We start from the raw sequence: 115,343 nt of genomic DNA, 5'->3' as shown, positions 1-115,343 counted from the left end.
TTAAAAGGTTATCATCTTTACCGTACTTTTCTTTAAATTTTATTTGAAAATTAGGGATTTCAGTGTTAAAACTTCCTGCAACTAATGCTATTGCAGGTTGTTTCTTTTTAATGTTTACCTTCATGTTTAATTGCTTAAGCATTGCGTATGGGTATACATAGTTAAGAAACAAAAAGTTAATACTACTTAAAAAAATAGCTAAGAAAACAATAGGGCGTACCATACGCTGTAAAGACACACCTGCAGATTTTGCTGCAGCAAATTCATAATTTTCAGATAAACTACCCAGTGTCATAATAGAAGATAATAAAACACCAATAGGTAAAGCTTGAGGGGTGACAATAAGAGTTGTGTACCACAAGAATTTTAAAATAATTCCTGCGCTAATACCTTTACCAGCAAAATTATCAAAAGCTAACCATAATACTTGCATTACTAATACAAACAAAATGATAAAGAAGGTTGCTAAAAAAGGAACTAAGAAGCTTTTTAATATATATCTGTCTAATGTTTTCACAGATGCAAAGGTAGTAGGTTAGTGGCATATAAACACAAAAGTTTTGTTAATGATTTTTGAGCAAATCAGTAACAAAACTTTTATGTAATTTTTTAGTCGATATAATATCCTTGCTTAGCATACTTAGTTCTATCAAAAGAAAAAAGTTGAGCAGATATAGGTTGGTTGCTTTTAAATTTAGTAATTGTAAAAGTAGTTTCAGCTCCGTTAGAGCCTATTTGGGTAAGTTTATAAATATGTTTTGTTTTAGCATCGATACCTAATTGAACTTTTACAATATCAGAGTTACTATCAATAGGAGTAAGGTCTATGTACTGAACTTTACGTCCATTACTGTTTTTTAATGCCCCCATTTGGTAATTATAACCTTCTTTGTAAAAAGTTAATAATTTAGAAGGGTAAATAAAGCCATCTTCTTCATCTAAATTACCATTGTTAATACTAACTTCCTTTTCATCTTGGTTAATAACAACTAATTTTTTTCCATCAAAAATAAAGGTGTTTCCAAGATAGTCTAGGTTATATTTTTCACCAGAGAGTGTAATTTCTCCTCTTATTGGAGGGTCATTTGTGATACCCGCTTCTTTGTTAATTAAAGAAGAATTAAAACCTATAACCATGTTTCTGTAGGTACCCATTTTATTTGAAACTTCATCTAACAGTTTTTTTGCTTCAGAAGAATCTGTTTGTCCCATAGCACTAATGCTAATACATAATCCAATAAATAATAATCCTATTTTTTTCATCGTCTTTCTTATTTCCACTTTCGGAATAGTTTATAATTATTAATTCTTTTCACTTTCTAATAATTGCTCTAAAGCAATTAAGTCTGGTACAAGTACTTGTCGTGCTTTGCTACCTTCGAAAGGACCTACAATACCAGCGGCTTCTAATTGATCTATTAACCTACCTGCTCGGTTGTAACCTAACTTCAATTTACGTTGCAATAACGATGCCGAACCTTGTTGTGCAGTAACAATAACTTCAGCTGCTTCTTTGAACAGTTTATCTCTGTCTGCAATATCAACATCAAGATTTGTGCCACCTTCTTCGCCAACATATTCCGGAAGTAAATAGGCTTCTGGATATGCACGTTGGGAACCAATAAAATCGGTGATTTTTTCTACTTCAGGTGTATCTACGAAAGCACACTGAATTCGAGTAATATCATTTCCTCCAGAATACAATAAGTCACCTCTACCAATTAATTGGTCTGCTCCTGGGGCATCTAAAATAGTTCTCGAGTCAATTTTTGAAGTTACTCTAAAAGCAATTCTAGAAGGGAAGTTTGCTTTTATAATACCTGTAATTACATTAACCGATGGACGCTGAGTTGCCACAATTAAATGAATACCGATGGCACGTGCTAATTGAGCTAAACGAGCAATAGGGGTTTCTACTTCTTTTCCAGCGGTCATAATCAAATCAGCAAATTCGTCAATTACTAATACAATATAAGGTAAAAAGCGATGTCCGTTTTCAGGATTTAGTTTACGAGCCTTAAACTTAGCGTTGTATTCTTTAATGTTACGAACCATGGCATTTTTAAGCAAGTCGTAACGATTATCCATTTCAATACATAAAGAGTTTAAAGTGTTAACTACTTTGGTAGTATCTGTAATAATAGCATCAGAATCATCTGGTAATTTCGCTAAGTAATGACGCTCTATTTTATTGAATAGTGTTAATTCTACTTTTTTAGGATCAACTAATACAAACTTTACTTCAGCTGGATGTTTTTTGTATAGAAGTGATGTTAAAATAGCATTCAATCCTACTGATTTACCTTGTCCTGTAGCACCTGCCATAAGTAAGTGAGGCATTTTAGCTAAATCGATAACAAAGGTTTCGTTTGAAATAGTTTTACCTAAAGCAATAGGAAGTTGCATAGGTGATTCTTGAAACTTTTTTGAAGCAATTACCGAATGCATAGACACGATAGTTGCTTTTTTATTAGGTACTTCAATACCAATGGTTCCTTTACCTGGAATAGGAGCAATAATACGTATTCCTAAAGCTGAAAGTGATAAAGCAATATCGTCTTCTAGGTTTTTAATTTTTGAAATACGAACTCCAGCTTCAGGTACAATTTCATATAAGGTAATTGTTGGGCCAACAGTTGCTTTTATTTGTGCAATACCAATTTTGTAGTTTTTTAAAGTTTCTACGATTTGATTTTTCTTAGCTTCAAGTTCGGTAGGGTCAACAGAAATACTTTCGTTATATTCTTTTAGTAAGTTAAAAGAAGGGAATTTAAAATTTCCTAGCTCTAAGGTAGGGTCAAACTCGCCAAAATCTTTGAGTAATTGATCTGATAAGTTTTCAGAGACACTTTTTTCTTCTGCAATTTTTTCAATAGCAACTTCTACTTCTTTTTTACTGTCTTCTAATATATCTATCGTAGGCTCGTTAGTTTGAGTAATATCTAAAGAAATTTCTTCTTTCTTTTCGTTATTTGAAGTTTCATCAACACCAGAATAGTTAGAAATGGTTGGTTGTAAATTTTCTAGAGATAGTTCAAAGTCTGATTTATCTTTCTTTGCTTCTTCAGTTTTAGCTTCTTCAGAATTGATGTTAACATCAGTATCATTTACAATTGTAGAGTCATCTCTGTTAACTTTAGGAGTATCTTTTATAGCGTTAGCTTTTTTCTCTTTATTAACTTTTACCTTTTCACTAATTGTCTCAGGAGTAATACTAAAGCGTATAATTAAATAAGCAACTAAAAAGAAAATAAGCAAAATAGCTAGCCCTGTTTTACCTATGAAAGTTTGTAAATATTCATTTAATTCAAAACCAATAACTCCTGATAAAAGGGCATGTTTTTTTTCAAAAAAACCCAGAGTTATTGCAAACCATAACATAATAAGAATAGCCCAGTTCCAAGAGGTTATAATTCTTTTTAGATTGGTTTGAAGTAAAATTCTAGATCCTGTTAAAAACAATGTTATAGGTATAATAAAAGCTCCTAAACCAAAACCGTCGTATACAAGAAAGTTACTGAGTTTAGCACCTATTTTTCCTAATAAATTTTTAGTAGGAATTGTTCTGTCTGCAAATTGACTAAGTGTGCTTTGATCTTCTTGCCAAGAGAAGAAAAAAGAAATAAAAGCAACGGTTAAAAATATAGAAAACAGTAATAGAAAAAAACCTAGAATAGTTTGGTTTTGTCTATTTGAAAAAAAGGTTTTAGCCTTTTTAATGATAGAAGTTTTTGGCTGTTTTTTTTGAACAGTTGTCTTTTTTTTTGCCATGTATTTTTGTTAGGAATAAATTGAACGCTACAATATAGCTATTATTTTAGGAAGGTAAATTACTCCAGCAATAATTAACGATACAAGAGCTGCAAATGCAGGAGCACCAGCAGCAATATCTTTAATGAAACCTATTTTTTTATGGTAATTTGGATGTATAAAATCAGCTACTTTTTCTATGGCAGTATTTAGAGCTTCAGCAACTAAAACAACTCCTATAGCTAACACTTGAACTATCCATTCGGTTGCAGATATGTTAAAGTAAAAACCTAGGAAAACAGCAATTAAAGCAAATGTAAGTTGAGCCTTTATGCTATCTTCTGTAGTTATTAATAACCACATTCCCTTTACTGCAAATTTAATACTACGTATGCGTCCCTTTAAAAAGCCGTCATTCGGGTTCTTCATATATTCTTAAAGAGCTTTTAACGCAGCTTCATAATTAGGTTCGTCTACAGTTTCGTTTACTTGTTCTGTATAGGTTACAGTACCATTTTCATCAATAATAACAATAGAGCGAGAATGTAAGCCTGCTAAAGGTCCTGTAACAATTTCCAATCCATAGTCTTTGCCAAATCTACCAGCAGCAAAATCAGATAACATTACTACATTTTCAATACCTTCAGCACCACAAAAACGATCTTGAGCAAAAGGTAAGTCTCTAGAAATACATAAAACTTTAGTATTTTCTAAATTGGCTGCTTTTTTGTTGAATTCTCTAACAGAGGTAGCACAAGTACCTGTATCAACACTTGGGAAAATATTTAAAATTAATCTAGTACCATTAAAGTAATCTAATTTTTTAATAGATAAATCGGTTGCAACTAATGAAAAATCAATTGCTTTAGTTCCTATTTTAGGTAGGTTACCTATTGTTTCAATAGGGCTCCCTTTTAGTGTTATTGATGCCATTTTATATGTGTTTTAGGAAAATCAAAAATAAGAATAATTAAATAACTTATAAGAATATTCTAAGTTTTCCTTAGAGACTTAATTTCTTATAAAACCAAAAGACAATCTTTTTCGTAGGTATGATTAAATAGAAATATTAATTTAAAAATCATTATTTATGAAAACCTTAAACTTTTTAAAAATAACCGTTTTAGTAGTCGCTTTATTAACCAGCTATAGTATTACGGCACAAGAAAAAACAAAAATGGTTGGAGGTGCAGAAATGTATCCATCAAAAAACATTGTACAAAATGCTGTAAACTCTAAAGATCATACAACATTGGTAGCCGCTGTAAAAGCAGCAAACTTAGTAGATGTTTTATCAAGCAAAGGATCTTTTACAGTTTTTGCTCCTGTAAATAAGGCTTTTGATAAACTTCCAGAAGGAGTAGTAGAATCATTATTGAAACCAGAAAATAAAATGAAGTTACAGACCATTTTGAAGTATCATGTTGTTGCTGGTAAATGGAGTGCAAACGAACTAGTGAAATTAATAGAAGATAAAGGAGGTAAGGTTTCTATAGAAACTGTTAGCGGAGGTAAAATCACAGCATGGATGAAAGGAAAAAATGTTTATATATCTGATGCAAATGGAGGTAAAGCAAAGGTTACTATTGCAGATGTAAATCAATCTAATGGAGTAATTCATGTAATTAATAGCGTTTTATTACCAAAATCATAAAGATTAGAATATAGTGTAATTATTTGATGTTATAAAAACCGCTTTTTTAAGCGGTTTTTATTTTGTCATAACCCTGTATTATTTTAGATAACAGTTGTATTTTTGCAAGCTGAAAAGAGTACTAAATTGAACATTAAGCAATATACATCAGAATTTAAATATAACTTAAAACTTGCAGCTCCTGTAATGTTAGGTATGTTGGGACATACTTTTGTGAGTTTTATAGATAATATAATGGTAGGGCAATTAGGAACTGCTGAGTTGGCAGCAGTTTCATTAGGAAATAGCTTTATGTTTATAGCTATGTCTTTAGGTATTGGTTTTTCTACCGCAATAACTCCTTTAATTGCTGAAGCAGATTCTTCAAATAATTTTACGCAAGCAAAATCTACTTTTAAGCATGGACTTTTTTTATGCACTATGATGGGGCTTGTACTGTTTTTAGCTGTTTTCTTTTCGAAGCCGTTAATGTATTTAATGAAACAACCTATAGAAGTAGTTGAGTTAGCGATTCCATATTTAGATTTGGTAGCCTTTTCATTAATTCCGATGATTATTTTTCAGGCATTTAAACAGTTTAGCGATGGAATGTCGATGACACGTTACCCTATGTATGCAACATTAATAGCTAATGTGTTAAACGTGCTACTTAATTACTTACTTATTTATGGAAAGTTTGGTTTTCCAGAGTTAGGAATAGTAGGAGCTGCTTATGGAACATTACTTTCAAGGTTTGTAATGGTAGTATATCTGTGGTGGTTGTTAAGTAAAAAGGAACGTTCAAAACGCTTGGTAACCAATATTAAGTTTTTTGTTTTAGATACTTTGATGATTCGAAAAATATTAAATTTAGGTACACCAAGTGCTATGCAAATGTTTTTTGAAGTAGCTATTTTTACGGCAGCAATTTGGTTAAGTGGATTGTTAGGTAAAAACCCTCAAGCAGCAAATCAAATAGCATTGAATTTATCTTCTATGACATTTATGGTAGCAACCGGATTAAGTGTTGCTTCTATGATTAGAGTGGGGAATCAAAAAGGATTAAAAAATTATAAAGAATTACGAAGAATAGCGTTTTCAATCTTTTTTTTAGGAACAATATTAGCGGTTGTATTTGCTACTTTCTTCTTTGTTTTTCATAAATCATTACCAAATTTATATGTTGATTTAAGCGATGCTGAAAATTATGCAGATAATATGGAGGTAATGAGTATAGCAGCAAACTTATTAATTGCTGCCGCAATTTTTCAGATTAGTGATAGTATACAAGTTGTAATGTTAGGTGCTTTACGTGGTTTACAAGATGTTAAAATACCTACATTAATAACTTTTATATCGTATTGGATAGTTGGTTTTCCGATTAGCTTTTTCTTTGGAGCAAAAGATATGTATGGTAGCTTTGGTATTTGGTTAGGATTACTAGCAGGATTAACTACAGCGTCAATCTTATTATTTATACGATTTAACAAATTAACTATCAAACTTATTAAAACAAAACACTATGAACTTACCTAAATTTTTATTAGCAGATAATAGTAAACACCCAGAAGATATTTTCGTTTTGCATACTGAATATCCTCGTTTTTTAATTAATTTAAAAGACGATGAAGTTGAATGGTTTGAAGATTTATCAAATGAAAATGAACAAGATTTAGCTAATGAGTTAGAAAGCTTAATTGAAGCTGCAGGATTGTTTTATGATGCAGAAATGGAAGGGTTAGATTAAAAATTAGCCTTCTAAAAATTCAATAGGGTTTAGATAAAACATTTTTTTCCACCCTTGTCTTTCTGAATCAATCTTCCATACATAAGGTATTATAGTAAGTATAGAGTAGTGTAAATGTGGAGCTTTTCCAGCGGCATTCCCACTAGTTCCGACAGTACCAATTACTGAGTTATTATTTACAAAAGTTAAAGAAGATGTTTTTACGTTTTCTAAATGTGCATAATAATGTAGCCTCCATTTTGGACCTAAAACTAGTACTGTATTTCCGCCCATACTTGTTTTTCCAGAAAATAAAACTATTCCAAGAGTAGAAGAAGTGATTTTAGTATTTTTCTTAGCAAAAATATCAACCCCTTTGTGAGTAATTGATTTTCCCCAAGGGTAATACCAAAATGATTTTGGGTTGTAATCTGATTTGGTAGCTCCCTTAACAGGCATTTTTAAGTTTTGAGGAATTAAAAAACCTGTTAATAGAAGCACTAAAATAATAAGAACTCTTCTTTTTATTTTAATAGCCTTTACCACCAAAGCTCTGTTTTTTCTTCTTTCCAAAGAATTAATCTGAAATCTTCATAATGATTTCCATTACCAATGGTATGTGTATCTCTGTGCCCTTTACCTAACTTTAATTTATGAAGAATTCCAGCATAGGTACTTACCCATAAAGTTTGATTGTTGTCAGAAATTGTAATACCGCTAATGGTAGAGCCAAGATAATGTCGCCAAATACAGTTCCCATTTTTATCAAAAGCTTTAATGTATCCGTAAGCATCACCTAAAATGTAATAGTCTTTAGTAGCTGTACCAACATACACTCTCATTTCATCATCAATAACCTTAAAATTATCTGCTTCATCTACATAAGATTCAACTTCTAATCCGTTTAAGTTCTTAGCATCAACCCCTATGGTAATTCCGTTATAAAAATGACAAGAGTTTGTAATAAGTTGTTTGTCGTCTTTAGAAAATAGGCAAAAATGAGGATAAGAAGATTGCGGACCAATTTCTCCAATTTGATTTCCTTCATTATCTAATACTCGATGATCAAAAGATTGATCACCAACTACAATATATTTATTGTCATTAGATAAAGCAGCGTTTTCCATGTCTATGTATGGTTCCCATTCTTCATCTTCTAAATCGGGCAAAGGATGTATCATGTGTGTCTTGTTTTTAGATATTAAAAATATTCCTTCTGAAGTAGTAATAAGTACTTTTTTCCCATCGTTGAAGGGTGTTATATTTGAAATACCTAATTCATTTATATCGCCTAACTCAAAAGTTTCAATAATTTCTCCATCCCATTCTTTACGTGTAATTAATGTTTTTGGAGTTTTAATTGCAAAAATGTTGTTTTGATGAGATTTTCCTATGGCATCAATGGTATTATCTAATTTAATAAGTGTTCTGTTGTTTAGAAGATAGGCTTGCCTATTTTGATAGGCGCTACCTGTTACAAAAACGATTTTTTCATTTTCAATAAAGCATAGCTGTTCAATACTTTGTCCTTTTTCTTTAAAATATTTTATTAATGGAGTATGAGCAGGTGGGTATTGTTTTCTGAACTCTTCAATATGTCCAGTTTTATTGGCTTCTCTTAACTTTTGTACCACGACATCAGCTAAATGGTTACGGTTGTCTTCTGGTTCTTTACCTTTCCAATTTTCCCAACCATGTTCTTCACCAAAAGCAACCATTTTATTTATCTCAGAGGCATAAGTTTCGCCTATGTTATACCATTCTTGTTGTATTTCTTTGTCGTTTGCTTTACTAGTCTCCATTATATACTTTTACTTTTTAAATATGTTTTACTTTTTTAAAGCCAATCAGCTTCAATTCCTTTTTCTTGAAATTCTTCTAAAAGTGAATCATTTTCGCTGTAAAGAAGAGAAATGTTTTTTAAGTTAGGAAGTAGTTCAGCATCAACAGCAGAGTTTACACTAAATACATCATCTTCACCATCCCAAAAGGGAATAATTTGACCATAGATTTCGTCACCACCATCCATGTCTAGTTCTTCAATGTTTTCAACCATTTCTGAAGTAATTTTTAAGTTTTTAAAATGTTCTAATACTTCAGGAATAATTTCATAACCTTCTTCTTCAATAACATCATAAGCTTCTGAGCTAGATAAGTTTCGCTGTTTTTCTATAAACTCATAAACGTCTAATTTAGGCTCTAATACTTCTTGAACATACATTAATTCATTAATCACTGCTAGTTTAAAGTTTAATTCTTTAAAATTTAATTGATTACTCATAGTCTACTTTGTGTTTTAATTAGCAAGAGGTTAAGTGTAGAAAACACTTAATAGCTTTTTTGGGTGAAATTATTTATAAAAACAAAGGCAATCGACACGAAATTTGTTAAAAAAAATATAAGATTAGCTTGTGAATGATGATTAAAGTTTATGAAAGAAACGCAATAGCGTATTTCTATCACTATTGCGTTTTTAGGTCTATTTAGTTATTTGATGTGTCCAAAAAGCACCACTAATATCAGTTATTTTTAATGTATATGTTCCTTTAGAAAGATTAGAAAAAACTTGATTTTTGAAAATCATTTTAGCTTTAGCACCCAAAGGCACAACCAAGCTGTGTTTACCTGGTTTTATTTTAGCAACATAATAATTTAAGATGTTTTCATTAGTTAAAGAAGCTAAGTCTTTTTGAGAATACTGAATAACAGTATTATTTTGTTGGTTTGATAATTCAACAGAGATAACCCAAGAACCGTAAACATCAACACCCTCTGTTCTAAAAAGGTCAAAAGAAAGTATATCGTTGCTAATTTTAGCTTCTGTTATTTCTAATTTAGGTTTTACTGATTTGTTATGAAGTGTACCCCAAACTCCGCCATGAAATACTTGGTTTGTGAATAAAGTCATTCCTAAAATAGCCAAGGATCCTATTAAAACAAATTTTGGAAAAATATGGTTCTTAATTGGTATAACTCCTGACCCTAACCATGCAAACCATTTCTTTTTAGTAAAGGAAAAATTGTTTTTTATGAAGTAGTTGTCTATTGAATATTTACCGCTGCCTGTTAAAAAAAGTACATAACCTGTTGCAATTCCAAGTACACCAATTTGCCATTCGTCAAGACATGTTGTACCTATCCAACCAGAGCCAAGGAGAATTCCCATTGCCAACCCAAATACACCAATACTCATTATTCTGGTAAATAAACCAAATATGATGAATAAACCTACAATTCCTTCAATAATGGTAAATATTACCATGTTTAACCATAGGATGTCAGGATTTTCTACTAAATATTGAATAAGAGGTTTAATGCCTAAAGCGTTAGGGAGAAAGTGATTGAATTTTTCTCCAATGTACCCAGCTACTTCAGGATCAAGTTTATTAGCTAAAATTGTTCTTCTCCAAAAGGCAGAAAAATATGTCCAGCCAATAACTAAACGTATAGCAAGAACTAAAAGTCCAGAATCATTTTTTATATTGTTGTTAATCATTTTTTTTATTTAAGTTAAGTGAGGCTAGCTATTTAAACTTAAGGCATAGCCACGAGTTACATAAACATTGTTTATGTAGGTTGTTATTGTTTTACTTGATGTTGTTAAATTCTACTTTTTATTAAAGTAAACTATTAAGTGGAAAGTGGTATTAAAGATAAACCTTAAAGTTTTTAAATAAAATATAAAGAGGAACTGAAGTTGTTACATCTCTCTTTTTTTGATAATCAATCCTTGTTTTGTAATGAAAAATTTCACCAAAGCTAAAAGAAAGGTTAAAAGCTCTATTTATAAAAAAAGGATAAACCTTAATAGAAGAAGGTATTGTTTGTAGTAGAGAAATGTCTGTAACCTCACGACTATAACAACTAAGATTGCTCGTGGTGGTCTGACTTTTACTCGAAACCTCTGTAAGAGGAACACTAAGTTCTGCTTGTATAAAGTTTCTAACCTTACAGGGAGAAAATAGCAATAAAAATACTAGCCCTACTATTGGAAATAGGGATGATGTATTGGGTATTTTACTGTGTTTTCTCACATTGTAAACTTATAAAATAAAAGGAGTGTTGTTTGTTATAGTTTTCTTAATAAAGTTACTGTATTTGTAAATGCTCCATTTCTTTATTGGCTAAAGTCTTTCTACCAACAACTTTAAAACCTAGCTTTAAATATAATTTTTTAGCATTAGGGTTGTCTTTATCAACCAAAAGACCTAATGTTTTGTTCTTTTTATGAATATATTCATCAATTAAAAAGGTTAGTATTTTAGAACCAACACCTTTACCTTGGTAGCTAGGGTTTACACCAATACAATCAATATAATATTCACCAGGCTGGGTTTCGTATTCGTATGTTAGTTCTTTATTAAACATGGTTTTTATTAATGCAGCTACCGGTTTTCTAAGTTTTTTTAAATCTGCACCATCATATATATTAGCTGCAGCAATAGTTTTATTGTCACTTTCTATAACCCAACAGTTTTCATAAGAGTATTGGTTGTTTTTTTGAATAATTAATGCCTCTAAAAAGGCAAGTGCTTTTTTTGTAGAACTTTCTCCTATAAATTTATAAACAATGTCTTCCATTGCTAATAACATGTAAGAAGCAATTTCTTTAGTGTCTTTAGTAGTGGCTTTTCTTATAATCATAGTGAGTTCTTTAATTAATTTTATTTCTAACTATTTTAACATTCATACCGAAAGACTTTTTATATGTTATAATTTTTACTTTGTTTCTATATATAGAATTCCCTTTTTTAAAACTACTATAATTAGTAATATTTTTATTAAGTATTGTAACGTTTCAAAAAGTATAAGCTTCACTTCCCCAGAAAGAAGTAGAGTCATTGTTTGTTTTTTTACATGAACACAAGCTAAGTAGTAAAAATACTAGTATAAAGATTCTCAAATTCTTAAAAATTCAATTTTTACAAATTTATGTAGTCTATGATTAACTTTTCCTTTATTTCTCAAGTTTATGTGCTGAGGTCGGTATCTTCCCATTCAGTACCGTTAGAAAGCATCCATGTTAACGAATGTCTACGTTCATGTATAACTCCTCCATTTCCAATAGGCTCGAAGCCATCAGGAGTAGTGTTTCCTCCTAGTTGAGCACTTCTTACAGCATTATGCAAACAGTAAAATAAATCTTCTTTTTCTGCTAATTTTTCTTTTTCTAGAGTGTGTTGCTGAGGAAGCCAATCATTAATTAAAGTATCAAGTGGACAAGTATAATTTATTAAGATTTCCTGCATTTGCTCACCAGTCATCATTTGACCAGAAATTTCAGGCTCGTCATAACCAAAGTACCAAGCAAGTGGCCATGCGTTTTCAAACTTCCAACCAATAGAATTTCTTAATTCAATATTATTTCTAGAAGCATCAAGTATTTCTTTTTCCTCTAGGGTCATGTAACCAAAAAGTTTATTTTGATTAATGAAGTTAATTATTTTTTCGTCGGGTAAATTTTCTGAAGGCACCATAAGCCATAAGACAAGAGCTTTTATAGCGTGGAGTCTTCCTGCAATTTCATCAGCAGGTCTTAACTTTGTTTCTCTAATTGTAGGGAGAGAACTTGCAGGATGAAATCCGGCGTTTAGACAAGTAGTAATTGATTGAGATCTAACTATTGAAGAATCTTTTTGAGTTGTTTGAGTATTATTTGTTGAAGTTTTTTTTCTGTTAAACCATCCCATAGTTTGTTTTTTATGTTTGTAAGTTTATAGCTTATTTTTGGTGAAAATATTTATAATAGTAATAGGTGTTGTTATAGAATTTGTTAAAATATAGTAAAGATTGATAAGAAATTTATGTTACTATTTTTTTCATAGGTTTAAACTGTTTGGTAACATTATTATTATCTTAATAAATAAAGTTTAAGTAATTTTTATTTAATGTGTTATAAATAAGTGTTCAACGTTTTAGTAGTAGACCTAGAATAGGTAAGATAAATTAACATAGCGTAACTAAAACTTAGTTGTTTTTGTGCTGTAATAAAAACTTAAAAATCTATTACCTTCGCAGTATGCAACAAACAACAAATACAATTTTAATGGTCCGTCCTGCAAACTTTAGGATGAATGAGCAAACAGCCGTAAATAATTATTACCAGCAAGAGTTGTCAGGAATGTTACCTGCATCAATCAATGTTAAGGCACAAGAAGAGTTTGATGCTTTTGTAGAAAAATTGCGAGCCGTAGGAGTTACTGTAGTAGTTACTGAAGATACCAAAGAGCCTAATACACCAGATGCATTATTTCCAAATAACTGGATTTCTTTTCATGAAAACGGAGACGTAGCTATCTACCCGATGTTTGCAGAGAATAGACGTTTAGAACGTAGAGAAGACGTGTTGGAAATACTAGAAGAGAAAGGTTTTGTAATTGAAAATGTTGTAGACTATTCAGAAGCAGAAGAGGAAGGGTTTTTTTTAGAAGGAACAGGAAGTATGATTTTAGATAGATACAATAGAAAAGCCTATTGTGCTTTGTCTCCTCGTGCTGATGAAGAGTTATTTATTGAATTTTGTGAAGATTTTGAATACACACCTGTAATTTTTACAGCAAATCAAACAGTTAAAGGAAGGAGAGAAGCTATTTATCATACGAACGTAATGATGTGTGTTGCGGAAAGTTTTGCTGTAGTGTGTTTAGATTCGATAGATGATAAAAAAGAAAAGAAAAACGTATTAAAGCATTTGAAGTTGGATGGAAAAGAAGTTATTGCCATCTCAGAACAACAAGTAACACAGTTTGCAGGAAATATGCTACAAGTTAAAGGAACGAATGATGAACAATACTTGGTTATGAGTTCTTCTGCCTTTAATTCATTAAACCCAAATCAAATTAAAGCTATAGAAAAACACTGTAAAATACTGCACAGCTCTCTAGAAACCATAGAAACCTGTGGTGGAGGAAGTGCTCGTTGTATGATGGCTGAGGTTTTTTTGCCAAAAGCCTAAGCAACCATTGTATTTGAAATTTTATAGTTTTTATAATACTGCATTAAAATAAAAGAACAGATAACTGAAGAAGCAATTCCTTCAATAGCTAATGCAAATACAACTAGTGGTAAACTTAAATTTTGCCCCCAGAAAGAAGATTGTTCAAGTATTGTCATAAAACTAGCATCAATAAAATCTACATATATAATTAGCCCAAAAACAGTTAAGGCTACAGCAATTATTGAGGTTCCAATTCCTAATAAAAAATTACTGAAATATAACGACTCATGGTTTTTAACAATGTTGGTTTTTATAGCCCTGTTAATACCATAAAGAACGAAAGCAAAGTTTAAAAAACGTAGTTCGGATATATCTTCTAATCCAAAAATTTTCATAACTAAAAAAAAGCAAACAATACCCGTAAAAATTAGCATTGCATTGTTAAAGATGATTTTATTGCTCGACATAATAATGCATTTTAAGAATTAAACGTCTTAAAAATACAAAATAAAGAAATGAAAATCAATTATTTATAACAAAGCTTCTTTTAAAATAGTTACAGGGTGTTTTGCTAAACGCTTTGTTCCGTCATAAATTTGATGACGACAACTGGTACCAGCAGCAACTATTTCTGTATCAACCGAACAGTTTCTAACCTTAGGAAACAACGTATCTTCCCCCACTTGCATACTTACTTTATAGTGTTCTTTTTCATACCCAAAAGATCCTGCCATACCACAACAACCAGTATTCATAATGGTCACCTTGTAGTTTTTAGGAATGTTTAAAATAGAAAAAGAAGCGTGTGTACTAGACAAAGCTTTTTGGTGACAATGTCCATGTATTTTAAGCTCTTTAGTTTCATTGTTAAATTTAGTGGTGTCTATAGAACCTTTAGTATGTTCTTTAGCTAAAAATTCTTCAATAGTGTAACAGTTTTCAGAAAGCTTTTTGGCTGTTGTTTTATCATCTGCTAAACGTAAGTACTCATCTCTAAAGGTTAAAATAGCCGAAGGTTCTAATCCAATTAATGGAGTTTCTTCAGAAATTAGTTCTTTAAAAGTGTTTACATTTTTATTAGCAATTTCTTTAGCTTCTTTTAAAAAACCTTTTGAGATATAGCTACGCCCACTTTCTTCGTGGTTCACGGTTTTTACTTCATATCCTAGTTTTTCCAATACAACAACTGCGTCTTTTCCAATTTCTGCATCATAATAGTTGGTAAACTCATCATTAAATAAATACACTGTTTTTTTAGAAGCTATTGGTTTATGGTTTTCTAACCAAGTACTTAAAGGTTGTTTTGCTAACTTAGGAACAGAACGTTCTGTGGCAACTCCCATAACCTTTTTAGCTAGAGTAGTATTGGTAAAGAAATTTGTTAGTACAGGGAACTTACTTCCTAATTTATTGTATTTAGCATTGTTAGCAAATAATTTACTGCGGAAAGAATATCCGTTTGTTTCTTGATATTGGTACAAGAATTCTGCTTTCATCGAAGCAATATCTACATTACTCGGACATTCGCTAGCACAAGCCTTACAGCTTAAACATAGGTCTAGGATATCTTTTAATTCTTTAGAATTGAACTTGTTTTTAGCGGTATTATTCGTTAAAACTTCACGAAGTGTATTGGCTCTAGCACGGGTAGTTTCTTTTTCGTTTCGAGTTGCTCGATAACTAGGGCATAAAGTCCCGCCAGCTTCGGGAGATTTACGGCAATCACCTGAACCGTTACACTTTTCAGCTAGTTTTAAAATACCTTCGCTATCTGAAAAATCTTGAATGGTTTCTATTTCAGGTTCATTTCTGTCAATTTCATAGCGCAAACTTTGATCCATTGGAAAAGCATCCGTAATTTTTCCTTTGTTGAACACATTGTTCGGATCAAATGCTTTTTTTATTCTTCGTAATAATTGGTAGTTTTTGTCACCTATCATCAACGGAATAAATTCCGCACGCACAATACCATCACCATGTTCACCACTAAACGATCCTTGATACTTCTTAACTAACTCAGCAGTTTCAGTAGTTATTTTTCTAAATAATACTACGTCTTCCTTTTTCTTTAAATTCAAAATAGGACGTAAGTGTAGCTCACCAGCTCCTGCATGTGCATAATACACTGCTCTTTGCTGATATTTATCCATAATTTTGGTGAATTCCTCAATATAAGTAGGTAAATCCTCCAAGGCTACGGCAGTATCTTCAATACAAGCTACCGCTTTATCGTCTCCAACAATATTTCCTAATAATCCTAAACCTGCTTTTCGTAGTTGATGTACTTTAGCAATGTCTTCGCCATATACTTTAGGATAGTGGTACCCAAAATTGTTTGCTTTTAAATCTTCAATAAGTTTATCGGCTAATATTTCAGCTTCTTCTATAGTGTCTGCCGAAACTTCTAACATTAACACAGCTTCTGGATCTCCTTGTAAAAAGAAACGGTTTTTGGCTTGTTCACGGTTATTTTTAGTACAATCTAAAATTACTTTATCCATTAATTCACAAGCATAGAGTGTATGCTTCATGGTAGTAACAGTAGCTTTTAAGCTTTCGTTTACACTAGTAAAATGCGGACATACCATAATACTTTGTGTAGGAGGTAGGTCGTCTAGTTGAATTGTAATAGCTGTTGAAAACACTAAAGTTCCTTCACTTCCTGATAAAAATTTAGCAGGGTTGATAGTTGGTTCTGCCCCACCAAATAAATCGGAAGTTAAAAATTCATCAACAGCATATCCTGTATTTCTTCGGTGAATGCTTTCTTTTGGGAATTCTTTTTTTATTTCTTGCTGAACAGCTTCTTGAGAAAGTTCTGTATAAATAGCACGATAGATATTTCCTTCTAACGAATTTTCTATTTTCTTTTGATTGAATTCAGCTGAAGTAATTTCAGAAAAAGTAACTTCACTACCGTCACTTAACAAGCCTTGAATAGCAATTACTTTATCACGAGTTACTCCATAACGAATAGAAGTACTTCCTGAAGAGTTATTACCTACCATTCCGCCAATCATACAACGGTTAGAGGTTGAGGTATTCGGACCAAAAAATAACCCGAATGGTTTTAGGAAGCGGTTTAAATCGTCACGAATAATTCCTGGCTCTACCGTAATGGTTTTGTTAATCTCATCAAAAGCCAGTATGTTGGTAAAGTGTTTAGAAACGTCTACAACAATTCCATCTCCCACACACTGTCCTGCTAATGAAGTTCCTGCTGTACGCGGAATTAAGGTGATGTTATTTTTAGTAGCAAAATCAATTAATAGCTGAATATCCTCTATGTTCTTAGGATATGAAACTGCTAGTGGGATTTTACGATATACCGAAGCATCGGTTGCGTAAATGTTTTTATGTAGGTCGTCAAAAAATAGTTCGCCAGTTAATGATTTTTTGAACGTTTCTAGTTGTGTTGTTTGTACCATTATCTTAAATACCTAAAATGTGGGTAGTGTTGTTAATTATTCTATTGGAATGTGACGCTTAAAACAAGTATCGAAACATATAAAAGTATCGGTTCCTGCCACTCCTTTGATTAAATGTACGTTATCGTATAGTATTTTTTGTAAATGTTCGTTGTCTCTAGCAAATATTAAAATAAAAATAGCGTAGTAACCAGAAACAAAATTACATTCGGTTATTTCGGGTATTTTTTCCAACTCGTGCATTACTTCTTTAGCAAAGCGAGCTTCACGTAATCGAATACCTGTATATGATTTGGTTTTATAGCCTAAGCTTTTTTCTTCTAAAACAAACTCTGCATTTTTAATTACACCTTCTGCAGTTAACTTTTTAATACGTTGATGAATTAAGGAGTTGGAAACCTTTAATTCTTCCGCAATTTGCGAATAGGCTTTACGAGCGTCTAAACGTAATTTTGAAAGTATTTGTTTGTCTATATAATCAAATTGATTTTCCAAAAGAATAATTTTGTTAGAATAAACTTAATATAAGCTACAAGATAAACAATCGTTTTTAACGAAAAAAAAAGTGTAGCCGATAATGCAAATATACGGCTACACTTTTTCAATATTCTATTTTATGCTTAAGCATTTATTACTGCTAAGCAGTTTTGTATGCTTTCATCTTGCATGTCTTCATACCATTTTGTTAACTTATAAACAGGTTCACCTAAATCTTTTTCAAATAAAGATTGATTTGAAGTACCTTCATATTCTCGTTTAGCATCATCTGTTCCTAAGTTTGAAGCAAAAATTCCTGCAGCACTTACAGGTAAGAAATCTTCGTAAACCATAGGTTCTATGCTTAAATAGCCATCCTCTAATAATTGGTTTACATCTGCTTTTGTATACACTTTTTCTTTAGATAAAGTTTTTGCTTTATCGGTAGCGAAATAATGGAAATATGCCAACTCTTTTGAGTGTAGCTCTTCATAGTTATCAGGAAAAACTTTAAAATTTTCTGCTAATAATTTATTGTATTCTGAGGCGTTTTCGGCAGTTGGTGATCCACCAATAGCTTTACGTGTTTTACCTAACAGTTCATGATACAAATCAAGTCCTTTTTGAGTTAATGCTGCACCACGTTGTTCTATCTCACCAAAACGAGCTTTGTGTTCACCTATTTCTTCTTTTTCAGCATTGTTTTTAAAAGTTACTTTTTCGGTCAATGCTTTAAAACTTGTTTGGCGTAATAGAATAGGGCATTTTCTTGCAGGAGGTCCTTCTATATTATCTTTTGGTGGAATATTACGAGTTTCCATACTTGTTTGCACCTTGTCTATATCTAAAGTTCTAGGGGTTAGGTGGTTGATGTGAGGGCCTTTGAAAGCAACTACATCAGCAATTAATCTGTGTTGATTTAGTAAAGCTTCGTACATTTTATAATCTACGGTAGCAGTATCGTGCCAACGAAAAGTTTCTAATGCTTCTTGAACAAAGGTTTCGGCATCTTCTTTATTTAACCCACCTTCTTTTTCAGACTTATCAATGAGTTGTAAAACTTTTTCTGTAAAAATTTGACGTTTTTCTAAAATAGTTTCAACATTGTTACGAAGCTGAGTATCATCAATTAAATCTAAACGTAATAAAGAGGTAAAAACTCTGAATGGAGCTTGGTTAAGGGCGGTGCTTTCAATAGCTCTAAAAGCTGTAGAATGAACAGGAACACCAGCTGGGGCTAAATCGTAGTAGCCAACAGAATACATTCCCATTACTTTAAACAGACGTCTCATCGTAAATAACTCATAGGGTTTGCCTAAACGAATTGCTCCGTGGCGTTCCATATTTAATCGAGTTAATTCGCCAGTATGTGCTAACTGCTCTTCAATTTCTTTAGACTCAGAAAGAACATTATCATTGATATCATGAACCAAATCAAGTAACTCACCATAAAGTGGCACCTCATTTTTGTACATATCAGACATAATTTTAGAGAAGCGGTTACGAATGTACTCTGGAGAGACAAATTCTTCAGTTGTATTAGTAAAACTTTCTAGTTTATTTTTTGATGACATAGTTTATTGAGATTTGCTACAAATTAAATAAATTTAATTTTTTTTAGTGTGTTTAAAAATGAATTTTGTTTTATTGGTGTTTATTTTGAGTTGATTTGATTTTATGTGTGTTTTTTTAAACCAAAAAGACAATTTTTCACAGAAAAAGTGTTTTTTAAAAGTCAATTTGACTTTTTTAGTACACAAGCTTTGATGAAATTTTAATATTATTAGAGAGTAAGTTAGTATACATATTCTAAACAACAAACTTAAAAGCTTTACTATCTTAAGAATAATAGAGAATAATTGTTTTCATAGATGGAGTTCCTGTTGAATTTTAAGAAGAATTTACAAAAGGTAGTTTGTTATTTAAAATGGTTTATATATCTGATTTAAATATTTTTTCAAAAGCATTGTATACAGCTTCATGTAAAGCATCTCCATGAGTTTTATCTTCTAAAAAATCAAAGTGAAGTTTTGAATTTTCAGTTGCTTTATCAAGTAGCTTGTTGTATAGTTCTTTGGCAGTTCTTTCCATAATTGGGCCTTCTTTACCAACTGCAATGTAAATGTTCTTCTTAGTGGTATACTTTACTGGTGTGAAGGTCAAAAGTTTTTCAGCATCCCACCAAAGACTAGGGCTTACAATTATGTAGTTGTTAAAAAGGTTGGGAGTTTTAAATAAAACTTCTGTAGCTAAAAGCCCTCCAAGTGATTGTCCGATTAGTGTTTTGTTATTAGTGACTCTGTAGTTGGCATTAATAAAGGGTAACAGTTCTTTTTGTAGAAACTGAATAAACTGCTTAGATTTCCCAGAAGTAGGAAACTCTTTTTGATCGATTTCAAGAGTAGAAGGGTAAGTGAAATCTCTTTTTCTATCTACATTTCCAATACCAACAACAATAGCTTCAGGGAGCATATTTATCCATGGGAAAGAACCAAATTGAACAATTCCAGCAATGTGAATAAAATCCTCATTTTTTGAGCCATCAAGTAAATAAATGACCGGATATTTTTTTGAGTTATTGGTGTTGTAGCTAGCAGGGAAATAAATATTTAATGTTCTGTCCTCTTTTAAAATAGCCGATTTTATTTGAACAGTTTTTCCAATAGAAAAATCACTTTCATTAATTTTTTTAGGGATTTTTTGAGCAAAACTAGCGATAGTTATAAGTATAGTGGTAAGTACCGAAATTTTATGCATTATTTCATGACTTTTTGATATTTAAGTAAATATAGAATACTTTTTTCAGATTTTTTATAAAAAAAGTCTCTAGTTTTACTTAAATTAGGAAAATGAATTATTGCATTTAAGCTTGCATGCATAGAGATGTTTTATTTTAAATAATTTAAAAATTTCAGAAGAACTGTTTAATTAATTGTGTTTTTTAATACCAAGCACTAGTGGTTTCGAGTCTATGTCTAACAAAAATAAAGAAAGGTTTATAAATGAAAATGCTATATTAATAAGCGAGAAAAAAGTTTGATATGTATTTATGTAATTTAAATTATCAACTTTATATGTTATTACAATTAAAGAGGCTAAACTTATAATATAAACTATAAAACATAAAAAATAGTTCAAGAAAGAAAAAGTAGTGTTTTTTAATCTCATGTAAACCAGTTTTAAATACCACATAATAATTAAAAGACAAGTAAAACCAAGAATAATTGATTGCCAAAACATGTTTCGATTAAGGAGATTAAGAGTATTGTTATTACTAGCGATACCAAAAAGAGTAATAAAAAGTATAGACAAGACAAAAATGATAATAAGTAAAAAACCTAATTGATTAATAAATTGAAAGATGGTTAATCTTCCTTTATTGTAAACATCTTTTACATAGTGTTTTGTCCCTTTTAGAATCGAAAGAATGAATATGGAACTTACTCCTAAAAGTATATAAATCCCCATATTAAATAGATGATAATTTTTTACTTCATTATTTATTTCTACTCCTAATAAATTAGAAAGTGTTCCTGTGCTAGTAGTTGTTTTTAAGAAAGTAACATCAAAAAAAAGAAAGATGAATATTCCGGTTAGTACACCTACCCATACTTTAGAATTAAGGTCTTTAACTCTTTTAATTGCTAGAATAATAGAACTGTAAAAAAGTATAAAGTTAATAGGCAAATAAGGGATAGTAAATGGCTGTATAATTTGATATGTAGCTAATTTTTGAACTCCTTTATGGCTTATAAATGCTGTGATACTGATATTTGTGATAAAATTAATAACTAGAGAGAAGGCTAAAATGAATAAAATTATTATTCCAAATAAAAATTCTTTTTTATTAATCGTTTCTCTTGGGTCAAAGAGTAGTTTTATTATTTTGTAGTTCATAGCTTTTTATAGGTGTATTAATTAAACAAGTTGTGGTTTGTTAAAGTAAAAATTAAATGTTTTGTGTATTAACTAGGTTGTTTTCATGCTTCTCATTTAATTCTAAGTAATTATCTTTTCCAAAAGAAATATAGTATAAAGGATATAGAATAATAATTCCTGCAAGAATTAAAAAAATGAGACTTTTTGAAAACATAAATAAAGCAACAAGTAACATCATAACTGTTCTTATAATTCCCTCGTATTTAAAACTGTTAAGAGTTAAGGTGATGGTTTTATCATCGGTAACATTTATATTTATTTTTTGACTACCACACCAAGACGCTTTGGCATAGATTTCATACCTGCCGTTTTCTACTACATATTCTTTGTTTTTTTTTTTTATTAAACCTAGTTCTTTTTCATTAGCATAAATTTTAGCACCAACAGTGCTTTCAATTTTAATTTTTCCCATATTCACTTATTTAATGTTGTTTGTATAATAGAAAGAACGAAGAAACTTTTTTGGTAATCACTTTATTCTTTTTGTATTTACATAGCAGTTAATTTATAACTATAATTTTTGTCGAAAATATTCATAAAAAAAATGTTAGGCAAGTATAAAAAGAGTTTAATAAAAATCTAAGCCTTAAGTAATTCTAAGGCTTAGATTATATATTAAAGCTTATTGTTTTTTTAAACTACTATTAATTAGAAGAGCCCATTTATTTGCCACTAGTAATTCGTTGCTAATTAACAGGTCTTTTTTTTCATCATAAATAATAATTGAAGTAGTTTCATTATCTTTTATAAAATTCAACTTTATTAATTCAATTGTTCTATCGTTTATGCTTCGTGTTTTTTTAATAACAATACATTCTTCAATTGTTTGTAGATTTATGACTTTTTTTTGTATGTTTTCTTCAGATTGTTTAAAATAGAAAAGATAGTTTTTAGATTTGTCAATTCCTAAAACAAAATCATTACAAAATTCATATTCTTCTATATTACAGTTATATTCTAGAGAAATATTATTTAGTATTTGAAGTTTTTTCTTCTTTTTTGTTAATTGTTTTTTACGTACAAGTATAAAAGGAGCTATACATATAACTAATAGTATAGTACCAATGATTATGGTTCCTAAATCCATTTATTTTTAATTAAATTGGGTTTTACTCTTAATTAATTATTAGTTAAGAGTATATTTTTTATGATAAAATTGATTAGTTGAATATTAAAGTTCAAAAAAATCACCAATGGTAATGAAAAGGAAATATTAAATCAGATTTTCTATAGTTTACTATAGTATTTCTTGATAAAGAAATGTATTGAATATATTTTCTGTTGAAAAATAATTCAACAGATTTAAAATTGATGCCTGCTTCTGAGAATGTGTTTTTTACATTAGTAGAAGGAAGGTTGTTAAAGTGATTGGTAAGATTTTCTGATTCTGTAGTGTGCTGTAACCCCTTAGAAGAAAGCTTTTGTTTATATTCTTTAAGAGCAGAATTAGGTTTGCGTAACTTATTAGAAAAAGATTGCTCTTCTTGAGTATACCCAATAGCGGTAAAATATACCGTTGTAATAAAAAGTAGACTTAGAAATTTCAAAACCTTATTCATACTGCAAAGTTACTTTATTAAATAATACTAAAACTCATAAAAAGTTAATTTTTAAGACTTTCATTAACTTCTTTAAAAACACTTTTTTTATCAGCAAGAACAATTAAAATATCAGCATTATTTATTGTAGTTGAACCATTAGGAGTAATATAGTTACCATCTCTTTTTATCATGGCTATAATAGCGTTTTTAGGAAAGTTTAATTCAACAATTTTTTTATTTGCCGATTTGCATGATTCTGTAATTATAATTTCTTGCATTAAAGCTTTTGGATTTTCTTCTAACAACATATCTGTGGCACTTAATTTTTTTGTTTCTTCAGGTAAAGCAACGTTTAACCATTTTGCAACAATACTAAGTGTTGTACCTTGTATTATAATAGAAGTAACTGATATAAAAAATACGATATTAAAAATAATATTAGCTTTATCTATACCAGCTAAAAGAGGGTAGGTAGCAAATACTATAGGAACGGCCCCACGTAGGCCAACCCATGAAATATAAAAACGCCTCCTTAATTTCATTTTAAAAAAAAGTAAACTAATAAAAACTCCTACAGGTCGAGCAATAAAAATTAAGAAGAGTGAAATAATAAGTCCAATACCAATATAAGGAACAATTTGTGAAGGAAAAACAAGTAGTCCTAAGGTTAAGAACAGTACTATTTGCATTAACCAAGCTAATCCATCAAACATTTTTAAAATAGTTTTTTTATGAATTAAGTTTTGATTTCCTAAATAAACAGCACAAATATAAATAGCTAAAAAGCCATTACCACCTATAAAATCAGTGAAAGAAAAAGTAATAAACATAAGTGCAATAACCAAAACAGGATACAACCCTTCAAAATCAAGTTTTATTGAGTTTATTATTTTTTTGCTAAGCATACCAAACAAAAAACCAGCAATAGCACCAAATATCATTTGCTGTAAAAATAAAGGTATTATAGAAGTTAAGCTTTGATCTTGATGAATAACTAGTGTTAAAAAAGCTATAGTTAATACGTAAGCCATGGGGTCGTTACTACCACTTTCTAGCTCCAAAGTAGGGCGCAAGTTTTCTCTTAATGCTAAGTTTTTAGAGCGTAAAATAGAGAATACAGCTGCAGCATCGGTAGAAGAAACAATAGCACCTAATAATAAGCTTTCATATATCGTAAAGTTGGTAACATTCCAAACAAATAGTCCTAAGGAAACAGCGGTAAGCAATACTCCTAAAGTAGAAAGTGCTAACCCTTCTTTAAGTATAGGTTTAACAGCTTTCCAATTTGTATCTAAACCACCAGAAAATAGAATAAAATTTAAAGAAACAATTCCTATAAATTGTGCGGCTTTTGGGTCGTCAAAAATAATACCTCCAATACCATCAGAGCCTGCAAGCATTCCGATACTTAAAAAAAGGAGTAGAGTAGGAACTCCAAATTTATAAGATGTTTTTCCTACAATAATACTTATTAAAAGTAATAAAGACCCTATTAATAAAATGTTCTCAATGGTTAAATTCATACAAGGAATGTTTTAAACAAAGATATAGGTTTTAGTATTTTAATAAGTGAGATTCATGCAAAGAAAAAGCCAAAGCTGTACAGCTTTGGCTTAACTAATAAAACCAAGTATTAGTGTCATCGGAGTTAGCTAACCAATGAACTAATGTTGTTAGTGTCAACTATATTTTTAATGCAGGCTAATAATTTTTGTCATTAACCACTTTTCATGTTCTTTTTTCCAGATAGCAATAAACTTGCTAGGAATAGATTTAGCGTTAGGTTCTCTATTATTAAAAAACTTATGATAACCTATTTGAACGGCTCCATACTTATTAATAGGGTATACTTCAATGCTACCCTTTATCAAGGTACGAGTAACCTTACCGCAAATATTTTTTTTAGTGGCAGCTATGATTTCATTTTTAGAGGTAGATAAACCACCCTTGTCATGAAAGAATTCAATATCATCACTTAAAATACCTGCTTGTGTTTTCATGTCACAAGTATTATAAGCGTTAAAGAATATACTATCCATTTTTACAATTTGATTGTGTAGATCAATATCAACAGGTTTGTAGTTAGGAATTTCTTGTACTTGTCCATTCATTACCCATGAAAGTAAAAGTGTGTATAGAAGTGTAACTATTTTCATAAAAAAGTTACCCTTAAAGAAGAAGTCAAATAAATCATTCATAGTTTTCCAGTTTATGTATTTACCAAGTTTTAAAGCTTAAAGCTCCTTCTTCATTATACAGTCTACGGAATCCTTTTGATACAGTATCTAATGTACTGTTTGAAACTTTAATACTACCTACATATCCGTCGTTACAATCAATTCCTAAAACTAGATTATCAATTGTTTTATCATTATTAAATTTAGCGCTAACAATATCAATATCTATGTTTTTACGATCTTTAAACCAGTTGATTAATTTGTTAAGTTCACTTTCAGTAGTTTTCTTTGAGATAATAAATTCAGCTTTTGTATTATTAATTGTGCTGTCAAATAAGAAGCTTACCTCATCATCATTATCAGAATCCCAATCGTCAGAATCTTCATTATTAATATCTTCTTCATCACAATCTAAACAGTTAAAGCCTTTAGAAGTCATTTTAAAATGATGGTTGGCCATATCACGGTCGTATACATTTTGGACGTTTTTTACATCATCTAAAAAGTTACGAGACGAACCTTCAAAGTATATAGTTGTTCCTTCAGGAATGTATAAAACAGCATCAATTTCTTCATCTTTCCACATGTTCTTGTATTCGCTAATAAAAAAGGCATCAAAAACAATAGTATTGTTTGCTGTTTTAAAGTTGTACTGAATAGCTTCTGCATTACTGTTGGCATCATTTCGCTTTCTTCCTTCAGAAGTTTTCTTTATTTCTATATAAGCATTACCAGTTTCACTCTTACGGACATCGATATTTATATCGTTAGAGTATTTCATTTCTTTATCATTTACATGAACAGATACTGAATTATCTCTATTACGCAAACTATGTTGATAGTAAATATTATCATCGTTTACTACTCGTATTTTTAAAGGCTCTTCTTGATTGTAGGTAATGCTATGTTTTGAAACATGTGCACCATCGTAAGCATGTGTGGTAAAATATTCAATACCAGAGAATCCGATTGCTAATAAAGATACTAACCAAAGCCCGAATAATGTTAAAACTGTTGCAATACCAAGTCTTTTAACATTAGGAGATAAAATTCGTAATCCTAAAATAAATAGGACAACAAAAGGAATTCCTATTAAGAAAAATACAAATGTCATTAACAACCATTTAGGCATAGCCGAATCATAAAAGAAAGGAGGGTAGTGAATCATGTCTCCATCAAAATTTAAGATTTCTAAGCTTCCTACAGAAAATAAGGTTAGTAGCAATGAAATGATTGTAATACCAGCGATAAATATTAATAAAACGCCCATGAATTTACCAAACACTTTGAATACGGCTAGTAAAATTTTACCCATAGTGTCTATGAAATCCTGAAAACCAGATTTAGTTTGGTTACGTAGTTTTTGATAATCAGCATTTGAAATTTTATCCGATAAATCATGGGCGCCTTCCTTTACCTTTGAAGAAAGGTTTTCAAACTCATTACGAATTTTTTTTTCAATATTGTCAATATTTACAGCTTCACCCTCCATCTGTAACTTTTCTGAAGTAGTTTTCGCTTCTGGTAGGATAACCCATAAAATGATATATCCTATAATTCCAAAACCAAATCCTGCTAATGTTAAAATAAGGAAAGCTAAACGAATCCAAACAACATCAATATTAAAATAATGTCCAAGTCCAGAACATACTCCTCCTAGAAACTTGTCATCACCATCTCTAAACATTTTTTTGTTAGAAGTATTTCTCTTATAGTTGAAAGAAGTATTTTCGCTATACCCTTCTTCAGCTTCCGCATAGTCTTCAGGTTGCCCCATGATAGCAATAATTTCTTCAATATCACTTTCATTTACTACTTGACGAGCATCGGTAATTCTTTCAGATAGTAACTCACTAATACGAGCTTCTATATCTGCAATAATTTCATTTTTTCCTTGCGGATCATCGCTTAACGAACGAGCGATGGCATCTAAGTATCGTTTTAATTTCTGATAGGCAGTTTCATCTATGTGGAAGAAAAATCCGCCCAGGTTTATATTTATTGTCTTATTCATCTTTAGTTGATTTTGTACTTGTTACTTGGTTTACTGCGTTTACTAAATTATGCCATGTTTTGTCTAATTCTTTCAAGAACATTCCGCCATTTTCTGTGAGTACGTAATATTTTCTTGGAGGTCCAGAGGTTGATTCTTCCCATCTGTAACTTAATAATCCTGCATTTTTTAAGCGGGTAAGTAACGGATATATGGTTCCTTCAACCACAATCATTTCAGCACTTTTAAGATTTGAGAGTATTTCAGAGGTGTATGCATCTCCTTTTTGTAAAATAGATAAGATACAGTACTCTAAAACTCCCTTACGCATTTGTGCTTTTGTGTTTTCTATCTTCATGTAATGCGGTTTATGGGTTATTTTATAAATTTTATTGTAAGTGGATATTTATACATTTCACCTTTATTAGCTTTCATGGCTGCTATAATTATCAGCGCTACTTTAATAAGAGCGACAATACTTACAACAGAAGCGAATCCAAAAATACCAAACAATCCTCCGTGTCCATGGTATCCACCAAAGTCGATATCTATACCATCAAATCCGTTGAAAATTCTTCCGAAGAAAAAAGGAATAAAAGAAAGGCCTAGTATAAAAATGTATAAACTATAACTGATGTTAAAATTAACGGCCTCTTTACCATGTTCATCTAAAAAAGGACTTCTCTCTTTTAAGGTTTGCCATAATATAAGCGGGGTGATAATACTTCCTAAAGGAAATAAATACCCTGCAAAAGCAGAAATATGTATTAAAAAAGCATTGGTATTTTGGTTGTTGTGTTGCATAGTGAAATGATTTATATAATACTTTACAATGCAAATATATATCTTTTAAAAGGTATTATGCAATACATAGTACTAAAGATTAACAAAATTTAACATTTAAATGAAGCGATATAATTAAATAAAAAGCTGTACATTGCCTGTAAATACTGAAAAAATGAAGTTTACACCAAGAAAAGTTAATGCCTTTTTATTATTTAAGTTACCCTCAGCTTTTTTTACTGGAGTGCGATTAAAGTCGCTTACTAACGACAGAGCAGAGGTTAAAGTTACCCACAAATGGGTAAATCAAAATCCATTTAAATCAATGTTTTGGGCAGTACAAGGAATGGCATCAGAATTATCTACAGGTATTTTGGTAATGAAAGAAATAGATGCTTCGAATAAAAAAATTTCTATGCTGGTTACTAATATGAATGGAACTTTTACTAAAAAGGCTACAGGGAAAATTCGTTTTGAATGTAACGATGGTAAATTAATAAGAGAGACGATACAAAAAGCAATTGATACAGGAGAAGGTCAAACAGTAACTGTTATTTCTGAAGGTTTTAATGAGGAGGGAGTTTCAGTTTCAAAATTTGAATACGAATGGAGTTTAAAGGTTAAAAATTAGTTTTTGTGATTAGGGCTAATTATGTTTTTATAATTATAGTACTGCTATTTTCTTGTAAGAGTGAAGAAAAGAGTAAAAAAGAGAAAGTTGAAACAAAGTTTTTAGTTAATAATCAGTTTCAAGAAATACTTGATAAGGCAAAATTAGAAGGAGCTATACTAGTTTATGATTTGTATAAAGATGTGTATTATTCTAATAATTTTGATTGGTGTAAAACTGGAAATTTACCAGCGTCAACATTTAAAATTCCGAATTCTATCATTGCTTTAGAAGCTGGAGTCGTAAAAAATGATAGCGCAATCTTTAAATGGAACGGAGAATCTAGGTATCTAAAGATTTGGGAGCAAGATTTAACGTTTAAAGAAGCTTTTCACTACTCTTGCGTTCCATGTTACCAAGAGGTAGCTAGAAAAATTGGAGTTGAAAGAATGAAATCTAGTTTAGCAAAGTTGAATTTTGGTTCAATGGATGTAAATGAAATGACTTTAGATAATTTCTGGTTAGAAGGTAAATCTAAGATTAATCAATTTCAACAAATAGACTTTTTAAAACGATTACATAATTCAGAGTTACTTATTAGTGAGCGTACCGATAGTATCATGAAAAGTATGATGATAATGCATAAAAGCAATCACTATGTATTGAGAGGTAAAACAGGTTGGTCAGTAAGAGGTGAAGAAAATAATGGTTGGTTTGTAGGCTATGTTTTAGTTAAAAAAAATGCTTATTTCTTTGCTACAAATGTAGTTCCAAAAAAGAATTTTGATATGAAGTTTTTTAGTAGAGAAAGAAAAGAAGTGACTTTTAAGGCTTTAAAAGTGTTAAAAGTATTAAGCGAAAATGAATCTTTTGTAACAAAACAGTAAAAAACTCTTCTTATAAATATAAAAACAAAAAATTATGAATGCACACGAAATAGATTATCGCATTTTTGGAGAAGAAATGCAGTATGTAGAAATAGAATTAGATCCGCAAGAAGGAGTAGTTGCCGAAAGTGGTAGTTTTATGATGATGGATGCCGATGTGAAAATGAATACAATTTTTGGAGACGGTTCAAATCAAGAAAAAGGATTGTTGGGGAAAATTTTTTCTGCTGGAAAACGAATCTTAACAGGTGAAAGCCTGTTTATGACGGTTTTTACCAATGATGGTCAAGGAAAAAAACAAGTTTCTTTTGCTTCTCCTTATCCAGGAAAAATAATTCCAATTGATTTAACAGAATTTGGAGGGAAGTTTATTTGTCAAAAAGATGCTTTTTTATGTGCAGCTAAAGGGGTATCTATCGGAATTGAGTTTTCAAAACGCTTAGGAAGAGGGTTGTTTGGAGGAGAAGGATTTATTATGCAAAAAATGGAAGGCGATGGTATAGGTTTTGTGCATGCAGGTGGTACAATGGCAAAAAAGGTATTGCAACCTGGTGAAGTTTTAAAAGTAGATACAGGCTGTATTGTTGGTTTTACTCAAGACGTTGATTATGATGTTGAATTTGTAGGAGGTATAAAGAATACCATTTTTGGAGGAGAAGGATTGTTCTTTGCAAAGCTGAGAGGTCCTGGAACTGTATATATCCAATCATTACCATTTAGTAGGTTAGCAGGTAGAGTGTTGGCTATGGCTCCACAAACTGGAAAAGGAGATAGAGGAGAAGGAAGTGTTTTAGGAGGTTTAGGAGATATTTTAGATGGAGATAATAGGTTTTAGAAATATAAGTAAATAAAAAAGACCGCTAATTTTTATTAGCGGTCTTTTTTATTTTATTGGTAAATTAGATACCTAATTCTTCAAACATATTGATTAAACGTTCTCCTTCTGATGGTGCTGGAGCGTTAGGGCTTACAATATTTCCGTCAGGGTCGATTAAGATAAATCTCGGTAAACCTTTAATTAAGAAGTTTTGAGCCCATTCTAAATTTAAGTGACTATCTCCAGCCATTAGCTGTATACCAGTCATCTCCCTATCTTGAATGGTTTCTTTCCATTTTTCATCATTACCTTTAGCATCAACATTAATACTTACAAACTCAATATTTTTACCATGGTACTCTTGCTCTAATCGCTTTAATAAAGGAATTTCTCTTTTACAATAAGCACACCAAGTAGCCCAAACATCAATGTATAAGTACTTTCCGTGGCCTAATAAATCATCTAAAGAAGTTGTGCCACCATCATAGTTTACATAGTCTTTAAACTTAGGAGCAGGTTGGCCTTTTGCTGTTGTTTTTAAAAGATCGTAGTCTTTAGTAATCTCTTTTTTATGTGTTTCATTTGTAGAATACGCCATAAATTTTCTGTAGAATTCTTTTAAATCACTAGCATATGTAATACTATTTTGAGCACTATTATATAACAAATCGTTTTTAGCGATTGAGTCAGTAACCTCAGTTTGTACAGTTTCTAGATAAGTTAAATAATAATCATCACCTTCTTTATTATTTTCTCGAGCTAAATTTTTTAACTCGGTCTCTAACATCACTCTATAGAAGTATGAAATTGTATAATCGTTACCATTATAGTTGAAATTCTCTAATGGATCAGGAAAATTTTCAGAAACGGTAAAGTCTTTATTTCCTGTTAATGTTCTGTGATAATCTTGATAATTATAAAGGTTTCTTAAACATTCATAGTCAATATTTTTGACTTCCTTTTTTAAGAAATCAGCAGGCAATTGTTTAGAAATAGATGCTTCAGTTACAGCATCTTTATATTCATTAGTTTTTGCTAAAAACTCACCTTCTTCTAAGGCAAAGTATTGATTAGCACTAACAAGTATTTCAGGCCAAGTTTTTTGTTTTTCATGAAGATAGCTATTTATTTTTTTGTTAGCACCTTCAAAATTAATAAAATCTGGGTTGTCGTAATCAAATACAATACCTGTATCATCTGTCTTTGTTAAATATAAGTTGATAGCTTTAATAGGCTTTGTATTGTAAACCAAGGTATAATAGCCTTCTCTATCAATTTTAAGAGTATCAACAAAAGAACCAGTCTTTCTGTCAAATTTTATTTTCTTTTCAAATTGAAAACCATTCAAGGTAACAGTTCTTTTTTTAAGGTTATCAATTTTACCAGTTAAAACCAAGTAGTCTTTAACAGGTTTTTCTTCCTTTTTACATGAAATTATGGTAACTCCTATGAGGGCTAAAAGTACTAGTTTTTTCATTCTTTAATGTTTAGTGAGAATAACGGTGTTTAAGCCGCCGAAGTTACTTTTTTTAACTTTTTTATCAAAGAAATTAACATTTTATTTAAACTTAGTTCTATTTTTTATAAAAAATCAGCTTGAAGTTTTCTCTTTTTTTTGGTTATTTGTACACCATAAAAATATTAAAATGAATACTACACATATAATAAATTCCCAACCACTTGGTTTAGAAGATATTCATAGTATTGTATTACTAGATAAAAAACTTTCTTTATCAGAAGAATCAAAAGAAAAGATATTAAAATGTCGTGCTTACCTTGATGAGAAAATGAAAACTCATAACGATCCTATTTATGGAATTAATACAGGATTTGGTTCGTTATGTAACGTCAAAATTAATGGAGATAATTTACAACAACTTCAAGAAAACTTAGTAATGAGTCATGCTTGTGGAACTGGAGATGAAGTTCCTCAAAAAATTGTAAAGTTAATGTTGTTGCTTAAAATACAATCATTAAGTTATGGTCATTCTGGTGTACAGTTGGCCACTGTTGAGCGTTTGATTGAGTTTTATAATAAAGACATTTTACCTGTTGTATATACACAAGGTTCGTTAGGAGCATCTGGTGATTTAGCACCATTAGCACATCTTTCTTTACCATTGATAGGATTAGGAGAAGTGTATGTTGAAGGAGAACGAGTTTCAGGAGATGTTTTAAAAGAAAAATTTGGTTGGGAGAAAATTAATTTACAGTCTAAAGAAGGATTAGCATTGTTAAATGGAACTCAATTTATGAGTGCTTATGGTGTACATAATTTATTAAAGGCTTATAAACTTTCTTATTTAGCAGATGTTATTGGTGCAATTTCTTTAGAAGCTTTTGATGGAAGAATTGAGCCTTTTAATGAGTTGATTCATTTAGTGCGTCCACATAACGGACAGTTAGCTACAGCTAAACGTATTAAAGAAGTATTAGAAGGAAGTGAATTAATCAAGCAACCAAAAGAGCGCGTACAAGATCCTTATTCTTTTAGATGTATGCCTCAGGTTCATGGAGCAACAAAAGACACGTTAGAGTTTGTAAAGAAAACATTCATAACAGAAATAAATTCAGTAACAGATAACCCAAACATATTTGTTGATGAAGATATTATTGTTTCAGGAGGAAACTTCCATGGCCAGCCACTAGCCCTAGCTTTAGATTATTTAGCAATTGCTGTTGCAGAATTAGGAAATATGTCTGAAAGAAGAACATACCAGTTAGTTTCTGGTTTAAGAGGGCTACCTGACTTTTTGGTATCGAACCCAGGTTTAAATAGTGGGTTTATGATTCCGCAATATACAGCTGCAAGTATTGTGAGTGCAAATAAACAATTTTGTACTCCATCTAGTGTAGATTCTATTGTGTCTAGTAATGGACAAGAAGATCATGTAAGCATGGGAGCCAATGCAGCTGTGAAAGCAAAAAAAGTAGTAGATAATGTATGTTCTGTACTAGCAATAGAGTTAATGAATGCTTCTCAAGGACTTTCTTTTAGAGAAGAGAATACTTCTGAGTTTTTATCTTCTTTTGTAGGAATGTTTAGAGAAGATGTACCTTTAGTAAATGATGACAGAGTACTACATAATGATATTAAGAAAGCAGAAAACTTCATTAATGATTTAATTATTGAAGTAGAAGAACTGTTTTAAGACAACTATAGAGATTAGTGAAAAAGCTCAAATTGTTTTTACAATTTGAGCTTTTTAGTTTACTTATTTTTTTTAATGTGAACTTTTTGTGTATTATCAATGAATCATTTTTTAGCACGTTCCACTAATTCTAATTGTTCTATTTTAGCTTCTGTAGTAAATAACCCGTAATTAATAAAGGCTTTTTTCTTTTCTATTTTGTCAATAGTTCCTACAGCATTTCCGTCAATTAAACGAACTCTGTCATTTACTTTAAAAACATAGGCAGCTCTTTCTTTTGCAATTTTTTCTGCTTCTTTTTTCTTTTCTTCTCGAACTTTTACAACTTTTTGAAGTACTTCTTTTTCTACTTTTTTAATAGCTTCTTGTTGTTTTTGTGTAGCAACTTTTTCTTCTTTCTTTTCTGTTTTGGTTTTCTTCTTAGGTGGATTTTTCTTTATGTACTTGGTCTTTTCTGCCATTGCCCATTTAAAAAAACTAGCAGAAAGTTCTTTTTTATTATTTGTTTGGAAGTATTTATTAAGCATTTCATTAATATTCCTTCCCAAAGATAACATACGTTGGTTGTTATCGTATAACTCTTGAAAACCTTCTAACTTTTCACGTATTTTAAGTTCTTTCTCTTGTAGGTTTTCAATATGCTCTTGTCCTTTAGATTTTTGTTTGTTTAAACTTTCGGAAGTCTTTTGTAACCGATTTCGCTCCTTTTGAAGTTTGGAAATCGTCTTATCCAAACGAACTTTTTCGGTTTCTACACGTTTTTTAGCACGATTGATTAAGCTATACGGAATTCCGTTTTTCTGTGCTACTTCAAAGGTAAAAGAGCTCCCTGCTTGCCCAATATATAGTTTGTACAAAGGTTCTAAAGTACGCTCATCAAACTGCATATTGGCATTAGTAACATTATCCAATTCATCTGCTAATACTTTTAGGTTAGCATAGTGAGTGGTAATTATTCCAAAGGCTTTTTTCTCATAAAACTCTTCTAAGAAAATTTCAGCTAAAGCACCTCCTAACTCAGGATCAGAACCTGTACCAAACTCATCAATTAAAAACAAGGTATTGTCATTACACTTTCTTAAAAAGTAGCGCATGTTTTTTAATCGATAACTATAAGTACTCAATTGATTTTCGATAGATTGGTTGTCACCAATATCAGTCAAGATAGTATTGAAAAGTGTAGTTTCACTACGTTCATGTACAGGAATTAATAACCCGCTTTGGAGCATGACTTGTAACAAGCCAATTGTTTTTAACGTAATACTTTTACCACCAGCATTCGGACCTGAAATAACAATAATTTGTTGTTCTTCACCTAACTGAATAGTTTGCGGAATCGTTTCAATATTCTTAGCCTTGTTTTTTTGCCATAAAATAGGATGAAAAGCATTTTTTAGAAAGACCTTTTTTTCCTTCGTAATTTTAGGAAGTAGTCCGTTGATGCTTTTTGCATATTTTGCTTTAGCACCCACCATATCTAAATGTGTTAAAAAAGAAATATATTCAGTTAATAGCGGGGTAAAAGGTCTTATTTCAGTAGCTAAAGCTCTTAATATACGTACAACTTCTTGCTTCTCTTCATATAACAGGTTTTGTAACTCTCTACTGTAAGCCAACGTAGCTTGAGGAGCGATATATACAATATTACCTGATTTAGATGAACCTAATAAGCTACCCTTAACTTTACGTCTATGCATAGCCAAAACAGCCAGTACACGTTGGTTGTCGATAACAGTTTCTTTGATATCGTCTAAGTAACCACTCGAAATATTTTTACTCAAGGCACGAGAAAAACTTTCTGAGATTTTACCTCTAACCGCGCCAATATCTTTACGTATGTGTTTTAAAGCAGCAGAAGCATTATCGGCAACCTCACCATATGGAGTAATTATCTTCTTTATGCTATCTACAATTACTGTTGTAAACTCAACTTCATCACTTAGGGAAAATAATGTAGGGTAGTAGGTTTGAAACTTTTTTAAAAATTTCTTTTGCTCATTCACAGTTTCTGAAACAGCTGAAACCTTTAAGAAACCGTCTGTTTCTAAAAAACTATTTTCTATAGCAAGTCGCTTAATTTCTTCAGAAATATCTTCAAAATAATGATTCGGAATTCGGTTTTCATTTTCAAAAGAAGACAGATATTCATTTACCATATTCAATTCAAAAAATAATTTTCTTTTGTTTGAAATAGGTTGAATTAGCATTGTTTTCTCTTTTCCTAAATTAGAAATGCAATGTGTTGCAACTTGTTCTAAAACTGTTGTAAATTCTAAATCTTGAAGTGTTTTTTCTGTAATGTTTTTAGTCAAAATAGTATATTTGAAACCACGACAAAAATAACAAACAATGCAAGTAAAAATTAATGATAGCTGGAAAAATATTTTACAATCAGAATTTGAGAAACCGTATTTTGAAAATCTTACCAGTTTTGTTAAAAATGAATACTCAAAACATACGTGTTACCCAAAAGGGTCAGATATTTTCGCAGCGTTTGATTTTTGTGCGCTAGATGATTTAAAAGTAGTGATTTTGGGTCAAGATCCATACCATGGAGTAGGGCAGGCAAACGGATTGTGTTTTTCGGTACATGATGGTATTGCCCACCCACCATCGCTTATTAATATTTTTAAGGAAATAGAAAAAGACATAAATATTCCATATCCTAAGAGTGGTGATTTATCACGTTGGGCAAAACAAGGAGTGTTGCTATTAAATGCTACTTTAACGGTTAGAGCAGGAGAAGCAGGAAGCCATCAAAAACAAGGTTGGGAACAATTTACTGATGCTGTAATTGAGAAAATATCTGAAGAAAAAAAAGATGTCGTGTTTTTACTTTGGGGTGGTTTTGCTAAGAAAAAAGCAAAGCTTATTGATAAAAAGAAGCATCATATTTTAACCTCAGGTCATCCATCACCGTTAAGTGCCAACCGTGGGTATTGGTTTGGCAACAAACATTTTTCTAAAACCAATGATTTTTTACAAAGCATTGGTTCACCAACTATTCAATGGTAATTTCTGGTAAAATGGTTTTGTTATAATAGGGTAAAATAATTGCATCTAACATATCTTCGGTAACATCAGGGTAGTGGACTTCAACAATTTTATTTGAGTTAATCCACTTTTCAATTTTTGGTAATTGTTTTTTGCTTAGTTTTTTTACGACTGTAACTCCCATTTCTTTTAACGTAACAGCGTTGCATTGTTGTTCGTATTGATTTTTCATTGGAATAACCAATAGTTTTTTACGTAAGTATAAAGCCTCTGTAGGTGTTGCAAAACCTGCACCACAAATTATTCCTTTAGCAGAAGCCATGCTACGAATAAAAGCATCGTCGTTTATTGGTAGGATGGTAATATTATGAAAGAATTGATGTTCTTTTGTTTTTTTAGAAAACACCTGCCATTTTATGTCTTTTATGCTTGAAAGTACTTTGATTATTTTTTCATCACTATAAGAAGGTAAATACACTGTGTAATGTCCTTTGTTTGTAATATTTCTATAGCGAATTTCCTTACGGATAATAGGTAAGAAGGTTGAAGAGGAATGAGTTTTAAAGTGAAATCCGAATTTATTTTTTGCAGGTGCATAGTATTTAATAATCAAACGCTCTAACCTAAACCTTTTAAAAGCAGAGTTTTTTTCGTTTAACAAAGCATTTTGATTGCTCAAAGAAATAATGGGGACATTTCTAAATAAACATGCCCAAGCTGAGATAGGTTCAAAATCGTTAATAATTAAATCGTACTCTTTTACGGGAAGTGTTTTAACTTCTTTGTAAACCTTGTTAAGGCTTAAGTCTTTTAAGCTGCTAATTAGATCAATTCCACCTTTTTTACCAAAAACAAAACCTAAGCCATGTAATTTATATTTTATGTTGAAAGGAAGCTCTATTTCATATTGTGAGCCGCTAACCAATATGTCAACATCACCACGTCTTTGTAAATGTGGGATTATCTCTAAGGCTCTACTTGCATGTCCGTTTCCTGTTCCTTGAAAAGCGTATAATATTTTCATCTTTTTAAATTTTTATAATTGATTGTTTTTAGAAAATTACCTATTTAGTAGGTATTGACCATTTCCTAACTTAATGCCCATTATAAGCTTCATGATTATTGGGTTTTAATGTTAAACTCTTTAAGGAGTTCTGTAAAAAGTTCACTATTATTGTGTTCAGAACTAATGAGCTCTAGATCTTTTACAGAGTAGTTTAAATGAATATTTTTAGCGATCTCATCTTTTTCATATTCATATAAAGACCACGTTTTGTTTTTGTATTCCAGAGCAGTTAAGTTTTCTATCCAATCACCAGAATTTAAGTATACAGTACTTCCTTTTTCAGTTTTTATGGATCTTATCTCTGGTTGATGAATATGACCGCATACTACATAGTCATATCCCTCATCAATTGCAATGTCTGCAGCAGTAGTTTCAAAATTATTAATGAATTTAATGGCACTTTTTACACTGTTTTTAATTTTTTTTGAAAAAGATAATCGACCATAACCTAATTTATGACTACACCAGTTAACAGCGGTATTTATTAGGATTAAAAAATCGTACCCTTTACCTCCTAATTTAGCAAGCCATTTTGAATGTTGCATGGTAACATCAAAAACATCTCCGTGAAAGAACCATCCCTTTTTACCATCAATATCAAGTACTACTTTGTTCACGATTTCAAAGCTTCCTAAGCGAAAACCTTTAAACCTACGCAGCATTTCATCGTGATTTCCTGTGATGTAATACACTTTTGTTCCAGAAGTGATGAAATTCATCAATTGCTTAATGACTTTCATGTGTGGTTTAGGAAAGTAACGTTTGTTAAATTGCCAAATATCAATAATATCACCATTCAAAATTAATATTTTAGGGTTGATGGTTTTTAGATAATTATTGAGTTCAGTAGCTCTACAACCAAAAGTTCCTAAATGTACATCTGATATTACAGCAATATCTAATTTACGTTTTTTGTGTTTTTTCATTCTAAGTATACTTCGATGTTTACCAAAGTTACTTTTCGAATGTTTTTAAAAAGTGAAGTAATTATAAATTATTGGTAATAAAATCTTTACTAAAAAGTGTAGTGAATGTTATGTAAAAGTAAAAAGCTCGGTAAAAACCGAGCTTTTTATATAGTTTGTTTGAAGATTACTTGTTGTACAATACCCATTCTCCTTTTTCTAATAAAGGAATAGCTTGTTTGTACTTAACTTCTTTCTCTTCACCAGACATTACGTTTTTGATGGTAACTTTTTCGTTACGACCAATTTTTGGTTGCTCACGAACAACTGTTTCTACAACCTGTTGTTCCTGTGTTTGTTGGTTACGTGCATTGCTAATAGCTTGCTGTGTTGAGTTTTGAACTTCATCTTTACGTAAATCTAATTGCTCACGTTGTTGTTCACGAGCTTCAGATACTTGTGAAGCTTCTTGACTAGGTAGTTTTCCTTTAAATAAGAACGATAAAACTTCTTTATTTACTTTGTCAATCGTTTCTTGGAATAACTCAAAAGCTTCAAACTTATAAACCAATAATGGATCTTTTTGCTCGTACGTAGCATTTTGAACGGTTTGTTTCAGCTCATCCATTTTACGTAAGTGATCCTTCCAGTTTTCATCAATAATCGCTAAAGTGATGTTTTTCTCAAAATCGTTAACTAATGATTTTCCTTCACTTTCGTAAGCTTCTTTTAAATTGGTAACTACCTGTAATGTTTTAGAACCATCTGTAAAAGGAACAACAATACGCTCGTAACGGTCACCTTCGTTTTCAAAAACATTTTTAATTACTGGGAATGCATTTTCAGCATTTCTTTCCGCATCGTTTTTGTAGTGTTCTGTTACTATTTTGTATAGCTTGTCAATTAAATCTTGCTCTGATGTTTTATTGAATTCTTCTTCAGAAAAAGGAGAAGTCATTGCAGAGAAACGAATTAATTCGAACTCAAAGTTTTGGAAGTCTTTAGCGCCCTTATTTTGTCTTACAATTGAATCACAGGTATCGTAAATCATGTTTGCAATATCAATCTGTAAACGCTTTCCGTCTAAAGCATGACGACGACGTTTGTATACAAACTCACGCTGTGCGTTCATAATATCATCATACTCTAATAAACGCTTACGAATACCAAAGTTGTTTTCTTCTACTTTTTTCTGAGCTCTTTCAATAGATTTAGAAATCATAGAATGCTGAATTACTTCACCTTCTTTTAATCCCATTCTATCCATCATCTTCGCAATTCTTTCAGAACCAAATAAACGCATTAAGTTATCGTCTAAAGCTACATAGAATTGAGAAGAACCTACATCTCCTTGACGTCCTGCACGACCTCGTAACTGACGGTCTACACGACGAGAATCATGACGTTCTGTACCAATAATAGCTAAACCACCTGCTGCTTTAACTTCGTCAGATAATTTAATATCGGTACCACGACCAGCCATGTTTGTAGCAATGGTTACCACTCCTGGTTTACCAGCTTCGGCAACTACATCAGCTTCTCTTTTGTGTAATTTTGCATTTAAGATATTGTGAGGAATTTTACGAATTTGTAACATTCTTCCTAATAATTCAGAGATTTCAACCGAAGTAGTACCTACTAATACAGGTCTTCCTTCTCCAACTAATTTTACAATGTCTTCAATTACTGCGTTGTATTTTTCACGCGTAGTTTTATAAACTAAATCTTGTTTATCGTCTCTTTGAATTGGTTTGTTTGTAGGAATTTCAACAACATCTAGTTTATAAATTTCCCAGAATTCACCTGCTTCTGTAATCGCCGTACCTGTCATACCAGATAACTTACGGTACATTCTAAAGTAGTTTTGTAAAGTTACGGTAGCAAACGTTTGCGTAGCGTCTTCAATTTTTACATTCTCTTTAGCTTCAATGGCTTGGTGTAACCCATCAGAGTAACGACGACCGTCCATAATACGACCAGTTTGCTCATCTACAATCATTACCTTATTGTCCATAACCACATACTCCACGTCTTTTTCAAAAACCGTGTAGGCTTTTAAAAGTTGGTTCATGGTATGAATGCGCTCACTCTTCACACTAAATTCGCGATATAATTCTTCTTTTTGATCAGCTTTCTCTTCTGGAGTAGCATCGCTGTTATCTATTTGACCAACTTTTACACTAATATCTGGTAAAACGAAGAATGTTTCATTTTTTGTGATATCAGAAAGGTGTGCAATACCTTTATCAGTTAAATCAATTTGATTGTTCTTTTCTTCAATAGTAAACCATAATTCTGCATCAACTTCAGGCATTAGCTTGTTGTTGTCTTGCATGTAAAAGTTTTCAGTTTTTTGAAGAATTTGTTTAACTCCTTCTTGAGATAAAAACTTAATTAAGGCTTTGTTTTTAGGAAGACCTCTGTAAACTCTTAATAATAAGAAACCACCTTCTTTGGTGTCTCCTTCTTTAATTAAACGTTTAGCTTCAGCTAAAACACCTACTAAGTATTTATTTTGAATAGAAACTAAATCGGCAACTAGAGGCTTTAATTCATTAAATTCATGATTGTCTCCTTGTGGCACAGGACCAGAAATAATTAACGGAGTACGAGCGTCATCAATTAAAACAGAATCCACCTCATCAATAATAGCATAGTTTGGTGCACGTTGTACCAAGTCTTTTTTAGAGTTAGCCATGTTATCACGCAAGTAGTCGAAACCAAACTCATTGTTAGTTCCGTAAGTAATATCAGCATTATAAGCCTCTCTACGTGCTTCAGAATTTGGTTGGTGGAAATCAATACAGTCAGTACTTAAGCCGTGGAACTCAAAAATAGGAGCCATCCACGCACGGTCACGTTTTGCTAAGTAGTCGTTTACAGTAACAACATGAACTCCGTTACCAGTTAAAGCATTTAAGTATACTGGAAGCGTAGAAACTAAGGTTTTACCTTCCCCTGTCATCATTTCGGCAATTTTACCTTGGTGTAATACAGATCCACCAATTAATTGTACATCGTAGTGAATCATGTCCCAAATTACTTCTTTACCAGCAGCATCCCATGAGTTAGCCCAAAAAGCTTTGTCTTCTTCTAAAGTAATGTGTTCTCTAGTAGCTGATAATTCTCTATCAAAAGGAGTGGCAGTTACTTCTAATTCAGTATTGTTAGCAAAACGTTTTGCTGTTTCTTTCACAACAGCAAAGGCCTCTGGCATAATATCTAATAAAACAGCTTCAGATGCTTCGTAAGCTTCGTCTTTTAATTTATCAATTTCAGTATAAATTTCTTCTTGACGATCGATGTCTGCTTTTTTAGCTTCTTCCTCAAGCTCAGCTATTTTATCGTTAAAAAATTTGGTAGCATCTTTAATTTTCGATTTAAATTCGATCGTTTTTGCCCGTAATTCATCATTTGATAAACTGTTTAATGAATTTTCAAAAGATCGTACTTTTTCAACGATCGGTTGTAGTGATTTTAGGTCCTTTTGTTGTTTGTCTCCAACAAATAGTTTTATAATCGAATTTAAAACGCTCATTTGTAAAATATTGTTTTATAGCTAATTAAGTTGTTTTTAATTAGCGTTTTTTGTGTTTTTATTGAGTGCTTAAAAGTAAGCAAAAAAAAAGCCTCTGTAAAAGAGACTTTTTATTATTTATTTTTTCTAGTATTCATCTTCATTCCAAAGATAATCTTCTTCTGTAGGGTAATCTGGCCAAATTTCAATAATAGAATCGTACGCCTCACCTTCATCTTCGATATCTTGTAAGTTTTCTACCACTTCTAACGGTGCTCCAGTACGAATAGCGTAATCAATTAATTCGTCTTTAGTTGCAGGCCAGGGTGCATCTGCTAAATAAGATGCTAATTCAAGTGTCCAATACATTTCTTTATCTGTTTAATAAGATTTTCCGCAAAAATAATTTTTTTTTGTAAAAAGTCAAGTTTTTTTTAAAAAATGTGAAATTAATAATTAAAGAACTTAGTTATAGCTTTTCAGGAATCCATTTAATTTCCTCAGCTTGTAAGTCTTGGGTCAACTTCCGTGCCAACACAAAAAGGTAGTCAGAAAGTCGGTTTAAATACTTTAAAACAGTATCGCTAATTGCCTCTTTTTCGTTTAAAGCCACAGCCAATCGTTCCGATCTACGGCATACGCAGCGTGCTATGTGACAAAATGACACGGTTTGATGACCGCCTGGTAATACAAAGTGTGTCATTTGAGGTAGGTCTTTATTCATAAGGTCAATTTCGTCTTCTAAGAACTGAATTGACTCTTCGTTAATCTTGGGAATATTTAAGCGTTCTTTACCACTTTTTAAAGTTTCCTTTTCTGGAGGAGTAGCTAACATGGCACCTAATGTGAATAAATCGCTTTGAATTTTTGTTAATTTCTTTTTTAGAGTTTCGTCAATATTTTGATCTCTAATTAACCCAATGTAAGAGTTAAGTTCATCAACGGTTCCATAGCTTTCTATTCGTAAGTGGTGTTTAGGTACTCGAGTACCACCAAATAGGGCAGTGGTACCTTTATCACCTGTTTTAGTATATATTTTCATATGTTTTTTATTGGTTTGATTAATTATTTTAAGATAGCCAATTTATCTAAAATATAATCAGGACAACGTATAGGTTTTTTTGTTTTATTGTTAATAAATGCTAACACAGTATTTCCAGTTGAAATTAGGTCGTTATTTTGATTGGTAATTTCATAGTCGAATTCAATTTTTACTGAAGGTGTTTTTTTTAAAATGGTTGTAATGGTTAATTCATCGTCGTATAATGCTGATTTTTTAAAGTTACAAGATAAAGATATAACAGGTAACATGATTCCTGTTTTTTCCATATATTTGTAGGTAACGCCCAGAGAACGTAACCATTCGGTGCGACCAATCTCAAAAAACTGTGCGTAGTTCCCATGGTAAACTACTCCCATTTGATCAGTTTCAGCATACCGAACACGTATAGATGTATAATGTTTTTGCAAAAGATTATTTTATTTTTAATTGCACTAACATTACGTAAAAAAAAATAAAAGTCAATAGTGATTTGATTTTTTTATACTGAAATTTATTCACACTTTTGTTCGCCCAGACATTGGTGTTTGGTGTCCCCTAAATCTGAATAAAAATTAACAACTAAAAAATTGATTTTTACCGCATATGACTAAAACAGCCGATTCAGTTTGGATGGAATGTTTGTCTTTTATAGAAGACAACATTAAGCCGCAGGCATATAAAACTTGGTTTGAGCCTATAAAGCCAATTAAATTGGCAGGGGAAGCATTGACGGTTCAGGTTCCTAGTAAGTTTTTTTATGAGTGGCTAGAAGAGCATTACATCAAACTGTTAAGAGTAGCTTTGGTTCGTCAGTTAGGTAATGATGCTAAGCTAATTTATGATGTACGTATGGAAAATACGTATAGTAGTAATAGTCCGCAAACAGTAAAAATACCTAGTTCAAATCGTAATCCGTTAAAACCACAAAAAGTAACCGTTCCGTTAGAATCAAAACGAGAACTAAAAAATCCATTTGTAATTCCTGGCTTGCAAAAAGTAAAGATAGAATCTCAACTAAACCCAAATTATAACTTTGTAAATTTTGTTGAAGGAGATTCAAATAGATTAGCACGTTCTGCAGGTATGGCTGTGGCCAATAAACCAGGAGGAACTTCATTTAACCCATTACTAATATATGGTGGAGTTGGATTAGGAAAAACACACTTAGCTCACGCTATTGGTGTTGAGATTAAAGATAAATATCCAGATAAAACGGTATTGTATATTTCTTCTGAAAAATTTACACAACAGTTTATTGATTCTGTAAAATCAAATACCAGAAATGATTTTATTCATTTCTATCAAATGATTGATGTGTTGATTATTGATGATGTGCAGTTTTTATCAGGAAAAGCTGGTACGCAAGATGTGTTCTTCCATATTTTTAATCATCTACATCAAAATGGAAAACAGGTTATTTTAACTTCGGATAAAGCACCTGTTGATATGCAAGATATCGAACAACGGTTATTATCTCGTTTTAAATGGGGGTTATCAGCTGAGTTACAAGCACCTGATTACGAAACAAGAATTTCAATCTTACAAAACAAATTGTATAGAGATGGTGTTGAAATGCCTGAAGAAATTGTTGAGTATATAGCAAAGAATATAAAGTCGAATGTTCGTGAGTTAGAAGGAGTGATAATTTCAATGATAGCTCAAGCTTCTTTTAATAGAAAAGAGTTTACAATTGAATTAGCAAAGCAGATTGTAGATAAATTTGTTAAGAACACGAAAAAAGAACTGTCTATTGATTACATTCAAAAAGTAGTATCGAAATACTTTGATATGGATGTGGCAACCTTACAGTCAAAAACACGTAAGCGTCATATTGTACAGGCTCGTCAGTTAGCGATGTACTTTGCTAAACGTATGACAAAATCATCGTTAGCAAGCATTGGAAGTCAAATAGGTAAAAGAGATCACGCTACTGTATTACATGCGTGCAAAACTGTAGATAATTTGACTGAAACTGATAAGCAGTTTAAAAAGTATGTAGAAGACTTAACAAAAAAGTTAACTTTATAAACAACGAACCTCACCTAGTGAGGTTTTTTTATGAGTATGAAAAAAATATTAATGGTTTGTTTAGGTAATATTTGCCGATCTCCTCTTGCTGAGGGAATTTTAAAATCTAAATTATCATCTGAAAGTTTTATAGTTGATTCTGCCGGTACTGCGGGTTGTCATGTAGGTGAATTACCTGATGGGCGCTCTATTGAAGTAGCTAGAAAATATGGGATAGATATTACCAATCAACGTTCAAGAAAATTTACAAAAGCTGATTTTGATAAGTTTGACATGATTTTTGCAATGGATCAAAATAATTATGCAGATATTGTAGCTTTGTCTGAAAATGAAGAGCAACATGAAAAAGTAAAGATGATTTTGAACGAATTGTATCCTGATGGAAACAGGAGTGTTCCAGATCCTTACTATGGAGGAGATCAAGGTTTTGAAAACGTGTATAAAATGTTAGACGAAGCGTGTGAAATTATAGCTTCAAAATTAGAACAGAAATAATGAAAGGTAAATTATACTTGATTCCCACAACTTTAGGTGATACTGAGCCATTAGAGGTGATGCCATTATCAGTAAAAAAGGTAGTAGAACAATTAGATTATTTTATTGTTGAAAACGAAAAGTCTGCTCGAAGGTTCATTAAAAGAATTACACCAACAAAATCACAACCTTCATTGGAGTTGATGTTGTTAGATAAGTATTCTGATGATTTAGAAACTAAGAATTATTTAGATGTTTGTGAAAAAGGAATATCAGTAGGTTTGCTTTCTGAAGCAGGTGTGCCAGCAGTAGCAGATCCAGGCGCAAGTATTGTTAAGTTGGCGCATCAAAAAGGGATTCAAGTAGTTCCATTGGTAGGACCTTCTTCTATTTTGTTGGCAATTATGGCGTCTGGTATGAATGGGCAGAGTTTTGCGTTTAACGGATATTTACCTATTGATAAGTCAGACAGAAAAAAAGCAATTAAAGATTTAGAGAAGCTTTCAAAAGAAAAAAATCAGTCACAGCTTTTTATCGAAACTCCTTACAGGAATGAAAAAATGTTAGATGATTTACGCGCTACTTTGTCTCCTGATACAAGAGTTTGTGTGGCGTGTGATATAACACTTCCAACAGAATATATTAAAACACTAACGATAAAAGAGTGGAAGCAGGTAAAGACTGATTTACATAAGCGACCAGCAATTTTTATCATTCATAAATAAAAAAAGCATCGATTTAATCGATGCTTTTTTTATATCTTCGGTTATTTGGTTAAACTGTTGGTTTTTTGTTGGCTTTGATGTTGGAAACATCATAACCAGCAAACTTTTTAAGGTATGATTGTATAGAGGTTCCATAGGCATCGTTAAAACGGATAGATCCATTTGAACGTAAGAACTTTTTTACATTACCAGCGCCACTTAAGTGCGCTGCTGCTAAAATACCAGATTCGGTTATTTTAACTCCATTAATAGTTTTACCAACACTTCTTTTAATGTCTTTTCTTAAGATCCATTTGTTTAATTTACAGTACGCTACAAATGTGCGTTCTTGTAATTCTGGGTTTCTAAGAAAATGAGTGGTATTGTAAATTCTAAATCTCTTTAGGGTTTCTTTACCAAATTGGTATTTCCCTAAATATCCAAGTGTATTAACTACTCTGTACCTACCTTGTGATTCTTTAAAAGCTAAGGCTTCTTTAAATCCTACAAAATCATTTAATAAAAAAGGAATGTTTACCTTTTCTACCTTGTGAATTGGTATTGGCGTTGTTGTAGTAGTTTTTTCTTTTTTAGTTGTAGTCTCTGTAAAACTGGTTAATAATACAAATCCTAAAAATACTAATACTAAATGTCTGATAATTAAATACTTTCTGTTTAGCGCAGCAAAGATACGGTAAATTTTTATAACAGGCTATAAATCAATAATTTACAGTTTTTTAGCTGTTGATGATAAAGCTGTTTTCCTGTGTTTTTTTTAGGTAAAAACCAAAAAAAACTATTTTATATTAACTTTTTAATAATGTTTTATTGAAATTGATGAGAATAAAATTTTGTTAATTTATCTCTTTATTCCTTGTTGATTTATCCATTGTTGATATTTCACTGCATTTCGATTGTGTTGTGCTAAAGAGTTAGCAAATTCATGAAAGCCAATTTTATCAACACTAGCACACATGTAGTAATAATTGTGTTTTTGATGGTTTAAAACAGCATCAATAGATGAAATATCTGGCATTGCAATCAAAGTAGGAGGAAGTCCTGTGTTTTTATAAGTATTGTAAGGAGAGTCTATCACTAAATCTTTGTTTAAAACCCTTTTTACAACAAAATCTTGTCCTTTAACTTCTTTAATTGCATATATAACTGTTGGGTCGGCTTGTAAAGGCCAATTATCTCTTAATCTATTTAGATACAAACCAGCCACGACAGGGCGTTCTATTTTTTTAGCTGTTTCTTTCTGAACGATAGAAGCTAATGTAATTACCTCTTCTTTTGAAAGGTTTAGTTTTTTAGCTTTTTCTAACCTAGCAGAAGTCCAAAAACGATTGTATTCGCGTAGCATTTTATCGCGAAATTTTTCAGCAGAAGTATTCCAATAAAACTCATAACTATTCGGAATGTACATTCCTAATGCAGATTTTTCAGTAAATTTATTGGTAGCTAAAAAAGAAGGATCTTGCATAGCTTGTAATAAAGAAATAGAGTCTGCTTCAATTTGTTCAGCTATTCTTCCTGCTAATTTTTCTAAAGTATCTTGATTGTTGAATGATAGGATAATAGGTGTTTGATTTCCACTACGTAAAAGGTTTATAACATCATTCATGTTCATCCCTTTTTTTAGTAAATATTTTCCACCTTTGGGTTGTGTGAATTTTTTCTTTTCAGCAACCCAAACAAAATTTTCAGGATGTTTGACAAACTCAGAAAGTTGTTTCTTCACATCTATAAAAGAGGCTTTAGAGCCTATGTATATAGCTCCATCTTTAGTAACAGCTTTACCAAAGATTTTTTGATAGTAGTTAAATCCAATAATTCCGCCAATTAAAAAAATAGCAGCAATACCTCCTAAAATAATTTTCTTATTCATTTATTAGTTGAAATAATAGTTCGTCTTTATATGTTTCATTATGAAATATCCAATCTTTTTTAATACCAGTTTGCTTAAAGTTTTGTTTTTCAAAAAGATGTAAGCTACTAGTATTGTCACTAGTGATATTTGCATATAGTTGATGTAAATGCAAATGTATAAAACAGTACTTTATTAGTAACTGTAAAGCTTCAGAGGCAAACCCCTTCTGCTGAAAGTCAGGATGAATTAAAATTCCGATACCAGCTCTTTTATGTTGCGGGTTAAAATCGAACAAATCTATCATCCCAATAGATTTACCAGTCACTTTATCATCAATAACTAATCGTAATTGTTTAGCTTCATAAATATCTAAGTGAGCGTTTTCTAAATATTGCTTCAGTAAAAATTTAGAAAAAGGAGTCTGTGTATGACTCACTTCCCAAAAAGATTCATTATTTTCAATTTGAAATAAAAACTCTAAATCTTCAGGTTCTAAGGCTCTTAACTTGATATGTGTTCCAGTTAACGTATGCACTAAATATTTATTTTACCCTCAAATACAAATGTAGCGGGACCTTTTAAAAATACATTCGAATAAACTCCGTCTTGTTCTTCAAAAGAAACTTCTAATTCCCCGCCTTCAACAGGCAAGATTATAGATGAACTGTTGGTTTTTTTAGTAGCATGCATGGCTATAGCAACGGCAGTAACACCCGTTCCGCAGGCTAAAGTCTCATTTTCTACGCCACGCTCGTAGGTACGTACTTTAAAAGTGTTATTTGTTATTTGTTCTACAAAATTAACGTTGCTACCTTCGGCACCATAAATTTCATTCCTGATTTTTTTTCCATTTGAAAACACGTCATAATTAGTAAGGTCGTTTACTAACTGAACATGGTGTGGCGATCCTGTATTGGTAAAAACGTATTTATCAAAAACAGTTACCTTGTCAACATCAATCATTTGTAAAGAAACAAGGTTGTTAGAAATAGAGGCATGATGCAGCCCGTCAATAGCAATAAAAGTAGTTTCGGTTTCAAAAAGTCCAAGTTTATGAGCAAAAGCCACAATACAGCGTCCACCATTACCACACATAGTACTTTCATTACCATCAGAGTTATAATATACCATTTTAAAATCGGTAGTATTATCTTCTTCAAGTAATATAAGACCATCAGCTCCGATACCAAAGTGTCTATCACATAATTTTGCAATTATGTCAGTTTTATTTTTTGGAAGGGTTTTTGAGCGATTATCAATTATGATAAAATCGTTACCAGTTCCTTGGTATTTGTAAAATTCTAAATCCATAATAAAGGACAAAGATACATATTTTATGAAGGAAAGAGGACTGTTAAATAGCGGTTAAAATCAGTTAAATAGAAGTTAAACACATTTACTTGAAATGTTAAAATTGTATATTTGAAGTATAAAATTTTGTAAGCATATGAAGAAAATTATTGGAACTTTAGGAATTGCGATTTTAGGAGGCGCAATAGCACTTGCAGGATACAAAACACTAATAGAAGAACCGCAAGTAATAGTAGAGAAAGAGGTAGAGCCAACAATGCAAACTGTAAAGGCAAGTTATACACCAACAATAATAAACTCAACATCAACACCAACAGATTTTACAGAAGCAGCTGATAAAACAGTACATGCGGTGGTTCATGTTAAAAATACATCTATAAGAACACAACAAGATCCTTATAGTTTTTTCTTTGGAGGAAATGGTACAAGGAAATACCAACAAGTTGGTACAGGTAGCGGTGTAATTATTTCTCCTGATGGATATATTGTAACTAATAATCATGTGATTGAAGGAGCAAGTGATATTGAGATTACGTTAAACAATCAGAAAAAAATAAAAGCGGAATTAATAGGGGCTGATAAAGCGAATGATATAGCATTGTTAAAAGTAGAAGCTGACTTTGAATTACCAAATTTACCTTTTGGAAATTCTGATAATATTAAAGTAGGAGAATGGGTATTAGCAGTAGGAAATCCCTATAATTTAACATCTACTGTTACTGCAGGTATTGTAAGTGCAAAAGGGCGTGATTTAAATGGTAACACAAACATAGATTCATTTATTCAAACAGACGCTGCTGTAAATCCAGGAAACAGTGGAGGAGCGTTAGTGAATACAAGAGGTGAATTAATAGGAATCAATACAGCTATTTCTTCAAGAACAGGCTCTTTTATAGGGTATTCATTTGCAGTACCTTCAAACATTGCTAAAAAAATAGTAGATGATTTACTAGAGTTTGGAATGGTACAACAAGCTGTTTTAGGAATTAATGTAGATATTGAAGCAGTAAATATTGAAGGAGTAAAAATAGGAGAAGTTTTAGAAGAAGGAGGGGCTAAAAAAGCTGGCTTGGAAGAAGGAGATATTATAACAAAAGTAAACGATATAAAGATTTCTAAGTTTTCAGATTTAAAAGGACAGTTAACGGCAAAAAGACCTGGAGAATATGTGAATTTAACAATTGATAGAGATGGAGAAGAGTTGACTAAAGTAGTTAAATTAACCAAGCTTATAAAGTTACCAGTAAGTAGAGTTTTAGAAACAGAGTTTGAAGATCTTACAAAAGAAGATAGGGAAAAGTTTAAATTAGATGGAGGAGCTAAAATTAAAAGAACTCAAAATATAGCTTTTAAACAATTTGAAGTGGGAAAAGGGTATATTTTAACCAAAATTAATGGGAAAAAAGTAAGTAATGCAAAAGAAGCTGTTAGTATGTTAGATCGTTCGTATGGTAGTGGTAAAAGGCTTTTATTAGAGATGATTAGTCCATCAGGTCAAATAGAACGATTTAGGTATTAGGTTAATGAAAAAAATATTTAGAAGAATAAACTATATATACTAAATAAAAAAAAGTCCTGTTAAAACGATTTTTAACAGGGCTTTTTTCTTTTGTAAAACCAACAATAAATAAAGAAGAAATACCTATTTTTGCAAAAATTTTTTAATTTTAGTTAACACACAACTATGTCAACAATAACAAATTACGAAAAAGAAGTAGTAAATCAAGCACAAGTTCGAAGAGCTACGGTTGAGTTTATAAACATCGTTAACGATTTATGGTACGATAAATCTATCGAGTTAGTATTATTTAGAAATCCATTGGTAGATAAAAGAGCTAGTGAGGTTTTAAATTTAATCGATTATGCTAAAGAATTTGTAGCGAAGCCAATAACAATAGAAGATGCTTTAGAAATAGCTAAATCAATTCAATCAATTGATTTACCACCATCAAAATTAGATATTGGTAAATTAGCATACGAATATCATTTACAAGATGAAGCATCGGTAGATAAAATAGCTTTTGTAAAAGAGCAATTAAAAGATGCTACTGAAGCAGAAAATATTCAACCAAAAGACGTAGTATTATACGGTTTTGGACGTATTGGTCGTTTATTAGCTCGTGAGTTGAGCAGTAAAATGGGTAAAGGTTCTCAATTACGATTAAGAGCTGTAGTAACTCGTGGTAAAATAGATCAAACAGTATTAGAAAAAAGAGCTTCTTTGTTAAGTGTAGATTCTGTACATGGAGATTTCTTAGGAACAGTTCAGGTAGATGCTGATAACAACGCTTTAATCATTAACGGTACAACTGTTTACATGATTTCTGCTGCACAACCAGAAGATATTGATTATACGCAATATGGAATTAACGATGCGTTAATTATTGATAACACAGGAGCTTTTAGAGATGAAGAAGCATTAAGTCGTCACTTAAAAGCAAAAGGAGCAAGTAAAGTATTATTAACAGCTCCAGGTGCAGGTGTACCTAACATTGTTCACGGTGTAAACCATGAAGAAAATAACCCTGATAATATCGATATTTTCTCAGCAGCTTCATGTACTACCAATGCTATTACACCAGTATTAAAAGTGTTAGAAGATAACTTCGGAATAAAAAAAGGACACTTAGAAACAATTCATGCATATACAAACGATCAAAACTTGGTTGATAACATGCATAAGAAATACCGTAGAGGTAGAGCTGCTGCGTTAAACATGGTAATTACAGAAACAGGGGCAGGAAAAGCAGTAGCAAAAGCATTACCAGCATTAGCGGGTAAGTTAACCTCAAGTGCTATTCGTGTACCAGTGCCTAACGGATCGTTAGCAATCTTAAACTTACAATTAAATACTCCAGCAACAGTAGAGTCAGTAAACGCTATCATGAAGCAGTATGCCTTAGAAGGAGATTTGGTAGAGCAAATTCAATACTCATTAAGTAATGAATTAGTGTCTTCTGATATTGTAGGAACAACAGCACCATCTATTTTCGACAGTAAAGCAACAATAGCTGACGGAGATACTATCGTAATTTATGTATGGTACGATAATGAATATGGTTATTCACATCAAGTAATGCGTTTAGCAAAGCATATAGCTAAAGTACGTCGTTATACCTATTATTAATATACTTTTAAAGTATATAAAAAGCTGAAGTATTGATTTACTTCAGCTTTTTTATTATATTTGAATAAAGAATAACCCCTAAATATCCCCTTAATGAAAAAAGTAGTAATATTACTATTTCTAGTGCTTGGTGTTAGCTCACTAAGCCATTCACAAGAACTGAGAACATTAGTGTCTGGTAAGTGGTTCGTAGATTCAATGAAAATTGGAAATGAAAAATTCGAGTTTTTGAATGGTAGTAATTGGTTAGAATTAAACTCTGATGGAAGGTATCATGTAATGATGAGTAATAAAGAAGAGAATGGTACATGGAAATTGATAACCGATAAAAATGAGTTAGAGTTTGATGATAAAAGCTTTGATAAAAATTTAAAAATTGAAAAAATTAGTGAAACAATGTTATTAGTTTCAGCAAAAAATGAAGAAACCATCTATACTATGTGGTTAAAAAAATAAACTATACACATAGTTTATTTTTTAACGACCGAGGTAAGGGATTACCTCGGTTTTTTGTTTTTTACTCGTATACTACTTTAGTGTATACCACTCGTATCTTTTTATTAAATTAGCATCAAAATAAAAAAAATGAAAGTAGTACTTACACCAATGTTGTTATTATTTGCAGCAATAACAACCGCACAATCCAAATTACCATATTACGAAATTCCAAAAGAAGAAAAAGAGTTTACTGCGGGTTCTGTGATTAGTAGAATGATAGATGGATTAGGATTTCGTTATTATTGGGCGACAGAAGGTTTAACTGAGAAAGATTTAGAGTATAAACCAAGCACTGAAGCAAAAACGACAGGAGAAACAATAGATCATGTGTTAAGTTTATCGCAGGTAATTTTAAATGCTGCTTTAAGTAAACCTAATGAAAAAAAACAGGTTAAAATGACCTTTGGTGAAAAAAGAAAAATAACCTTAGAAAACTTAAAGCGAGCTAGTGATATTTTAAGAAGTAGTGATGATGTGTCACAATTCAAAATAATCTTTGGAGAAAAAGAATTTCCATTATGGAATGCAATTAATGGTCCAATAGCAGATGCTATTTGGCATGCAGGTCAGTTAGCTTCATTCAGAAGAGCATCAGGAAACCCAATCAATTCAAAAATAAATCATTTTACAGGTACCGTTAGAAAATAATTTAATGACAGTTCAGGAGAAGATACAACAATTAAGAGAAGAGTTACACAAACATAATCATAGTTATTATGTGTTGGATGCACCAACCATATCAGATTATGAATTTGATATTAAGTTAAAAGAGCTTCAGCAGTTAGAAGACGAAAATCCAGAATATTTTGATTCAAATTCCCCAACGCAACGAGTAGGAGGAGAAGTAACTAAAAACTTTGAAACGGTTACTCACAAACATAGAATGTATTCGTTAGACAATTCGTATTCTAAAGAAGATTTGTTAGATTGGGAAAAACGTGTCCAGAAAATTTTAGGAACCGATGAAGTTGAATATACCTGTGAATTAAAATACGATGGAGCTTCAATAAATCTTACTTATGAGAATGGTGAGTTTGTACAAGCAGTTACTCGTGGAGACGGTTTTCAAGGAGATAATGTAACGACTAATATTCGCACCATAAAATCCATTCCATTATTACTAAATAACGACTTTGTTTCTGATTTTGAAATGCGAGGAGAAATCATTTTACCGTTAGACGGATTTAATAAAATGAATGAAGAACGTATTGCGAAAGATGAAGAACCATATCGAAACCCGCGTAATACCGCTAGTGGAAGCTTGAAGCTACAAGATAGTGCAGAAGTAGCAAAAAGACCACTAGATTGTTTGTTGTATCAATTAGTGACAAGAGAACGTAAATATGCTTCGCATTTTGAAAGTTTAGAAGCCGCCAGAAAAGTTGGATTTAAAATTCCAGACACTATTGTTTTAGCTAAGTCGATTGAAGAGGTGTTAGATTTTGTAAACGAGTGGGATGTTAAACGTCACACGTTACCTTATGAAACGGATGGAGTAGTGGTAAAAGTAAATTCGTTTCAGCAACAAGACGAACTAGGTTATACTTCAAAAGCACCTCGTTGGGCAATTGCTTATAAATTTAAAGCAGAGCAAGTTTCAACAGTATTAAATGAAATTACCTATCAAGTAGGTAGAACAGGAGCAATAACACCTGTAGCAAACTTAGAACCTGTACAATTAGCTGGAACGATTGTAAAGAGAGCTTCATTACATAACGCTGATCAAATAGCGAAGCTAGATGTACGAATAGGAGATACGGTTTTCGTAGAAAAAGGCGGAGAAATTATTCCGAAAATTATTGCTGTTGATTTAACAAAGCGACCAGAAGAATCTGTTCCTACACAATATGCAACCCATTGCCCCGAATGTAATACTGAATTGATTAGAACTGAAGGAGATGCGAAGCATTATTGTCCGAACGAATTTGGATGTGCACCGCAAATTACAGGTAGAATCAAGCATTTTATCAGTAGAAAAGCCATGGATATTGATGGCTTAGGAGGAGAAACGGTTGATTTATTACGCAAAGAAGGACTGATAAAGAACTACGCAGATTTATATGACTTAACGGTAGAACAAGTTGTTCCGTTAGAGCGAATGGCTGAAAAATCAGCACAAAATATGATTGAAGGAATTGAAAAATCAAAAGAAATTCCGTTTGAAAAAGTGTTGTTTGCTTTAGGAATCCGTTTTGTTGGCGAAACTGTAGCTAAAAAGTTAGCAAAACACTTTAAGTCAATCGATAATTTAATGAATGCCGATTTGGAAACCTTAATTGCTGTTGATGAAATTGGTGATAGAATAGCACAAAGTATTATTGATTTTTCGAACAATTTAGGGAACATAGACTTAATAAACCGATTAAAATCACACGGAGTTCAACTAGAAGTTTCAGCAGAAAGTTTAGAAGGACAAACAGATAAGTTAGCTGGGAAAGTATTTGTCGTTTCAGGAGTTTTTCATCAAATGAGTAGAACTGAACTTAAAAAAGCAATTGAAGACAACGGTGGTAAGGTGTCGAGTTCCATTTCTAAAAAAACTACATATATTGTAGCAGGTGATAATATGGGACCGAGTAAACTTACTAAAGCTGAAAGTTTAGGTATTTCAATTATTTCTGAACAAGATTTTATTGATATGATTGCTTAGTTTTTAGACAGTAGACAGTAGGCAGTGAAAATTAAAAAACTAATTTATCTAACACCTAACATTAAGAAATGACCAAACAAACTAAAATAACCCTAGCTTCCATCGTTTTTTTATTGGTTGCTATTACCGATGTGTATGCAGTAATTACACAAAATAAAACAATAGAAATGATTTTTAAACCGTTATTAATGACATCACTAGCGGTAGTGTATTTGGTATCGGTAAGTAAGCATCGTTTCTGGTTGTTATCGGCTTTGTTTTTTTCGTTTTGGGGTGATGTTTTCTTGCTTGATAAAACAAACTTTTTTGTATTTGGTTTGGCCTCGTTTTTAGTAGCACATGTTGTTTATATTAAAATAACGACAAGCTTTTTGTATAAGGATTCAGTAGTTAAAATACTAACATCAGCAATTCCCTTTGTATTGTTATTTGTTGGGTTATTAAGCTTAATTTATAATAATTTAGGAGACATGTTGCTACCTGTATTAGTGTACGGAATAGCTATTTCAACTTTTGGAACAGCAGCATTACTAAATTATCGTCAGCAAAAAAACACAGCGAATTCATGGTTGTTGTTAGGAGCTGTTTTGTTTATTGCTTCTGATAGCCTTATAGCATTGAATAACTTTTATACACCTAAAAGGTTGTTTGATATTGCTATAATTGTCCTGTATGTCGTTTCTCAATACTTAATTGTTAAAGCAATTATAGCTAAAGAAAATTAAAAACTACTGACATAGGGTTGACATAGCGGCACTTTATTTTTGTTAAAAATAAAAAACAAAAAATGAGTACAGGACAAAAAGAACCGTTTTACGTGATAGGAATTTCAGTAAGAACTACTAATGAGAATCAACAAGCAGCAAAAGATATACCTGCTTTATGGCAACGATTTATGTCGGAGAATATAGTTGAACAAATCCCAAATAAACTTTCAAATGAAGTATATGTTGTGTATACGGATTATGAATCAGATTATACTAAGCCATACACAACAATCATCGGTTGTAAGGTAAGTGAAATAGGTAATATCCCAGAAGGGCTTGTGTGTAAAAAAATAGCAGCACCAAACTATAAAACATATGCAGCAAAGGGAAGCTTAACAGAGAATATTGTCTATAACAAATGGTTAGAAATTTGGAATGAAGATATAAAAAGAGCTTATATTTCCGATTATGAGTTGTATGGAGCAAAAGCATCAGACCCAACAAATGCAGAAGTAGAAATATTTATAGGAGTAAATTAATCAAAAAGGGCAGTTTTAGAACTGCTCTTTTTAATTTAAATTAATGTTTATTTCTAACAAAAGGTATATTATTTCTATTAAAAATTAATAGAATAACTCCAGAGATAAAAGTTACGATAGCACTAATAAACAAAATGCCACCATCGCCATCGTGTTCAATACCTAAAATAGTTAAGTGGCTCATAATTGCTCCACCCATTAAACCAATAGTTAATAAGGCTCCTAACCAAGTTTTTTTAGGGATAAATAAAAGTACGGAAGCAATTAATTCAAAAACACCTGTACTTATTCGCATATAAGCCTCATTATCTCCAGCTATTTTAATAAATAAATCAATGCTTTCTTGAGCTCCAGTAAATTTAAAAAATAATGTTTGAAGCATTATAATAGCAGCTATCAGTTTTAAAATTAAAAGAATATATTTTTTCATACATAATAAAAATCTATTTACTTAGACGTTATAATTCTTAATGCTTACATAAACTAAAAACAATACTTTTGTAAGTATGAAAAAAATAGTATTAGTCCTATCCGTTTTTGGTTTACTTGCTTGTAAACAGCAAAAAACAACACTTAAGTTTTTAGACGAGTATTTGATAAAAGATTCTTTAGTTATCAATAACACTGTTATCGGTGGAATTTCTGGAATTGATTATTACAATAACAACTACTATATGGTAGTGGATGATGCTACAAATCCAAGAATTTTAGTAGGAGATATTACTGTTAAAAATGATTCGATACAATCGGTAAATTTTGAAGATGTTATTATAGTTGATACTATAAGTAAGTTTACTAAAAATCATGTATTGGATTTAGAATCTGTATTCGTAGATAACGGAACTATAAATTTAGTAAGTGAAGGGTCTATTCAATATAAAAAAGACCCAAGTATATTTGAAATAGACACAAAAGGAAACTTTAAACAAGGGGTAGAAATACCTAATTATTTCAAAGCAACATCCAAAGCGAAACCAAAGCATAACGGTGTTTTTGAAAGTTCTTCAAAAAGTTTTGACGGAAAAGGTTTCTGGGTAGCAATGGAAGCTCCTTTAGAAGCAGATGGAGAAGAGCCTACATTTCACGAAACACAATCTCCTATCAGAATTACCTATTTTGATAACGAATCAAAAAAAGCTACCAAACAATTTGCATATCAATTAGAGAAAATTGATAAACCAGCTAAAGGAAAAATAAACCTAAACGGAACTACGGCTATTTTAGAATACCGAAAGAATCAGTTTTTTATAATTGAAAGAGCATATCAAAGTGGTTATGGTAGCCATGGAAATGTAGTTAGAATTTTTAAAGCAACTATAGATAAAACTTCAACAAATACATTAGAAAATCAATCTTTAAAAAACGAAAAATATACACCATTAAAAAAAGAGCTGTTATTTGATTTTAGTACTGTTAAAAATCAATTAACCGATGGGATAATAGATAACATTGAAGCGATTACTTTTGGTCCAATATTGCAAAACGGAAATAAATCGTTAATCTTGGCTGCTGATGATAATTTTCAGTTGTATGGAAGGCAATTAAATCAATTTTTATTATTAGAAATTGATGAGAAATAATATAAATTAGCTACTCGTAATTTTTACAGATGATAAGTACCCTAAAGAAGAAATCTATTCAGAAAGCATACGACAAACTAGTTGTAAAAAAAGAGAATATCCCTCATAAAGAAACCAAAGTTAAAAGTGTAGCAATATTGCTAGATAATGAAGCTTTAGTAAATGTAGTAATAGCCAACTTAACAAACATTTTTCCTTTTCAAAAAACAGACATAAGAGTACTAGTTTGTAAAGAGTACTCAAAAAAGGAGGAACCCTCTCCAGAGTTTTTTACCGAAAAAGATTTTGGTTTCAAAGCGAGTTTAAAATCCGACAATTTAAAAGATTTCGTTAAAAACAAATACGACCTACTTATAAACTATACAAAAACGTCAAACTTATTAACGAATATGGTAACTTTGTTGTCACAAGCAGATTTTAAAGCAGGTTTTGCAGAAATTGACGATAGATTGTACGATATAGTAGTATCTGATGCTAGTTTTAACGAAGCTGTTTTAAACCAAGAATTAAAAAAATACCTAACGATTTTAAATAAAATATAATGCAAAAGTTTGTAGGAACTGGAGTAGCTTTAGTAACTCCTTTCAATGAAGGTTTAAGTGTAGACTTTGAAGCACTTAAAAAGTTAGTAAATTACAATATTGAAAACGGTACAAACTATTTAGTAATAAATGGAACTACTGGAGAAAGTGCAACAATTACTAAAGAAGAAAAATTAGAAATAATAAAAGTAATTGCTGAAGAAAATAAAGGGCGTTTACCTTTAGTTTTAGGAGTTGGAGGAAACAACACACAAACTGTTGTTGAAGAACTACAATCTTTAGACTTATCGGAAATAGACGGAATTTTATCAGTAGCCCCGTATTATAGCAAACCAACTCAAGAAGGGTTCTATCAACATTACAAAGCAATTTCTTTAGCGAGCCCTAAGCCAATTATTATGTATAATGTTCCTGGTAGAACAGCAAAAAATATGGAGCCAGCAACAACGTTACGATTAGCAAGAGATTTTGAAAACATTGTTGCAGTTAAAGAAGCAGGAAACAATCAACAACAATACTATGAGTTGTTAAAAGATAAGCCTGAAGACTTTTTAGTAATTTCTGGTGATGATGATTTGGCTGTTGGAGTAACTTTAGCAGGTGGAGCAGGAGTTATTTCGGTAATTGGACAAGCATTGCCAAAAGAGTTTTCAAAAATGATTCAGTTAGGATTAGAAGGAAAAGCAAAAGAAGCTTACGAACTTCACTATAAACTAATGGATATAATAAGCTTAATTTTTGAAGAAAACAATCCGGCAGGAATTAAAGCGGTGTTACAAAAATTAGGAATTTGTTTAGATGAAGTACGTTTACCACTAGTAACAGCTTCAGAAGAACTACAAACAAAAATATCAGACTTTATAGATAATCTATAAACTGTCTAAACAAAAATAAAGAATGCAAAAGGCTACAATTTCGTTATTGTAGTCTTTTTTTAGCATCTTTGTATAAAGAGTAATTTTTAAAGTAGAAAATATGTTATCAAAAGTAATAGAACAAGCATTAAATGATCAAATAAGAGTAGAAGCAGAGTCTTCTCAAATATATTTAGCTATGGCATGTTGGGCAGAAGTTCAAGGTTTTGAAGGTGTATCACAATTTATGTACGCACATTCAGATGAAGAGCGTATGCACATGTTAAAGTTAGTAAAATTCGTAAACGAACGAGGTGGACATGCTCATATTTCTGATTTAAAAGAACCACCAGCAAAATTTGGGTCTTTTAAAGATATGTTTCAAACATTGTTTGATCATGAGGTAATGGTATCTAAATCGATAAATGATTTAGTACATATCACATTACAAGAAAAAGACTATGCAACACATAACTTTTTACAGTGGTATGTATCTGAGCAAATTGAGGAAGAAGCATTGGCACGTAACATTTTAGATAAAATTAATTTAATTGGAGACGATAAAGGAGGATTGTATTTATTTGATAATGATGTAAAGCAAATAGTAGCTCAATCTGCATCAGGAGCACAGGAATAAGATTAACAAACATTTAGGAGTTCTTTGGAAAAATTATAACAGATTTTGTAGTTTCTTGTAAATCTCATTTATGAGATAAAAAATCGTTTTAATAATCCATAATTAATCACTAATTTTGCCAGATGCAAAAAATGAAAAATCTAGCGTATATTGCTGTAATGCTTTTAGTACTTTCTTCATGTGGAGAGTATCAAAAAGTATTGAATAAAGGAACTGTAGAAGAACAATACAAAATGGCTGTAAAAATGTACGAAGCTCAAAAGTACAGTAAAGCTTTACGTTTGTTTGAAAAAATAACACCTTCATACAGAGGTAAACCTCAAATGGAGCGTATTCAATTTATGGTTTCTCAATCTAACTTTAATGAGAAAAATTACGGGTTGGCAGGATATTACTTTAATAGATTTACTGGAAATTACCCAAAAAGTTCAAAAAGAGAAGAAGCCGCTTTTTTATCAGCTTTAAGTTATTACAAAGCAGCTCCTAGCTTTAGTTTAGACCCAACAGATACAAATAAAGCTTTAGAGGCCTTTCAAAAGTTTATAGATAATTATCCAGATTCAGATAAATTAGAAGAGGCTAACAAGTATCATGCTGAATTGAGAGCAAAACTAGAAAAGAAATCTTTTGAGATAGCAAAAACATATTATAGAACTGCTGAATATGACTCTAGAAATTACAAAGCGGCAATTGTAGCTTTTGATAATTTATTAGAAGATTATTTAGGAACTAAGTATAAAGAAGAAGCTTTATATTATCGTTTAAAAGCAGCACATGATTTTGCAATCAAAAGTACGCAACGTAGAAAAGCAGAAAGAATTAAAGAAGCAGTTAAAGCGTACGATAAGTTAAAAAGAAATTTTCCTGAATCAAAATTCATGGAAGAATCAAACGAAATGTTAGCAACATTAAACAAAGAACAAGAACAATTAGCTAAAAGTTAAAAAATGGATTATAAAGAAACGAAAGCGCCGTTAAGTACCGTAACTTATAATAAAGAAGCTATCGAGGCTCCAACACATAATATTTATGAAGCTATTTCTATTATAGCAAAGAGAGCTACACAAATTAATTCTGATTTAAAGAAGGAATTAGTTGACAAGTTAGATGAGTTTGCTACCTATAACGATAGTTTAGAAGAAGTTTTTGAAAATAAAGAACAAATCGAAGTTTCTAAATTCTATGAGCGTTTACCTAAGCCACATGCTATTGCAGTAGAAGAGTGGTTAAATGAGAAGGTATACTATAGAACTCCAGAGACAAAATAATATGTCTGTACTAAGCGGTAAAAAAGTTTTACTTGGTGTTACCGCCGGTATAGCGGCATATAAAACAGCGAGTTTAGTTCGCTTGTTTATAAAATCAGGCGCAGAAGTCAAAGTAATTATGACTCCTGCGTCTAAAGATTTTATAACACCTCTTACACTTTCCACCTTATCAAAAAATACAGTTCATTCTACCTTTTATGATAAAGAAGATGAAAATGAATTGTGGAATAATCATGTAGATTTAGGTTTGTGGGCAGATTTAATGTTAATAGCCCCAGCTACAGCAAATACCTTATCTAAAATGACAAATGGTACTTGCGATAATTTATTATTGGCAACCTATTTATCAGCAAAATGTCCAGTGTATTTTGCTCCTGCGATGGATTTAGATATGTACCAACATCCATCAACAAAAACTAGTTTAGAAAGTTTACAAAGTTTTGGAAATATATTAATTCCTGCTACTTCAGGTGAATTAGCAAGCGGATTGGTTGGAGAAGGTCGTATGGCTGAACCTGAAGACATTGTTGACTTTATAGAGAAAGATATTGTATCTAAACTACCGCTTCGAGGGAAAAAAATGCTAATTACTGCAGGTCCAACCTATGAAGCAATAGATCCTGTTCGTTTTATTGGAAATCATTCTTCAGGTAAAATGGGGTTTGAAATTGCAAAAACAGCGGCTAATTTAGGAGCTGAGGTGTTTTTAGTAGCAGGTCCTTCTCATCAACAAGTACATCATTCTTTTATTCATAGAATAGATGTGAAATCAGCTCAAGATATGTATGAAGCATGTCATAAGTACTTTGCTGAGGTTGATATAGCTGTGTTATCGGCGGCAGTTTCAGACTATCGACCAAAAAATGTAGCTACTCAAAAAATAAAAAAGAAAGAAGCAGCGTTAAGTATTGAGTTAGAACCAACTAAAGATATCTTAAAATCTCTAGGAGAAATTAAGAAAAAACAGTTGTTAGTTGGTTTTGCATTAGAAACGAACGATGAGGTACAAAACGCAAAAAGTAAGCTTACACGCAAAAATTTAGATTTTATTGTATTAAATTCGTTACGTGATAAAGGTGCTGGTTTTGCAACCGACACCAATAAAATTACAATTATTGATGCTGATTTTAATGAAAAATCATTTGATTTAAAATCAAAAAAAGCAGTGTCAAAAGATATCGTTAACGAAATAATACAAAAATTAAATGCGTAAGTTTTTCTTTATAGTTTTTCTTTTTTCAGTTGCTTTTTCTTCTTATTCACAAGAGTTGAATGCTACTGTAATTATCAATTCAGATAAAGTACAAAGTAGTAACAAGCAAGTTTATCAAACGTTACAAAAAGCATTAACAGAGTTTATTAATGATAAACAATGGACGAATAAAAATTTTAAGCAACAAGAACGAATCAACTGCGCATTCAATATTATCATAAACGAGCAAAACGGGAGTAATTTTTCAGGAAGTTTACAAGTGCAGTCAACACGACCTGTATATAACTCAACCTACGCTACACCTGTTTTAAATATTAATGATACAAACTTTAACTTTCGTTATAATGAGTTCGATCCGTTAATTTACAATCCAACTATTTACGAATCTAATTTAATCTCTACAATTGCTTTTTATGTGTATACAATATTAGGAGTTGATACAGATACCTTTGCTTTGAAGGGAGGAGAGACTTATTTAAAACAAGCGGAAAACATTATGTTGCTGGCGCAATCTAATGGAGAGTCTGGTTGGCAAAATCAAGTAGGAAAACAAAATCGTTTTGCTTTAATAGATAATTTATTGTCTTCTAAATTTAGTGCCTTACGAAGTATCTACTACAATTATCACCGTAACGGTTTCGATAATTTTGCTGATAATAAAAATTCAGCTAAAGAAGCAATTGAAAAAAGTGTTTTAGATTTAGACAAACTACACAATATTACTATTGGTAATTATATGATTCGCGTTTTCTTAGATGCTAAAGGAGATGAAATAGTAAATGTTTTTTCTGATGGTAGTGCATCGAGAAATCAATCACAAATGATAACAGTTTTAAATAAGATTGCACCTACTTATAAAGATAAGTGGAAGAAATTACAGTAGTATTAGACTTGTTATAGGCTTAAATGTAACGTTTATAAGCTGTTGAAAAATCAATAGACTTCCTTTGTTTTAGTTTGACTTAATTCATTCAAAATTCTTACTTTTATTTTTTACAAAAGAATAGAATTTGCTTACACATTTATCTATACATAATTATGCGTTAATCAATCAGTTAACGATTGATTTTACGAACGGTTTATCTATCATAACAGGTGAAACTGGAGCAGGGAAATCCATTTTATTAGGAGCTTTAGGGCTTGTAATGGGGAACCGTGCCGACTTAACTGCTTTAAAAAACACAGAAAAAAAATGTGTTATTGAGGCTCAATTTTCTGTTGAAGGATATGCTTTACAAGAGTTGTTTAAAGAGTTAGATCTCGACTATGAACAAGAAACCATAATTCGAAGAGAAATTTTGCCTTCGGGCAAGTCGAGAGCTTTTGTTAATGATACACCAGTTACCTTATCGGTATTAAATGCTTTAAAAACAAAGCTCATTGATATTCATTCGCAACATCAAACCATGCAGTTGTCAGATGTATCTTTTCAATTCTCTGTTATTGATGCCTTAGCAAAAAATCAAGCTAAAATAGCATCGTATAAAAGAGGCTTGCGTACGTATAACAAATTACGAAAAGAGCTGAAAGTACTTCAAGAAGAAACTGAGAAATCGAAAGAGCAGTACGAGTACAATTTACATTTGTTTAATGAGTTTGAAGAAGCTAATTTAAAAGAAGGAGAACAAGAAGTTTTAGAAGAAAAGTTAGATAAATTAAACAATATTGAAGAAATAAAGTTGAACTTATCTGAAGCTTTAGGTGTTTCGATTAATGAAGAAATAGGAATTCAAACATTGCTAAACTCTTTAGAGAGTAAACTGCAAAAAATTAGTTCTTTTTCTAAGCAATATGAAGAGTTAGCGAATCGAGTAACAAGCGTGAAAATTGAGTTAGATGATGTAGTTACTGAGTTAGAAAGTGCGAATGAAGAAGTTGAATTTAATCCGAATGAAATTGAAGAACTAAATGATAGGTTACAACTTATTTACAACCTTCAAAAGAAACATTCAGTATCAACTATAAGTGAATTACAAGAAATTCATGCATCATTATCTGAAAAAGTAGCACAGGTTGAAGATGCAGGAGGAATAGTGGCTCAAAAAGAGGCAGAAATTAAAGAGGTAGCTAAGAAGTTAGATGACGTAGCAAAAATGATTACGACATCTAGAAATAAAGTAATTCCGAAGTTGAAAAAAGAGTTAGAATATCTTTTGTCGGAATTAGGAATGCCAAATGCTCGTTTTGCAATTGAATTACTAGCTTCTGAAGAATATTTATCTAACGGAAAAGACAATTTACAATTTTTATTCTCAGCAAACAAAGGAGGTAATTTTGGAGAATTGAAAAAGGTAGCATCAGGTGGAGAATTATCTCGCATCATGTTATCGATTAAAAAAATACTATCAGAAAACATACAACTACCAACCATTATTTTTGATGAGATTGATACCGGAGTTTCAGGGGAAGTATCTAATAAAATTGCAAAAATAATGCAAGATATGAGTGCTCATATGCAGGTAATAACTATAACACATTTACCTCAAATAGCTTCAAAAGGAGTGCAGCACTATAAAGTGTTTAAAGGAGAGGAAAAAGGAGTAACAACCTCTAATTTAAAGTTATTGTCAGAAGACGAACGTATCAGAGAAATAGCGGAGATGTTAAGTGGAAAAGACGTTTCTGAAAGTGCATTGACTCATGCAAAGGAATTATTAAATTAAGAGTATATTTGCTTTCAAAACAAACAACGATAGACTAAAATATTTTAAATATGTATAATTTATTAAAAGGAAAAAAAGGAATCATTTTTGGAGCATTAGATGAGAATTCTATTGCATGGAAAGTAGCAGAACGCGCTCATGAAGAAGGAGCAGAGTTTGTATTAACCAACGCACCAATAGCAATGCGTATGGGAGGTATTAAAGACTTAGCAGCAAAAACCGGATCTGAAATTATTCCTGCTGACGCCACTTCTATGGATGATTTAAATAACTTGGTTGAAAAGTCTATGGAAATTTTAGGAGGGAAAATCGATTTCGTTTTACACTCTATCGGTATGTCAGTTAATGTACGTAAAGGACGTCATTATACAGATTCTAAATACGATTTTACAACGAAAGGATGGGACGTTTCAGCGGTGTCTTTTCATAAAGTAATGAACGTTTTATATAACAAACAAGCCATGAACGAGTGGGGAAGTATTGTTGCATTAACGTATATGGCAGCGCAACGTGTATTCCCAGATTATAACGATATGGCTGATAACAAAGCGTATTTAGAGAGTATTGCACGTAGTTTTGGGTATTTCTTCGGAAGAGATCATAAAGTACGTGTAAACACAATTTCTCAGTCTCCAACTCCAACTACTGCAGGTCAAGGAGTAAAAGGATTTGATGGATTTATTTCGTATGCTGAGAAAATGTCTCCATTAGGAAATGCAACAGCATTAGAATGTGCAGATTATACCATCTCATTATTCTCAGATTTAACTAAGAAAGTAACCTTGCAAAACTTATTCCACGATGGAGGTTTCTCTAACATGGGAGTAAGTGATGCAGTAATGGAAAGGTTTACTGAAGAGTAAATTAACTTGTGCCTTAAGCGTAGTCGGAAAGGTTCCGAAAGAATATATAATTAAATGCAAATCGTTAGATTTGCATTTTTTATTGATAGTTACAAATGAGCAATATTTTACACATAGAAAAGGAGTTAAAATCCTTAAGACAACAGCTTAAAGAACATGAGTTATATAATTCGTTAAATGATATAAATGATGTAAAATTATTTATGGAATCACATGTGTTCGCTGTGTGGGATTTTATGTCGTTATTAAAAGCATTACAACGAGAACTTACTTGTGTGAATTTACCATGGTTACCTGCTGTAAATACTAAAACAGCTCGTTTTATTAATGAAATTGTGTTAGGTGAAGAAACTGATATTAATGAGTTAGGAGAGCCTAAAAGTCACTTTGAAATGTATATTGATGCGATGCGTCAAGCAGGTGCAAAGATTGATGAAATTTCAAGTTTTATTTCAGATATTCTTGATGGTAAACCTGTTGACCAGGCTCTGGAAAACTGTTCAATTATTGAAGAAGTGAAAGATTTTGTAAATTTTTCTTTTGAAGTTATCAAAACAAGTCAACCACATATTATTGCATCTAGTTTTACTTTTGGAAGAGAAGATGTAATACCAGACATGTTTTTAGAAATTGTAAAAAATACGGAAGAGAAAGAAGGAAGTTCATACAGTAAACTTACGTATTATTTGAATAGACACATTGAGTTAGACGGTGATGAACACGGACCATTATCATTACAAATGATTGAAGAATTATGTGGTGAAGATCAGCAAAAGTGGGATGATGTGTTGTACTATGCGAAAGAATCACTACATAAAAGAATCCAACTTTGGGACGGAATCGCTAAACAAATTAATCAAGCAGTTTTAGTGTAATGAATTTGCAGTTTTCAATAATAGTACCTGTTTATAATCGACCTCAAGAAATTGATGAGTTGTTAGAAAGCTTAACAAAACAAGACTTGAAAGACGATTTTGAGGTATTAATTATTGAAGATGGTTCTGAAAACTCATCAGAAGAAGTTGTAAATAAATACACTTCTCAACTTAATCTAAAGTATTTTTCCAAGAGGAATAGTGGAGCAGGAGCAAGTCGTAATTACGGAATGCAAAGAGCATCGGGAAGTTATTTTATTATTTTGGATTCTGATGTTATTGTTCCACCACAATATCTTTCCGAAGTAAAAAAAGCATTAGAAGAGAATTATACTGATGCCTTTGGAGGTCCAGATGCAGCCCATCCTAATTTTACAGCTTTACAAAAAGCAATAAATTATTCGATGACTTCAGTATTAACTACAGGAGGAATTCGTGGAAAAAAGAAATCGGTTGGTAAATTTCAACCCAGAAGCTTCAATCTAGGCTTGTCAAAAGTTGCTTTTGAAAAAACAAATGGTTTTTCTAAAATGAAAGCAGGAGAAGATATCGATTTAACTTTCCGCCTTTGGGAAAATGGCTTTGAAACACAATTAATAGAAAAGGCTTTTGTATATCATAAGCGTAGAAGTACTATTAAACAGTTTTTTAAACAAACATTTGCTTTTGGTACTGCAAGACCTATATTGAATAAAAAACATCCAGAAACGGCAAAATTAACGTATTGGTTTCCGAGTTTATTCATCATAGGGATTGATATTGCCATTATAGCAGCTTTTTTTGGTTACTGGCAATTATTAACTTTTTATGGATTTTATTTTACCTGTACCTTTTTAGATTCTCTATTTCAAAATAAAAATCTACAAGTAGCTTTGTTAAGTATTGTAACAACCATCACTCAGTTTTATGGTTATGGATTAGGTTTTCTCGAGTTCAGATTTCTGAAAAAATAAAAAGCTCCCAATTTCTTGAGAGCTTTTAAGTAGTTAAATGATTTCTTTGATGTTTTCAGGTGGACGACCAATCACTGCTTTATTGCCATTAATAACTATTGGGCGTTCTATTAATTTAGGATTGTCAACCAAGGCTTTAATGATTTCAGCATCTGATAGTTCTCTTCCTTTATATTCTTCTTTCCAAATTTTTTCATTTTTACGAACTAAATCGATTGGAGAAATATTTAATAGACTAATAACTCCTTTTAACTCTTCAGTAGAGGGAATAGTATCTAAATATTTTACAGTTTCAAACTCTTTACCAGAGTTTTCTATAATCTCTAAACCTTGTCTTGATTTAGAACAACGTGGATTGTGATATATTTTTATCATTATTAAGAGTTTTATAGTATTAATCTTCTTTTTGCCCCATCATCATTAAATAGGCTTTTAAAAACGGATTGATATTTCCGTCCATAACAGCATCTACATTTCCTGTTTCATGGGCTGTACGGACATCTTTTACCAATTTATATGGGTGCATTACGTAGTTACGAATTTGACTTCCCCATTCATTTTTCATTTTGTTTGCTTCAATTTCGTCACGAGCAGCTAAACGTTTTTGTAATTCAATTTCGTACAATTGCGATTTCAGCATTTGCATTGCAGTAGCCCTATTATCGTGCTGCGAACGTGAGTTAGAACACTGAATTTGAATCCCAGTTGGCTTGTGTACTAATTGAACTTTTGTTTCAACTTTATTTACATTCTGTCCACCAGCACCACTTGAGCGTGCTGTTGTTATTTCAATATCAGCGGGGTTTACTTCAATTTCGATAGAATCATCGGCTACAGGGTATACATATACAGAAGCAAAGGAAGTATGACGTTTTGCATTACTATCAAAAGGAGAAATACGTACCAAGCGATGGACCCCATTTTCACCTTTTAACCACCCGAAGGCATAATCACCTTCAAATTCTAAAGTAACCGTTTTAATACCAGCAACATCACCTTCTTGATAGTTGAGTGTTTTAATTTTATAGCCTTGTTTTTCTGCCCACATAGTGTACATTCGAGTTAACATTTCTGCCCAGTCACAACTTTCAGTTCCACCTGCACCTGCTGTAATTTGTATCGTTGCACTCAAACTATCACCTTCTTCTGAAAGCATGTTTTTAAACTCAATATCTTCTAAAAAAGTAGCAGCTTTATCAAATTGTTCTTCGACTTCGTTTTCATCAACATCACCTTCTTTATAAAAATCATACAAAACTGTTAAATCGTCATTCATAGCTACAACAGTATTGTAATCTTCTACCCATTTCTTTTTAAACCGAAGTGATTTCATTACAACTTCAGCCTCTTTTGGATTGTTCCAAAAGTCAGGATTTGCAGTTTTTTCTTCTTCATTTGAAATTTCAATTAACTTCTTGTCAATTTCTAAATATCCTTTTAACTTGCCAATTCGTTCAGCGATATTTTTAAGCTGTTCGTGTGTAATCATAAATGCAAAAATACATTTTATAAATCGTAGTTAGAAATGGAAATAAACTTAATAAGTGATACTGTAACTAAGCCAACTCAAGGAATGTTGGAAGCAATGATGAGTGCAAAGGTAGGAGATGATGTTTTTAAGGCAGATCCAACAGTGAATTTGTTACAAGAAAAGGTAGCTGATATGTTTGGAATGGAAGCTGCGTTATTTTTTCCTTCGGGAACCATGGCAAATCAAACAGCGATAAAGATTCATACACAACCAGGAGACAGAATGTTTTGCGATAAATGGGCACATGTATATAACTATGAAGGTGGAGGAGCTGCGTTTAATGCAGGGGTTACTTCTTGTTTAATTGATGGGGGTAGAGGAATGTTTACAGCGAATCAGTTAGCAAGTGTGGTAGGAGGAAGAAATGATATTCATACACCTTATAGTAGATTAGTTTGTGTTGAAAATACAACAAACAAAGGAGGTGGTGCCTGCTGGGACTTTGAAGAATTACAAAAGATTCAAAAAGTAGCTAAAGCCAATGATTTGGCGTATCATTTAGATGGAGCACGTTTATTTAATGCTTTGGTGGCAAAAAAAGAAACCCCAAAACAATATGGAGAGTTATTTGATACGATTTCAATTTGTTTATCAAAAGGATTGGGAGCTCCTGTTGGATCTGTTTTGTTGGGAACTAAAGAACATATAGAAAAAGCGTTACGTGTACGAAAGTTGTTTGGTGGTGGAATGAGACAAGCTGGTTTTTTAGCAGCTGCTGGGATTTATGCTTTGGATAATCAAGTAGAGCGTTTAGCAGAAGATCATCAAAAAGCAAAAGAAATAGGTAAGGTATTAGAAAGTTGTTCGTATGTGAAAAAGGTAGAACTTATTGAAACGAATATTGTTATTTTTTATGTAGAAGATTCAATAAATCCAGATGATTTTATGAAAAAGATGGCAGAAAGAGGTATATTACTAATTTCTATGGGGGAAGGAAAAATACGAATAGTAACTCATTTAGATTATACAAATGAGATGCATGAAAAATTATTACAAGAATTAAGAGAGTTTTTTTAAAAGAAAACTCTTACGATAGGAGAGAAAGCAGAAGCGTATACACTTTTGCTTTCTTCATACAAAACATCGTATTGTACGCCTAAAGAAACAACACCTATTCTGTAAGAAGCTCCAATATTTAAAGCAGGGTAATTATATTTTTTAGAAGTACCATTAATGTTTGTATTGACATACATTTGCTGTAAATCGGCAGAAAATTCAATTTCTCTAATAGGTCTATATAAAGTAATTATTTTAGGAGTGATTATATTAGAACTTAAACCTTCGTTTTTATTGTACACATAACCAATTCCTAAGCCTATAGAAAAAGATTCATTAAAATCATAAACAGCAGCTGGAGATATAGCAAGAGTTGTGTTATTTGAACCAAAGCCAAAGCTAGCATCCCCTCCAAAACGAAGATTTTTCCAAAAACTATGTTCTTGAGTAAAAGCAAAAACAGAATAAAAAAGGAAAACAGCTATAATAAATACTTTTTTCATAAGTAATGAATTAATATGGCTAATATAGTGAATGCTAACTATATAACGTTAATAAAAGTTTATGAAAAAACAGTTCTTTTTAATTTAAGTCTTCAAGTTTAGCAAGCTCTTTATAGTTTTTATTTAACTTTCTTAGTAAAATTCCATACAATAGCTGATAAAAACACCATAAAACTATAAGCATAATTATTAACATTATTACTGTAACAATAATTGAAATTAAAACTTGCTTAGAGTTAAATTCTGGGTGAGCTTTTAGTGATGCAATTGCAACTATAATTCCAAAAGTAAATACATATAACAAGTTAAATATAACGTAGTACTTTACAGTTTTTCTTGTTTTAATAATTTTTGTCATTAAAGTTTTAGTAGAGTCTACAACAGAAATGCTTTTATAATTAAGGTAGAATTTAATCAAGAAATAGAGTAGTACAGGGTATATGATAAATTGAGAATAAATCATAAAGTTATATAAACCAAGTTTTTTATATTCTTTATAAGCTTCTTCCATGTCAAAAATAAAATAGAAAGAATTCAAGAAAATAAACTCTAAAATCCCAATAATAAAAATCCACTTTACTATTGATGATGACTTGGAATGCGCCATTCTATAAATGTCGATTTTAGAAACTTTATTTGTTTCTTCAGACTGGTTTCCCCAAGCTTTTTTATATTTATCTAAATCCATTTAAATTATGGGTTTAATATCTTTTTTAATTTATCTTTTGCTCTGTTCATTTTAACTCGAGCATTTACTTGACTAATACCTAAGGTTTCAGAAATTTCTTTATAGGGCTTGTCTTCTAGGTATAAAAAAATTAGCGCTTTATCAATATCATTTAGTTTACGAATAGCACCATATAAGGCTTTTAATTGTATTTCTTCAGTGTCGTCATATTCTTCTGCTTTAATTTTAAAAGAATATTCTGTAAAGTCTTGTGTTTTTATACTTCTTGTTGATTTTCTATATAAAGAAATAGCAGTATTTAATGCTACTCGATACATCCAAGTACTAAATTTTGCATCTCCTCTAAATTTACCATAGTTTTTCCATAACTGAATGGTGATTTCTTGAAACAAATCGTTATGTGCATTTTGATTGGTTGTATAAATCCTACATACCTTATGCACAATGTTTTGATTGGCTTCGAAATCAGTTAAAAATCTATTTTCTAATTCTTTTTTCACTAAGTTTAGTAGAGTTGTTATGTTATAAGTAGCTCAAAAATACAAATTGTTACAACTCATCCTAAAAATAATACAATTCAGTGTGTTTTTATTTTAGAGATAAAGCATCTTATGAATATTTGTGTCATAATTAACCGTAAAAAATAAATAAAATGAAACTTGTAATCCATATTGTTATTACAGTCGTCTTGTTTACAATTGAAACAATTTCAGCTCAAGACAAAACAATTGCAACGACAGTTGTAAATGTCACTTCAGATAAAGGAAAAATAAAATTTGCCTTATATACTAAAGAGAACTTTAGAAAAGAACCACTACAGGCAAAAGAATCAGTAATAATAAAGGGAAAAAGTACTGTAATTTTTGAAAAAGTACCAGAAGGAGAATATGCTATTATTTGTTTTCATGACGCAAACAATAATAATAAGATGGATTTTGAACCTAATGGAATGCCAATAGAAGACTATGGAGTATCAAACAATAAATTATCACGTTTTGGACCGCCTGTGTTTGACGAAGCAAAGTTTTTGGTTAAAGATAAAAATGTATCTTTCGATATTAAATTTTAGAATGAAGAGGGTAAACCTTTAAATATAATAAGCATAAAGAATGAAAACACCAGTAAAAAAAACATTTAATAGTTTGAAAAATGATATTTGGATTTGCTTAAAGCTTACAATTATTTTTGGTGTTGTTTTTACTATAATAAATCAGGCTTTTACATTAAAAGAAGCTGGATTAGTGTTTTTGTTTTCAGGAATGTATTCTTTTGTTCTGGGGTTAGGTAATGGAATTATTAATGGTTATTTAAGTAAAAAGTGGGATTGGGTTTTGCAAACCAATCAAAGAGTTTGGGCAGGAATCATAGCAACAATAAGCTATACAACTGTAGCTGTATTATTAATCCATTACGTACAGTACTTTGTAATTTTTAATAATAATATAGATAACTTCTTTAATGGACGATTTTTATGGATGCATTTATTTGCAATCATATTATCGTTAGCGATAGCCGTTTTTTTTCATGCCAAAGATTTTATGGTAAACTGGAAAGCGTCTGTAAAAGAAGAAACAACACAGCATGAAATAGTAGCTAAAACAGAAACAGCAAAATTTGAAACATTAAAGAATCAAATAGACCCCCATTTTTTGTTTAATAGTTTAAATGTACTAACCTCTTTAATTAGCGAAAATCCAAAACAAGCAGAGAAGTTTACAACAAAACTATCAAAAGTATATCGCTATGTACTGGAGCAACGAAATAAAGAACTAGTACCAATTCAAGAAGAATTACAATTTGCTAAAACCTATATGGAATTATTGCAAATGCGTTTTGAGGAAGCAGTAAAGTTTACAATACCTGAAGAAGTAGGTAACTCAAATTTAAAAATAGTTCCTCTATCTCTTCAATTATTATTAGAAAACGCAGTAAAACACAATGTAGTTTCTTCAAATAAACCCTTAGAAATAAACATTTTTGAAGAAGAAGGTTTTTTAAAGATTCAAAACAACGTTAATCCGAAAGAGGCTATAGGAAAAAGTACAAAAGTAGGATTAAGAAATATAGCAGATCGTTACGGTTTAATAACCGATAGAAATATTCAAATAATTAATAATAATAAAATATTCACAGTGTGTTTACCGCTGTTAATTAATATAAAAGATAGTATCATGGATACAAAAAGTTTAGAAAACAGTAATTATGTAAAAGCAGTAGAAAAGGTAGAAAAACTAAAAGAGTTTTATCAAAACTTAGTTTCGTATTGTATAGTTATTCCTTTTTTAATATTTATAAACCTCAAAACATATTCAAAGTTTCAATGGTTTTGGTTTCCTATGATAGGTTGGGGGATAGGATTAATTTTTCATTATTTAGAAGTAAATAATTATAATTTATTCTTAGGTAAAAATTGGGAAGAACGCAAGATTAAGGAGTTAATGAATGATGATAAAAAATTATAAATGAGATGGAAAAAGAATACACAACAGCTTACAAATATGCAAAAGCAAAAAAGAGAGTAGAGAAAATCAAAGGGTTTTACATTCATCTTATAGTCACTGTATTAATCATTCCAGTTTTAATTTTTATAAACTTAAAGTTTGTGCCAAGTTATCATTGGTTTTATTATCCAATAATAGGAATGTTAATTGGAGTTTTTTTTCATTGGTTGGGCATTTTTGGAATAGAAAAAATAGGCTTAGGAAAAGATTGGGAAGAACGTAAGATTAAAGAATTTTTAGAAAACAATAACAATGGAAGGTAATTATAGAGAAGAAAAAAAGTATTTAGAGGCTAAAAAGAAAGTAAAACAAGTAAAAGGGTTCTATGCTCATGCTTTAGTAAATATCATTTCAGTGATTATTATTGTTTTAGTGAATTTAAAATTCTCACCTTATTATCACTGGTTTTGGTTTCCTGTTATAGGAATAGTACTAGTTACTTTTATTCATTGGATGCTAGTTTTTGGTGTTAATATTTTAGGGCTTGGAAAAGATTGGGAGGAGAAGAAGATAAAGGAATACCTAAATAAAAAGGATTAGTATGGAAAATGATTATAAAGAAGGACATAAATATTTACTAGCCAAAAAAAGAGTAGAAAAAATAAAAGGATTTTATTGGCATTTAGCAGCATATATAATTGTGAATATATTCATTTCAGTTGTAATTATTATGGGGTTGATGAATGAAGACAAGTTAACTTTTATCAAAGCAATAAGCAATTTTGGTGTATATGCTACTTGGCTTTTTTGGGGGATTGGAGTTTTTTTTCATTGGTTAGGAGTATTTGGAACCAATATTTTTTTTAATAAAGATTGGGAACAACGCAAAATACAAGAGTATCTAGATGAACTAAAAAAGAGAGAAAATGGAAACTATAAATAGAGAACAACAATATTTAAGAGCTCAAAAAAGAGTAGATGAAATTAAAAAGTTCTACAAACATTTAGTGTTTTACATACTAATAAACTTAATTTTTATAGGAAGAAGAATATATAAAGATATTGTTTATGGAAACGAATCAGTAATGGAAGCTTTTTTAGATGTAAACAACTATAATTTGTTCTTTTGGTGGGGAGTTATAGTATTTTTACACGGATTTAATGTTTTTTCTAAAGGAAAACTTTTTTCTAAAAAATGGGAAGAGCGAAAGATTAAAGAATACATGAACAAGTAATTGCTAAAAATAGACCAAACCAAACTATGAATGTTATAATTATTGAAGATGAAAAGCCAGCTGCAAGACGGTTAAGTAGAATGTTAGCTGAATTAGATATAAAAGTTCAACAAATGTTGCACTCAGTAGAAGAATCGATTAACTGGTTTCAAAACAATTCTCATCCTGATTTAATTTTTTTAGATATTCAACTTTCAGATGGATTATCATTCGAAATTTTTGAAGAAGTAACTGTGAAATCAGCTATCATTTTTACAACGGCTTATGATGAGTATGCATTAAAAGCATTCAAGTTAAATTCTATAGACTATTTGTTAAAACCAATAGATGAAGATGAGTTAACAATAGCAGTAAATAAATTTAAAGAGCATCAACCTATACAAAGTAATATACAGGTTAATATAGATGACATTCGTAAGTTGTTGATTAACCCAGTTGATAGAAAATATAAAAAGCGATTTACTATAAAAGTGGGACAGCACTTAAAAATTATCAATACAGAAGATATTGAATGTTTTTACTCAGAAAATAAAGCAACTTACATACATACAAATGCTAATAGAAATTATTTAATAGATAACTCTTTAGAATATTGGCAAGAAGAGTTAGACCCCGAGCAATTTTTTAGGGTAAATAGAACATTTATAGTACACATAAATGCCATAAAAGATATTGTTTCTTATACCAACTCACGCTTACAATTAAAGTTGCAATCTTACGATGATACTGAAATAATTGTAAGCAGAGAGCGAGTTAAAGATTTTAAGTGCTTTATTGAGTAAGTATTTTTCTAAAAGAATCAATTTTAACTTTAGCTTCAGGATGTATATTATTTCCGTCTTCAGTAAACCAAGCATGAGTACTACCAAAGTAGTTCATGCCTAAATATTTTGCACTTTCAATAAAAGGCATTTCAAAGCCATCTCTAAGATCGTTGTCACCAGAATTACTAATCATAGCCATATTTTTACCTCGTAACTGTCTTCCTAAATCTTTTTTATAATGTAACAAGTCTGACAATCTATCAAAAAATATTTTTAGCGTAGCACTCATACTATACCAATATACAGGGGTGGCAAATATTAGTGTATCGTATTTACTAACAATTTCTTCTATAAGAGGGATAAAATCATCATCAGAATTGCTAAAATCATATTCAAATACACCAATTTTTTTTATTTTTAAATCGATAAAATCAAAAGACTCATTGCTGTTGAGGTAATTAACCACTTTGTTTGTGTTTCCTACACTTTTAGAACTTGCTTGTATAATAACTGTTTTATTCATTCTGTCATTTATTTGGAAGTAAAGCTCAAAAAAATAAATAAAAGAATATCTTGGATTTAATTGTAATATTTGATAATAACCAAGAAAAAATCAATAGAAGAAGTCTATATTTTTGTACTTTTATGCTATAAAAAAAGCGGATGAACACAAATGCCTACATATTTTCTAAAAAAAGAAAGTTAAATGAATTTTCTACTAAAGAAGTTGTTGATAATGCTAAGAAGAAGCTGAAAAAATCAAGAAAAAAAATTAGTGATTTACAAGACACAATGTACGCAGAAGGTAAGTATAGTGTTTTATTGTGTTTACAAGGAATGGATACAGCCGGTAAAGATAGTTTAATTCGAGAAGTTTTTAAAGATGTTAATGCACGTGGAGTAGTAGTGCATAGCTTTAAAGTACCAACAGAATTAGAATTAAAACATGATTTTTTATGGCGTCATTATATAGCCTTGCCTGCTAAAGGAAAAATAGGAGTTTTTAATCGTACACATTATGAGAATGTTTTGGTAACAAGAGTGCATCCAGAGTATGTTTTTGCCGAAAATATTCCCACAGTAAATAACGTTGATGATTTAAATGATACTTTTTATCATGATAGAATGGAGCGTATTAATCAGTTTGAAAGGCATATATCTGAAAACGGAACAATTATTTTAAAGTTTTTTTTAAATATATCTAAAGAAGAACAGAAAAACAGGTTATTACGTAGGTTAAATATTCCAGAAAAAAACTGGAAATTTTCTGCGGGTGATTTAAAAGAACGAAAGTTATGGGATAAATATCAAGAGTGTTATGAAGATATGTTGTTGAGAACATCAACAAATTATGCTCCTTGGTATGTAATACCTGCAGATGATAAAACTACAGCACGTTACATTGTAGCAAAAACATTAGAAAAAGAATTAGAAAAATATAATTTTAAAGAGCCTACACTTCCAAAGAAAGTGTTAGACCAAATAGATGAATTTAAAAAAGAATTAACGAACGAATAATATATAGAAAAGACAATAATAGATATATGTAAAGTAAATAGAATATTGTCTTTAAGCACTACAAAAAATGAATTTAAATTTAACAAAACCAATCGTATTTTTTGATTTAGAAACAACAGGAATAAACATTGCTAAAGATAGAGTAGTTGAGATATCTATTTTAAAAGTGTTTCCTAATGGAAATAAAGAAAGTAAAACATGGTTGGTAAACCCAGAAATAGAAATACCCAAAGAAGCTTCAGAAATTCACGGAATTACAAACGAAAAAGTAGTTACTGAGCCAACTTTTAAAGAATTAGCACCGCAAATTAATGAGTTAATAGGTGATGCAGATTTAGCAGGATTTAACTCTAATCGATTTGATATTCCTTTATTAGCAGAAGAGCTGCTGCGAGCAGGAATTGATTTTAATATGAATAATAGAAAAGCAGTTGATGTACAAACTATTTTTCATAAAAAAGAACAGCGAACACTAAGTGCTGGATATCAATTTTATTGTGGAAAAGAGTTAGTAGGAGCGCATGGAGCAGAAGCGGATACAAAGGCAACCTATGAAATTTTATTAGCACAGGTTGAAAAATATGAAGATTTAGAAAACTCAGTAGAAGCATTGAGTGAATTTTCAACCCACGGAAAAAGAGCAGATTTTGCAGGGTTTATTTTATTTAATGATAAAGATCAAGAAATTTTTTCTTTTGGAAAGTATAAGGGAAGAACTGTTGAAGAAGTATTTAAAGAAAACCCAGGATACAATGCTTGGATTCAGAATGCTGATTTTCCTTTGTACACAAAAAAGGTTTTAAAAGAAATAAAAGAACGAATGTCGGCACCGAAAGATACGATGACTGATGAAGAAAAGCTACAAGCTTTACAACAAAAGTTTAATTTAAGGTAATCTTTAACATTTATTTTTAGTAATTATCTTAGTTGTTCTTTAATTTAGATATTACGAAAACAAATACAAGAAAATGTTTACAGAATATAAAAAACTACCTCAAAACTCAAGAGTTTGGGTGTATCAATCAGATAGAGAATTTACACAAGAAGAAATAGAATTAATCAGTGCAAAAGCATTGCTTTTTATTGATAATTGGACGCGTCATGGAGACGACTTAAAAGGATCATTTACTATTAAGTATAATCAATTTTTGGTATTGGGTGTAGATGAGAATTTTAATAATGTTTCAGGATGTTCAATAGATGCTTCTGTACGTTTTATTCAAGAGTTAGAAAAGGAGCTAGAACTGGATTTAATGGATAAAATGAATGTTTCTTTTAAAGATGGAGATAATATTAATATCGTAAAGCTCCCGGAGTTTCAAAATTTTGCCAAAGAACAAAAAATAACCGCTAAAACGGTTGTTTTTAATAATATGGTAAATACTAAAGAAGATTTTGAAACAAAATGGGAAGTGCCAGCAAACCAGAGTTGGCATGCACGATTTTTGGTATAACTATTGATTTTATAAAAAAAGATGTTAAAGCCTTACATGTTTTTTGTAAGGCTTGTTAAGGGATAATATATGAAAAGAAAAGTATTAACATTACTAACGTTTGTTTTTATACAAATAATTCAAGCCCAAGTCCAAGGAGTAAACCCTTTATTGGCAAAAGATTCTATAACACAAAATGTATGGATAGATAGTATCATGAAAACTATGTCTGTTGATGAAAAAATAGGACAGTTGTTTATGATACAAGCATATTCAAATAAAGATAAAAAACACGAAGATTTTATTTCTAATATGGTTACAAAATACCATGTAGGAAATATTATTTTTATGCAAGGAACACCTGATAAACAAGTAGTTTTAAACAATAAATATCAAGAATTAGCAAAAATACCTTTAATGGTTGGTTTTGATGGCGAATGGGGCTTGGATATGCGTTTGAAAAACACGTATCGTTTTCCTTGGAACATGACATTAGGGGCTATTCAGGACACGGTTTTACTTCAGGAAGTGGGTAAAAGAATTGGAGAACACTGTAAACGAGTTGGAATTCATATAAATTTTGCTCCAGTTGTAGATATAAACACTAATCCTGATAACCCAATTATAGGAAACCGTTCTTTTGGAGAAGATAAAGAAAATGTAGCAGAAAAATCAATAGCATTTACCAAAGGAATGCAAGAGGTAGGAGTGTTAGCGAATGCAAAACACTTTCCAGGACACGGAGATACGGAAGCAGATTCTCACCACACGTTACCAACAATTAATTTTAGTAAAGAACGACTAGATTCAATAGAGTTATATCCATTCAAAAAAATATTTAAAGCAGGTGTAGGAAGTGTAATGACAGCGCACTTGAGTATTCCAGCTCTAGAAACGAATCCAAAATTACCATCATCATTATCAAAAAGTATTGTAACCAATCTGTTACAAAATCAGTTAGGCTTTAAAGGGTTGATTATCACGGATGGATTGAATATGAAAGGAGCTGCAAATTATTCAACACCAGCAGAAATAGACTTAGCAGCAATTTTGGCAGGAAACGATATGTTGTTGATTCCTCAAGATGTCCCTGAATCAATTAGGTTTATTAAGAAAGCCCTATTGGAAGGAAAATTAACAGAAGAGCGATTAAATCATTCAGTTAAAAAGATTTTAAAGGCAAAATACTTAGTAGAGTTAAACAAGTATAAGCCTATTACTACAGGAAATGTTGTAAAAGATATAAATACCCCTTATGATGAGGTTTTACATCGTAAATTGATAAAAAACGCTATTACAGTTCTAAAAAATGAAGGAGGAATTTTACCAATTAACAACCTTAAGGATAAAAAAGTAGCTTACATTTCTTTAGGAAGTGATACTGGATCAGATTTCTATGAAATGCTTAAAAACTATACGAAAGTAGATAAGGTTTCTGATAAGCATTTAAGTGTATTGAACAAGAAGTTAGAAAAGTACAATCTTATAGTTATAGGTTTTCATAAATCAAATAAAAACCCTTGGAAAGGTTACAAGTTTTCTAATAAAGACCTTGTATGGTTACAAGAAATAGCAAGGAACCATAAAGTTATTTTAGATGTTTTTGCTAGTCCGTATAGTCTACTTCAAGTTCCTTCTTTTACTAACATAGAAGGAGTTGTAATGTCATATCAAAATAGTAAGTTAGCTCAAGAGCTATCAGCGCAAGCCCTTTTTGGAGCTTTTAATTTAAAAGGAAAGTTGCCAGTATCTATAAAAAATGAGTTTAAAGCAGGGGATGGATTATTGGTAGATGGGTTGGATGTGTTACAATACACAATTCCTGAAGAAGCTGGAGTTTCTTCAGAAAAACTTTCAATTATTGATAAAAGAATTGATACAATTTTACAAGAAAAGATGGCTCCAGGTGGACAAATTTTAGTAGCCAAAGATGGAAAAGTAATTTATAATAAAAGTTTTGGTTATCATACCTTAGCAAAAAATAAACCAGTTAGGAATTCAGATATTTACGATTTAGCTTCTTTAACTAAAATTTTAGCTTCGTTACCCATGATAATGAAAGCAGAAGAAGAAAGAAAAATTAGTTTATTTTCAAACTTGGGAGATGTATTACCAAGGTATAGTAAATCGAATAAAGACACTTTGTTATTAAAAGAAGTATTATCCCATTATGGACGTTTACGTGCTTGGATTCCATTTTATTTGCATACTAAAGACAGTGTAACAGGAAAAAATTCTACACAGTTTTATAGAAAAAACCGAACTTCAAGGTTTAGTATAAAAGTAGCAAGAAATTTATACTTAGCTAAAGAATATAAAGATTCAATTTATAAACAAATAGTTGATTCTGAACAACGAAAAAGAGTAGGATATAAGTATAGTGATTTAGGCTACTATATTTTTAAAGAAATTATAGAAAGAAAATATAAAAGACCTTTAAATAAACTGGTTGAAGAACAGTTTTATCAACCTATTGGGGCAGATAGAATGACATACTTACCTTTAAATAAGTTTACTAAAGATGAAATTGTACCCACAGAAAGAGACAATTATTTTAGACATCAATTAGTTCATGGTTATGTTCACGACATGGGAGCAGCTATGTTAGGTGGAGTAGGAGGGCATGCAGGGTTGTTTGCAAATGCAAATGATGTAGCTAAAATTATGCAAATGTTTTTACAGGATGGATCTTATGGAGGAAAGAAGTACTTAGAGCCAGAAACAGTGCATAAGTTTAATAAACGCTATTATGAAAACAAAAGAGTACGTAGAGGGTTAGGTTTTGATAAACCACAATTAAACCCCAAAGTAAAAGCAACTTGTGGCTGTGTTTCGGATGTGAGTTTTGGACATAGTGGTTTTACTGGAACGTATACTTGGGCAGACCCAGCAACAGGTGTCGTGTATGTGTTTTTATCAAACAGAATTTATCCAACAATGAGAAATTATGGTTTAGTAAAAAGTAATATACGTACCAAAATTCAACAAGATATTCAAGATGCTATTTTGATGGTGGAGTAGGTGATAATTTGGTATATAAAAGAATAAGTAAAAAGGAAGTGAAAAAGTAGATTAAAGCTATTTTCCAACCCCAAAATATAGATATTATCCAACTTTGTATACAATAAAAGGAAGGAAATAAAATAGCGTTTACACCAAATCTAAAGGTATCTATAAACTCTATTTCATCGATTTTTCTACTTAAAAATTTCCAAATTGAATATGGAACTAAACTATTTAAAACAATTAAAAAGAATAAAGGGAGAGCGTAGTTAATACTACGCTTTTTTTGTACAAGTACCTTTTTATTTCTTACAATACTGTTTATTTCATCAATTTTAGTAAAATCTACTTGAGCATTATTTAAATTAGCTAAGGTAGTTTCATAACTTTCATTTTGTTCTATATGAACAGATAAGTTTTCTAATTGATTTGAAACAAGCTCTTTTATGTGTTTTACAGATTTATTTATGTTTTGTTTGTCGTAATAATCGTTAGCCAAAATTGGAGAACCAAAATGGATAGCAGTTTTTGAAGGGTAGCTAGATACGTTTTGATATGTAATTCCTACTGGAATAATATTTATTCGAGTGTCAGGGAAATTATCTAAAGTTTTAAAAATAATTCTTGTAAAGCCTTTACTAAGTGGTCTAATAGCTCTGTCTTTTTTGTGTGTTCCTTCAGGAAAGATTAGTAAAGTTTTATTATTCTTTAAAAGGAGTTGACATTTATTAAAAATTTCTTCATTCTTACTAAGTTGTTGTACACCGTCTCTAATACGATAAATAGGCATCATTCCAAGCGAGTTGAAAAACTTAGCAATAATAGGGTTGTTAAATACAGCTGCACGCACTAAAAAGTTTATTCTCCTTTTTATATGTGTAGCTATAAGTATAGGGTCAATTAAGCCATTTGGGTGATTAGCTGTAAAGATTACGGCTTCTTTTTTGGGAATATGCTCACTTCCAATAATCGTTGTCTTTTTAGAGTAAAAGAATAAGCCAGTTTTTACAAAAGCTTTAAAAAAGTAGTACAACAGTGTTTTCATGTATTATTTATTTCTTCCCCAGTAAGTAGCTAACATTATTCCTGAAAAAATATCCCAAACACCCCAAAACGCAGCAAGAAGGGCCATTCCTCCTAGGCCATCAAAAAAACTAAAAATAAGTAGTAACCCTAAACCACCATTTTGTATTCCTGTTTCCATAGAAATAGTTTTAGAGTCCTTTTTATTTAATTTAAAAGATTTAGCAGTTACATAACCTATAATAAACGCATAAATATTATGAAATATTACAAGAAATAAAACTAGATGTATATAGTCTTTAAAAACATCAGCGTTATCATAAAGGGCTATTACAATTAATAAAAGGAAAAAGAAAATAGAAAATGGACGTAAAAGTTTATTGATTTTTTTAGCCATTTCATGATGATAGTGATTAACTAACATTCCTAAAACTATCGGAATTCCTAAAATAAGAAGGACAAGTTTAAAAAGTTCAAAAGGGTTTAAGGAAACACTTTTTAAAATTTCGTTAGTAGGCCCGTATAAACTACCCCATAATTGTAAGTTTAACGGGGTCATTACTAAACAAATTATCGTTGAAAATGCTGTTAAACTAACAGATAATGCAGCGTTGCCTTTTGCCATTTTACTAAAAAAGTTAGAAACATTTCCTCCAGGGCAAGCAGCAATCATAATCATGCCTAAAGCAAAACTAGGGTATGGGTTAATAATATTGATAAGGATAAAGGTTAAAAAAGGAAGTAAAATAAACTGAGATAATAATCCGACAAATAATATTTTAGGTTCATTAATAAGTCTTTTAAAATCCTCTACCTTCATATCTAAAGCAATACCAAACATAATGATAGCTAGAGCAACATTAAGTATCCATAAAGCTTCAGTATCAAAATTAATCTTAATACTATCAATTTGTAAAGTGTTAATGTTTAAAGGCATATTCTATTATGTTGGCTCCCATTTGTAGAGCTTTTGTTCTAGTTTCTTTTGGATTGTTATGTACGGCAGCATCTTCCCATCCATCACTTAAATCACTTTCGTAATCATAAAAAACTATAAGTTTACCTTCATAGAACAAACCAAAACCTTGAGGAGGTTTTTTATCATGTTCGTGAATTTTTGGCAAGCCTTTAGGAAAGGAAAAAGTTTGATGATAAATAGGGTGATTGCTGGGAATTTCTTGAAGTTGTAATTCAGGAAAAACTTTTTTTAATTCTCTTCGTATGTATTTATCAAGACCATAATTATCTGATACATGTAAAAAGCCTCCTGAAATAAGATAACTTCTTAGTATTGAAATTTCATTATTTGTAAATAAAATATTACCATGTCCGGTTATGAAAACTATTGGGTAGTCAAAGATAGTTTCGTCGTCTAGCGTAATGTTTTGTATGTTTTTGTCAATCTGGGTTTTCGTGTTTTGATTAGTGAATTTTACAAGGTTAGGTAAAGCTGTAGGATTTGCATACCAATCACCACCTCCTTTATATTGTATAACAGCTATTTCTTGAGAAAAAATATTTTGACTTAATAGAAAAATAAAAAGCAGGGTGAGGTTTTTCATGAATTAACTTGAATTTAAAAGCAATATAGTAAAACAACAATAAAAAAACACTAATAAATTTGTTATCGCCTTCTTTTCTTTAAAAAAATAATTCTTTTGAATATGAAAGCTAATTAATAAAGTATTATGTAGTTCTTAAATAAAAAAAAACACCAATAATAAATATTGATGTTTTTAAGCTATAGCTTCCTCTTCTTCGTAATTGAGAAATAAATTACACCTCAATAAATTTTTTAGAAATTTCACATTATAAATTGAAAACCCCTTCAACTATTTTCAATTACTAATTTTTTAATTTCTCATCACAAATATAGCTTAAGAGTAAAATATAAGGGTTCGAAAACGTCCATTTTGGATGTTTTCGAACTGTCTTTTTATAAAAAGATTATAAAATTAATTTAAAACAATTACAGATAAGTTTTTAAATTGAACAGGTGTATAACCTGTATGCTTTTTAAAAACGGTATAAAACGTAGATTTAGAGTTGAATCCAGATTCCAAGCCTATTGAAGTTATTGTATAGTCAGCATAATCAGAATCAACTAAAAGAGTCTTAGCAAAATTTACTCTCATTTCATTTAAGTAATCAGTAAAAGACTTTTTAGCAACACTATTTATAATAAGAGAAAGAGTACTAGAACTTAGTTTAGTATCTTTTGATAAGTCTTGTAAAGTATATTTATTTAATAAATATTTCTTTTTTGATCTAATAAATTGGTCTATTTCATTAAACTGTTCTTGTTGTTTGTCTATTTGGTTTTGAGAAAAACATTTATTTGTGTTTAAATTAATTAAATCTATACCAAAGTCATCATTTAAATCAATTAAAAGAGATTCTCTAATTTTTTTACGCTCTTTTAATACACGAATTTGTCTTAAACCTTGATAACCTAACCAGTAAATTAAAACAGTAGTGTAAACTCTTAAAGGGTAATAAGAGAATAAGAAACCGGTAAAGTTCATTTTTACTTTAATAATTAAGGCTAAAATCCAAAGAGCATATCCAATTGAAGTTAAAATAAAAAAAGTATAAATCCATCTAAGATTATCAAACGATAAAATTTTAGGAAAGAGCTTTTCTTTCTTATATAAAATATAAAATGAATAAAAAAAAATACTTAACGAAGTAGTTAAGCTAAATATTTCCTCGATGGAGGTATACCGTTCATAAGTATAATTTAAATACTCTCTTGAAGCAGAATCACTGTAATATAGAACAAAGCTAATTTGGCTAATTATAAGAATAAAAAAAATAGGAATAATTAATTTTAATATTTTGTACGACTTTTCAGCAAGGTTTAGGTAGTGAATTAAAAACATATACAAAAAAGGCATTGCTAAAAAATGCCAAGGTATTTGTACATAATCTAAAGCAAACTTATGCTGAAATAATTCTTTTTCTAAAACCCAAGATTGAATATTGTTTAGAGAAATTGCCAAAATTAAAAGGTTTAAGTATATCATACTTTTTTCTCGTCCATTTTTAGAACAAAAAAGTATTATACTAAAAGCAAAACCATGAATGGCACTAATTAACAAAAAGAGATTAAAAAAATCTGCTGTAGTCAAAATAAAACACTTTAAAAGAGCTAAATATACGAAAAATGAATTATTGATGTAAATAGGATATGCTTTGAACTACATTTAAGCCTGCGGTTTCTGTTCTAAGTCTATTCTTTCCTAAAGAAATAGGGATGAATTTCTTGTTTAATGACTCTTGTATTTCTTCAGGAGAAAAATCACCTTCGGGTCCAATAAGCACTGTATATTTTGATGTTAGAGAAGCAACGTTTTTTAAAAACTTTTTTTCAGTGTCATTTTCACAATGAGCAATAAAAATTTCTTCTGAAAAATCATTTTTTATGAAGTCAGAAAAATTTATTGGAGGGTTAAGTTTAGGCAATGTAAATTGTAGTGATTGTTTCATTGCAGATTGTATAATTCTTTCTAAACGGTCAACTTTTACAACTTTTCTTTCTGAGTTTTTACAAATAATAGGGGTTATTTCATCAATACCAATTTCTGTAGCTTTTTCTAAAAACCATTCTAAGCGATCGTTGTTTTTCGTAGGTGCTATAGCTACGTGTAAATAATAATCTCTTGTACTAGGTTTTTCTTCGTATTTAATAATTTTGGCAATACACTTTTTATCATTTCCAATAATTATTTCAGCAAAAAATAGGATACCATTTCCATTGGTGATATGCAATATATCTCCTTCTTTTTTCCGCAAAACACGAATTATATGACGACTTTCATCTTTGTTGAAAGTAATTTCTTTTGAAGTGATTAATAAATCCGGATTATAAAAAAGTTGCATTATAAATCGAGTTTGTATGTTCTTCTTCTTTTGTGAATTTTAGGACTAAAATCTTTCCAAATTTGATGAATTGCATGATTTTCTTCAAGTTCAGGGGTTCTAATACAGTTTTGAATTCCTTTAGCCAAAAATATAGGATGAAATTGCTCAAAAATAATGGCTGTAACTCCTTTGTTTTGATATTCGGGATCAACTCCAATTAAATAAAAAGTAACATCTTTAGAGTTTTTTCTTGCATTCAACAAGTGGAAAATTCCGAAAGGAAAAAGTTTTCCTTTTGCTTTTTGTAAAGCTTTAGAAAAAGAAGGCATAACAATAGCAAATGCGACTAGTTTATGATTTTCGTCAACAACAAATTTTATATACTCAGGGTTTATAAAGCTTATATATTTCTTTTTAAAATAAGCTATTTGAGCATCTGAAATAGGCACATAAGTTGATAGTTTGGAATATGTTTTACTAAACAAGTTAAACATTTCATCAACATAAGGCATAATTTTATCTGTAGAAGTAAAGTTTAAAGGAGTTAAGTTGTATCTCCTTTGAATTATATTACTAGCCTTTCTATATTTCTTAATATCAACGTTACTGAAAGAGAATATACTTTCGATGTATTCTTTTTCTTTTGTAAACCCTAAATACTCTAGGTGTTTCGCATAATAAGGATGATTGTACCATGTAATCATAGTTCCAATGTGGTCAAACCCTTCAATAAGAACTCCTGTTTTATCTAAATTATTAAAACCAACAGGACCTTCTATGTATTCTAAGTTATTTTCGCGACCTATTTCAGCAACTTTATTTAGTAAAGCTTTAGATACTTCAATATTATCAATAACATCAAACCAGCCAAAACGTATTTTTTTTATATGCTGCTTTTCTACTTCATAAGAATTGATAATAGCTACAACTCTACCAACTATTTCATTGTTTTTTAATGCTAAGAAAAAACGAGCTTTGGCATGTTCAAAAACAGGATTTTTATTTTTGTCAAAGCTTTCAATTTCATCCTTAATAATAGGAGGAACCCAGTACTTATTGTTTTTATAAAGAGAAAAAGGAAACTTAACAAACTGTTTCATTCCCTTTTTGGTAGTTATTTCTTTAATTTGAATCATTTTACAAATTTAAGGCTTTTAATTATCCTCCTTTTCTTTTTCCTTTTCTTTCTCTTGTTGTTCTTCTTTTTTAATTTCTTCTTCTAGCTTTTTTATTTCTTTTTCAAGCTTTAAACGTTCTTTTTCTTTACGCTTAGCCTCTTTTTCTTCTTCTTTTTTAATTTGTTTCTCAAGTTTTAAGCGTTCTTTTTCTTTGCGTTTCGCTTCTTTTTCGGCTTTTTTCTTAGCTTTTTTAGCAGCTTTTCTTTCTTCTTTAGCTGTTTTTTTCTTTTGTTTTTTATCTTCTTTAACAATCATATCAACCAAAGATCCTTGGCGCTCTCTCTTAGGTTTTTCGTTTAAAAGCTCTCCATTACCTGAGTCATTATCTAAATCAACTTTTCTCTTCTCTTTTTTAGAAAATAGTTTTCCTACTTTACTAAACATTCGACCAAAGAAATTTCTGTTTTCGTCATATTTAACAGGTTTTTCTTCTTCAATCTTATTTCCAAATTCATCTATTTCAACAAAATCGTCTTTATGTCTATTAAGTCTGTATGATACTCCTAAAGAACTATATATACCAATTTCATCTTGTTGTAAGTTTGCCCTTAAAGAAGCATTGAACTGTAAGTTTTCACTAAAAAGATAGGCGGCACCTGCTCCTATATTAGTTTTTTTCTCATATTCTTCAAAAATACCTTGTATTTCAGCAAAACCAGACCAATAATCATTAAAGTTATAGGTACCCGTTACTATGTAAGAAAGTTGAGAAAAATCAGTTCCAATATAATCATAATGTAGGTTAGTGATTACATTTAATTTGTCAGAAAATTCATTTTGTAATAAAATACCAACTTTAGGACTAAACCCACCTCTTTCGTGGTAATCAGTTAAAAAACTTCCAATATTTATACCAGCAGAAACACCAATGTGTGGTATCCACCTTTTCCAGTCGAAAGAATGTCTTTTTTTCCAACTTCTTATTTCTTTGCTCTTATCATCATATTTAGGAGCATAAATCAGATATTTTGCACCTAGACTAAATTGACTTAACCCTGTTTTATTATATGATGACTCAAAAATGTTTTTAAATGCTATTTTATCTCTTTGTAAAGAAGTATTAAAGTTTACTTCTAATTTTTCAGAAATAAAGCTGGTTCTAAAAAACAAGTTTAATCCTAAGGCTTCAGGATTGCTAAAAGTTGGTGTAGCATTCATTTTTCTATAAAAAATACTTGTTTCGAACTGATAAACACCCGAGCCAACACTATAAGGGCTTTCAGAAAAACCTGGCTTATTTGAATTTATAACAGGTGTATATTGCGCGTTAGTAGTTAGAATAGAGCAAAAAACAAAAAGGATAAGAAGTTTCTTAATCATATAATAAATCCAAATTTTCAGGTTGTACAAACATACGTAAAAATACAATTACCTATATAATATAAGTTTTGTAAACTCTTAACGCTTCCTTTTGCTTCAAATTGTTATTTTTGATTGATTTTTTTATTTTAAGAAAAAGATGACATATTTAAATGAAGCTGGACCTGTGAATTTTTTAAAAACCATATTAATTATTCTGTTAGTTTATTACGTTATTAAGTTTTTAGCGAAACTTTTTGGACCATACTTAATAAAAAAAGCAGTAGACAAAGTACAAAAGAAAGCTGCACAACAGTATAGAAACCAACAACAAGCATCTGATGTTGAAGTAGGAAAAACTGTTATTGATAAAAAGCCAAGTAATTCTAAAGAAAGTAATAATTCTGTTGGCGAGTACGTTGACTATGAAGAAATAGACTAACCATGAACTTAAAGAAATTTTTACCGTTTGCAATAGCAATTATTGTTTTTGCAATAGCATCTGTATTGTATTTTAACCCGGTTTTAAGCGGAAAACAAATTAAACAAAGTGACATTACTCAGTTTATAGGAATGTCAAAAGATGTAAAAGAATATAGAGCTGAAAAAGGAGAAGAGCCTTATTGGTTAGATAATGCTTTTAGTGGAATGCCAGCATATCAGGTAAGTGCTTATTATCCGAATGACTTTGTACGTTATGTTGATAAAGTTATTCGCTTTTTACCTAGACCTGCGGATTATCTTTTCTTATATTTTTTAAGTTTTTTCTTATTATTAACTGCCTTAAAAGTAGATTGGAAGCTGGCTATTTTAGGAAGTTTGTCCTTTGGGTTTTCTACTTATCTGATAATTATTTTTGGAGCAGGACACAATGCGAAAGCACATGCTATAGGTTATATGCCAATGGTGATTGCAGGAGTAATTTATATTTTTAGAAAACGATATTTATTTGGGTTTATTTTAACGGCTTTAGCAATGGCTTTAGAAGTTTATTCAAATCATCCACAGATGACTTATTATTTAGGGTTTTGTTTGTTGATTTTGGTAATTGTTGAAGGTGTTGAAGCTTTTAAATCGAGAACATTACCTGTGTTTTTTAAACAATCAGCTATTTTGGTTGCAGCAATGTTAATTGGTATTGGAGCTAATTCTACTAGGTTGTTAGCAATGAAAGAGTATGCTGATTATAGTACGAGAGGAAAATCAGAACTAACAATTAACCCTGATGGAACATCAAAAGAAAAGTCTACTGGGTTAGATAAGGAGTATATAACTGAATATAGCTATGGAATAGCCGAAACATTTAACTTGATGATTCCTCGTTTTATGGGAGGAGGAACAGTTGAAGAGTTGGAAGAAGACTCAAACTTTTATCAAGTTTTAGAGCAAAATGCTGGTAAAAGTGTAGCAAAAGAGTATTCTAGTCAAGTGTTGACTTATTGGGGGAAACAACCTATTGTTGAAGCACCAGCTTATATTGGTGTGATAGTTTTTTTCTTATTCTTTTTAGGAATTTTTCTAGTAAAAGGACGATTAAAATATTGGCTGGTTGCAGCTACCATTTTTTCGATCGTATTAAGTTGGGGTAAAAACTTTTCTATAATAACTGATTTCTTTATTGACTATATACCTTTATATAATAAATTTAGAGCAGTATCGTCTATTCAAGTAATAGCAGAATTATGTGTTCCTTTGTTAGGAATTCTGGCATTAAAAGAATTTTTCTCTTCTGAGAATTCTTCCGAAGAAAAAGAAAATGCAGTAAAGAAAGCTTTTTACATTGTTGGAGGAATTTCTTTGCTATTCTTACTGTTTGGATCTAGTTTGTTCGCTTTTGAAGGATTACGTGATGCACAATATCAGCAACTTCCAGAGTTAATTGATGCTTTAATTGCAGATAGAAAATCAATGTTATTTAACGATAGTTTACGTTCTCTTTTATTGGTTTTAGTTGTTGCAGGAATGTTGTGGTTTTATTTGAAAGGAAAATTGAAGCAAGTACCTATGTTAATTGTATTGGGAGGATTGATAATTTTTGATTTGGTCTCAATAGATGCTAACTATGTTAATAAGGAAGATTTTACTTCAGCTAGAAGAGTACAAAAACCATTTACAGCAACAAAAGCTGATACAGAAATTTTAAAAGATAAAGGGCATTACAGAGTTGTTAATTTTAGCGTAAGTCCTATGCAAGATGGTAGAACTTCTTATTTCCACAATTCGATAGGAGGATACCATGCTGCCAAAATGAAACGTTATCAAGAATTGTTTGATTATCAAATAGCTAAAAATAATATGGAAGTGCTAAATATGTTAAATACTAAGTACTTTATTATTAGCGATGAACAATTTCAAGAGAATCCAGAAGCTAATGGGAATGCATGGTTTGTAAACTCATTAAAAAAAGTATCTTCAGCTAATGAAGAAATTATAGCATTAGATAGTTTGAATACTAAATCAGAAGCGGTTATAAACTCAAACGAGTTTAATCTAAAAGCCGATGTGTTTCAAAAAGATTCAATTGCTACCATTAATCTTGTGAAGAAAGATCTTACTGAATTGATATACGAAGCAAGTACAACTTCAGAACAATTTGCTGTATTTTCTGAAATCTATTACAAAGATGGATGGAACGCTTATATTGATGGAGAAAGTGTGCCATATTATAGAGTAAACTATGTTTTAAGAGGAATAGAAGTTCCTGCAGGAAAACATAAAATAACTTTTAAATATGAGCCTTCAGTAATTAAAACAGGAAGTTCATTGTCTTTAATTTGTTATGCTTTACTCCTTATAATACCTATTGGTTGGTTTGTTATAAAAAAGAAGAAGAACTAATTTTCAAGGTCTTTTAAAAATACAGAAGGGGTTACACCAATATGTTTTTTAAACGCTCTTGTAAAAGCAGATGCGTTGGTATAACCTATTTCTTCAGCAATGGCTTGAATGGAATATTTTCTAAAGTTTTTGTCTGTCTTTAATTTATGTACTACATAGTTAATTTTAAGCTTAGTACAGTATTGTTTAAAAGACTCTTCGTAATACTTATTAAAAACAAAAGAAATATAAGTAGTATTGGTATTTAATTTTTCAGCAATGTAGTTAACTGAAAAATCAGGTTTTAAAAAATCTAAACTATTAGCAATATTCCTAAATTCATTAAGAATTTTAGCTTCTAAGATTTCATCAATATTGTATTCTTTTTTTTCTATTTCTGTCGTTTTATTGTTGCTTATTACAGATATAAGTTTCTTCTTCTTATCTTTTTCTTTTTTAAATAAATAAAAAGTAATAACGAAAAAAGTTAATAATAAAATAATAAAAGAAATAATGAGGTTACGCTGTTTTTCTGCTTCTCTTTGTTCTATAGTTTTTTTAAGCTTTTGAGCTTGAGCAAAATTATTGTTGTAAAAAAGATTGAAAGTTTTGTCTTTAGTATCTTTTGTTAAATGATGTTGTTCTAAAGTAAGTTTAGAGTACTTGTAAGCGCTATCCAGTTTATTTAAATTATTATATTCTTTTGAGAGAATGTCGTAAATAGTAATAAGTTTACTCCTTTCACATTTTTTATAATTCATTAATAATTTATTAGAATGGTAAATAGCGGAATCAGAATTTTTTAAGTTGTGAAAACAAATGGCTTTTAGGTAATATTCTTTGTTAAAATAAGAATAACCATTACTTATATTTTTATAATTATTAATTAAATCAATAGCTTTAGAAAATTCTTTTTTAGCCATTAAAACTTTAGTTTTTCTTAAGTAATAATATATTTTAGAGTCTTTATGTTGAGGAGTAAATTGTTGTGTTAATTTATAAGCTTTGTCAAAGTAATAGTCAGCAGAATCCAGGAGAATGGTATTTGGGTTTTTATTGTTAATTAAAATATATGTGTTTCCAAGGCAATTAAAAGAGTTAGCTTTCCATTGAAGAAAAAAATTGTTTTTTTGAAAATCTTTAAGAACAGTTTTTTTTGATTCCGAAATAGCTTTTAGTAGTATACTTTTAGCTTTTTCTTGCATGTTAAGTTTATTTTTTATTACAGCTTTACTAAGAACAAGTCCCAATTTATTTCTAATCCATTTTTGATCTTTTATAGGATGATTAATTATTTCTTTTTCATACTTAATAAGTATAGAGTAAGCTTCTTCGTACTTTTCTTGATTTTTTTTTATCCAAAAAAGCCTATTTAAAGAAGCAATTTTTCTATCAATAAGGCAAGTCAAGTTATTATTTTGGAGTAAAGAATCAATTTGTGTTATTACCTTATTAGAAGAAGTTGCAGCTTCATCGTATCTTTTTAATCTATAAAGTCCATAAATTTTATCAGTAGCAGCTTCTATTTTTGTACAAATATTGTTAGAATTTTCTAACTTATCACAATAAAAGAACAAGCTATCAGTATTAATGTTTTTATAAAAGTCAATCTTACTTCGGTTTATAGAATCTAAATATATTGTTTGTGATACTGTATTTAATGAAAAAAATAAAGTAATTAATGTTATAAGTATAAACCTAATCATTAGAATAGTTTAAGTAATTAAGAATTCTTTTTCTCAAATAACCTCATAAAAAGCTCTCAAATATACATTAATTTAACTGTGCTTTTTATAAAATACGGGATATAATATTTTATTTTTAAATAAAACAATAATATGTTTGCATTAAACAAAACGTACTAGATAAGTACAAGTTGCTATGGAAAATTAATATTTTATAAAAGCGAAAGATTAATCTTTCGCTTTTATGTTTTTTGTATAATATTTAATTAAACTCAATTAAAAGGTTTATTACACGAAATGATAAAATAGTAATACATTTGTGTTAAAATAAATTTCATGTATTTTAAACTACCAAAGAAAAGATATAACCATACACTTCAGTTTTTACAAAAACATCTTACAGCTCCTGCTACAATACTAGATTTAGGAGTGCGTAACCCGTTTTCTGAAATTATGGAAGAAAATGGATATACAGTTTATAATACAAATGGGGAAGATTTAGATTTATTACCCCAAATTGTAAAAGATTATAATGTAGATGCAGTAACGGCTTTTGAGATTTTTGAACATTTATTAGCACCATTTAACGTGTTAAGAGAAATTGAAGCACAAAAAATAATAACCACTGTTCCTTTAAAGTTGTGGTTTGCAAGTGCGTACAGAAGCAAAACAGATATGTGGGATAGACATTATCATGAGTTTGAAGACTGGCAGTATGATTGGTTATTAGAAAAATCAGGTTGGAATATTGTTGATACTGAAAAATGGACAAGTCCAATAAATAAGTTGGGTATAAGACCTGTTTTAAGAAAATATACACCTAGGTATTATGCTGTATATGCTGAGAAAGAGAGAAAGGGATGAAGATAGGAATGGTTTTAGATAAGACGTTTCCTCCTGACCCTAGAGTACATAATGAAGCAATAGAATTAATAAAATCTGGACATGAGGTTTTTTTATTTTGTTTAACTTATGGTAATGAGCCAACATCAGAACTTGTAGGTAAAATAAAAGTAAAAAGATATGAGTCAAATAAGTTAGAGTATAAGTTATCTGCTTTGGCTTATACTATCCCATTATATTCTCTTTCACTAAAGAAAAAGATAATCCATTTTCTTAATAAATATGATATAGAGGCTATTCATATACATGATATGGTTGTAGCTGAAGCTGTAATGTTAGCCAATAAAAAGAAGCAGCTCCCGGTTGTATTAGATTTACATGAAAATAGGCCTGAGATAATGAGATTTTATCCTCATTTAAAAAAGTTTCCGCAAAATATTTTAATATCAACAAACAAATGGAAGCAAAAAGAAGAAGAACTTATTAAGAAAGCTAGTAAAGTAATAGTTGTTACTCAAGAAGCAAAAGAGGAAATATATAAGAGAACAAAAATAAAATCTGATAAAGTTATTGTTGTTCCTAATACAGTAAGAAAATCATTTTTTGAAAAGCAAGATAATTTTGAAGAAAGCTCAAAAAGAGATACTTTTAACTTACTATATATAGGAGATACAGGAGAGAGAAGGGGAGTAGCTACAGCAATTAAAAGTTTACCAGCATTAAAAAAGGAAATAGAGAATATTCGATTAGTAATTGTAGGAAGTCTAAACACTAAATTAAAAAAGTTATCTGAAGAATTAAAAGTTGAAGAACAAGTATGTTTTGAAGGGTGGCAAGAAGAAACTACATTTCCTAAGTATATAAAACAGAGTAGTGTTTGTTTGTCTCCTTTACATAGAAATTTACATCACGATACTACACATGCTAATAAATTATTCCAGTACATGAGTTTAAGGAAACCTTTGTTGGTAAGCGATGCAACAGCTCAAAAAAACATAGTAGAAAAAGTAAATGCCGGATTGATACATGAAGCAAAAAATGTAGAAGATTTTACTGATAAAGTACTGAGGTTATATAAAGATGAGCTGCTGAGAAAAGAATTAGGAAAAAACGGAGAAGCTTTTATTCGAAATGAATTTACATGGGATAAAACCTCAAAAGAATTAATAAACCTATACAATAGTTTAATTTGAAAGTATTAATAATTACATACTATTGGGTGCCGGCAGGAGGTTCAGGTATACAAAGATGGTTGAAGTTTGTAAAATATTTGCGAAATTTTAATATTGAACCAATAGTTTACACAGTTGAAGATGCTAAATATCCGATAGTTGATACAACATTAAAAAAAGATCTTCCTGAAAATTTAACGGTTTTAAGAAACTCAATTTGGGAACCTAATGACTTGTTATCTGTTTTCAAGAAAAAAGAAACGAAAACAAGTGCTGGTTTTTTAGATCCTAATCCAAGTTTAATAGGTCAGGTAATGCAATATGTTCGAGCTAATTATTTCATTCCTGATGCAAGAAGGTTTTGGGTAAAGCCTTCAGTTAATAAGCTAAAAAAATATTTAAAAGAAAATACTATTGATGCTATTATAACTACTGGACCACCACATAGCTTGCATTTAATCGGATTAAAGCTTAAAAAAGAATTAGGATTGAAGTGGGTAGCAGACTTCCGTGACCCTTGGACAGATATTGATTATTTTCATCAATTACCACTCACGCAAAAATCAAAAGCAACACATCATCAATTGGAGCAGGAAGTGTTAAGATATGCCAATGCGGTATTAGTTGTAGGTAAAACTATGAAAAAGAATTATGAAAAATTTTCTAATAATATTCATGTTATTACTAATGGTTTTGATGCAGAAGAAAGTAGAGAAACAAATGTAATACTAGATAAAAAGTTTTCAATTACGCATATAGGTTTGATGAATGATGATAGGAATCCTGAAGTTTTATGGAAAGCATTATCAGAGTTATGTAAAGAAGATAAAGAGTTTACAGAAGATTTAGAAATTAAACTAATAGGGAAAATAGCGAAAGGAGTTAAAAAATCTTTAGAAACACATCAATTTAAAAATATTACAAAAATTACTTATCTACCTCATAAAAAAGCACAACAACAACAACAAACATCACAAGTTTTATTGTTAGCAGTAAATAAAGTACCAAGTGCTAAAGGAATTATTACAGGTAAAATATTTGAATATTTACAAGCAAAACGTCCTATCTTAGCAGTAGGTCCAGAAGATGGTGATTTAGCAGAAATACTTGCTAAAACTAACTCAGGAACTATTGTTGGTTTTGATGATTTAGTAAAAATGAAAAAAGAAATTAAACTTCTTTATAATCAATATAAGAAAGGGATTTTAGAGGTTAATTCTAAAAACATAGAGCAATATCATCGGAAAAAGTTAACAGAGAAATTATCTATAGTATTAAAAAAAGTCGTTAATTCTTGAAAAAAATAATAACCATATTAGGAGCACGTCCACAGTTTGTAAAAGGAGCTGTATTAAGTAGAGTGATTCAAAAGCATAATGAAGTAGAAGAAATAATAGTGCATACAGGGCAACATTTTGATGCTAACATGAGCGCTGTTTTTTTTGAAGAAATGCAAATACCTAACCCCAAATATAATTTAAATATCAATGGTTTAAGTCATGGTGCTATGACGGGGCAAATGTTAGAGAAAATAGAAGAAATTTTAGTATTAGAAAAGCCAGATGCAGTTGTTGTATATGGAGATACAAATTCGACGTTAGCAGGAGCTTTAGCAGCTAAAAAACTACATATAAAAGTAGTACATATTGAAGCGGGCTTGCGTTCATTCAATATGCAAATGCCTGAAGAAATAAATCGTATTTTAACAGATAGAATAGGAAACCTACTAAGTTGTCCAACAGATACTGCTGTATCAAACCTGAGAAATGAAGGTTTTGATAGTTTTGATATTTTGATAGAAAAGCATGGTGATATCATGAAAGATGCTGTAGAGTTTTATAATCAAGTTTCCGAAGAGAAGTCAACTATTATTAAAGACTTAGGTTTAGAGAAAAAAGAGTTTGTGTTAGCAACAATTCATCGTCAAGAAAATACTGATGAAAAAGAGAGATTAGCTAATATTTTTGAAGCTCTTGAAAAAATTAATGTTTCTAAAAAAGTAGTATTGCCATTGCATCCAAGGACAAAAAAAATGTTAGAAAAGTACAAATTAAAGTCTAATATAACCTTTATTGAACCTGTAGGGTATTTTTCTATGTTAGAGTTATTAAAAAATTGTGCTCTTGTTATAACTGATAGTGGAGGTTTACAAAAAGAGGCTTTCTTTAATAAGAAGTTTTGTGTTATAGCAAGAGAAGAAACAGAATGGAAAGAGTTAGTAAGTAATGGTTATGGAGCTATAACAGGAGCTAATTCAGGAAAAATAATTAATTATTTTCAACAGTTTTTAGCTACATCAAAAGATTTTAAAGAGCCGTTATATGGAGATAATGTTGGAGAAAAAATATATCAATCAATATTAAAATTAATAAAAGAATAAATTGGGAATTGTATTTAAACAATCGTTCAGGAATACTCTAATAATCTATTTAGGATTTTTGATTGGAGGTGTTAATACTTTGGTGTTATATACACGATTTTTAGGAGATGAGTATTATGGATTAGCAACCTATGTTTTTTCGGCTTCAAACTTAATTATGCCTGTTACAGCCTTTGGAGTTCACTTTACAATTATCAAGTTTTTTTCTGGATATACTTCAAAAGTAGAAAAAGATAAATTTTTAAGCTCTATAATTTTTTTACCATTATTTATAGCGATTCCAATAGGATATTTTTGGAGTTTATTTCATAATTGGATTATGAGTTATGTGGTAGAAAATGGAAGTGGAGGCAACCTCATAATTGAAGATTATACTATTTATATTTATATTATCGCTGTAGCTTGTGCTTATTTTGAAGTGTTTTATTCTTGGGCAAGAGTACAAATGCAATCGGTTTTTGGGAATATTTTAAAGGAATTATACAATAGAGTAGCTGTGATGGTTTTACTTTTTGCTGTGTATTTTAACTTTATAACAAAAGAAGAGTTTTTAGTATATATGTCAATAGCTTACATATTAAGAGTACTCTTAATGATGGGGTATGCTTTTCGTCTATATACACCAAAATTTACCTTCAGTTTACCAAACAACTTTAAAGAAGTTTTACGATACACTTTTTATATCATTTTAGCAGGTAGTGCAGGAGCTATTATCTTAGATATAGACAAAGTAATGATACCAGGGAAAGAAGGTTTTGCTACAGCTGCATATTATACGGTAGCTGTGTTTATAGGATCATTTATAGAGGCACCAAGTAGGGCAATGGGGCAAATTTTACAGCCATTAACCTCTAAGGCTCTTAATGAAGATAACCCAAAAGAAACAGAAAGTTTATATAAGAAGAGTTCTATTAATTTATTGTTGATTGGCGGGCTGTTTTTTGTCTTAGTAAATTGTAATGTGGAGGAGTTATTCAGGTTGATGCCGAATAAAAATTATGGAAAAGAAGGAGTATTAGTAGTATTATTGATTTCGTCTGCAAAGTTATTTTTAATGTCATTAGGTAGTAATGGTGCTATTATAAGTAATTCTAAATTTTATCGTATTACGTTACCTGTAGGTTTAGGAATGGCCTTTTCTGTATATTTTTTAAATAGTTACTTTTTTAATGATTTAGAAATGGGAACAAAAGGGTTGGCACTAGCAACACTTATTACAGTTTTGGTGTTTAATACCTTTAAACTATGGTTTGTAAAAGAAAAGTTTAATATGACCCCTTTTACTAATAAAACATTTTTAATGATTCTTATTGTCTTAATTATGTTTTTAGGGTTTAACTTTTGGAATTTTTCAATACCTAAGTTTTATCTTTTTGACTTTCCAATTCACCCAATAGTAAACATTGTTTTAAAGAGTATATTAATTATAGTAATTTATGTCTTTGTCGTAGTAAAATTATCTATTTCTGAGCAGATTAACAATCTAGCCAAAAGGTATATAAAGTAAAAAGACCTGCACACAAAGGGAACAAGTCTTTTCTTAATAATAAGGGGGAAATGAAACATTAAAAAGGGGGAAATGCTTCGGTGGCAAATATATATAAAATAACTAAATAACCTCTTAGTTTATGTTAAAAAATAAAGAAATACTAAAATAGTATGAAGAAAGTTATTTTAGGCTTATATTAATTTTTTCTAAAAAACTAATAGTATTAGCACCTTCCATAAACAAAAGATCTAAAATAGATAAATTAGGTATAAATCCGTATTTATCATCAAACATTTGAATATAAGAATCCATTTTTATTTCAACTCCTTTTTTGGCAATAGCTAAAGGTCTGAAGTCTTTGCTTTCAGAGTTTAACTCGTAACTAGTTGTTTTGTTAAATCGTTGCTCAATTTGTAAAGCGTCAGTTACAAATAAATGAGTATCAATATTCAAGTCTTGTAAAAACGTGTACTTTTTATTGAAAATAGCTTGTAAATCATCTTCAAAAAATTCAAAAAATGGAGAAGAACGATAAGCTGATTGTAATGACTTAAAATGTTGTTGTTGCCAGGGGAAGTCATTTTCTACTAAGGTGTCTTTGGTCTTTTTTCTACCTTCTTTTGTTTTGTGTTTAACAGGAATATTAAGAGCTAATTTACCATTGGCTCCATAAATATAACAGCGATTACGATAGGTTTGCTTTTGATAATTATCTTCTATTTCAAAAGTAATAGCATCCGATTGATAGATTGCTGCATACTGTGAAATAGGAGCAAAATAAGTTGGAATAAAAAGTGACATTATGCTTTTTTCTTTTTACTTTTTCTAAAACTGTACACGATATAACCTCCAATCAACAATAAAACTAACCAAAGGTAAGAAACAGGTTTACCACTTCCTCCAACAGTTGTAAACATTCTGTCCCAACGAATAGAATTTAACTTAGCAATAAAACTAGGTGCATTAGCATCCCAACTTAACCAAATCATAACAGGTTTACCAACTACGTGGTCAAAAGGCACATACCCCCAATTTCTAGCGTCTAACGAACGTTGACGATTGTCTCCCATCATCCAGTAGTAATCTTGCTTAAAAGTATATTCTTTTGCTTTCTCACCATTGATATAAATATCGTCTCCAAAAATTGTTAAATTGTTATTCTCATATCTACGAATAATCTGCTCATAAAAAGGAATTGTTTTAGAATTTAATTTAACAGTAGCTCCTTTTTTAGGAATATATATTGGTCCAAAATTATCCGAAGACCAAGCATATCTTGGGTCATGAGGAAAAACTGATTTGTCATAAGCTCCTTTTGGAGTTAAGTGTTTTTTAATACTTTCTACAATAGGGTTTTTAGCTATTAAAGCAGCTTCTTCATCTGTTAAGTTTAAAGCATATTTACCATCAGGCATTACTTGTCCTTCTCTAATATTATATCTAGAAAGGGCTCCTTGGCTAAACTTTTCTCCGTTGGTATCAACTATAAAATGCCATTGTGGTTTCGCTCTATCTGGTAAAACAGTTTTCTTTCCATTAATAAAAACATAACCATCACGTACTTCTAAGCTATCTCCAGGAATTCCTACAGCACGTTTTACGTAGTTCGTACGCTTATCAATTGGTTTATAGGTAAAGTTACCAGAGTTATCTCCCCACATTGTGGCTAAAGAGTCTGAAGGCCAGCTAAAAACAACGATATCATTACGGTTAATTTTTTGAAAGCCAGGAACACGCATATAAGGTAAAGAAAGCTTGTTTAATAAACCTTCCTTGTTTTTATCATCAGATAAAAATGATTTTATACCCAATCCAGGAATAGTATCGTGTGCCATTGGTGCAGCAACGGTAGTCATTGGTACACGTGCACCGTAATGAAACTTACTTACAAATAAATAATCACCAACTAATAAGGTTTTCTCTAAAGATGAGGTAGGAATAGTGTATGGTTGCATAATATAAGTATGTACTAAAGTAGCAGCAATAATAGCAAAAGCAATAGAGCTAACCCATTCACCTAAAGGAGATCTTGGTTTTAAACTTCTGTTTTCAATATATTTTGTATCTGTAAAATAATTGATATAATAGATATATAATCCTAAAGTTAGAATAGCTAAAATAGTATCAGGTCTTTTGTTAAAACCAAAACTTCTACAAGTTTCAACCCAAATAATAGGGAACATTAATAGGTTAACTATAGGAATAAACAATAAAATCACCCACCATTTTGGACGATTTATTATTTGCATCAATACAATAGCATTATAAACAGGTATAGCAGCTTCCCAAGCTTTTTTACCTGCTTTAGTATATAGCTTCCAAGTACCTAAAAAATGAACAACTTGTATGAATAAAAAGAATAAAAACCATTCAGTAAATGTCATAATCTATATATTTTGTAGTTCCATTAAGGAATAAAATTCAATTTTATATGTGTGTTTTTTGAGTTGTTTGTTACGTTATTAACCTAAGTTTAACACATCTCGCATAGTAAAAACACCTGTTTTATTATTTAACCACTCAGCAGCAATTACAGCACCTAAAGCAAAACCTTGACGATTATGAGCTGTGTGTTTAATATCAATAGTATCTATTTCAGAATTGTAAGTCACGGTGTGAGTACCTGGAACATCCGGAGTTCTGATAGCTTTAATAGGAATATTTTCTTCTGATGTTTTTTCGTCTAATTCCCAAGCTTTTTGGTTAGTGTTTTCAATAACACCTTCTGCCAATGTAATTGCAGTACCGCTTGGAGCATCTAACTTTTTAGTATGATGAATTTCTTCAATAGAAACATTGTATTGTTCTAAAGTACTCATCATTTTAGCAAGCTGTTTGTTTAGTTCAAAGAATACATTAACCCCTAAACTAAAGTTAGAAGCATAAATAAATGCACCTTTCTTGTCATTACATAAATCAACAATATCGTTGTATTTATCTAACCAACCAGTAGTTCCAGAAATAACAGGTATATTATTGTTAATACAATTGCTGATATTGTCGTATGCTGAAGAAGGAATACTAAAGTCTATTGCTACATCAGCTTTTGTAATATCATACACTTCTTTTCCAGAAGTTTTTATAACAATTTCATGCCCTCTTTGTAAAGCAATTTTTTCAATTTCTTTACCCATTCTACCATAACCAAGTAAGGCTATTTTCATCTTAAAAAGAATATTTTAGTGTTAAACCAACTTTAGGAGCTTCGATAAATAAAGGATCTGGAGTGATTACTGGTTTTACAGATAAGCTATCATCTGTGTCAAATTGTAATAAGTGTGCATTAACACTGGCTTCAACAATTTGTAAAACATATAAAAGCACACCAGTTAATAATGATAAATCTCTATTTTTTCGTAAAGTTTTCTGTGCACTTTCTAAACCAGCAGTAGAAATAAGAACAGTTCCGTCCTCTCTAGTAAATTCGTCTTTTAACCCTTGTTTACGAAGTTTAAAAGCTGTTCGGTATCGATCATACTGATCGCTATTATCAATGTAAAAATAAGCACTAGCGCCTATTGCTGCCCATACTATTGGGGCTTTCCAATACTTTCCATTATAAATTTGTCCACCTCCAGGAAAAATAGCTGAGTAAAAGGCAGCTTTTGAAGGTGACAAAGGATTGTATTTGTCGCTTGTTAACTGAAGTTGTTTTGCTCTAACGGCAATAGAATCTTTTTGAGCAAAAGTATTTTGAAACAAAAAAAGACTAAAAAAAGCGAATATGATAGTACGTACGTTCAATTACTTTAGTAAGTTTTTAATACGGTTAAAATCTTCTTCTGAATGAAAAGGAATAGAGATTTTACCTTTTCCACGATTGTTCACCGTAACATCAATTTTATGTCCAAAATAATCGCTAATATCCTTAACGCTTTCAGAAATGTAATTAGGTAAAGCTTTCTTTTTGGCTGTTTTAGCAACCTTACCAGCTTTTAAGTTTTTTACAAGTTCTTCAGTTTGACGTACTGATAGTTTATCACGAACAATTTTCTCATAAATGTTTAATTGATCAGAGTTACTATCAACATTAATCAATGCACGACCGTGTCCCATTGAAATAAAACCATCACGCATTCCTGTTTGAATGATAGGATCTAGCTTAAGTAAACGTAAATAGTTAGTAACTGTAGAACGTTTTTTACCAACACGAGTACTTAGTTCTTCTTGAGTAAGTTGAATTTCATCAATTAAACGTTGATAAGAAAGAGCAACTTCAATTGGATCTAAGTTTTTACGTTGGATATTTTCTACCAACGCCATTTCTAACATTTCTTGATCGTTCGCTAAACGAATATAAGCAGGAACGGTTTTGTTACCAATAAGTTTAGAAGCTCTAAAACGACGCTCCCCAGAAACTAATTGAAACTTATCGCTTGATAGTTTACGTACAGTAATAGGCTGAATAACTCCTAATTCTTTAATAGAACTAGCTAATTCGCGCAACGCTTCTTCATCAAAATAAGTCCTAGGTTGGTAAGGGTTTACATCTATTGAGTTGATATCAATTTCAATAATATTTCCAACTAACTTATCTGCATTTTTATCTTCTGCCGAATTTACTTCTGCAGTTTCCTTTAATAATGCTGATAAACCTCTACCTAAAGCTTGTTTTTTTGTTGCTTTTGCCATTTACAATAATTATGCGTTTTTAGTTAAAATTTCGTTCGCCAAATTTAAGTAATTTACGGCACCTTTACTCGTTGCATCGTATGAAATTATACTTTCTCCATAACTTGGTGCTTCACTTAAACGGATATTTCTGTGTACTATTGTTTCAAAAACCATAGAACTGAAGTGTTTGCGTACTTCATCTACCACTTGGTTTGACAAGCGTAAACGAGAATCGAACATAGTTAATAACAAGCCTTCTATTTCTAGCTCTTGATTGTGTATTTTTTGAACACTCTTAATTGTGTTTAATAATTTTCCTAAACCTTCTAAAGCAAAATATTCACATTGAATAGGGATAACAACAGAGTCGGCAGCTACTAGAGAATTTAAAGTTATTAACCCTAAAGATGGGGCGCAATCAATTAAAATAAAATCGTAATCATCTTTAATATCTTCTAACGCTTTTTTTAACATGTACTCGCGTTGTTGCTTGTCTACCAATTCAATTTCAATAGCAACTAAATCAATATGAGCAGGGATTAAGTCAACGTTTGGAGAGTCAGTTTTTAAAACAGTGTCTTTCGCAGAGATCGTGTGTTCTAAAACCTGATACGTTCCAATTTCTATACTTTCAACGTCTAAACCTAAACCAGAAGTAGCATTTGCCTGGGGGTCAGCATCAATTAACAACACTTTTTTTTCTAAAACACCTAAAGCCGCAGCTAAGTTTACAGATGTAGTAGTTTTACCTACGCCACCTTTTTGATTTGCAATTGCAATAATTCTACCCATTATAATTTATAAAGTTTGAAAGAGGTAAATTTACAATTATTTCTCATTTTTGAAAGAGAAAGATATTAAATAAAATTACAAAAGCCACAGAGTTTTGATTCTGTGGCTTTTGTAATTTTTATATGTGGAAAATTTATTACCCGTTTAACATTACTGGCATAACAAGCATAGTTACTAACTCGCCTTCTTCAGTACCGTCAATTGGAGTTAAAATTCCAGCTCTATTTGGTAAGCTCATTTCAATTAAAACGTCGTTAGAGTTTAAGTTGTTTAACATTTCGCTAAGAAAACGAGAGTTAAACCCAATCTGCATATCGTCACCTTGATAATCACAGTTTAATCGTTCGTCGGCTTTATTAGAATAGTCTAAATCTTCTGCAGAAATATTTAATTCAGTACCCGCCATTTTCAAACGAATTTGATGTGTTGTCTTACTAGAGAAAATAGATACACGACGTACAGAATTTAAGAAAGAAGCTCTGTCAACAGTTAATTTGTTTGGATTTTCTTTTGGTATAACAGCTTCGTAGTTAGGGTATTTTCCATCAATTAATCGACAGATTAATACTACATTATCAAAAGTAAATTTGGCATTAGTATCATTATATTCAATAGTCACATTGTTTTCTGATCCCCCTAAAATTCCCTTTAATAAGTTTAAAGGTTTTTTAGGCATGATAAATTCGGCTGATTTATCAGCAGTAATATCGGTACGTGTATATTTAACTAATTTATGAGCATCAGTGGCTACAAAAGTTAATTCTTTTGAATTGAACTGAAAAAATACACCACTCATTACAGGACGTAAATCATCATTACCAGCCGCAAAAATAGTTTTAGAAATAGCTGTAGCTAAAATATGAGAAGGAATTTCAGTGCTGCTAGGAGAAGGTAATTCTACAGCTTTAGGGAATTCATCTCCACTAAAGTATGCCATGTCATATTTTCCTTGTTCCGAAATAATCTCAATAGTGTTATCTCCTTCAATCTTAAATGTAAGAGGTTGTTCAGGAAATGTTTTTAAAGTATCTAATAATAAACGAGCATTTATAGCAATCGCTCCAGTATCAGTACTTTCAACTTCAATAACTGATGACATGGTTGTCTCAAGGTCGGAAGCTGATATTTTTAATTCGTTTTCAGATAGTTCAAATAAAAAGTTATCTAAAATTGGTAACGTGTTATTGCTATTTATAACCCCACCTAAAACTTGTAGTTGTTTTAATAATTGTGAGCTAGATACGATAAATTTCATTTAGTAATTTTTCTATTTATTAGACTTACAAATATATCTTAATTTGATGATTTTAAAAATTATTTTTTCAAAGAGTGCAATACTCTTAATTAAATTGATAATTTAATTGTATTGTACCATAAAAATTTCCTTTAGGAACACGCGAACTTTTAAGTTTTTTTGTATGGTAGTTTATGGCATAACCAAAATTAAAACGATTACTTGTAAAACGAATTCCAAACTCCGTTGTAAATTTAAAAGGTTCTACATTAAACGTTACAGGACTTTTGTCGGTTAAAAAGCTACCTTCAATAGTTGCGTCATAAGCAACGTAATGGAGCATTGGTTTTAGGTATAAAAAAACTTCCGCCTTATTTTCGAAATTAGTATTTTGGTTATTTAGATTTCCATGAAAAGCAATAGAGTTAACAATACTTTCTAGAGGTTTAAAGCCAATACGAGTAAATAAACCAGTTGATAAATCAGTATAAACAGTACCTAACCTAGCAGAGTTTGTCCAGTTAAGGTCAAAAACATTGTCTTTAGTTATTTTTTTAATATAATCGACCTTTAGATTAAGAGCAAAAGCATCTTTTATTTGATAATCCCATCCAGTAGCTTCTTTAAAACCATACATTTTATGTATAATTCCTTGAAGTTCTTCACCAAAAGAATAAGATCCAATAGTTCCTATTTGTAAAGCTGTTTTGAGAATAGATTTATTAGCGTAAAATCGGTTAACCCCAAAACTACCGAATAAGTAGCTAGCAAAAGGACGATCATGTTCTTCAATAGTTTCAACAACAGCCTTATAAGGAGTGTACATATGGTGACCTAATTGGATTTCATATATTTTTTTATCAATATTTTCAGCTTGCTTTTTACTTAAGAAGCGGTATGTTAAAAAGGTTCCGTTTGTATAATATCGATCTTGATAGGTGGAAACATATAAGTCATTATCATTTAAAAAACTTAATTCTTTGTCATATTTACGTTGTGAGAATAGATAGAGAGTAAATAAGATAAATAAAAGTGACATGTTTTTTTTCATAGGTGTAAATATCGTATTATTTTAGCACAACCTTGGTTAAATTATTAACAAGAATAATTAATAAACATATGAAAGAAAAGCAAGTATTAACAATTGAAGATTTTGAAAGTGTTTCTACAAATGAAGAGTTGCTAGCAATTATAAAAAAAAAGGAAATTTCAATAACCAAGGTTCAGGTAAAGTTAAATTACGAAGAGGAACTGAAAAAACTACAGATAGAGTTAGTGAAACTTCAGCAATGGATTGCGCAAAATAAGAAGCGAGTGGCAGTTATCTTTGAAGGAAGAGATGCAGCAGGGAAAGGTGGGAGTATAAGACGTTTTATGGAGCATATGAATCCGCGTTCTACTCGTTTAGTAGCTTTGAATAAACCTACAGATGTAGAAAAGGGACAATGGTATTTTCAGCGTTATATTAAAGAATTACCAAATCCTGGGGAAATAGTTTTTTTTGATCGTAGTTGGTACAATAGAGCTGTAGTTGAGCCTGTAATGGGGTTTTGTACGGACGAGCAGTATAAGAATTTTTTGGTTCAAGTGCCTGAATTTGAACATATGTTATATGAAGATGGAGTTGTTGTGATAAAATTTTGGTTATCAATTTCAAAAGAAGAACAGTTACGTCGATTTAATTCTAGGAATAATAATCCTTTAAAGCGTTGGAAGTTCAGTCCTGTAGATAAAAGAGGACAAGAGTTATGGGATAAGTATAGTCATTATAAAAATGAAATGTTTAGTAAAACGCACACAGCTTATAGTCCTTGGATAGTAGTAAAGACAAATAACAAAAAAGAAGCTAGAGTTGAGTGTATGCGTCATGTATTGTCTCAATTTGATTATAAAGGAAAAGAAGAGGCGCAAACTATTTTAACACCAGATCCAAATATAGTAATGCGTTATTATCGTTCAGTAAAACATTTAGATTAATTATGGGGAAGTTAACTCAAAGAGATGTAAATAAATTAAATACAACAAGAGGTTTAAAGGCTTTACTGTCTAAATCTTTTAATATAGAAAGAGCAATTCGATATGTAGATTACGAACGAAAGTTAAAAAAATTACAAGTAGAGTTAATTCGTTTACAAGCTTGGACAATAAAAAAAAATGAACGAATAATTGTAATTTTTGAAGGAAGAGATGCTGCTGGAAAAGGAGGGGCAATACGTAGAATTACAGAACGTATCAATCCTCGTCATATGCGAATAGTAGCGCTTCCTAAACCAAATGAAGATGAAAAAACACAATGGTATTTTCAAAGGTATGTAGAACAGTTTCCAAAAGCAGGTGAAATAGTTTTTTTTGATCGCAGTTGGTATAATAGAGCAGTAGTAGAACCAGTTAATGGTTTTTGTACACAAGAAGAGTATGAGATTTTTATGAATCAAGTAAATGATTTTGAACGTATGATTTTAGAGTCAGGTATTCGTTTGGTAAAAATCTACATGTCTATTAATAAAAAAGAACAAGCTAAACGATTCAACGATATAAAAAACAACCCATTAAAACAATGGAAAATGACGCCTGTAGATGAAAAAGCGCAAGAACTTTGGGATAATTATACAGAGTATAAAAAGGCAATGTTCTCAAAAACAAATACAGAAATATCTCCATGGAAAGTTATTCGAGCAAATAGGAAAACTATAGCAAGAATAAGTGTGATTAATTACATTTTAAAAAGTATACCTTATGACAAGAGTATAGAAGTGTAGCTAAGATAATTTTTGATAAATTTCTTCGAAAATAAAAAATAACTCACCAGCAATTTGTTTACTAACTTTTAAGTATGTTTCTTCGGTTAAGTCTGTATTGTCAGATGTTTGAGGGTCGTTATAAGGTAAATGAAAACGTTCAATAGCATCAGGTATATATGGACAGTTTTGGTCGGCATTATCACAAGTAGTTATAGCTACAAAAGGATAACTGTTTTGGGGGTGATCATATAACTTAGAAAAACCTAAAATTGATTTTTTAGTTCCTTTAAAAGAAACTAAGTACCTTGGATTCTGGTGAGAAAAATCAACAACGTTAAAGATAAAGCCAGTTTTTTGTAAACATTTCACTGTGTTTCTATGAAAAGAAGTGGTTTCTGTTCCGCCAGAATAGGTGAACATGTTCTTTAAGTTAAAATATTCAATAGCAAAAAAGCTCCACACTTGTGCAAACTGACTTCTACGAGAATTATGAGTACAAATAAAATTTAAATTTATTTTTTCTCTGTCAAGATATTCTTCGTAAATAGTGTCTATTATTTCAACCAATAAATCTTTTCGGTCTTCGGTAAGGGTTAACTCTTTTCTAGCTTCCTCAAAGAAAATTTTTGTATTGATATTCTTAGTGTTTATCATTTATTTGCAGTTATTTTGCATAATTAAATCATTTGCAAAAATACAAGCTAATACCCTTTTGGCTAATTAAATAAAGGTTAAGGATGTGTTTAGAAATAGGAAATAAAGTAGCAGTAATTGATGCTGATATTAAAGGAGTTGTAACAAAAATTAAAAATGAAGAAATTTTTGTTAAAGATGAGGGAGGAATGGAGTATTGTTTTCTTAGGAAAGAGCTAGTAAAAGTTGAGGTAGATCAAAGTGAGTTAAGTAAATATTCGGATATTAACAATCCAATGCTTAAAGCCAAGACTCAAAATAAAGAAAAGAAGAAAAAAACATCTTTTATAAAAGATAAGAGAGAAGTGGTAATGGAAGTAGATTTACATGCTGAAAAGCTGTTAAAATCTACAAGAGGAATGGATAATTTTGATATTTTATCAATACAAATTAATACAGCAAAACATAAGTTAGAGTATTGTATATCTAAAAGAATATCAAAACTAGTTTTAATACATGGAGTAGGAGATGGGATTTTAAAAACTGAGTTACAGTATTTATTAAATAATTACCCAGTTAAATATTACGACGCTTCTTATCAAAGATATGGGCAAGGAGCAACAGAGGTATATATTTTTCAGAATCAATAATTTTTTGAAAACATAACTATCGTTAAGAAAAACTTATTTTTGCTCTATGAAATCTGTTTATTTAGACAATGCCGCAACAACACCTATGTTGCCCGAAGTTATTGAGGTTATTCAACAATCAATGCAAACCAATTTTGGAAATCCGTCATCCATACATCAGCATGGTAGAAAAGCTAAAGCAGCTGTTGAAACAGCTAGAAAGAGTATAGCGAAACATTTTAATGTGTCTTCAAGTGAAATCATTTTTACAGCAGGAGGGACCGAAGCTGATAACTTAATTTTGTTTAATGCAGTCTTAAACTTAGGAGTAGAGAGAATTATTACTTCCAAGATAGAACACCATGCAGTTTTAAACACTGTACAGTTTTTAGAAGAAAAACATAATCTAGTAGTAGATTATGTTAAGGTAAATGAAGAAGGAGCTGTTTCAATGGAGAGTTTGGGGAATTTACTAAATAAATCAAAAAAAAAAACTTTGGTGAGTTTAATGTATGTGAATAATGAAATAGGTAATTTACTATCAATAGAAGAGGTTGTAGCATTATGTAAAGAGCATGAGGCGTATTTTCATTCAGATACCGTACAAGCTATTGGGCATTATGATATAGACTTACAAAAAACACAAATAGATTTTATCACTGCAAGTGCACATAAGTTCCATGGACCTAAAGGGGTTGGTTTTGCTTATTTTAAAAAAGGGATTGGAATATTACCAATGTTACATGGTGGTGAACAAGAAAAAGGAGCAAGATCTAGTACAGAAAACGTACATTCAATAGTTGGAATGGAAAAAGCGTTGACTATTGCTTTTGAAAATTTACAAAAAGACAAAAAATATATTTTTGGATTAAAGGAATATTTTACAAAAAAATTAAAAGAAGTTATTCCAAATATTAGAGTTAATGGAGAGTCAATAGAAAAGACTAGTTATACAATTGTAAATATACAATTTCCTTTAGAGGATAAAATGCTGTTATTTAATTTAGATTTATCTGGGATAGCTGTTTCTGGAGGTAGTGCATGTCAAAGTGGAAGTAGTAAAGGATCTCATGTGTTACGAGAACTCTTAAGTGAAAAAGAAGAAAGGAATGCTTCTGTAAGATTTTCATTTAGTAAATTAAATACAATTGAAGAGATTGATTATAGTTTAAATCAGTTAAAAATGATATTAAACAAATAAAAAAGTTGTTTTTATTTGTTTTAAAGCTTTTTTTTTATTTATTTGTGCTTAGCATTTAATAAGGAATAAAACTCTTTAAGAGGTGTGTTTAAGAGGTTTATTATTATAAATTTTAGTTATTTTAAGCGCTTTAGATATATTTTTTTATTATAATGTGACTTAAATTGTTAATTTTACGTCTAATGTTTTAGTGAAAGTAAAAAAAGTTTACTTTTGCACATTCAAAATTTTAGAGGCCCCCCACGAGAAATAAGTTGTGTAAGAGCAACTTAATGTTTTGTGTGGGGCTTTTTTGTATCCCACTGTATTGTTTATTAAGAATAAAAGTCTTGAAGAATTTCAAGGAATAAAATTGTATATATAAAATAAAATATATTAATATGGGGGAGAGTTACATTTCAAATAACTTTATAACAAGAAAAGATATTAAATTCTTTTTAACCTTAATTTTTCTAAGTGTAATAGTGCACGTAAAGGCTCAAGTAGCAGTTACGCCTAATCCTACAGCTTTAGAAATAGCAACAGAGTTACAGTCTGCAGGAGTAGTAATAACAAACCCTGTTATCACTAGAGGTGCAACAAATCAAATAGCTCTTTTTACAAATGGAGATGGAGGAGCTAACTTAGAACTTGATAGAGGTATAGCTTTTACAACATCTAATGTTAATCAGATTTTTGTTACAAATAATGAAACAGGGTTGTCTGTAAATGCTTCTGGAACAGATCATATAGATGCTGATTTAACAGCTATAGATTCTCAAGCAACCAGAGATGTAGTTGTTTTTGAATTTGATTTTAGAGCATTGCCAAATTATACAGGAGTTCTTTTAGAGTATCAATTTGGTTCAGAAGAATACCCAGATTATGTAGGGTCTCCTTTTAATGATGTTTTTGGTTTTTTCGTGACAGACCCATTTGGATTAGATCCAACAATACCAAATATGGCACCAGGTGCAAACTTAGCACAGGTACCCGGTACTACAAACCCAGTAGCAATTAATAACATAAATGCAGGTTTTAGAGGGAATTCAGGAGGTGGAGCAAACTATCCTGGTATTACTCCTGATTTGTCGCAAGGTGCATTATATATTAATAATGGACATGTTTTAGATAATGATGCTGACCCAAATAATGCTGGTCCTTTAAACAACAATCCTGGAGCCACTCCTATTGGTGTAGAGTTTAATGGTATTACTAGAAAACTAACAGCAAATATAAATTTGACACCAGGTATAACATACCATATGAAAATAGCTATTGCAGATGTGACCGATTCAAGTTTTGACTCAGGAGTATTTATTACAAGAGTTGGAGGTGTACCTATTATAGTTGCAGAAGATGATTTTGGAGAAATAGTAAGTACAAATGGGGGAGTAGCTGTAGCAAATGTGTTAACAAATGATACCGTAGCAGGTATAACTAATCCATCAGCATCAGGAGTAGAACTATCAGAAGTTAGTTCTGAAAACCCAGGAATAACATTAAACACAAATACAGGAGAAGTTTCTGTAGCACCTGGTGTGCCAGCTGGTGTATATGAATTAGTATATAGTTTATGTCAACCTTCAACAAATTGTGATACAGCTATAGTAACAATAACAGTTTTAGCAGATAGTGATGGAGATAATGTTGCAGATAGAGATGATTTGGATGATGATAATGATGGTATTTTAGATACGGAGGAAAATAATTGTACAGGAACTATTAGTTATGAGTTTTATAATTCCTATCCATTATCAAATACAGTAGACGATATACCAACTACAGGGGCTTTAGCAACAGGAACAAGTACTAATTTTAATGTAGATCAACTGTGGGCGCTACATACCCCAGGGGATCATGAAACATTTAGTGTTAGATACAAAGGGTTGTTAAGAATAGATACAGATGGGGCTTATACGTTCTATACAACATCTGATGATGGGTCTAAACTGTTTATAAATGGTATAGAAGTCGTTGACAACGACGGACCACATGCAAGTCAAACACGAAGTGGTCAAATAACTCTTAAATCAGGAGTCCATGAACTCGAAGTGTTATTTTATGAAAGAACAGGAGCAGAAAATTTATCTGTAGAATATGAAGGCCCATCCATATCAAGAAGAAACTTACCATTCTCTAGATTAAGCTGTCTGTTAGATTCCGACAATGATGGAATTCCGAATCATTTAGACTTAGATAGTGATAATGATGGGTGCTTTGACGCAATAGAAGCAAGCGAAAATGTTACTTCTGGTCAGTTAGACGGAAATGGAAGAATAGATATAGCAGCTCAAGGAAGCATAGATAGCAATGGGGTTCCTAATCTTGTAAACGCTTCTGGAGCAGCAGATATTGGAAGTGATCAAGGACAAGAAACCACAGGTAATGAGATTGTTGCTACTCAAATACAAATGGACACACAACCAAGTGATAGCACTATATGTTTAGGGAGCAATGTTACTTTTACAGCCGCAGCAAGCTCTTTAAGTACAACTACTTATACAGGAACCGCCCCAGGAACAAATCCTGATTACAGTGGTAGCACAAGTACTACAACAGGGTTAGTATATCAATGGCAAGAACAAATTGCTGGTGCTGGAGCTTGGAATAATATTTCTAATGGAGGAATATATAGCAATGCAACTACCCCTGCATTAACCTTAACCAATCCACCAATAACAGTTTCCACTAATAAATACAGGTTAATAGTAACAAGCACACTTAATACCTGTCAGTCTTTAACTTCTGACGAAGTATCTCTTACAATTATCCCTACTTCGGTGGGAGGAAGCATTGCAGGAAGTACCAATGTGTGTACCGGAACCAATTCAACAACATTGACCCTAAGTGGACAGACAGGAAATATCATCCGTTGGGAAAGTTCTACCGATAACTTTACCACTGATACCGATATCGCCAATACCA

At 30.8% G+C, this 115,343-nt stretch carries 116 protein-coding genes (1 of these 116 running past the window's edge); 55 read left to right on the top strand and 61 right to left on the bottom strand.

The features are described from left to right. The 5 genes from MHM83_RS06560 to tpx form a co-directional block, all read right to left on the bottom strand. Positions 1 to 517, bottom strand: partial view of an LptF/LptG family permease gene (locus tag MHM83_RS06560; protein ID WP_239178919.1) — the start only. Its footprint begins 956 nt before the window's first position; only the first 517 of its 1,473 coding nucleotides appear in the window; its start codon is at positions 515 to 517; the stop codon falls past the left edge of the window. 92 nt (positions 518 to 609) lie between these two features. Next, positions 610 to 1,263 carry a LolA family protein gene (locus MHM83_RS06555; RefSeq protein WP_047789293.1) on the bottom strand — a complete coding sequence of 218 codons (654 nt, stop codon included), beginning with the start codon at positions 1,261 to 1,263 and terminating at the stop codon, positions 610 to 612. Between the two features lie 39 nt (positions 1,264 to 1,302). Beyond that, entirely contained in the window at positions 1,303 to 3,771 is a 2,469-nt protein-coding gene (locus MHM83_RS06550) for a DNA translocase FtsK (protein WP_047789292.1), read from the bottom strand. A 27-nt stretch (positions 3,772 to 3,798) separates the two neighbouring features. Further along, positions 3,799 to 4,179 carry a diacylglycerol kinase family protein gene (locus MHM83_RS06545; protein WP_047789291.1) on the bottom strand — a complete coding sequence of 127 codons (381 nt, stop codon included), beginning with the start codon at positions 4,177 to 4,179 and terminating at the stop codon, positions 3,799 to 3,801. Between the two features lie 6 nt (positions 4,180 to 4,185). After that, complete coding sequence (tpx, locus tag MHM83_RS06540) at positions 4,186 to 4,683, bottom strand: thiol peroxidase (RefSeq protein ID WP_239178917.1); 498 nt, start codon at positions 4,681 to 4,683, stop codon at positions 4,186 to 4,188. A 157-nt stretch (positions 4,684 to 4,840) separates the two neighbouring features. Here tpx and MHM83_RS06535 point away from each other — a divergent pair, with 157 nt between their 5' ends. The 3 genes from MHM83_RS06535 to MHM83_RS06525 all read left to right on the top strand — a co-directional run bounded on the left by MHM83_RS06535 (position 4,841) and on the right by MHM83_RS06525 (position 7,130). After that, positions 4,841 to 5,404 carry a fasciclin domain-containing protein gene (locus tag MHM83_RS06535; RefSeq protein WP_239178915.1) on the top strand — a complete coding sequence of 188 codons (564 nt, stop codon included), beginning with the start codon at positions 4,841 to 4,843 and terminating at the stop codon, positions 5,402 to 5,404. 126 nt (positions 5,405 to 5,530) lie between these two features. Beyond that, entirely contained in the window at positions 5,531 to 6,919 is a 1,389-nt protein-coding gene (locus MHM83_RS06530; protein WP_239178913.1) for an MATE family efflux transporter, read from the top strand. After that, entirely contained in the window at positions 6,906 to 7,130 is a 225-nt protein-coding gene (locus MHM83_RS06525) for a hypothetical protein (RefSeq protein ID WP_073181286.1), read from the top strand. The genes MHM83_RS06530 and MHM83_RS06525 overlap by 14 nt, the downstream gene beginning before the upstream one ends. A gap of 3 nt (positions 7,131 to 7,133) precedes the next feature. On the opposite strand, the gene MHM83_RS06520 is transcribed toward MHM83_RS06525, so the two are convergent. From MHM83_RS06520 to MHM83_RS06495, 6 genes are all read right to left on the bottom strand, one after another. Continuing rightward, on the bottom strand, positions 7,134 to 7,682 hold the full coding sequence (locus MHM83_RS06520) for a M23 family metallopeptidase (RefSeq protein ID WP_239178911.1): 549 nt from the start codon (positions 7,680 to 7,682) through the stop codon (positions 7,134 to 7,136). Beyond that, a complete protein-coding gene (locus MHM83_RS06515; protein ID WP_239178909.1) occupies positions 7,649 to 8,911 on the bottom strand; it encodes a hypothetical protein in 1,263 nt (420 codons plus the stop codon). Before MHM83_RS06515 ends, MHM83_RS06520 begins: the two co-directional genes overlap by 34 nt. 35 nt (positions 8,912 to 8,946) lie before the next feature. Continuing rightward, entirely contained in the window at positions 8,947 to 9,390 is a 444-nt protein-coding gene (locus MHM83_RS06510) for a DUF6892 domain-containing protein (protein ID WP_159492484.1), read from the bottom strand. A gap of 198 nt (positions 9,391 to 9,588) precedes the next feature. After that, positions 9,589 to 10,605: a TQO small subunit DoxD gene (locus MHM83_RS06505; protein WP_239178907.1), complete on the bottom strand. Its 1,017-nt coding sequence runs from the start codon at positions 10,603 to 10,605 to the stop codon at positions 9,589 to 9,591. A gap of 593 nt (positions 10,606 to 11,198) precedes the next feature. Next, positions 11,199 to 11,753: a GNAT family N-acetyltransferase gene (locus MHM83_RS06500; protein WP_239178905.1), complete on the bottom strand. Its 555-nt coding sequence runs from the start codon at positions 11,751 to 11,753 to the stop codon at positions 11,199 to 11,201. 326 nt (positions 11,754 to 12,079) lie between these two features. After that, positions 12,080 to 12,799, bottom strand: a complete 720-nt coding sequence (locus MHM83_RS06495) for a DUF4272 domain-containing protein (RefSeq protein WP_239178903.1) — start codon at positions 12,797 to 12,799, stop codon at positions 12,080 to 12,082. Positions 12,800 to 13,128: 329 nt separating this feature from the next. On the opposite strand from MHM83_RS06495, the gene ctlX reads away from it, so the two are divergent. Beyond that, the gene (gene ctlX / locus MHM83_RS06490; RefSeq protein ID WP_173360654.1) at positions 13,129 to 14,064 is read left to right on the top strand and encodes a citrulline utilization hydrolase CtlX; all 936 of its coding nucleotides are present in this window, start codon (positions 13,129 to 13,131) and stop codon (positions 14,062 to 14,064) included. Here the strand turns inward: ctlX and MHM83_RS06485 are convergent. The 14 genes from MHM83_RS06485 to MHM83_RS06420 all read right to left on the bottom strand — a co-directional run bounded on the left by MHM83_RS06485 (position 14,061) and on the right by MHM83_RS06420 (position 28,405). Continuing rightward, positions 14,061 to 14,513: a hypothetical protein gene (locus tag MHM83_RS06485; protein WP_047789280.1), complete on the bottom strand. Its 453-nt coding sequence runs from the start codon at positions 14,511 to 14,513 to the stop codon at positions 14,061 to 14,063. The genes ctlX and MHM83_RS06485 overlap by 4 nt on opposite strands. A gap of 63 nt (positions 14,514 to 14,576) precedes the next feature. Continuing rightward, positions 14,577 to 17,474, bottom strand: coding sequence for an FAD-binding and (Fe-S)-binding domain-containing protein (locus MHM83_RS06480; protein ID WP_239178901.1), 2,898 nt, complete (start codon positions 17,472 to 17,474; stop codon positions 14,577 to 14,579). 36 nt (positions 17,475 to 17,510) lie between these two features. Beyond that, positions 17,511 to 17,969 carry an Lrp/AsnC family transcriptional regulator gene (locus MHM83_RS06475; protein WP_047789278.1) on the bottom strand — a complete coding sequence of 153 codons (459 nt, stop codon included), beginning with the start codon at positions 17,967 to 17,969 and terminating at the stop codon, positions 17,511 to 17,513. Positions 17,970 to 18,094: 125 nt separating this feature from the next. After that, a complete protein-coding gene (hglS, locus tag MHM83_RS06470) occupies positions 18,095 to 19,525 on the bottom strand; it encodes a 2-oxoadipate dioxygenase/decarboxylase HglS (RefSeq protein WP_173360652.1) in 1,431 nt (476 codons plus the stop codon). Between the two features lie 358 nt (positions 19,526 to 19,883). Continuing rightward, positions 19,884 to 20,708: an alpha/beta hydrolase gene (locus MHM83_RS06465; RefSeq protein ID WP_159616058.1), complete on the bottom strand. Its 825-nt coding sequence runs from the start codon at positions 20,706 to 20,708 to the stop codon at positions 19,884 to 19,886. A gap of 171 nt (positions 20,709 to 20,879) precedes the next feature. Continuing rightward, on the bottom strand, positions 20,880 to 21,848 hold the full coding sequence (locus tag MHM83_RS06460; RefSeq protein ID WP_239178899.1) for a hypothetical protein: 969 nt from the start codon (positions 21,846 to 21,848) through the stop codon (positions 20,880 to 20,882). 52 nt (positions 21,849 to 21,900) lie between these two features. After that, complete coding sequence (locus MHM83_RS06455; protein WP_239178897.1) at positions 21,901 to 22,302, bottom strand: hypothetical protein; 402 nt, start codon at positions 22,300 to 22,302, stop codon at positions 21,901 to 21,903. Positions 22,303 to 22,512: 210 nt separating this feature from the next. Further along, positions 22,513 to 22,977: a hypothetical protein gene (locus MHM83_RS06450; RefSeq protein WP_239178895.1), complete on the bottom strand. Its 465-nt coding sequence runs from the start codon at positions 22,975 to 22,977 to the stop codon at positions 22,513 to 22,515. A gap of 100 nt (positions 22,978 to 23,077) precedes the next feature. Beyond that, the gene (locus MHM83_RS06445) at positions 23,078 to 23,449 is read right to left on the bottom strand and encodes a hypothetical protein (protein WP_047789415.1); all 372 of its coding nucleotides are present in this window, start codon (positions 23,447 to 23,449) and stop codon (positions 23,078 to 23,080) included. 44 nt (positions 23,450 to 23,493) lie between these two features. Next, entirely contained in the window at positions 23,494 to 24,954 is a 1,461-nt protein-coding gene (locus MHM83_RS06440; RefSeq protein ID WP_159490841.1) for a potassium/proton antiporter, read from the bottom strand. A gap of 168 nt (positions 24,955 to 25,122) precedes the next feature. Beyond that, a complete protein-coding gene (locus MHM83_RS06435; protein ID WP_239178894.1) occupies positions 25,123 to 25,629 on the bottom strand; it encodes a nuclear transport factor 2 family protein in 507 nt (168 codons plus the stop codon). 19 nt (positions 25,630 to 25,648) lie between these two features. After that, a complete protein-coding gene (locus MHM83_RS06430; protein ID WP_239178893.1) occupies positions 25,649 to 27,622 on the bottom strand; it encodes a PspC domain-containing protein in 1,974 nt (657 codons plus the stop codon). After that, complete coding sequence (locus MHM83_RS06425) at positions 27,615 to 27,959, bottom strand: PadR family transcriptional regulator (RefSeq protein ID WP_047789417.1); 345 nt, start codon at positions 27,957 to 27,959, stop codon at positions 27,615 to 27,617. The genes MHM83_RS06430 and MHM83_RS06425 overlap by 8 nt, the downstream gene beginning before the upstream one ends. A gap of 17 nt (positions 27,960 to 27,976) precedes the next feature. Beyond that, positions 27,977 to 28,405, bottom strand: coding sequence for a DUF4870 domain-containing protein (locus MHM83_RS06420; RefSeq protein WP_047789418.1), 429 nt, complete (start codon positions 28,403 to 28,405; stop codon positions 27,977 to 27,979). A 154-nt stretch (positions 28,406 to 28,559) separates the two neighbouring features. Between MHM83_RS06420 and MHM83_RS06415 the strand changes: the two genes are divergently transcribed. Genes MHM83_RS06415 through MHM83_RS06405 form a run of 3 tightly spaced genes read left to right on the top strand, consistent with a single transcriptional unit; the run spans position 28,560 to position 30,716 of the window. Further along, positions 28,560 to 29,015, top strand: coding sequence for a DUF4442 domain-containing protein (locus MHM83_RS06415; RefSeq protein ID WP_047789455.1), 456 nt, complete (start codon positions 28,560 to 28,562; stop codon positions 29,013 to 29,015). Between the two features lie 8 nt (positions 29,016 to 29,023). Continuing rightward, a complete protein-coding gene (gene blaOXA, locus MHM83_RS06410; protein ID WP_370641931.1) occupies positions 29,024 to 29,881 on the top strand; it encodes a class D beta-lactamase in 858 nt (285 codons plus the stop codon). Between the two features lie 34 nt (positions 29,882 to 29,915). Beyond that, positions 29,916 to 30,716, top strand: a complete 801-nt coding sequence (locus tag MHM83_RS06405) for a TIGR00266 family protein (protein ID WP_047789456.1) — start codon at positions 29,916 to 29,918, stop codon at positions 30,714 to 30,716. Between the two features lie 64 nt (positions 30,717 to 30,780). Here the strand turns inward: MHM83_RS06405 and MHM83_RS06400 are convergent, their stop codons facing one another. After that, positions 30,781 to 32,175 carry a TlpA family protein disulfide reductase gene (locus tag MHM83_RS06400; protein ID WP_159615440.1) on the bottom strand — a complete coding sequence of 465 codons (1,395 nt, stop codon included), beginning with the start codon at positions 32,173 to 32,175 and terminating at the stop codon, positions 30,781 to 30,783. A gap of 169 nt (positions 32,176 to 32,344) precedes the next feature. Between MHM83_RS06400 and hutH the strand changes: the two genes are divergently transcribed. Continuing rightward, complete coding sequence (hutH, locus tag MHM83_RS06395; protein WP_239178891.1) at positions 32,345 to 33,850, top strand: histidine ammonia-lyase; 1,506 nt, start codon at positions 32,345 to 32,347, stop codon at positions 33,848 to 33,850. 104 nt (positions 33,851 to 33,954) lie between these two features. Here the strand turns inward: hutH and MHM83_RS06390 are convergent, their stop codons facing one another. Continuing rightward, on the bottom strand, positions 33,955 to 36,162 hold the full coding sequence (locus MHM83_RS06390; protein ID WP_239178890.1) for an endonuclease MutS2: 2,208 nt from the start codon (positions 36,160 to 36,162) through the stop codon (positions 33,955 to 33,957). Positions 36,163 to 36,199: 37 nt separating this feature from the next. On the opposite strand from MHM83_RS06390, the gene MHM83_RS06385 reads away from it, so the two are divergent. Continuing rightward, positions 36,200 to 36,865, top strand: a complete 666-nt coding sequence (locus tag MHM83_RS06385; RefSeq protein ID WP_239178889.1) for a uracil-DNA glycosylase — start codon at positions 36,200 to 36,202, stop codon at positions 36,863 to 36,865. Here MHM83_RS06385 and MHM83_RS06380 read toward each other — a convergent pair. From MHM83_RS06380 to MHM83_RS06355, 6 genes are all read right to left on the bottom strand, one after another. Continuing rightward, positions 36,852 to 37,868 (bottom strand): glycosyltransferase family protein, encoded by a 1,017-nt coding sequence (locus tag MHM83_RS06380; RefSeq protein ID WP_239178888.1) that lies wholly within the window; start codon positions 37,866 to 37,868, stop codon positions 36,852 to 36,854. The two genes, MHM83_RS06385 and MHM83_RS06380, sit on opposite strands and share 14 nt — an antisense overlap. A gap of 95 nt (positions 37,869 to 37,963) precedes the next feature. Then, on the bottom strand, positions 37,964 to 38,836 hold the full coding sequence (locus MHM83_RS06375; protein ID WP_073181162.1) for a UDP-2,3-diacylglucosamine diphosphatase: 873 nt from the start codon (positions 38,834 to 38,836) through the stop codon (positions 37,964 to 37,966). 166 nt (positions 38,837 to 39,002) lie between these two features. Beyond that, entirely contained in the window at positions 39,003 to 42,353 is a 3,351-nt protein-coding gene (secA, locus tag MHM83_RS06370) for a preprotein translocase subunit SecA (protein ID WP_239178887.1), read from the bottom strand. Positions 42,354 to 42,479: 126 nt separating this feature from the next. After that, a complete protein-coding gene (locus tag MHM83_RS06365) occupies positions 42,480 to 42,701 on the bottom strand; it encodes a DUF2795 domain-containing protein (RefSeq protein ID WP_047789198.1) in 222 nt (73 codons plus the stop codon). A gap of 100 nt (positions 42,702 to 42,801) precedes the next feature. Continuing rightward, positions 42,802 to 43,374: a cob(I)yrinic acid a,c-diamide adenosyltransferase gene (locus MHM83_RS06360; RefSeq protein WP_239178886.1), complete on the bottom strand. Its 573-nt coding sequence runs from the start codon at positions 43,372 to 43,374 to the stop codon at positions 42,802 to 42,804. 23 nt (positions 43,375 to 43,397) lie between these two features. Continuing rightward, complete coding sequence (locus tag MHM83_RS06355; protein ID WP_239178885.1) at positions 43,398 to 43,802, bottom strand: acyl-CoA thioesterase; 405 nt, start codon at positions 43,800 to 43,802, stop codon at positions 43,398 to 43,400. 175 nt (positions 43,803 to 43,977) lie between these two features. Between MHM83_RS06355 and dnaA the strand changes: the two genes are divergently transcribed. Genes dnaA through MHM83_RS06340 form a run of 3 tightly spaced genes read left to right on the top strand, consistent with a single transcriptional unit; the run spans position 43,978 to position 46,601 of the window. Continuing rightward, positions 43,978 to 45,402, top strand: a complete 1,425-nt coding sequence (gene dnaA, locus MHM83_RS06350) for a chromosomal replication initiator protein DnaA (protein WP_173360836.1) — start codon at positions 43,978 to 43,980, stop codon at positions 45,400 to 45,402. A 36-nt stretch (positions 45,403 to 45,438) separates the two neighbouring features. Further along, on the top strand, positions 45,439 to 45,897 hold the full coding sequence (locus tag MHM83_RS06345; RefSeq protein ID WP_239178884.1) for a low molecular weight protein-tyrosine-phosphatase: 459 nt from the start codon (positions 45,439 to 45,441) through the stop codon (positions 45,895 to 45,897). Further along, positions 45,897 to 46,601 (top strand): SAM-dependent methyltransferase, encoded by a 705-nt coding sequence (locus tag MHM83_RS06340; RefSeq protein ID WP_159492357.1) that lies wholly within the window; start codon positions 45,897 to 45,899, stop codon positions 46,599 to 46,601. Before MHM83_RS06345 ends, MHM83_RS06340 begins: the two co-directional genes overlap by 1 nt. A 49-nt stretch (positions 46,602 to 46,650) precedes the next feature. Here MHM83_RS06340 and MHM83_RS06335 read toward each other — a convergent pair whose 3' ends face one another. The 4 genes from MHM83_RS06335 to dapF form a co-directional block, all read right to left on the bottom strand. Further along, a complete protein-coding gene (locus MHM83_RS06335) occupies positions 46,651 to 47,271 on the bottom strand; it encodes a peptidoglycan-binding protein LysM (RefSeq protein WP_073182625.1) in 621 nt (206 codons plus the stop codon). A 168-nt stretch (positions 47,272 to 47,439) separates the two neighbouring features. Then, on the bottom strand, positions 47,440 to 48,468 hold the full coding sequence (mltG, locus tag MHM83_RS06330) for an endolytic transglycosylase MltG (protein ID WP_239178883.1): 1,029 nt from the start codon (positions 48,466 to 48,468) through the stop codon (positions 47,440 to 47,442). After that, positions 48,461 to 48,985 (bottom strand): GNAT family N-acetyltransferase, encoded by a 525-nt coding sequence (locus MHM83_RS06325; RefSeq protein WP_047789192.1) that lies wholly within the window; start codon positions 48,983 to 48,985, stop codon positions 48,461 to 48,463. The genes mltG and MHM83_RS06325 overlap by 8 nt, the downstream gene beginning before the upstream one ends. Beyond that, positions 48,985 to 49,761: a diaminopimelate epimerase gene (gene dapF / locus MHM83_RS06320; RefSeq protein ID WP_239178882.1), complete on the bottom strand. Its 777-nt coding sequence runs from the start codon at positions 49,759 to 49,761 to the stop codon at positions 48,985 to 48,987. Before dapF ends, MHM83_RS06325 begins: the two co-directional genes overlap by 1 nt. 136 nt (positions 49,762 to 49,897) lie before the next feature. Here dapF and MHM83_RS06315 point away from each other — a divergent pair, with 136 nt between their 5' ends. The 7 genes from MHM83_RS06315 to MHM83_RS06285 all read left to right on the top strand — a co-directional run bounded on the left by MHM83_RS06315 (position 49,898) and on the right by MHM83_RS06285 (position 57,282). Next, positions 49,898 to 51,280, top strand: coding sequence for a trypsin-like peptidase domain-containing protein (locus tag MHM83_RS06315; RefSeq protein WP_159492353.1), 1,383 nt, complete (start codon positions 49,898 to 49,900; stop codon positions 51,278 to 51,280). A gap of 165 nt (positions 51,281 to 51,445) precedes the next feature. Beyond that, the gene (locus tag MHM83_RS06310; protein ID WP_073181150.1) at positions 51,446 to 52,888 is read left to right on the top strand and encodes a glyceraldehyde-3-phosphate dehydrogenase; all 1,443 of its coding nucleotides are present in this window, start codon (positions 51,446 to 51,448) and stop codon (positions 52,886 to 52,888) included. A gap of 93 nt (positions 52,889 to 52,981) precedes the next feature. Then, entirely contained in the window at positions 52,982 to 53,344 is a 363-nt protein-coding gene (locus MHM83_RS06305; RefSeq protein ID WP_047789188.1) for a hypothetical protein, read from the top strand. A 129-nt stretch (positions 53,345 to 53,473) separates the two neighbouring features. Continuing rightward, positions 53,474 to 54,034, top strand: coding sequence for a hypothetical protein (locus MHM83_RS06300; protein ID WP_239178880.1), 561 nt, complete (start codon positions 53,474 to 53,476; stop codon positions 54,032 to 54,034). 4 nt (positions 54,035 to 54,038) lie between these two features. Continuing rightward, a complete protein-coding gene (gene ligA, locus MHM83_RS06295) occupies positions 54,039 to 56,036 on the top strand; it encodes an NAD-dependent DNA ligase LigA (protein ID WP_239178877.1) in 1,998 nt (665 codons plus the stop codon). Between the two features lie 68 nt (positions 56,037 to 56,104). Next, a complete protein-coding gene (locus tag MHM83_RS06290) occupies positions 56,105 to 56,761 on the top strand; it encodes a lysoplasmalogenase (RefSeq protein ID WP_239178876.1) in 657 nt (218 codons plus the stop codon). Between the two features lie 62 nt (positions 56,762 to 56,823). Next, positions 56,824 to 57,282, top strand: a complete 459-nt coding sequence (locus MHM83_RS06285) for a GyrI-like domain-containing protein (protein WP_239178875.1) — start codon at positions 56,824 to 56,826, stop codon at positions 57,280 to 57,282. 40 nt (positions 57,283 to 57,322) lie between these two features. Here the strand turns inward: MHM83_RS06285 and MHM83_RS06280 are convergent, their stop codons facing one another. Beyond that, positions 57,323 to 57,712 carry a DoxX family membrane protein gene (locus tag MHM83_RS06280; protein ID WP_239178873.1) on the bottom strand — a complete coding sequence of 130 codons (390 nt, stop codon included), beginning with the start codon at positions 57,710 to 57,712 and terminating at the stop codon, positions 57,323 to 57,325. A 76-nt stretch (positions 57,713 to 57,788) separates the two neighbouring features. On the opposite strand from MHM83_RS06280, the gene MHM83_RS06275 reads away from it, so the two are divergent. The 12 genes from MHM83_RS06275 (at position 57,789) to MHM83_RS06220 (ending at position 68,730) form a co-directional block, all read left to right on the top strand. Further along, a complete protein-coding gene (locus MHM83_RS06275; protein ID WP_239178871.1) occupies positions 57,789 to 58,862 on the top strand; it encodes an esterase-like activity of phytase family protein in 1,074 nt (357 codons plus the stop codon). A 29-nt stretch (positions 58,863 to 58,891) separates the two neighbouring features. After that, entirely contained in the window at positions 58,892 to 59,404 is a 513-nt protein-coding gene (locus tag MHM83_RS06270) for a DUF6913 domain-containing protein (protein ID WP_047789183.1), read from the top strand. Continuing rightward, entirely contained in the window at positions 59,404 to 60,279 is an 876-nt protein-coding gene (gene dapA / locus MHM83_RS06265) for a 4-hydroxy-tetrahydrodipicolinate synthase (protein ID WP_239178869.1), read from the top strand. Before MHM83_RS06270 ends, dapA begins: the two co-directional genes overlap by 1 nt. A 100-nt stretch (positions 60,280 to 60,379) precedes the next feature. Further along, positions 60,380 to 60,895, top strand: a complete 516-nt coding sequence (locus MHM83_RS06260; RefSeq protein ID WP_047789181.1) for a ferritin — start codon at positions 60,380 to 60,382, stop codon at positions 60,893 to 60,895. A gap of 131 nt (positions 60,896 to 61,026) precedes the next feature. After that, a complete protein-coding gene (locus MHM83_RS06255; RefSeq protein WP_239178867.1) occupies positions 61,027 to 61,839 on the top strand; it encodes an outer membrane protein assembly factor BamD in 813 nt (270 codons plus the stop codon). A gap of 3 nt (positions 61,840 to 61,842) precedes the next feature. After that, positions 61,843 to 62,163, top strand: coding sequence for a DNA-directed RNA polymerase subunit omega (locus MHM83_RS06250; protein WP_047789179.1), 321 nt, complete (start codon positions 61,843 to 61,845; stop codon positions 62,161 to 62,163). Between the two features lies 1 nt (position 62,164). Continuing rightward, on the top strand, positions 62,165 to 63,376 hold the full coding sequence (gene coaBC, locus MHM83_RS06245; protein ID WP_239178865.1) for a bifunctional phosphopantothenoylcysteine decarboxylase/phosphopantothenate--cysteine ligase CoaBC: 1,212 nt from the start codon (positions 62,165 to 62,167) through the stop codon (positions 63,374 to 63,376). Next, positions 63,369 to 64,259, top strand: coding sequence for a DUF4835 family protein (locus MHM83_RS06240; RefSeq protein ID WP_173360845.1), 891 nt, complete (start codon positions 63,369 to 63,371; stop codon positions 64,257 to 64,259). The genes coaBC and MHM83_RS06240 overlap by 8 nt, the downstream gene beginning before the upstream one ends. Positions 64,260 to 64,386: 127 nt before the next feature. Further along, the gene (gene recN / locus MHM83_RS06235; protein ID WP_239178862.1) at positions 64,387 to 66,039 is read left to right on the top strand and encodes a DNA repair protein RecN; all 1,653 of its coding nucleotides are present in this window, start codon (positions 64,387 to 64,389) and stop codon (positions 66,037 to 66,039) included. Between the two features lie 50 nt (positions 66,040 to 66,089). After that, the gene (locus MHM83_RS06230; protein ID WP_099216418.1) at positions 66,090 to 66,902 is read left to right on the top strand and encodes an enoyl-ACP reductase FabI; all 813 of its coding nucleotides are present in this window, start codon (positions 66,090 to 66,092) and stop codon (positions 66,900 to 66,902) included. A 95-nt stretch (positions 66,903 to 66,997) separates the two neighbouring features. After that, positions 66,998 to 67,777, top strand: a complete 780-nt coding sequence (locus tag MHM83_RS06225; RefSeq protein WP_159615482.1) for a DUF3050 domain-containing protein — start codon at positions 66,998 to 67,000, stop codon at positions 67,775 to 67,777. Further along, positions 67,777 to 68,730 carry a glycosyltransferase gene (locus MHM83_RS06220; protein ID WP_239178860.1) on the top strand — a complete coding sequence of 318 codons (954 nt, stop codon included), beginning with the start codon at positions 67,777 to 67,779 and terminating at the stop codon, positions 68,728 to 68,730. Before MHM83_RS06225 ends, MHM83_RS06220 begins: the two co-directional genes overlap by 1 nt. Before the next feature lie 33 nt (positions 68,731 to 68,763). On the opposite strand, the gene arsC is transcribed toward MHM83_RS06220, so the two are convergent. Both arsC and prfB read right to left on the bottom strand, forming a co-directional pair. Beyond that, on the bottom strand, positions 68,764 to 69,105 hold the full coding sequence (gene arsC / locus MHM83_RS06215; RefSeq protein WP_239178858.1) for an arsenate reductase (glutaredoxin): 342 nt from the start codon (positions 69,103 to 69,105) through the stop codon (positions 68,764 to 68,766). 19 nt (positions 69,106 to 69,124) lie between these two features. Continuing rightward, positions 69,125 to 70,219: a peptide chain release factor 2 gene (gene prfB, locus MHM83_RS06210; RefSeq protein WP_239178856.1), complete on the bottom strand. Its 1,095-nt coding sequence runs from the start codon at positions 70,217 to 70,219 to the stop codon at positions 69,125 to 69,127. A 36-nt stretch (positions 70,220 to 70,255) separates the two neighbouring features. Here prfB and MHM83_RS06205 point away from each other — a divergent pair, with 36 nt between their 5' ends. Continuing rightward, complete coding sequence (locus MHM83_RS06205; RefSeq protein ID WP_239178853.1) at positions 70,256 to 71,278, top strand: threonine aldolase family protein; 1,023 nt, start codon at positions 70,256 to 70,258, stop codon at positions 71,276 to 71,278. On the opposite strand, the gene MHM83_RS06200 is transcribed toward MHM83_RS06205, so the two are convergent. From MHM83_RS06200 to MHM83_RS06190, 3 genes are all read right to left on the bottom strand, one after another. Further along, entirely contained in the window at positions 71,275 to 71,760 is a 486-nt protein-coding gene (locus MHM83_RS06200) for a hypothetical protein (protein ID WP_073183242.1), read from the bottom strand. The two genes, MHM83_RS06205 and MHM83_RS06200, sit on opposite strands and share 4 nt — an antisense overlap. 79 nt (positions 71,761 to 71,839) lie before the next feature. Continuing rightward, a complete protein-coding gene (locus tag MHM83_RS06195; RefSeq protein WP_173360849.1) occupies positions 71,840 to 72,448 on the bottom strand; it encodes a hypothetical protein in 609 nt (202 codons plus the stop codon). A 5-nt stretch (positions 72,449 to 72,453) separates the two neighbouring features. Further along, positions 72,454 to 72,948, bottom strand: a complete 495-nt coding sequence (locus MHM83_RS06190; protein WP_173360850.1) for an RNA polymerase sigma factor — start codon at positions 72,946 to 72,948, stop codon at positions 72,454 to 72,456. A gap of 152 nt (positions 72,949 to 73,100) precedes the next feature. Here MHM83_RS06190 and MHM83_RS06185 point away from each other — a divergent pair, with 152 nt between their 5' ends. The 7 genes from MHM83_RS06185 to MHM83_RS06155 are packed head-to-tail and all read left to right on the top strand — an operon-like array spanning position 73,101 to position 76,906. After that, positions 73,101 to 73,517: a DUF2141 domain-containing protein gene (locus MHM83_RS06185; RefSeq protein WP_239178851.1), complete on the top strand. Its 417-nt coding sequence runs from the start codon at positions 73,101 to 73,103 to the stop codon at positions 73,515 to 73,517. A 40-nt stretch (positions 73,518 to 73,557) separates the two neighbouring features. Next, entirely contained in the window at positions 73,558 to 74,910 is a 1,353-nt protein-coding gene (locus tag MHM83_RS06180) for a 2TM domain-containing protein (RefSeq protein WP_047789636.1), read from the top strand. A 5-nt stretch (positions 74,911 to 74,915) separates the two neighbouring features. Next, positions 74,916 to 75,212, top strand: coding sequence for a 2TM domain-containing protein (locus tag MHM83_RS06175; RefSeq protein WP_047789637.1), 297 nt, complete (start codon positions 74,916 to 74,918; stop codon positions 75,210 to 75,212). Beyond that, entirely contained in the window at positions 75,202 to 75,489 is a 288-nt protein-coding gene (locus tag MHM83_RS06170) for a 2TM domain-containing protein (RefSeq protein WP_047789638.1), read from the top strand. Before MHM83_RS06175 ends, MHM83_RS06170 begins: the two co-directional genes overlap by 11 nt. Position 75,490: 1 nt before the next feature. Next, positions 75,491 to 75,832 carry a 2TM domain-containing protein gene (locus MHM83_RS06165; RefSeq protein ID WP_239178849.1) on the top strand — a complete coding sequence of 114 codons (342 nt, stop codon included), beginning with the start codon at positions 75,491 to 75,493 and terminating at the stop codon, positions 75,830 to 75,832. After that, on the top strand, positions 75,816 to 76,124 hold the full coding sequence (locus tag MHM83_RS06160; RefSeq protein ID WP_239178846.1) for a 2TM domain-containing protein: 309 nt from the start codon (positions 75,816 to 75,818) through the stop codon (positions 76,122 to 76,124). The genes MHM83_RS06165 and MHM83_RS06160 overlap by 17 nt, the downstream gene beginning before the upstream one ends. A 26-nt stretch (positions 76,125 to 76,150) precedes the next feature. Then, entirely contained in the window at positions 76,151 to 76,906 is a 756-nt protein-coding gene (locus MHM83_RS06155) for a LytR/AlgR family response regulator transcription factor (protein WP_239178844.1), read from the top strand. Here MHM83_RS06155 and MHM83_RS06150 read toward each other — a convergent pair. Beyond that, positions 76,896 to 77,411 (bottom strand): flavodoxin family protein, encoded by a 516-nt coding sequence (locus MHM83_RS06150; RefSeq protein ID WP_159490682.1) that lies wholly within the window; start codon positions 77,409 to 77,411, stop codon positions 76,896 to 76,898. The genes MHM83_RS06155 and MHM83_RS06150 overlap by 11 nt on opposite strands. A gap of 140 nt (positions 77,412 to 77,551) precedes the next feature. Here MHM83_RS06150 and MHM83_RS06145 point away from each other — a divergent pair, with 140 nt between their 5' ends. The 4 genes from MHM83_RS06145 to MHM83_RS06130 all read left to right on the top strand — a co-directional run bounded on the left by MHM83_RS06145 (position 77,552) and on the right by MHM83_RS06130 (position 82,860). Further along, the gene (locus MHM83_RS06145; RefSeq protein WP_125067923.1) at positions 77,552 to 78,406 is read left to right on the top strand and encodes a PPK2 family polyphosphate kinase; all 855 of its coding nucleotides are present in this window, start codon (positions 77,552 to 77,554) and stop codon (positions 78,404 to 78,406) included. Positions 78,407 to 78,473: 67 nt separating this feature from the next. Continuing rightward, positions 78,474 to 79,301 (top strand): 3'-5' exonuclease, encoded by an 828-nt coding sequence (locus tag MHM83_RS06140; protein ID WP_125067922.1) that lies wholly within the window; start codon positions 78,474 to 78,476, stop codon positions 79,299 to 79,301. A gap of 73 nt (positions 79,302 to 79,374) precedes the next feature. Further along, positions 79,375 to 79,860, top strand: a complete 486-nt coding sequence (locus tag MHM83_RS06135; protein WP_239178842.1) for an ABC transporter ATPase — start codon at positions 79,375 to 79,377, stop codon at positions 79,858 to 79,860. A gap of 69 nt (positions 79,861 to 79,929) precedes the next feature. After that, positions 79,930 to 82,860 (top strand): glycoside hydrolase family 3 N-terminal domain-containing protein, encoded by a 2,931-nt coding sequence (locus MHM83_RS06130; RefSeq protein ID WP_239178840.1) that lies wholly within the window; start codon positions 79,930 to 79,932, stop codon positions 82,858 to 82,860. On the opposite strand, the gene MHM83_RS06125 is transcribed toward MHM83_RS06130, so the two are convergent. The 7 genes from MHM83_RS06125 to MHM83_RS06095 all read right to left on the bottom strand — a co-directional run bounded on the left by MHM83_RS06125 (position 82,841) and on the right by MHM83_RS06095 (position 90,227). Then, a complete protein-coding gene (locus MHM83_RS06125; protein WP_239178838.1) occupies positions 82,841 to 83,887 on the bottom strand; it encodes a 1-acyl-sn-glycerol-3-phosphate acyltransferase in 1,047 nt (348 codons plus the stop codon). The two genes, MHM83_RS06130 and MHM83_RS06125, sit on opposite strands and share 20 nt — an antisense overlap. Before the next feature lie 3 nt (positions 83,888 to 83,890). Next, the gene (locus MHM83_RS06120) at positions 83,891 to 84,802 is read right to left on the bottom strand and encodes a bile acid:sodium symporter family protein (protein WP_239178836.1); all 912 of its coding nucleotides are present in this window, start codon (positions 84,800 to 84,802) and stop codon (positions 83,891 to 83,893) included. Next, positions 84,786 to 85,427 carry a DUF4159 domain-containing protein gene (locus MHM83_RS06115; protein ID WP_239178834.1) on the bottom strand — a complete coding sequence of 214 codons (642 nt, stop codon included), beginning with the start codon at positions 85,425 to 85,427 and terminating at the stop codon, positions 84,786 to 84,788. The genes MHM83_RS06120 and MHM83_RS06115 overlap by 17 nt, the downstream gene beginning before the upstream one ends. Positions 85,428 to 85,820: 393 nt before the next feature. Then, positions 85,821 to 86,891 (bottom strand): helix-turn-helix domain-containing protein, encoded by a 1,071-nt coding sequence (locus MHM83_RS06110; protein ID WP_167714041.1) that lies wholly within the window; start codon positions 86,889 to 86,891, stop codon positions 85,821 to 85,823. A 145-nt stretch (positions 86,892 to 87,036) separates the two neighbouring features. After that, positions 87,037 to 87,747 carry a 16S rRNA (uracil(1498)-N(3))-methyltransferase gene (locus MHM83_RS06105; RefSeq protein ID WP_047789653.1) on the bottom strand — a complete coding sequence of 237 codons (711 nt, stop codon included), beginning with the start codon at positions 87,745 to 87,747 and terminating at the stop codon, positions 87,037 to 87,039. Beyond that, complete coding sequence (locus MHM83_RS06100; protein WP_239178832.1) at positions 87,747 to 88,865, bottom strand: GTP cyclohydrolase; 1,119 nt, start codon at positions 88,863 to 88,865, stop codon at positions 87,747 to 87,749. Before MHM83_RS06100 ends, MHM83_RS06105 begins: the two co-directional genes overlap by 1 nt. A gap of 18 nt (positions 88,866 to 88,883) precedes the next feature. After that, complete coding sequence (locus MHM83_RS06095) at positions 88,884 to 90,227, bottom strand: transporter (protein WP_239178830.1); 1,344 nt, start codon at positions 90,225 to 90,227, stop codon at positions 88,884 to 88,886. 139 nt (positions 90,228 to 90,366) lie between these two features. Between MHM83_RS06095 and MHM83_RS06090 the strand changes: the two genes are divergently transcribed. Continuing rightward, positions 90,367 to 90,648 (top strand): DUF4834 family protein, encoded by a 282-nt coding sequence (locus MHM83_RS06090; RefSeq protein ID WP_239178828.1) that lies wholly within the window; start codon positions 90,367 to 90,369, stop codon positions 90,646 to 90,648. Between the two features lie 2 nt (positions 90,649 to 90,650). After that, on the top strand, positions 90,651 to 93,044 hold the full coding sequence (locus tag MHM83_RS06085) for a YfhO family protein (protein WP_239178826.1): 2,394 nt from the start codon (positions 90,651 to 90,653) through the stop codon (positions 93,042 to 93,044). Here the strand turns inward: MHM83_RS06085 and MHM83_RS06080 are convergent. Beyond that, entirely contained in the window at positions 93,041 to 94,729 is a 1,689-nt protein-coding gene (locus tag MHM83_RS06080) for a helix-turn-helix domain-containing protein (protein ID WP_239178824.1), read from the bottom strand. The genes MHM83_RS06085 and MHM83_RS06080 overlap by 4 nt on opposite strands. A gap of 315 nt (positions 94,730 to 95,044) precedes the next feature. Here MHM83_RS06080 and MHM83_RS06075 point away from each other — a divergent pair, with 315 nt between their 5' ends. The 5 genes from MHM83_RS06075 to MHM83_RS06055 are packed head-to-tail and all read left to right on the top strand — an operon-like array spanning position 95,045 to position 100,610. After that, entirely contained in the window at positions 95,045 to 95,572 is a 528-nt protein-coding gene (locus tag MHM83_RS06075) for a methyltransferase (protein WP_047789658.1), read from the top strand. After that, complete coding sequence (locus tag MHM83_RS06070; protein WP_167714037.1) at positions 95,569 to 96,744, top strand: glycosyltransferase family 4 protein; 1,176 nt, start codon at positions 95,569 to 95,571, stop codon at positions 96,742 to 96,744. The genes MHM83_RS06075 and MHM83_RS06070 overlap by 4 nt, the downstream gene beginning before the upstream one ends. Further along, complete coding sequence (locus MHM83_RS06065) at positions 96,741 to 98,021, top strand: glycosyltransferase (protein ID WP_239178822.1); 1,281 nt, start codon at positions 96,741 to 96,743, stop codon at positions 98,019 to 98,021. The genes MHM83_RS06070 and MHM83_RS06065 overlap by 4 nt, the downstream gene beginning before the upstream one ends. Continuing rightward, a complete protein-coding gene (gene wecB, locus MHM83_RS06060; RefSeq protein ID WP_159616820.1) occupies positions 98,018 to 99,103 on the top strand; it encodes a non-hydrolyzing UDP-N-acetylglucosamine 2-epimerase in 1,086 nt (361 codons plus the stop codon). Before MHM83_RS06065 ends, wecB begins: the two co-directional genes overlap by 4 nt. Before the next feature lies 1 nt (position 99,104). Continuing rightward, positions 99,105 to 100,610 (top strand): lipopolysaccharide biosynthesis protein, encoded by a 1,506-nt coding sequence (locus MHM83_RS06055; RefSeq protein WP_159490714.1) that lies wholly within the window; start codon positions 99,105 to 99,107, stop codon positions 100,608 to 100,610. Between the two features lie 162 nt (positions 100,611 to 100,772). Here MHM83_RS06055 and MHM83_RS06050 read toward each other — a convergent pair whose 3' ends face one another. The 8 genes from MHM83_RS06050 to MHM83_RS06015 all read right to left on the bottom strand — a co-directional run bounded on the left by MHM83_RS06050 (position 100,773) and on the right by MHM83_RS06015 (position 108,271). Beyond that, a complete protein-coding gene (locus MHM83_RS06050) occupies positions 100,773 to 101,393 on the bottom strand; it encodes a WbqC family protein (protein ID WP_047789663.1) in 621 nt (206 codons plus the stop codon). Continuing rightward, complete coding sequence (lepB, locus tag MHM83_RS06045) at positions 101,393 to 102,976, bottom strand: signal peptidase I (protein ID WP_239178820.1); 1,584 nt, start codon at positions 102,974 to 102,976, stop codon at positions 101,393 to 101,395. The genes MHM83_RS06050 and lepB overlap by 1 nt, the downstream gene beginning before the upstream one ends. 78 nt (positions 102,977 to 103,054) lie before the next feature. Continuing rightward, the gene (gene dapB / locus MHM83_RS06040) at positions 103,055 to 103,756 is read right to left on the bottom strand and encodes a 4-hydroxy-tetrahydrodipicolinate reductase (RefSeq protein WP_239178818.1); all 702 of its coding nucleotides are present in this window, start codon (positions 103,754 to 103,756) and stop codon (positions 103,055 to 103,057) included. A gap of 1 nt (position 103,757) precedes the next feature. Beyond that, a complete protein-coding gene (locus MHM83_RS06035; protein WP_159616812.1) occupies positions 103,758 to 104,336 on the bottom strand; it encodes a DUF5683 domain-containing protein in 579 nt (192 codons plus the stop codon). After that, complete coding sequence (locus MHM83_RS06030; protein ID WP_047789667.1) at positions 104,337 to 105,224, bottom strand: ParB/RepB/Spo0J family partition protein; 888 nt, start codon at positions 105,222 to 105,224, stop codon at positions 104,337 to 104,339. A 9-nt stretch (positions 105,225 to 105,233) separates the two neighbouring features. After that, positions 105,234 to 105,998: a ParA family protein gene (locus MHM83_RS06025; RefSeq protein WP_047789668.1), complete on the bottom strand. Its 765-nt coding sequence runs from the start codon at positions 105,996 to 105,998 to the stop codon at positions 105,234 to 105,236. 136 nt (positions 105,999 to 106,134) lie between these two features. Continuing rightward, positions 106,135 to 107,253 carry a DNA polymerase III subunit beta gene (dnaN, locus tag MHM83_RS06020; protein ID WP_047789669.1) on the bottom strand — a complete coding sequence of 373 codons (1,119 nt, stop codon included), beginning with the start codon at positions 107,251 to 107,253 and terminating at the stop codon, positions 106,135 to 106,137. Between the two features lie 85 nt (positions 107,254 to 107,338). Continuing rightward, positions 107,339 to 108,271, bottom strand: a complete 933-nt coding sequence (locus tag MHM83_RS06015) for a lipid A deacylase LpxR family protein (protein WP_239178816.1) — start codon at positions 108,269 to 108,271, stop codon at positions 107,339 to 107,341. A gap of 80 nt (positions 108,272 to 108,351) precedes the next feature. Here MHM83_RS06015 and ppk2 (MHM83_RS06010) point away from each other — a divergent pair, with 80 nt between their 5' ends. Beyond that, the gene (gene ppk2 / locus MHM83_RS06010; protein WP_047789745.1) at positions 108,352 to 109,209 is read left to right on the top strand and encodes a polyphosphate kinase 2; all 858 of its coding nucleotides are present in this window, start codon (positions 108,352 to 108,354) and stop codon (positions 109,207 to 109,209) included. Between the two features lie 2 nt (positions 109,210 to 109,211). Continuing rightward, on the top strand, positions 109,212 to 109,991 hold the full coding sequence (gene ppk2 / locus MHM83_RS06005; RefSeq protein WP_239178814.1) for a polyphosphate kinase 2: 780 nt from the start codon (positions 109,212 to 109,214) through the stop codon (positions 109,989 to 109,991). Here ppk2 (MHM83_RS06005) and MHM83_RS06000 read toward each other — a convergent pair whose 3' ends face one another. Further along, positions 109,992 to 110,627: a hypothetical protein gene (locus MHM83_RS06000; protein ID WP_073183187.1), complete on the bottom strand. Its 636-nt coding sequence runs from the start codon at positions 110,625 to 110,627 to the stop codon at positions 109,992 to 109,994. Between the two features lie 83 nt (positions 110,628 to 110,710). Here MHM83_RS06000 and MHM83_RS05995 point away from each other — a divergent pair, with 83 nt between their 5' ends. The 3 genes from MHM83_RS05995 to MHM83_RS05985 all read left to right on the top strand — a co-directional run. After that, positions 110,711 to 111,256, top strand: a complete 546-nt coding sequence (locus MHM83_RS05995) for a Smr/MutS family protein (protein ID WP_159616806.1) — start codon at positions 110,711 to 110,713, stop codon at positions 111,254 to 111,256. Between the two features lie 46 nt (positions 111,257 to 111,302). Then, positions 111,303 to 112,436, top strand: a complete 1,134-nt coding sequence (locus MHM83_RS05990) for a cysteine desulfurase family protein (RefSeq protein WP_239178812.1) — start codon at positions 111,303 to 111,305, stop codon at positions 112,434 to 112,436. Positions 112,437 to 112,816: 380 nt separating this feature from the next. Next, positions 112,817 to 115,343 (top strand): choice-of-anchor L domain-containing protein (locus MHM83_RS05985; protein ID WP_239178810.1); only part of this gene is annotated, 2,527 nt, incomplete at its 3' end.

The organism is Tenacibaculum sp. Mcav3-52, assembly GCF_022347665.1.
GTDB lineage: Bacteria > Bacteroidota > Bacteroidia > Flavobacteriales > Flavobacteriaceae > Polaribacter > Polaribacter mesophilus.
This window is presented reverse-complemented; position numbering and strand designations above follow the sequence as displayed.

Excerpts from the sequence above, each read along its gene's own strand:
- MHM83_RS05990 (WP_239178812.1), top strand. The coding sequence starts at position 111,303 with ATGAAATCTGTTTATTTAGACAATGCCGCAACAACACCTATGTTGCCC.
- MHM83_RS06025 (WP_047789668.1), bottom strand. The coding sequence starts at position 105,998 with ATGGGTAGAATTATTGCAATTGCAAATCAAAAAGGTGGCGTAGGTAAA.
- hglS (WP_173360652.1), bottom strand. The coding sequence starts at position 19,525 with ATGTCATCAAAAAATAAACTAGAAAGTTTTACTAATACAACTGAAGAA.
- MHM83_RS06170 (WP_047789638.1), top strand. The coding sequence starts at position 75,202 with ATGGAAGGTAATTATAGAGAAGAAAAAAAGTATTTAGAGGCTAAAAAG.
- arsC (WP_239178858.1), bottom strand. The coding sequence starts at position 69,105 with ATGATAAAAATATATCACAATCCACGTTGTTCTAAATCAAGACAAGGT.
- MHM83_RS06455 (WP_239178897.1), bottom strand. The coding sequence starts at position 22,302 with ATGGGAAAAATTAAAATTGAAAGCACTGTTGGTGCTAAAATTTATGCT.
- MHM83_RS06425 (WP_047789417.1), bottom strand. The coding sequence starts at position 27,959 with ATGAAGATAGAAAACACAAAAGCACAAATGCGTAAGGGAGTTTTAGAG.
- MHM83_RS06460 (WP_239178899.1), bottom strand. The coding sequence starts at position 21,848 with ATGAACTACAAAATAATAAAACTACTCTTTGACCCAAGAGAAACGATT.
- MHM83_RS06100 (WP_239178832.1), bottom strand. The coding sequence starts at position 88,865 with ATGATTCAAATTAAAGAAATAACTACCAAAAAGGGAATGAAACAGTTT.
- MHM83_RS06205 (WP_239178853.1), top strand. The coding sequence starts at position 70,256 with ATGGAAATAAACTTAATAAGTGATACTGTAACTAAGCCAACTCAAGGA.
- MHM83_RS06495 (WP_239178903.1), bottom strand. The coding sequence starts at position 12,799 with ATGGGATGGTTTAACAGAAAAAAAACTTCAACAAATAATACTCAAACA.
- dapB (WP_239178818.1), bottom strand. The coding sequence starts at position 103,756 with ATGAAAATAGCCTTACTTGGTTATGGTAGAATGGGTAAAGAAATTGAA.
- MHM83_RS06110 (WP_167714041.1), bottom strand. The coding sequence starts at position 86,891 with ATGATATACTTAAACCTTTTAATTTTGGCAATTTCTCTAAACAATATT.
- MHM83_RS06180 (WP_047789636.1), top strand. The coding sequence starts at position 73,558 with ATGAAAACACCAGTAAAAAAAACATTTAATAGTTTGAAAAATGATATT.
- MHM83_RS06200 (WP_073183242.1), bottom strand. The coding sequence starts at position 71,760 with ATGAAAAAAGTATTTATTATAGCTGTTTTCCTTTTTTATTCTGTTTTT.
- MHM83_RS06050 (WP_047789663.1), bottom strand. The coding sequence starts at position 101,393 with ATGTCACTTTTTATTCCAACTTATTTTGCTCCTATTTCACAGTATGCA.
- MHM83_RS06555 (WP_047789293.1), bottom strand. The coding sequence starts at position 1,263 with ATGAAAAAAATAGGATTATTATTTATTGGATTATGTATTAGCATTAGT.
- MHM83_RS06505 (WP_239178907.1), bottom strand. The coding sequence starts at position 10,605 with ATGATTAACAACAATATAAAAAATGATTCTGGACTTTTAGTTCTTGCT.
- mltG (WP_239178883.1), bottom strand. The coding sequence starts at position 48,468 with ATGAATAAGAAAATTATTTTAGGAGGTATTGCTGCTATTTTTTTAATT.
- MHM83_RS06255 (WP_239178867.1), top strand. The coding sequence starts at position 61,027 with ATGAAAAATCTAGCGTATATTGCTGTAATGCTTTTAGTACTTTCTTCA.
- MHM83_RS06300 (WP_239178880.1), top strand. The coding sequence starts at position 53,474 with ATGAAAGTAGTACTTACACCAATGTTGTTATTATTTGCAGCAATAACA.
- MHM83_RS06385 (WP_239178889.1), top strand. The coding sequence starts at position 36,200 with ATGCAAGTAAAAATTAATGATAGCTGGAAAAATATTTTACAATCAGAA.
- MHM83_RS06480 (WP_239178901.1), bottom strand. The coding sequence starts at position 17,474 with ATGGTACAAACAACACAACTAGAAACGTTCAAAAAATCATTAACTGGC.
- MHM83_RS06500 (WP_239178905.1), bottom strand. The coding sequence starts at position 11,753 with ATGATTATAAGAAAAGCCACTACTAAAGACACTAAAGAAATTGCTTCT.
- ligA (WP_239178877.1), top strand. The coding sequence starts at position 54,039 with ATGACAGTTCAGGAGAAGATACAACAATTAAGAGAAGAGTTACACAAA.
- MHM83_RS05995 (WP_159616806.1), top strand. The coding sequence starts at position 110,711 with ATGTGTTTAGAAATAGGAAATAAAGTAGCAGTAATTGATGCTGATATT.
- MHM83_RS06515 (WP_239178909.1), bottom strand. The coding sequence starts at position 8,911 with ATGGAGACTAGTAAAGCAAACGACAAAGAAATACAACAAGAATGGTAT.
- ppk2 (WP_047789745.1), top strand. The coding sequence starts at position 108,352 with ATGAAAGAAAAGCAAGTATTAACAATTGAAGATTTTGAAAGTGTTTCT.
- MHM83_RS06120 (WP_239178836.1), bottom strand. The coding sequence starts at position 84,802 with ATGCCTTTAAACATTAACACTTTACAAATTGATAGTATTAAGATTAAT.
- MHM83_RS06145 (WP_125067923.1), top strand. The coding sequence starts at position 77,552 with ATGAACACAAATGCCTACATATTTTCTAAAAAAAGAAAGTTAAATGAA.
- ctlX (WP_173360654.1), top strand. The coding sequence starts at position 13,129 with ATGCAACAAACAACAAATACAATTTTAATGGTCCGTCCTGCAAACTTT.
- MHM83_RS06185 (WP_239178851.1), top strand. The coding sequence starts at position 73,101 with ATGAAACTTGTAATCCATATTGTTATTACAGTCGTCTTGTTTACAATT.
- dapA (WP_239178869.1), top strand. The coding sequence starts at position 59,404 with ATGCAAAAGTTTGTAGGAACTGGAGTAGCTTTAGTAACTCCTTTCAAT.
- MHM83_RS06230 (WP_099216418.1), top strand. The coding sequence starts at position 66,090 with ATGTATAATTTATTAAAAGGAAAAAAAGGAATCATTTTTGGAGCATTA.
- MHM83_RS06510 (WP_159492484.1), bottom strand. The coding sequence starts at position 9,390 with ATGAGTAATCAATTAAATTTTAAAGAATTAAACTTTAAACTAGCAGTG.
- MHM83_RS06155 (WP_239178844.1), top strand. The coding sequence starts at position 76,151 with ATGAATGTTATAATTATTGAAGATGAAAAGCCAGCTGCAAGACGGTTA.
- MHM83_RS06165 (WP_239178849.1), top strand. The coding sequence starts at position 75,491 with ATGGAAAATGATTATAAAGAAGGACATAAATATTTACTAGCCAAAAAA.
- secA (WP_239178887.1), bottom strand. The coding sequence starts at position 42,353 with ATGAGCGTTTTAAATTCGATTATAAAACTATTTGTTGGAGACAAACAA.
- MHM83_RS06435 (WP_239178894.1), bottom strand. The coding sequence starts at position 25,629 with ATGAATGATTTATTTGACTTCTTCTTTAAGGGTAACTTTTTTATGAAA.
- dnaA (WP_173360836.1), top strand. The coding sequence starts at position 43,978 with ATGACTAAAACAGCCGATTCAGTTTGGATGGAATGTTTGTCTTTTATA.
- MHM83_RS06220 (WP_239178860.1), top strand. The coding sequence starts at position 67,777 with ATGAATTTGCAGTTTTCAATAATAGTACCTGTTTATAATCGACCTCAA.
- MHM83_RS06070 (WP_167714037.1), top strand. The coding sequence starts at position 95,569 with ATGAAGATAGGAATGGTTTTAGATAAGACGTTTCCTCCTGACCCTAGA.
- lepB (WP_239178820.1), bottom strand. The coding sequence starts at position 102,976 with ATGACATTTACTGAATGGTTTTTATTCTTTTTATTCATACAAGTTGTT.
- MHM83_RS06240 (WP_173360845.1), top strand. The coding sequence starts at position 63,369 with ATGCGTAAGTTTTTCTTTATAGTTTTTCTTTTTTCAGTTGCTTTTTCT.
- MHM83_RS06535 (WP_239178915.1), top strand. The coding sequence starts at position 4,841 with ATGAAAACCTTAAACTTTTTAAAAATAACCGTTTTAGTAGTCGCTTTA.
- MHM83_RS06315 (WP_159492353.1), top strand. The coding sequence starts at position 49,898 with ATGAAGAAAATTATTGGAACTTTAGGAATTGCGATTTTAGGAGGCGCA.
- MHM83_RS06360 (WP_239178886.1), bottom strand. The coding sequence starts at position 43,374 with ATGAAAATATATACTAAAACAGGTGATAAAGGTACCACTGCCCTATTT.
- dapF (WP_239178882.1), bottom strand. The coding sequence starts at position 49,761 with ATGGATTTAGAATTTTACAAATACCAAGGAACTGGTAACGATTTTATC.
- MHM83_RS06290 (WP_239178876.1), top strand. The coding sequence starts at position 56,105 with ATGACCAAACAAACTAAAATAACCCTAGCTTCCATCGTTTTTTTATTG.
- MHM83_RS06150 (WP_159490682.1), bottom strand. The coding sequence starts at position 77,411 with ATGAATAAAACAGTTATTATACAAGCAAGTTCTAAAAGTGTAGGAAAC.
- MHM83_RS06075 (WP_047789658.1), top strand. The coding sequence starts at position 95,045 with ATGTATTTTAAACTACCAAAGAAAAGATATAACCATACACTTCAGTTT.
- MHM83_RS06130 (WP_239178840.1), top strand. The coding sequence starts at position 79,930 with ATGAAAAGAAAAGTATTAACATTACTAACGTTTGTTTTTATACAAATA.
- MHM83_RS06525 (WP_073181286.1), top strand. The coding sequence starts at position 6,906 with ATGAACTTACCTAAATTTTTATTAGCAGATAATAGTAAACACCCAGAA.
- MHM83_RS06250 (WP_047789179.1), top strand. The coding sequence starts at position 61,843 with ATGGATTATAAAGAAACGAAAGCGCCGTTAAGTACCGTAACTTATAAT.
- MHM83_RS06375 (WP_073181162.1), bottom strand. The coding sequence starts at position 38,836 with ATGAAAAAACACAAAAAACGTAAATTAGATATTGCTGTAATATCAGAT.
- coaBC (WP_239178865.1), top strand. The coding sequence starts at position 62,165 with ATGTCTGTACTAAGCGGTAAAAAAGTTTTACTTGGTGTTACCGCCGGT.
- MHM83_RS06175 (WP_047789637.1), top strand. The coding sequence starts at position 74,916 with ATGGAAAAAGAATACACAACAGCTTACAAATATGCAAAAGCAAAAAAG.
- MHM83_RS06280 (WP_239178873.1), bottom strand. The coding sequence starts at position 57,712 with ATGAAAAAATATATTCTTTTAATTTTAAAACTGATAGCTGCTATTATA.
- MHM83_RS06080 (WP_239178824.1), bottom strand. The coding sequence starts at position 94,729 with ATGATTAGGTTTATACTTATAACATTAATTACTTTATTTTTTTCATTA.
- MHM83_RS06270 (WP_047789183.1), top strand. The coding sequence starts at position 58,892 with ATGATAAGTACCCTAAAGAAGAAATCTATTCAGAAAGCATACGACAAA.
- MHM83_RS06445 (WP_047789415.1), bottom strand. The coding sequence starts at position 23,449 with ATGAATAAGGTTTTGAAATTTCTAAGTCTACTTTTTATTACAACGGTA.
- MHM83_RS06115 (WP_239178834.1), bottom strand. The coding sequence starts at position 85,427 with ATGAAAAACCTCACCCTGCTTTTTATTTTTCTATTAAGTCAAAATATT.
- prfB (WP_239178856.1), bottom strand. The coding sequence starts at position 70,219 with ATGATTACACACGAACAGCTTAAAAATATCGCTGAACGAATTGGCAAG.
- MHM83_RS06450 (WP_239178895.1), bottom strand. The coding sequence starts at position 22,977 with ATGGATTTAGGAACCATAATCATTGGTACTATACTATTAGTTATATGT.
- MHM83_RS06380 (WP_239178888.1), bottom strand. The coding sequence starts at position 37,868 with ATGAAAATATTATACGCTTTTCAAGGAACAGGAAACGGACATGCAAGT.
- ppk2 (WP_239178814.1), top strand. The coding sequence starts at position 109,212 with ATGGGGAAGTTAACTCAAAGAGATGTAAATAAATTAAATACAACAAGA.
- MHM83_RS06085 (WP_239178826.1), top strand. The coding sequence starts at position 90,651 with ATGAACTTAAAGAAATTTTTACCGTTTGCAATAGCAATTATTGTTTTT.
- MHM83_RS06440 (WP_159490841.1), bottom strand. The coding sequence starts at position 24,954 with ATGAATTTAACCATTGAGAACATTTTATTAATAGGGTCTTTATTACTT.
- MHM83_RS06160 (WP_239178846.1), top strand. The coding sequence starts at position 75,816 with ATGGAAACTATAAATAGAGAACAACAATATTTAAGAGCTCAAAAAAGA.
- tpx (WP_239178917.1), bottom strand. The coding sequence starts at position 4,683 with ATGGCATCAATAACACTAAAAGGGAGCCCTATTGAAACAATAGGTAAC.
- MHM83_RS06285 (WP_239178875.1), top strand. The coding sequence starts at position 56,824 with ATGAGTACAGGACAAAAAGAACCGTTTTACGTGATAGGAATTTCAGTA.
- MHM83_RS06105 (WP_047789653.1), bottom strand. The coding sequence starts at position 87,747 with ATGCAACTTTTTTATAATCCGGATTTATTAATCACTTCAAAAGAAATT.
- MHM83_RS06545 (WP_047789291.1), bottom strand. The coding sequence starts at position 4,179 with ATGAAGAACCCGAATGACGGCTTTTTAAAGGGACGCATACGTAGTATT.
- MHM83_RS06430 (WP_239178893.1), bottom strand. The coding sequence starts at position 27,622 with ATGAATAAGACAATAAATATAAACCTGGGCGGATTTTTCTTCCACATA.
- MHM83_RS06485 (WP_047789280.1), bottom strand. The coding sequence starts at position 14,513 with ATGTCGAGCAATAAAATCATCTTTAACAATGCAATGCTAATTTTTACG.
- MHM83_RS06000 (WP_073183187.1), bottom strand. The coding sequence starts at position 110,627 with ATGATAAACACTAAGAATATCAATACAAAAATTTTCTTTGAGGAAGCT.
- MHM83_RS06135 (WP_239178842.1), top strand. The coding sequence starts at position 79,375 with ATGTTTACAGAATATAAAAAACTACCTCAAAACTCAAGAGTTTGGGTG.
- MHM83_RS06310 (WP_073181150.1), top strand. The coding sequence starts at position 51,446 with ATGTCAACAATAACAAATTACGAAAAAGAAGTAGTAAATCAAGCACAA.
- MHM83_RS06090 (WP_239178828.1), top strand. The coding sequence starts at position 90,367 with ATGACATATTTAAATGAAGCTGGACCTGTGAATTTTTTAAAAACCATA.
- MHM83_RS06345 (WP_239178884.1), top strand. The coding sequence starts at position 45,439 with ATGAAAAAAATATTAATGGTTTGTTTAGGTAATATTTGCCGATCTCCT.
- MHM83_RS06140 (WP_125067922.1), top strand. The coding sequence starts at position 78,474 with ATGAATTTAAATTTAACAAAACCAATCGTATTTTTTGATTTAGAAACA.
- MHM83_RS06225 (WP_159615482.1), top strand. The coding sequence starts at position 66,998 with ATGAGCAATATTTTACACATAGAAAAGGAGTTAAAATCCTTAAGACAA.
- MHM83_RS06465 (WP_159616058.1), bottom strand. The coding sequence starts at position 20,708 with ATGCATAAAATTTCGGTACTTACCACTATACTTATAACTATCGCTAGT.
- MHM83_RS06030 (WP_047789667.1), bottom strand. The coding sequence starts at position 105,224 with ATGGCAAAAGCAACAAAAAAACAAGCTTTAGGTAGAGGTTTATCAGCA.
- MHM83_RS06550 (WP_047789292.1), bottom strand. The coding sequence starts at position 3,771 with ATGGCAAAAAAAAAGACAACTGTTCAAAAAAAACAGCCAAAAACTTCT.
- MHM83_RS06420 (WP_047789418.1), bottom strand. The coding sequence starts at position 28,405 with ATGCAACACAACAACCAAAATACCAATGCTTTTTTAATACATATTTCT.
- MHM83_RS06415 (WP_047789455.1), top strand. The coding sequence starts at position 28,560 with ATGAAGTTTACACCAAGAAAAGTTAATGCCTTTTTATTATTTAAGTTA.
- MHM83_RS06015 (WP_239178816.1), bottom strand. The coding sequence starts at position 108,271 with ATGTCACTTTTATTTATCTTATTTACTCTCTATCTATTCTCACAACGT.
- MHM83_RS06305 (WP_047789188.1), top strand. The coding sequence starts at position 52,982 with ATGAAAAAAGTAGTAATATTACTATTTCTAGTGCTTGGTGTTAGCTCA.
- MHM83_RS06405 (WP_047789456.1), top strand. The coding sequence starts at position 29,916 with ATGAATGCACACGAAATAGATTATCGCATTTTTGGAGAAGAAATGCAG.
- MHM83_RS06400 (WP_159615440.1), bottom strand. The coding sequence starts at position 32,175 with ATGAAAAAACTAGTACTTTTAGCCCTCATAGGAGTTACCATAATTTCA.
- dnaN (WP_047789669.1), bottom strand. The coding sequence starts at position 107,253 with ATGAAATTTATCGTATCTAGCTCACAATTATTAAAACAACTACAAGTT.
- MHM83_RS06260 (WP_047789181.1), top strand. The coding sequence starts at position 60,380 with ATGTTATCAAAAGTAATAGAACAAGCATTAAATGATCAAATAAGAGTA.
- MHM83_RS06195 (WP_173360849.1), bottom strand. The coding sequence starts at position 72,448 with ATGGATTTAGATAAATATAAAAAAGCTTGGGGAAACCAGTCTGAAGAA.
- MHM83_RS06125 (WP_239178838.1), bottom strand. The coding sequence starts at position 83,887 with ATGAAAACACTGTTGTACTACTTTTTTAAAGCTTTTGTAAAAACTGGC.
- hutH (WP_239178891.1), top strand. The coding sequence starts at position 32,345 with ATGAATACTACACATATAATAAATTCCCAACCACTTGGTTTAGAAGAT.
- MHM83_RS06340 (WP_159492357.1), top strand. The coding sequence starts at position 45,897 with ATGAAAGGTAAATTATACTTGATTCCCACAACTTTAGGTGATACTGAG.
- MHM83_RS06365 (WP_047789198.1), bottom strand. The coding sequence starts at position 42,701 with ATGTATTGGACACTTGAATTAGCATCTTATTTAGCAGATGCACCCTGG.
- MHM83_RS06275 (WP_239178871.1), top strand. The coding sequence starts at position 57,789 with ATGAAAAAAATAGTATTAGTCCTATCCGTTTTTGGTTTACTTGCTTGT.
- MHM83_RS06095 (WP_239178830.1), bottom strand. The coding sequence starts at position 90,227 with ATGATTAAGAAACTTCTTATCCTTTTTGTTTTTTGCTCTATTCTAACT.